Annotated in this window: 110 protein-coding genes, 1 tRNA gene, 2 pseudogenes and 1 riboswitch (2 of these 114 only partly in view); of the genes and pseudogenes, 54 read left to right on the top strand and 59 right to left on the bottom strand. The window is 69.9% G+C overall.

Annotation, left to right across the window (positions count from 1 at the left end):
• The 3 genes in view from ACX80N_RS03830 to ACX80N_RS03820 are tightly spaced (at most 43 nt apart) and all read right to left on the bottom strand, a layout consistent with a single transcriptional unit that may run on beyond the window.
• Window positions 1–327 carry the 5' portion of a MarR family winged helix-turn-helix transcriptional regulator gene (locus tag ACX80N_RS03830; RefSeq protein ID WP_459338336.1) on the bottom strand. Its footprint begins 153 nt before the window's first position, so the window shows 327 of its 480 coding nt (coding positions 1–327); the start codon lies at window positions 325–327; its stop codon lies beyond the left edge, outside the window.
• Between the two features lie 8 nt (window positions 328–335).
• Entirely contained in the window at window positions 336–548 is a 213-nt protein-coding gene (locus ACX80N_RS03825; RefSeq protein ID WP_459338335.1) for a hypothetical protein, read from the bottom strand.
• A 43-nt stretch (window positions 549–591) separates the two neighbouring features.
• Window positions 592–1347 (bottom strand): TetR/AcrR family transcriptional regulator, encoded by a 756-nt coding sequence (locus ACX80N_RS03820; RefSeq protein WP_459338334.1) that lies wholly within the window; start codon window positions 1345–1347, stop codon window positions 592–594.
• 212 nt (window positions 1348–1559) lie between these two features.
• Here ACX80N_RS03820 and ACX80N_RS03815 point away from each other — a divergent pair, with 212 nt between their 5' ends.
• The 5 genes from ACX80N_RS03815 to atzF are packed head-to-tail and all read left to right on the top strand — an operon-like array spanning window position 1560 to window position 10185.
• Window positions 1560–3056, top strand: a complete 1497-nt coding sequence (locus ACX80N_RS03815) for an amino acid permease (protein WP_459338333.1) — start codon at window positions 1560–1562, stop codon at window positions 3054–3056.
• A 46-nt stretch (window positions 3057–3102) separates the two neighbouring features.
• Complete coding sequence (locus tag ACX80N_RS03810; protein WP_459338332.1) at window positions 3103–3978, top strand: urea amidolyase associated protein UAAP1; 876 nt, start codon at window positions 3103–3105, stop codon at window positions 3976–3978.
• Entirely contained in the window at window positions 3975–4640 is a 666-nt protein-coding gene (locus ACX80N_RS03805) for an urea amidolyase associated protein UAAP2 (RefSeq protein WP_459338331.1), read from the top strand. The genes ACX80N_RS03810 and ACX80N_RS03805 overlap by 4 nt, the downstream gene beginning before the upstream one ends.
• Window positions 4637–8341, top strand: coding sequence for an urea carboxylase (uca, locus tag ACX80N_RS03800; RefSeq protein WP_459338330.1), 3705 nt, complete (start codon window positions 4637–4639; stop codon window positions 8339–8341). Before ACX80N_RS03805 ends, uca begins: the two co-directional genes overlap by 4 nt.
• Window positions 8338–10185, top strand: a complete 1848-nt coding sequence (gene atzF, locus ACX80N_RS03795; RefSeq protein ID WP_459338329.1) for an allophanate hydrolase — start codon at window positions 8338–8340, stop codon at window positions 10183–10185. The genes uca and atzF overlap by 4 nt, the downstream gene beginning before the upstream one ends.
• A gap of 338 nt (window positions 10186–10523) precedes the next feature.
• On the opposite strand, the gene ACX80N_RS03790 is transcribed toward atzF, so the two are convergent.
• The 4 genes from ACX80N_RS03790 to ACX80N_RS03775 all read right to left on the bottom strand — a co-directional run bounded on the left by ACX80N_RS03790 (window position 10524) and on the right by ACX80N_RS03775 (window position 14595).
• Window positions 10524–11195, bottom strand: a complete 672-nt coding sequence (locus ACX80N_RS03790) for a GntR family transcriptional regulator (protein WP_105031902.1) — start codon at window positions 11193–11195, stop codon at window positions 10524–10526.
• Between the two features lie 110 nt (window positions 11196–11305).
• Window positions 11306–12340, bottom strand: coding sequence for a transketolase family protein (locus ACX80N_RS03785; RefSeq protein ID WP_459338328.1), 1035 nt, complete (start codon window positions 12338–12340; stop codon window positions 11306–11308).
• Complete coding sequence (locus ACX80N_RS03780; protein WP_105031900.1) at window positions 12337–13230, bottom strand: transketolase; 894 nt, start codon at window positions 13228–13230, stop codon at window positions 12337–12339. Before ACX80N_RS03780 ends, ACX80N_RS03785 begins: the two co-directional genes overlap by 4 nt.
• A 27-nt stretch (window positions 13231–13257) precedes the next feature.
• Complete coding sequence (locus tag ACX80N_RS03775; RefSeq protein WP_459338327.1) at window positions 13258–14595, bottom strand: MFS transporter; 1338 nt, start codon at window positions 14593–14595, stop codon at window positions 13258–13260.
• A gap of 163 nt (window positions 14596–14758) precedes the next feature.
• Between ACX80N_RS03775 and ACX80N_RS03770 the strand changes: the two genes are divergently transcribed.
• Window positions 14759–15532 carry an SDR family NAD(P)-dependent oxidoreductase gene (locus tag ACX80N_RS03770; protein ID WP_459338326.1) on the top strand — a complete coding sequence of 258 codons (774 nt, stop codon included), beginning with the start codon at window positions 14759–14761 and terminating at the stop codon, window positions 15530–15532.
• A gap of 104 nt (window positions 15533–15636) precedes the next feature.
• On the opposite strand, the gene ACX80N_RS03765 is transcribed toward ACX80N_RS03770, so the two are convergent.
• Together ACX80N_RS03765 and ACX80N_RS03760 are read right to left on the bottom strand one after the other, a co-directional pair.
• The gene (locus tag ACX80N_RS03765) at window positions 15637–16278 is read right to left on the bottom strand and encodes an NAD(P)H-dependent oxidoreductase (RefSeq protein WP_459338325.1); all 642 of its coding nucleotides are present in this window, start codon (window positions 16276–16278) and stop codon (window positions 15637–15639) included.
• 57 nt (window positions 16279–16335) lie between these two features.
• Window positions 16336–16740, bottom strand: coding sequence for a RidA family protein (locus ACX80N_RS03760; protein ID WP_459338324.1), 405 nt, complete (start codon window positions 16738–16740; stop codon window positions 16336–16338).
• Between the two features lie 119 nt (window positions 16741–16859).
• Between ACX80N_RS03760 and ACX80N_RS03755 the strand changes: the two genes are divergently transcribed.
• Window positions 16860–17357 carry a MarR family winged helix-turn-helix transcriptional regulator gene (locus tag ACX80N_RS03755; protein ID WP_459338323.1) on the top strand — a complete coding sequence of 166 codons (498 nt, stop codon included), beginning with the start codon at window positions 16860–16862 and terminating at the stop codon, window positions 17355–17357.
• A gap of 1 nt (window position 17358) precedes the next feature.
• On the opposite strand, the gene ACX80N_RS03750 is transcribed toward ACX80N_RS03755, so the two are convergent.
• From ACX80N_RS03750 to rhaI, 4 genes are read right to left on the bottom strand one after another with little or no spacing between them, the layout of a single operon-like run.
• Window positions 17359–18621, bottom strand: coding sequence for an alpha-hydroxy acid oxidase (locus ACX80N_RS03750; protein WP_105031894.1), 1263 nt, complete (start codon window positions 18619–18621; stop codon window positions 17359–17361).
• The gene (locus tag ACX80N_RS03745) at window positions 18618–20108 is read right to left on the bottom strand and encodes a rhamnulokinase (RefSeq protein WP_459338322.1); all 1491 of its coding nucleotides are present in this window, start codon (window positions 20106–20108) and stop codon (window positions 18618–18620) included. The genes ACX80N_RS03750 and ACX80N_RS03745 overlap by 4 nt, the downstream gene beginning before the upstream one ends.
• A gap of 1 nt (window position 20109) precedes the next feature.
• Window positions 20110–22182 carry a bifunctional aldolase/short-chain dehydrogenase gene (locus tag ACX80N_RS03740; protein WP_459338321.1) on the bottom strand — a complete coding sequence of 691 codons (2073 nt, stop codon included), beginning with the start codon at window positions 22180–22182 and terminating at the stop codon, window positions 20110–20112.
• Window positions 22179–23345, bottom strand: a complete 1167-nt coding sequence (rhaI, locus tag ACX80N_RS03735) for an L-rhamnose isomerase (RefSeq protein WP_205753596.1) — start codon at window positions 23343–23345, stop codon at window positions 22179–22181. Before rhaI ends, ACX80N_RS03740 begins: the two co-directional genes overlap by 4 nt.
• A 243-nt stretch (window positions 23346–23588) precedes the next feature.
• On the opposite strand from rhaI, the gene ACX80N_RS03730 reads away from it, so the two are divergent.
• The 12 genes from ACX80N_RS03730 (at window position 23589) to ACX80N_RS03675 (ending at window position 34882) form a co-directional block, all read left to right on the top strand.
• Window positions 23589–24620, top strand: a complete 1032-nt coding sequence (locus tag ACX80N_RS03730; protein WP_459338320.1) for a LacI family DNA-binding transcriptional regulator — start codon at window positions 23589–23591, stop codon at window positions 24618–24620.
• Between the two features lie 117 nt (window positions 24621–24737).
• On the top strand, window positions 24738–26288 hold the full coding sequence (locus tag ACX80N_RS03725; protein ID WP_105031891.1) for a sugar ABC transporter ATP-binding protein: 1551 nt from the start codon (window positions 24738–24740) through the stop codon (window positions 26286–26288).
• Window positions 26285–27334, top strand: a complete 1050-nt coding sequence (locus ACX80N_RS03720; protein ID WP_459338319.1) for an ABC transporter permease — start codon at window positions 26285–26287, stop codon at window positions 27332–27334. The genes ACX80N_RS03725 and ACX80N_RS03720 overlap by 4 nt, the downstream gene beginning before the upstream one ends.
• A gap of 70 nt (window positions 27335–27404) precedes the next feature.
• On the top strand, window positions 27405–28493 hold the full coding sequence (locus ACX80N_RS03715; protein WP_459338318.1) for an ABC transporter permease: 1089 nt from the start codon (window positions 27405–27407) through the stop codon (window positions 28491–28493).
• A 60-nt stretch (window positions 28494–28553) separates the two neighbouring features.
• On the top strand, window positions 28554–29624 hold the full coding sequence (rhaS, locus tag ACX80N_RS03710; protein WP_459338317.1) for a rhamnose ABC transporter substrate-binding protein: 1071 nt from the start codon (window positions 28554–28556) through the stop codon (window positions 29622–29624).
• 81 nt (window positions 29625–29705) lie between these two features.
• Entirely contained in the window at window positions 29706–31175 is a 1470-nt protein-coding gene (locus ACX80N_RS03705) for an arabinose isomerase (RefSeq protein ID WP_459338316.1), read from the top strand.
• A gap of 31 nt (window positions 31176–31206) precedes the next feature.
• Window positions 31207–31533, top strand: coding sequence for an L-rhamnose mutarotase (locus ACX80N_RS03700; RefSeq protein WP_459338315.1), 327 nt, complete (start codon window positions 31207–31209; stop codon window positions 31531–31533).
• 612 nt (window positions 31534–32145) lie between these two features.
• Window positions 32146–32475 (top strand): PadR family transcriptional regulator, encoded by a 330-nt coding sequence (locus tag ACX80N_RS03695; RefSeq protein WP_105031884.1) that lies wholly within the window; start codon window positions 32146–32148, stop codon window positions 32473–32475.
• On the top strand, window positions 32472–32837 hold the full coding sequence (locus tag ACX80N_RS03690; protein ID WP_459338314.1) for a DUF1048 domain-containing protein: 366 nt from the start codon (window positions 32472–32474) through the stop codon (window positions 32835–32837). The genes ACX80N_RS03695 and ACX80N_RS03690 overlap by 4 nt, the downstream gene beginning before the upstream one ends.
• The gene (locus ACX80N_RS03685; RefSeq protein ID WP_459338313.1) at window positions 32834–33628 is read left to right on the top strand and encodes an ABC transporter ATP-binding protein; all 795 of its coding nucleotides are present in this window, start codon (window positions 32834–32836) and stop codon (window positions 33626–33628) included. Before ACX80N_RS03690 ends, ACX80N_RS03685 begins: the two co-directional genes overlap by 4 nt.
• The gene (locus ACX80N_RS03680; RefSeq protein ID WP_459338312.1) at window positions 33628–34389 is read left to right on the top strand and encodes an ABC transporter permease; all 762 of its coding nucleotides are present in this window, start codon (window positions 33628–33630) and stop codon (window positions 34387–34389) included. Before ACX80N_RS03685 ends, ACX80N_RS03680 begins: the two co-directional genes overlap by 1 nt.
• Window positions 34390–34507: 118 nt before the next feature.
• Window positions 34508–34882, top strand: coding sequence for a helix-turn-helix domain-containing protein (locus ACX80N_RS03675; RefSeq protein ID WP_459338311.1), 375 nt, complete (start codon window positions 34508–34510; stop codon window positions 34880–34882).
• A 24-nt stretch (window positions 34883–34906) separates the two neighbouring features.
• Here ACX80N_RS03675 and ACX80N_RS03670 read toward each other — a convergent pair whose 3' ends face one another.
• Both ACX80N_RS03670 and ACX80N_RS03665 read right to left on the bottom strand, forming a co-directional pair.
• On the bottom strand, window positions 34907–35518 hold the full coding sequence (locus ACX80N_RS03670) for a ClpP family protease (protein ID WP_459338310.1): 612 nt from the start codon (window positions 35516–35518) through the stop codon (window positions 34907–34909).
• Complete coding sequence (locus ACX80N_RS03665) at window positions 35515–36129, bottom strand: ClpP family protease (RefSeq protein WP_459338309.1); 615 nt, start codon at window positions 36127–36129, stop codon at window positions 35515–35517. The genes ACX80N_RS03670 and ACX80N_RS03665 overlap by 4 nt, the downstream gene beginning before the upstream one ends.
• Before the next feature lie 179 nt (window positions 36130–36308).
• Here ACX80N_RS03665 and ACX80N_RS03660 point away from each other — a divergent pair, with 179 nt between their 5' ends.
• Entirely contained in the window at window positions 36309–37787 is a 1479-nt protein-coding gene (locus tag ACX80N_RS03660; protein WP_459338308.1) for an aromatic amino acid ammonia-lyase, read from the top strand.
• Here the strand turns inward: ACX80N_RS03660 and ACX80N_RS03655 are convergent.
• The 6 genes from ACX80N_RS03655 to ACX80N_RS03630 are packed head-to-tail and all read right to left on the bottom strand — an operon-like array spanning window position 37781 to window position 44233.
• Window positions 37781–38584 (bottom strand): HpcH/HpaI aldolase family protein, encoded by an 804-nt coding sequence (locus tag ACX80N_RS03655; RefSeq protein ID WP_459338307.1) that lies wholly within the window; start codon window positions 38582–38584, stop codon window positions 37781–37783. The genes ACX80N_RS03660 and ACX80N_RS03655 overlap by 7 nt on opposite strands.
• Entirely contained in the window at window positions 38569–39354 is a 786-nt protein-coding gene (hpaH, locus tag ACX80N_RS03650; protein ID WP_459338306.1) for a 2-oxo-hept-4-ene-1,7-dioate hydratase, read from the bottom strand. The genes ACX80N_RS03655 and hpaH overlap by 16 nt, the downstream gene beginning before the upstream one ends.
• A 29-nt stretch (window positions 39355–39383) precedes the next feature.
• Window positions 39384–40466 (bottom strand): 3,4-dihydroxyphenylacetate 2,3-dioxygenase, encoded by a 1083-nt coding sequence (gene hpaD / locus ACX80N_RS03645; protein WP_459338305.1) that lies wholly within the window; start codon window positions 40464–40466, stop codon window positions 39384–39386.
• Between the two features lie 33 nt (window positions 40467–40499).
• Window positions 40500–42038, bottom strand: coding sequence for a 5-carboxymethyl-2-hydroxymuconate semialdehyde dehydrogenase (gene hpaE / locus ACX80N_RS03640; protein ID WP_459338304.1), 1539 nt, complete (start codon window positions 42036–42038; stop codon window positions 40500–40502).
• Window positions 42039–42087: 49 nt separating this feature from the next.
• The gene (locus ACX80N_RS03635; protein ID WP_105031873.1) at window positions 42088–42774 is read right to left on the bottom strand and encodes a GntR family transcriptional regulator; all 687 of its coding nucleotides are present in this window, start codon (window positions 42772–42774) and stop codon (window positions 42088–42090) included.
• Window positions 42767–44233, bottom strand: a complete 1467-nt coding sequence (locus ACX80N_RS03630; protein ID WP_459338303.1) for a fumarylacetoacetate hydrolase family protein — start codon at window positions 44231–44233, stop codon at window positions 42767–42769. The genes ACX80N_RS03635 and ACX80N_RS03630 overlap by 8 nt, the downstream gene beginning before the upstream one ends.
• Before the next feature lie 428 nt (window positions 44234–44661).
• On the opposite strand from ACX80N_RS03630, the gene ACX80N_RS03625 reads away from it, so the two are divergent.
• Window positions 44662–44865 (top strand): hypothetical protein, encoded by a 204-nt coding sequence (locus tag ACX80N_RS03625; RefSeq protein WP_459338302.1) that lies wholly within the window; start codon window positions 44662–44664, stop codon window positions 44863–44865.
• A 205-nt stretch (window positions 44866–45070) separates the two neighbouring features.
• Here ACX80N_RS03625 and ACX80N_RS03620 read toward each other — a convergent pair whose 3' ends face one another.
• Window positions 45071–46336, bottom strand: a complete 1266-nt coding sequence (locus tag ACX80N_RS03620; RefSeq protein ID WP_459338301.1) for a glycoside hydrolase family 26 protein — start codon at window positions 46334–46336, stop codon at window positions 45071–45073.
• Between the two features lie 18 nt (window positions 46337–46354).
• Window positions 46355–46429, bottom strand: a riboswitch (cyclic di-GMP riboswitch).
• 237 nt (window positions 46430–46666) lie between these two features.
• Between ACX80N_RS03620 and ACX80N_RS03615 the strand changes: the two genes are divergently transcribed.
• From ACX80N_RS03615 to ACX80N_RS03595, 5 genes are all read left to right on the top strand, one after another.
• Entirely contained in the window at window positions 46667–48595 is a 1929-nt protein-coding gene (locus ACX80N_RS03615) for an FAD-binding monooxygenase (protein WP_459338300.1), read from the top strand.
• A 1-nt stretch (window position 48596) separates the two neighbouring features.
• Window positions 48597–49310, top strand: a complete 714-nt coding sequence (locus tag ACX80N_RS03610) for an IclR family transcriptional regulator (protein WP_459338299.1) — start codon at window positions 48597–48599, stop codon at window positions 49308–49310.
• Between the two features lie 49 nt (window positions 49311–49359).
• Window positions 49360–50691 (top strand): AMP-binding protein, encoded by a 1332-nt coding sequence (locus ACX80N_RS03605; RefSeq protein WP_459338298.1) that lies wholly within the window; start codon window positions 49360–49362, stop codon window positions 50689–50691.
• A gap of 147 nt (window positions 50692–50838) precedes the next feature.
• Window positions 50839–51525, top strand: a complete 687-nt coding sequence (locus ACX80N_RS03600; RefSeq protein ID WP_459338297.1) for an LmeA family phospholipid-binding protein — start codon at window positions 50839–50841, stop codon at window positions 51523–51525.
• Window positions 51526–51641: 116 nt separating this feature from the next.
• Entirely contained in the window at window positions 51642–52487 is an 846-nt protein-coding gene (locus ACX80N_RS03595; protein ID WP_459338296.1) for a class I SAM-dependent methyltransferase, read from the top strand.
• An 82-nt stretch (window positions 52488–52569) separates the two neighbouring features.
• Here ACX80N_RS03595 and ACX80N_RS03590 read toward each other — a convergent pair whose 3' ends face one another.
• A complete protein-coding gene (locus tag ACX80N_RS03590) occupies window positions 52570–53034 on the bottom strand; it encodes a VOC family protein (protein ID WP_459338295.1) in 465 nt (154 codons plus the stop codon).
• 105 nt (window positions 53035–53139) lie between these two features.
• Between ACX80N_RS03590 and ACX80N_RS03585 the strand changes: the two genes are divergently transcribed.
• Window positions 53140–54084: a helix-turn-helix transcriptional regulator gene (locus ACX80N_RS03585; protein WP_459338294.1), complete on the top strand. Its 945-nt coding sequence runs from the start codon at window positions 53140–53142 to the stop codon at window positions 54082–54084.
• Window positions 54085–54103: 19 nt separating this feature from the next.
• Here the strand turns inward: ACX80N_RS03585 and ACX80N_RS03580 are convergent, their stop codons facing one another.
• From ACX80N_RS03580 to ACX80N_RS03565, 4 genes are all read right to left on the bottom strand, one after another.
• Window positions 54104–55450 carry an alpha/beta hydrolase gene (locus ACX80N_RS03580; protein WP_459338293.1) on the bottom strand — a complete coding sequence of 449 codons (1347 nt, stop codon included), beginning with the start codon at window positions 55448–55450 and terminating at the stop codon, window positions 54104–54106.
• Between the two features lie 116 nt (window positions 55451–55566).
• On the bottom strand, window positions 55567–56715 hold the full coding sequence (locus ACX80N_RS03575) for an SDR family oxidoreductase (protein WP_459338292.1): 1149 nt from the start codon (window positions 56713–56715) through the stop codon (window positions 55567–55569).
• A 151-nt stretch (window positions 56716–56866) separates the two neighbouring features.
• Window positions 56867–58513 (bottom strand): thiamine pyrophosphate-binding protein, encoded by a 1647-nt coding sequence (locus tag ACX80N_RS03570; protein WP_459338291.1) that lies wholly within the window; start codon window positions 58511–58513, stop codon window positions 56867–56869.
• A 341-nt stretch (window positions 58514–58854) separates the two neighbouring features.
• Window positions 58855–60222 (bottom strand): MFS transporter, encoded by a 1368-nt coding sequence (locus ACX80N_RS03565; protein ID WP_105031862.1) that lies wholly within the window; start codon window positions 60220–60222, stop codon window positions 58855–58857.
• 228 nt (window positions 60223–60450) lie between these two features.
• On the opposite strand from ACX80N_RS03565, the gene ACX80N_RS03560 reads away from it, so the two are divergent.
• A complete protein-coding gene (locus ACX80N_RS03560) occupies window positions 60451–61299 on the top strand; it encodes an HpcH/HpaI aldolase/citrate lyase family protein (RefSeq protein WP_105031861.1) in 849 nt (282 codons plus the stop codon).
• 15 nt (window positions 61300–61314) lie between these two features.
• Here the strand turns inward: ACX80N_RS03560 and ACX80N_RS03555 are convergent, their stop codons facing one another.
• Window positions 61315–61545 carry a zinc-ribbon domain-containing protein gene (locus ACX80N_RS03555; RefSeq protein ID WP_105031860.1) on the bottom strand — a complete coding sequence of 77 codons (231 nt, stop codon included), beginning with the start codon at window positions 61543–61545 and terminating at the stop codon, window positions 61315–61317.
• Window positions 61546–61781: 236 nt separating this feature from the next.
• Between ACX80N_RS03555 and ACX80N_RS03550 the strand changes: the two genes are divergently transcribed.
• The 6 genes from ACX80N_RS03550 (at window position 61782) to ACX80N_RS03525 (ending at window position 67110) form a co-directional block, all read left to right on the top strand.
• Window positions 61782–62531: an ABC transporter ATP-binding protein gene (locus ACX80N_RS03550; RefSeq protein ID WP_459338290.1), complete on the top strand. Its 750-nt coding sequence runs from the start codon at window positions 61782–61784 to the stop codon at window positions 62529–62531.
• Window positions 62528–63919, top strand: coding sequence for a permease (locus ACX80N_RS03545; protein ID WP_459338289.1), 1392 nt, complete (start codon window positions 62528–62530; stop codon window positions 63917–63919). The genes ACX80N_RS03550 and ACX80N_RS03545 overlap by 4 nt, the downstream gene beginning before the upstream one ends.
• Window positions 63920–64039: 120 nt before the next feature.
• Window positions 64040–64858, top strand: a complete 819-nt coding sequence (locus tag ACX80N_RS03540; RefSeq protein ID WP_459338288.1) for a DUF4397 domain-containing protein — start codon at window positions 64040–64042, stop codon at window positions 64856–64858.
• 75 nt (window positions 64859–64933) lie between these two features.
• Window positions 64934–65632 (top strand): class F sortase, encoded by a 699-nt coding sequence (locus tag ACX80N_RS03535; protein ID WP_459338287.1) that lies wholly within the window; start codon window positions 64934–64936, stop codon window positions 65630–65632.
• Between the two features lie 133 nt (window positions 65633–65765).
• Entirely contained in the window at window positions 65766–66335 is a 570-nt protein-coding gene (locus ACX80N_RS03530; protein WP_459338286.1) for an RNA polymerase sigma factor, read from the top strand.
• On the top strand, window positions 66322–67110 hold the full coding sequence (locus ACX80N_RS03525) for an anti-sigma factor (RefSeq protein ID WP_459338285.1): 789 nt from the start codon (window positions 66322–66324) through the stop codon (window positions 67108–67110). Before ACX80N_RS03530 ends, ACX80N_RS03525 begins: the two co-directional genes overlap by 14 nt.
• Before the next feature lie 57 nt (window positions 67111–67167).
• On the opposite strand, the gene ACX80N_RS03520 is transcribed toward ACX80N_RS03525, so the two are convergent.
• From ACX80N_RS03520 to ACX80N_RS03510, 3 genes are all read right to left on the bottom strand, one after another.
• Entirely contained in the window at window positions 67168–68247 is a 1080-nt protein-coding gene (locus tag ACX80N_RS03520) for a fatty acid desaturase family protein (protein ID WP_459338284.1), read from the bottom strand.
• Window positions 68248–68361: 114 nt separating this feature from the next.
• Entirely contained in the window at window positions 68362–68991 is a 630-nt protein-coding gene (locus tag ACX80N_RS03515) for a flavin reductase family protein (RefSeq protein ID WP_105031855.1), read from the bottom strand.
• A complete protein-coding gene (locus ACX80N_RS03510) occupies window positions 68984–69856 on the bottom strand; it encodes an SDR family oxidoreductase (protein ID WP_338064892.1) in 873 nt (290 codons plus the stop codon). Before ACX80N_RS03510 ends, ACX80N_RS03515 begins: the two co-directional genes overlap by 8 nt.
• Window positions 69857–69958: 102 nt before the next feature.
• Between ACX80N_RS03510 and ACX80N_RS03505 the strand changes: the two genes are divergently transcribed.
• On the top strand, window positions 69959–70762 hold the full coding sequence (locus tag ACX80N_RS03505) for an SGNH/GDSL hydrolase family protein (protein ID WP_459338283.1): 804 nt from the start codon (window positions 69959–69961) through the stop codon (window positions 70760–70762).
• Between the two features lie 383 nt (window positions 70763–71145).
• Window positions 71146–72063, top strand: a complete 918-nt coding sequence (locus tag ACX80N_RS03500) for an SDR family oxidoreductase (RefSeq protein ID WP_240615116.1) — start codon at window positions 71146–71148, stop codon at window positions 72061–72063.
• Between the two features lie 84 nt (window positions 72064–72147).
• Here the strand turns inward: ACX80N_RS03500 and ACX80N_RS03495 are convergent, their stop codons facing one another.
• The gene (locus ACX80N_RS03495) at window positions 72148–73185 is read right to left on the bottom strand and encodes a YrzE family protein (RefSeq protein WP_459338282.1); all 1038 of its coding nucleotides are present in this window, start codon (window positions 73183–73185) and stop codon (window positions 72148–72150) included.
• A gap of 126 nt (window positions 73186–73311) precedes the next feature.
• Here ACX80N_RS03495 and ACX80N_RS03490 point away from each other — a divergent pair, with 126 nt between their 5' ends.
• On the top strand, window positions 73312–73812 hold the full coding sequence (locus tag ACX80N_RS03490) for a DUF456 domain-containing protein (RefSeq protein WP_105031852.1): 501 nt from the start codon (window positions 73312–73314) through the stop codon (window positions 73810–73812).
• Window positions 73813–73845: 33 nt separating this feature from the next.
• Here ACX80N_RS03490 and ACX80N_RS03485 read toward each other — a convergent pair whose 3' ends face one another.
• The 4 genes from ACX80N_RS03485 to ACX80N_RS03470 form a co-directional block, all read right to left on the bottom strand.
• Window positions 73846–75621: a glycoside hydrolase family 15 protein gene (locus tag ACX80N_RS03485; protein WP_459338281.1), complete on the bottom strand. Its 1776-nt coding sequence runs from the start codon at window positions 75619–75621 to the stop codon at window positions 73846–73848.
• A 23-nt stretch (window positions 75622–75644) separates the two neighbouring features.
• The gene (locus ACX80N_RS03480; protein WP_276308023.1) at window positions 75645–75767 is read right to left on the bottom strand and encodes a hypothetical protein; all 123 of its coding nucleotides are present in this window, start codon (window positions 75765–75767) and stop codon (window positions 75645–75647) included.
• A gap of 68 nt (window positions 75768–75835) precedes the next feature.
• The gene (locus tag ACX80N_RS03475; protein WP_459338280.1) at window positions 75836–77320 is read right to left on the bottom strand and encodes a S10 family peptidase; all 1485 of its coding nucleotides are present in this window, start codon (window positions 77318–77320) and stop codon (window positions 75836–75838) included.
• A 36-nt stretch (window positions 77321–77356) separates the two neighbouring features.
• Complete coding sequence (locus tag ACX80N_RS03470) at window positions 77357–78919, bottom strand: DHA2 family efflux MFS transporter permease subunit (RefSeq protein WP_105031850.1); 1563 nt, start codon at window positions 78917–78919, stop codon at window positions 77357–77359.
• A gap of 112 nt (window positions 78920–79031) precedes the next feature.
• Here ACX80N_RS03470 and ACX80N_RS03465 point away from each other — a divergent pair.
• Window positions 79032–79104, top strand: a tRNA-Ala gene (locus ACX80N_RS03465).
• 76 nt (window positions 79105–79180) lie between these two features.
• On the opposite strand, the gene ACX80N_RS03460 is transcribed toward ACX80N_RS03465, so the two are convergent.
• From ACX80N_RS03460 to ACX80N_RS03430, 7 genes are all read right to left on the bottom strand, one after another.
• Window positions 79181–79447, bottom strand: coding sequence for a hypothetical protein (locus ACX80N_RS03460; protein WP_459338279.1), 267 nt, complete (start codon window positions 79445–79447; stop codon window positions 79181–79183).
• A gap of 99 nt (window positions 79448–79546) precedes the next feature.
• Complete coding sequence (locus ACX80N_RS03455; RefSeq protein ID WP_105031848.1) at window positions 79547–79813, bottom strand: hypothetical protein; 267 nt, start codon at window positions 79811–79813, stop codon at window positions 79547–79549.
• A 91-nt stretch (window positions 79814–79904) separates the two neighbouring features.
• Window positions 79905–81221, bottom strand: a complete 1317-nt coding sequence (locus ACX80N_RS03450) for an alpha-amylase family glycosyl hydrolase (protein WP_459338278.1) — start codon at window positions 81219–81221, stop codon at window positions 79905–79907.
• Window positions 81222–81291: 70 nt separating this feature from the next.
• Window positions 81292–81726 (bottom strand): hypothetical protein, encoded by a 435-nt coding sequence (locus tag ACX80N_RS03445; RefSeq protein ID WP_459338277.1) that lies wholly within the window; start codon window positions 81724–81726, stop codon window positions 81292–81294.
• Window positions 81727–81839: 113 nt separating this feature from the next.
• Entirely contained in the window at window positions 81840–82106 is a 267-nt protein-coding gene (locus ACX80N_RS03440) for a hypothetical protein (protein WP_459338276.1), read from the bottom strand.
• A gap of 131 nt (window positions 82107–82237) precedes the next feature.
• The gene (locus ACX80N_RS03435) at window positions 82238–83089 is read right to left on the bottom strand and encodes a cytochrome c oxidase assembly protein (protein WP_459338275.1); all 852 of its coding nucleotides are present in this window, start codon (window positions 83087–83089) and stop codon (window positions 82238–82240) included.
• Complete coding sequence (locus ACX80N_RS03430) at window positions 83082–83507, bottom strand: DUF2243 domain-containing protein (RefSeq protein WP_459338274.1); 426 nt, start codon at window positions 83505–83507, stop codon at window positions 83082–83084. Before ACX80N_RS03430 ends, ACX80N_RS03435 begins: the two co-directional genes overlap by 8 nt.
• A gap of 96 nt (window positions 83508–83603) precedes the next feature.
• Between ACX80N_RS03430 and ACX80N_RS03425 the strand changes: the two are divergent.
• A pseudogene (locus ACX80N_RS03425) lies at window positions 83604–83952 on the top strand (DUF4193 family protein).
• On the opposite strand, the gene ACX80N_RS03420 reads toward ACX80N_RS03425, so the two are convergent.
• The gene (locus tag ACX80N_RS03420; protein WP_459338273.1) at window positions 83849–84142 is read right to left on the bottom strand and encodes a hypothetical protein; all 294 of its coding nucleotides are present in this window, start codon (window positions 84140–84142) and stop codon (window positions 83849–83851) included. The pseudogene ACX80N_RS03425 and the gene ACX80N_RS03420 sit on opposite strands and share 104 nt — an antisense overlap.
• 265 nt (window positions 84143–84407) lie before the next feature.
• The gene (locus ACX80N_RS03415; RefSeq protein WP_459338272.1) at window positions 84408–85718 is read right to left on the bottom strand and encodes an alpha-hydroxy acid oxidase; all 1311 of its coding nucleotides are present in this window, start codon (window positions 85716–85718) and stop codon (window positions 84408–84410) included.
• Between the two features lie 296 nt (window positions 85719–86014).
• Here ACX80N_RS03415 and ACX80N_RS03410 point away from each other — a divergent pair, with 296 nt between their 5' ends.
• Both ACX80N_RS03410 and ACX80N_RS03405 read left to right on the top strand, forming a co-directional pair.
• Window positions 86015–86227 carry a hypothetical protein gene (locus ACX80N_RS03410; RefSeq protein ID WP_459338271.1) on the top strand — a complete coding sequence of 71 codons (213 nt, stop codon included), beginning with the start codon at window positions 86015–86017 and terminating at the stop codon, window positions 86225–86227.
• Complete coding sequence (locus ACX80N_RS03405; RefSeq protein ID WP_105031841.1) at window positions 86224–86730, top strand: mycothiol transferase; 507 nt, start codon at window positions 86224–86226, stop codon at window positions 86728–86730. Before ACX80N_RS03410 ends, ACX80N_RS03405 begins: the two co-directional genes overlap by 4 nt.
• Before the next feature lie 63 nt (window positions 86731–86793).
• Here the strand turns inward: ACX80N_RS03405 and ACX80N_RS03400 are convergent, their stop codons facing one another.
• On the bottom strand, window positions 86794–87456 hold the full coding sequence (locus ACX80N_RS03400) for an alpha-ketoglutarate-dependent dioxygenase AlkB family protein (protein ID WP_459338270.1): 663 nt from the start codon (window positions 87454–87456) through the stop codon (window positions 86794–86796).
• Between the two features lie 243 nt (window positions 87457–87699).
• Here ACX80N_RS03400 and ACX80N_RS03395 point away from each other — a divergent pair, with 243 nt between their 5' ends.
• On the top strand, window positions 87700–89214 hold the full coding sequence (locus ACX80N_RS03395; protein WP_459338269.1) for a glycosyltransferase family 2 protein: 1515 nt from the start codon (window positions 87700–87702) through the stop codon (window positions 89212–89214).
• A gap of 3 nt (window positions 89215–89217) precedes the next feature.
• Complete coding sequence (locus ACX80N_RS03390) at window positions 89218–89448, top strand: hypothetical protein (RefSeq protein WP_240615110.1); 231 nt, start codon at window positions 89218–89220, stop codon at window positions 89446–89448.
• A gap of 66 nt (window positions 89449–89514) precedes the next feature.
• On the opposite strand, the gene ACX80N_RS03385 is transcribed toward ACX80N_RS03390, so the two are convergent.
• Window positions 89515–90330: a DUF1684 domain-containing protein gene (locus ACX80N_RS03385; RefSeq protein WP_459338268.1), complete on the bottom strand. Its 816-nt coding sequence runs from the start codon at window positions 90328–90330 to the stop codon at window positions 89515–89517.
• A gap of 215 nt (window positions 90331–90545) precedes the next feature.
• Between ACX80N_RS03385 and ppk2 the strand changes: the two genes are divergently transcribed.
• Window positions 90546–91568, top strand: a complete 1023-nt coding sequence (ppk2, locus tag ACX80N_RS03380) for a polyphosphate kinase 2 (protein ID WP_459338267.1) — start codon at window positions 90546–90548, stop codon at window positions 91566–91568.
• 42 nt (window positions 91569–91610) lie between these two features.
• Here the strand turns inward: ppk2 and ACX80N_RS03375 are convergent, their stop codons facing one another.
• The 5 genes from ACX80N_RS03375 to ACX80N_RS03355 all read right to left on the bottom strand — a co-directional run bounded on the left by ACX80N_RS03375 (window position 91611) and on the right by ACX80N_RS03355 (window position 96768).
• A complete protein-coding gene (locus ACX80N_RS03375; protein ID WP_105031837.1) occupies window positions 91611–92075 on the bottom strand; it encodes a hypothetical protein in 465 nt (154 codons plus the stop codon).
• Window positions 92076–92175: 100 nt separating this feature from the next.
• A complete protein-coding gene (locus ACX80N_RS03370) occupies window positions 92176–93654 on the bottom strand; it encodes an APC family permease (protein ID WP_105031836.1) in 1479 nt (492 codons plus the stop codon).
• Window positions 93655–93801: 147 nt separating this feature from the next.
• Window positions 93802–95262 carry an amino acid permease gene (locus ACX80N_RS03365; RefSeq protein WP_459338266.1) on the bottom strand — a complete coding sequence of 487 codons (1461 nt, stop codon included), beginning with the start codon at window positions 95260–95262 and terminating at the stop codon, window positions 93802–93804.
• Between the two features lie 80 nt (window positions 95263–95342).
• Complete coding sequence (locus tag ACX80N_RS03360) at window positions 95343–95990, bottom strand: TetR/AcrR family transcriptional regulator (RefSeq protein ID WP_459338265.1); 648 nt, start codon at window positions 95988–95990, stop codon at window positions 95343–95345.
• Complete coding sequence (locus tag ACX80N_RS03355) at window positions 95974–96768, bottom strand: phosphatase PAP2 family protein (protein WP_459338264.1); 795 nt, start codon at window positions 96766–96768, stop codon at window positions 95974–95976. Before ACX80N_RS03355 ends, ACX80N_RS03360 begins: the two co-directional genes overlap by 17 nt.
• 133 nt (window positions 96769–96901) lie before the next feature.
• Between ACX80N_RS03355 and ACX80N_RS03350 the strand changes: the two genes are divergently transcribed.
• The gene (locus ACX80N_RS03350; RefSeq protein ID WP_459338263.1) at window positions 96902–97564 is read left to right on the top strand and encodes a pyridoxine/pyridoxamine 5'-phosphate oxidase; all 663 of its coding nucleotides are present in this window, start codon (window positions 96902–96904) and stop codon (window positions 97562–97564) included.
• Window positions 97565–97585: 21 nt separating this feature from the next.
• Here the strand turns inward: ACX80N_RS03350 and ACX80N_RS03345 are convergent, their stop codons facing one another.
• From ACX80N_RS03345 to ACX80N_RS03335, 3 genes are read right to left on the bottom strand one after another with little or no spacing between them, the layout of a single operon-like run.
• On the bottom strand, window positions 97586–98644 hold the full coding sequence (locus tag ACX80N_RS03345) for a zinc-binding metallopeptidase family protein (RefSeq protein WP_459338262.1): 1059 nt from the start codon (window positions 98642–98644) through the stop codon (window positions 97586–97588).
• Window positions 98645–98678: 34 nt separating this feature from the next.
• Window positions 98679–99455: a sulfite exporter TauE/SafE family protein gene (locus tag ACX80N_RS03340; protein ID WP_459338261.1), complete on the bottom strand. Its 777-nt coding sequence runs from the start codon at window positions 99453–99455 to the stop codon at window positions 98679–98681.
• A gap of 49 nt (window positions 99456–99504) precedes the next feature.
• A complete protein-coding gene (locus ACX80N_RS03335; protein ID WP_459338260.1) occupies window positions 99505–100332 on the bottom strand; it encodes an aldo/keto reductase in 828 nt (275 codons plus the stop codon).
• A 145-nt stretch (window positions 100333–100477) separates the two neighbouring features.
• Between ACX80N_RS03335 and ACX80N_RS03330 the strand changes: the two genes are divergently transcribed.
• Window positions 100478–101392 (top strand): alpha/beta hydrolase, encoded by a 915-nt coding sequence (locus ACX80N_RS03330; RefSeq protein WP_459338259.1) that lies wholly within the window; start codon window positions 100478–100480, stop codon window positions 101390–101392.
• A gap of 194 nt (window positions 101393–101586) precedes the next feature.
• Window positions 101587–102219: a GNAT family N-acetyltransferase gene (locus tag ACX80N_RS03325; protein WP_459338258.1), complete on the top strand. Its 633-nt coding sequence runs from the start codon at window positions 101587–101589 to the stop codon at window positions 102217–102219.
• Window positions 102220–102349: 130 nt separating this feature from the next.
• Here the strand turns inward: ACX80N_RS03325 and ACX80N_RS03320 are convergent, their stop codons facing one another.
• Window positions 102350–103351 carry an NADP-dependent oxidoreductase gene (locus ACX80N_RS03320; RefSeq protein WP_105031830.1) on the bottom strand — a complete coding sequence of 334 codons (1002 nt, stop codon included), beginning with the start codon at window positions 103349–103351 and terminating at the stop codon, window positions 102350–102352.
• A gap of 112 nt (window positions 103352–103463) precedes the next feature.
• Between ACX80N_RS03320 and ACX80N_RS03315 the strand changes: the two genes are divergently transcribed.
• On the top strand, window positions 103464–104006 hold the full coding sequence (locus ACX80N_RS03315) for an acyl-CoA thioesterase (protein WP_459338257.1): 543 nt from the start codon (window positions 103464–103466) through the stop codon (window positions 104004–104006).
• A 186-nt stretch (window positions 104007–104192) separates the two neighbouring features.
• Window positions 104193–104408 carry a transcriptional regulator gene (locus ACX80N_RS03310; protein WP_105031828.1) on the top strand — a complete coding sequence of 72 codons (216 nt, stop codon included), beginning with the start codon at window positions 104193–104195 and terminating at the stop codon, window positions 104406–104408.
• Window positions 104409–104505: 97 nt separating this feature from the next.
• Here the strand turns inward: ACX80N_RS03310 and ACX80N_RS03305 are convergent, their stop codons facing one another.
• Complete coding sequence (locus tag ACX80N_RS03305; protein ID WP_459338256.1) at window positions 104506–105834, bottom strand: APC family permease; 1329 nt, start codon at window positions 105832–105834, stop codon at window positions 104506–104508.
• Window positions 105835–106012: 178 nt separating this feature from the next.
• On the opposite strand from ACX80N_RS03305, the gene ACX80N_RS03300 reads away from it, so the two are divergent.
• Both ACX80N_RS03300 and ACX80N_RS03295 read left to right on the top strand, forming a co-directional pair.
• The gene (locus ACX80N_RS03300) at window positions 106013–107401 is read left to right on the top strand and encodes an OFA family MFS transporter (RefSeq protein WP_459338255.1); all 1389 of its coding nucleotides are present in this window, start codon (window positions 106013–106015) and stop codon (window positions 107399–107401) included.
• A gap of 1 nt (window position 107402) precedes the next feature.
• The gene (locus ACX80N_RS03295; RefSeq protein WP_442884820.1) at window positions 107403–107507 is read left to right on the top strand and encodes an MFS transporter small subunit; all 105 of its coding nucleotides are present in this window, start codon (window positions 107403–107405) and stop codon (window positions 107505–107507) included.
• Between the two features lie 178 nt (window positions 107508–107685).
• Here the strand turns inward: ACX80N_RS03295 and ACX80N_RS03290 are convergent, their stop codons facing one another.
• Window positions 107686–107889 (bottom strand): helix-turn-helix domain-containing protein, encoded by a 204-nt coding sequence (locus ACX80N_RS03290; RefSeq protein ID WP_459338473.1) that lies wholly within the window; start codon window positions 107887–107889, stop codon window positions 107686–107688.
• Between ACX80N_RS03290 and ACX80N_RS03285 the strand changes: the two are divergent.
• Window positions 107884–108129 (top strand): annotated as a pseudogene (locus ACX80N_RS03285) (DUF2000 family protein); the annotation flags it as partial. The gene ACX80N_RS03290 and the pseudogene ACX80N_RS03285 overlap by 6 nt on opposite strands.
• 90 nt (window positions 108130–108219) lie before the next feature.
• Here ACX80N_RS03285 and ACX80N_RS03280 read toward each other — a convergent pair.
• Window positions 108220–108714 carry a MarR family winged helix-turn-helix transcriptional regulator gene (locus tag ACX80N_RS03280; RefSeq protein ID WP_105031825.1) on the bottom strand — a complete coding sequence of 165 codons (495 nt, stop codon included), beginning with the start codon at window positions 108712–108714 and terminating at the stop codon, window positions 108220–108222.
• A 91-nt stretch (window positions 108715–108805) separates the two neighbouring features.
• Here ACX80N_RS03280 and ACX80N_RS03275 point away from each other — a divergent pair, with 91 nt between their 5' ends.
• The gene (locus tag ACX80N_RS03275) at window positions 108806–109738 is read left to right on the top strand and encodes an NADP-dependent oxidoreductase (protein ID WP_459338254.1); all 933 of its coding nucleotides are present in this window, start codon (window positions 108806–108808) and stop codon (window positions 109736–109738) included.
• 153 nt (window positions 109739–109891) lie between these two features.
• On the top strand, window positions 109892–109949 hold the beginning of the coding sequence (gene gdhA / locus ACX80N_RS03270) for an NADP-specific glutamate dehydrogenase (protein ID WP_105032140.1). 1283 nt of this gene lie beyond the right edge of the window; only the first 58 of its 1341 coding nucleotides appear in the window; the start codon lies at window positions 109892–109894; the stop codon falls past the right edge of the window.

The raw sequence follows: 109949 nt of genomic DNA, 5'->3' as shown, positions 1-109949 counted from the left end.
CGCACGCTCATCGCCCTCAGCGCGTTGCCGCGTGACGAATCCCAGCGCCTCGAGGCGCTTGAGCATGGGGGAGAGGGTCGCCGATTCCATGAGGAGATCCTCACTGAGCGACTTCACGGTCCGCGGGTGGCGTTCCCAGAGCGCGAGCATGACCAGGTACTGCGGGTGGGTCAGATTCAGTTCCTGGAGCACCGGCCGGTAGGAGTTCACGACGTTGCGCGATGCGACTGACAGGGCGAAGCAGAGCTGCTGTTCCAGGAGCAGTTCGTTACCCGTCGGCTCATCAGAGACGTCTGCAGGGAGGACAGGGCGAGTGACCGTGGCCAATGCGGGGCTCACTCAGGAGTGCGGGTGGTGAGGTACGTCGAGCCGTCGGCGTTGCGGACGACCTGCCACTGCTGCAACTCGTCCTGACGCCCCTGCTGGGCGGCATCGTTGCGGTACACCACCTCGCCGGTGGTGGTGCCACGAGCTGCCGGACCGAAGAACATCTGCAGCTTGTTGGTGGCTTTCATGAAACGGTGTGCGAATGGCGGCTTCTTGGCCATGATTGTTCCTTCGGAGGCGAGCGGAGTACCTATGATTAGGGTACTAACGGTTCGTGCGCTGATCAAATGAGCGGTGCACGTCCGAGGCCCGTTCGCCGAACGAGCGTGAAGGCAGGTCCCGCTCCAACCTGCTGATGAGGGCGAAGCTCCCGCTGCGGACAGCTGCCAGATCTTCCGCGGCGCCGCAGAGCGCCAGTGCTGCGTCGGCCACCTGGACCGGCGAACCCGGTGTCACCAGGCCGTCGGCCCGGAGGCTGATGAGGGATTCGACCAGGCGGAAGGCTATCTCGCCGTGGTGCTGAGGGTCTTCGGGCCACAACGGGTGAGGTGCCACGGATGAGCCGAGCCGACGGTAGAGGCCCCGCAACTCCGCCCGGGCCGCGAGGAAATCGTTGAACCGCGGATTCTTGGCCTCGGGCAGGTGGTAGAGGATGCCCACGTTCCACGGGCCGCTGCACAACTGGGTCCCGTCGAACAGTGCCACGGCGTGGAGTCGAGCCGCTGGGGACGGATCGTCCGCGACGGTTCCCGTGGTAGCGCATACCGCCCTGGCGAAGGACAATCCCTCCGCCACCGTCCCGGTCAGGAGTGCCTCGAGGATGTCGTCCTTGGTGGCGAAGTGGTGGTACAGGGAGGACTGGCGGATACCGACGGCGTCCGCGATGGCACGGGTGGAGGTTGCGGCGTAGCCCTGCGTGGTGAAGAGCTCGGCCGCCGCGTCGAGGATCTCCTCGCGGGCCGTTGCTCCGGGGCGGATCGACTGTTGCGCGCGGGGTCGTCCCGGTCCGGCCAATGTCACGCCTCATTCTTACACCACGCAACGGAGGTCCCTGTCGACAGCGCTCCCTCCCGGGAGGCGCGAAACATCGCCGAAACGTCCTCCTCACGAGTTCTTTACTCGAGTGAAACCCGTGCGGGACCTCGGGGCGGAAAACTATCAAGTGACCGGTATTACCGGGGGTATCGACACCTCTCCGCCGGCACCCACCCGTTCCGAGCCCGGAGACACAGATGACGATTCCACTCTCGACCCACGCGGACGACGCCGACCTCACCTCCCTCGGGTACGAACCATCCCTGCACCGCAAGCTGGGGCGATACGCCTCCTTCGCGGCAGGCTTCTCCTTCGTCTCCATCCTCACCACGATCTTCCAGCTCTTCGCCTTCGGCTACTCCTTCGCCGGACCGGCGTTCTTCTGGACCTGGCCCATCGTCCTCGTCGGCCAGCTGCTCGTGGCCCTCAACTTCGCCGAACTGGCCGCACGGTATCCGCTGTCCGGTGCCGTCTATCAGTGGGCGCGACGTGTGGGAGGAGAGACCGTGGGGTGGTTCGCCGGCTGGTTCATGGCGATCGCCCAGGTGGTCACCGCCGCCGCTGCAGCCATCGCCCTCCAGGTCGTGCTGCCCCAGTTGTGGAGCGGGTTCCAACTCGTCGGCGGTGATCCTGCCCTCAACACCCTCACGGGCGCCGCCAATGCCGTCGTCCTCGGCGCCATCCTCCTGGTGGCGACCACAGTCATCAACGTCGTGGGTGTCCGGCTCATGGCGCACGTGAATTCGATCGGCGTGACCTGCGAGATCATCGGGGTCGTCGCCGTCGTCCTCGCGCTGATCACCGCGGCACAACGCGGCCCCGACGTCGTCCTGGACACCACCGTGCTGCAGACCTCGGAGCTCGGCGCCGTGGGCGCGTTCCTGGTCTCCGGCCTCATGGCCGCCTACGTCATGGTGGGTTTCAACTCGGCAGGCGAACTGTCCGAGGAGACCCGGGATCCCCGCCGCACCGCCCCGCGGACCATCATCTCCGCGCTCGCGATCTCCGGCATCGGCGGAGCGCTCATGATCGTCACCGCCCTGATGGCCGCACCCAGCCTCGACGACGGCCGCCTCGCCACCGAGGGCCTGCCCTACGTCCTGACCGCGGTGCTCGGGACCTTCTGGGGCAAGGTGCTCCTGGTCGACGTCGCCGTCGCGATCTTCGTCTGCACCCTGGCCATCCAGACCGCCGGGTCGCGCCTGGTCTTCTCGATGGCGCGTGACGGCAAGCTCCCTGCCTCCCGGCTGCTCTCCACCGTCCACCCCCGCCGCGGGACCCCGATGTGGCCGTCCGTCGCCATCGGTGCCCTCGCCGTCGGCGTCCTGGCCATCAACGTGGGGAATGCCGCCCTCTTCACCACGCTGACCAGCGTCTGCATCGTCATGGTGTACATCGCCTACCTGCTCGTCACCGTCCCGCAGCTGCTCAACCGGCTCCGCGGCGACTGGGACCGCGTGGGGCAGACCATGCCGTCCGGCCTCTTCTCCCTGGGCCGCTGGGGCCTGCCGGTGAACGTGCTCGCCGTCCTCTACGGCGCCGTCATGGTGGTCAACCTGGCATGGCCCCGCCCGGAGGTGTACGACCCCGCGGGCGAGAACGGGATCCTCCTCTACTCCGCCCCGCTCATGGTCGCCATCGTGCTGCTCCTGGGTCTCTGGGTCCGCCGGAACATCGCGGCCAGGGCCTCCTAGCAGCCCCGCACCACCCGTTGCCACCGACAGAACCGACAGGATCGCCATGACACAGACCACCCAGGCCCCGACGGGTACGGCCACCACGGCCGGGGCCCGCACCCACGCGCGGGCCCAGCACACCCGGACGGCGGACACCATGCGCCACATCCCGGTATCCTCCGCACCCCCCTCGCTCACGGGCACCCTGCCCGACGGCGCCGCCGACCGCCTGGTCTGGTCGGAGACGCTGGCCTTCGGCCGCTACACGACCCTGCAGCTGGCCCGTGGCACGCGCCTCCGCCTCACGGACACCGGCGACGCCTGCGTGCACACCCTCCTCTATCGTGCCGGGGCGCCGCACGAGCGCTTCAACGCCGCCGACACCGTCAAGGTGCCGTGGCAGGCCTACCCCGGAACCGGGCACCCCCTCCTGTCCGACGCCGGGCGGGTCCTCGCCACGATCGTCGCGGACACCTCGGGCAGCCACGACGCCCTGACCGGCGCCACCACCCTGGCCGGGAACACGGCACGGTACGGGGCAGGAACAGCGCACAGCACCTCGCCCGCCGCCCGCGAACTGCTGACCCTCGGGGCACTGAAGAACGGCCTCGGGCCGAGGGACGTCGCGCCGTCCCTCACCCTCTTCAAGGGCATCCGCGTCGACCCCGATGGCGGCATCCGCTTCACCGGCAGCGCAGGCCCCGGCGCCTCCGTGGACCTGCTGCTGCAGGTGGACTCCGTCGTCGTCCTGGCCAACACCGCCCACCCGCTGGACCCGCGCACCGAGTTCACGGGCACCGCCGTCGACATCGCCGCCTGGCGCGCCCCCGAGGACCTCGCCGCGCTGGCCGAGGGCAGCCTCATCGGGCCGCTGACGCCCGAACACCTGCAGGCACTGCACAACACCGAGCACGATCTCGCCGCAAGGAGCACCCGATGACCACTACCCTCCCGCAGCCTGCGGACAGCATCGCCCTCGCACCCGGCGCCGTCGTCCTCGACGAGTACGTCGAGGCCCGCGGCCCCTGGTCCGCCGTCATCGCGGCCGGGGACGTCCTCACCATGGTGGACCTCGACGGCAACCAGGCGGTCGACTGCCTGCTCTACGCCGCCGCGGACACCACCGTCCGGTACTCGGCACCGGTCACCATCGCGCAGCAGCACTCGATCGTCCTCACCACCGGCTCCGTGCTCCGCGCCGACACCGGCCTCGCCCTCATGACCGTCGTCGCCGACGAGGTCGGCGTGCACGACACCATCGGCGGCGCCTGCTCCCAGGAATCGAACACGCTCCGGTACGGCCAGCACACTCGCGAGCAGCACGCCTGCGTGGAGAACTTCCTCATCGAGGGCTCCCGCTGGGGACTCGGCAAGCGCGACCTCGTCTCCAACATCAACTGGTTCATGAACGTGCCCGTCGATCCCGACGGCGCCCTCGGGATCGTCGACGGCCTCTCCGCCCCGGGCAAGCGCGTCGCCCTCCGGGCCGAGGTGGACACCCTGGTGCTCGTCTCCAACTGCCCGCAGGTCAACAACCCCTGCAACGGCTTCAACCCCACGCCCGTCCGCATGATCGTCACACGCCCGGAGAACGCCGCATGAACCGCTTCGACACCCTGCTCGTGGCCAACCGCGGGGAGATCGCCTGCCGCATCATCGAATCGGCCCGGAAGCTCGGGCTGCGCACGGTCGCCGTGTTCTCCGAGGCGGACCGCGGCGCCCGGCACGTCCGGCTCGCCGACGAGGCCGTGCTCCTCGGCCCGGCACCGGCCAAGGAGTCCTACCTCCGCGTCGATGCGCTACTGGCCGCCGCGGCCTCCACCGGCGCCGGCGCCATCCACCCCGGCTACGGCTTCCTGTCCGAGGACGCGGACTTCGCGGAGGCCGTGGAAGCCGCCGGACTCGTGTTCGTGGGACCCACGCCCGGGCAGCTCCGCACCTTCGGCACCAAGCACACCGCCCGTGACGCCGCATCCGCCGCCGGCGTCCCCATGATCGCGGGCTCGGGCCTGCTCGACGGGGTCGACGATGCGCTCGCAGCCGGACAAGCCATCGGCTACCCGCTCATGCTCAAGGCGACCGGCGGCGGAGGCGGCATCGGCATGACCGTCTGCCGCACCGAGGAGGAGCTCGCCGAGAGCTTCCCGCGCGTCGCCCGGCTCGCCGGAGCCAGCTTCGGCACCGCCGGCGTCTTCGCCGAGCGCTACGTGGAGAATGCCCGCCACGTCGAGGTCCAGGTGTTCGGCGACGGCGAGGGCCGCGTGGTCAGCCTCGGCGATCGCGACTGCTCCCTGCAGCGCCGCCACCAGAAGGTGCTCGAGGAAGCGCCCGCACCGGATCTGCCGGACACCCTCCGCGAGGAACTGCACCGGAGTTCGCGGGCACTGTGCGCGTCGCTGGGCTACCGCTCGGCCGGGACCGTGGAATTCGTCTACGACTCCGCGCGCCAGGAGGCCTCGTTCCTGGAGGTGAACGCGCGCCTGCAGGTCGAGCACCCCGTCACCGAGTCGATCACCGGCGTCGACCTGGTCGAGTGGATGCTCCGCCTCGCCCAGGGCGGGCCCGATGCCGCGGCGGTCCTCGCCGGCGTCCCCGACAGCGTCCCCGTCTCCGGCTACGCCGTGGAGGCGCGGGTCTACGCGGAGGACCCGGCACGCGGCTTCCAGCCGAGCGCCGGCACGATCACGAACGCCGCTTACCCCGAGGCGGACCACGTCCGCGTGGACACCTGGGCCGAGACCGGCAGCGAGGTCTCCACCAACTACGATCCCCTCCTGGCCAAGATCATCACCTCCGGCAGCAGCCGCGACGAGGCCTTCGACCGCCTGGCCGGCGCGCTCGCCGGCACACGGATCGACGGTATCGAGACGAACCTCGGCATGCTGCGCGCCGTCAGCACGCTCGACGTCGTCCGCGCGGCAGGGCACTCGACCAGCACGCTGGACACGGTGGGAGATCCCAAGCCACGCATCACCGTGGAGCGGCCCGGACTCCAGACCAGCGTGCAGGACTGGCCGGGCCGCACCAGCCTATGGCAGGTAGGGGTCCCGCCGAGCGGTCCGATGGACGACCTCTCCTTCCGGCTCGGCAACCGGGCCCTCGGCAACGAGGAAGGAGCCCCCGGTCTCGAATTCACGATGACCGGGCCCAGCCTGACCTTCTCGCACGAGACCACCCTGTGCGTGACCGGCGCGCAGGTCCGCCTCACGGTGGACGGTGCGGACGCCGCCGCGTGGGAGCCGATCACGGTCCCCGCCGGAGGAACGCTCGACGTCGGGACCGCGGAAGGGCCCGGCCTGCGCGGCTACATCCTGTTCGAGGGCGGCCTCGACATCCCGCTGTACCTCGGCAGCGCGTCCACCTTCACGCTGGGCCAGTTCGGTGGGCACGCCGGCCGCGTCCTCCGGACCGGTGACGTCCTGAGGGCCGTGCCGACCGCTCCACCCGCGGGAGTCGCTGCTCCGGTGCCGCTCGACGCCCGGCCCGCGCTGACCACGCGATGGGAGCTCACGGTGGTCGAAGGCCCGCACGGCGCGCCGGAGTTCTTCCAGCGGGAGGACATCGACGCGCTCTTCGCCACCGACTACGAGGTGCACTTCAACTCCGCACGGACCGGCGTGCGGCTCATCGGACCCAAGCCCCGCTGGGCGCGGAACGACGGCGGCGAGGCAGGCCTGCACCCGTCCAACATCCACGACACCGCCTACTCCGTGGGCGCTCTGGACTTCACCGGGGACACCCCGATCCTCCTCGGACCGGACGGTCCCAGCCTCGGCGGGTTCGTGTGCCCGGTGACCGTCGTGACGGCGGACCGCTGGAAACTCGGGCAGCTCCGCCCGGGCGACACCGTGCGCTTCGTCCCGATCCGGGCCGTCCAGGCCCCGTCCATCCGTGATCTCGGTCCCGGTCGGCAGCTGATCCAGGACGCCCCCGACCCGACAGGTCAGGGATCTGCGGCCGGCCTGCTCCTCGGGCGGGGGGACGGCGACGACGGCGTGCTGGCGCGCATGGGGGAGGAACCGGGCAGGCCCGCCGTGACCTACCGCCGCTCCGGCGACGACAACCTCCTCGTCGAGTACGGCGACATGGTGCTCGACCTCGGTCTCCGGGCCCGCGTGCACGCCCTGCACCAGGCCGTGGAGCAGATGCGGCTGCCCGGCGTCGTCGACCTGACTCCCGGGATCCGCAGCCTGCAGGTCAAGGTGGACCCCTCCGTCCTGTCCACCCGCCGTCTGCTGCAGGTGGTGCAGGACGTCGAGGGTGCCCTCCCGGCCAGCTCGGAGCTCGTGGTGCCCAGCCGGTCGGTGCGCCTGCCCCTGTCCTGGGACGACCCGGCGACCCGCGAGGCCATCGAACGGTACATGGCGGGTGTGCGGGACGATGCCCCATGGTGCCCGTGGAACATCGAGTTCATCCGGCGCATCAACGGGTTGGACTCGGTCGACGAGGTCTTCGACACCGTGTTCGACGCCGAGTACCTGGTCCTCGGTCTCGGCGACGTGTATCTCGGAGCGCCCGTCGCGACGCCGCTCGATCCCCGGCACCGCCTCGTCACCACCAAGTACAACCCCGCGCGCACGTGGACGCCGGAGAACGCCGTCGGCATCGGCGGTGCCTACATGTGCATCTACGGGATGGAGGGACCGGGCGGGTACCAGTTCGTGGGCCGCACCACCCAGGTCTGGTCGCGCTACGCCGATTCCGCGCCGTTCCAGGCGGGGTCCCCGTGGCTGCTGCGGTTCTTCGACCGCATCTCCTGGTACCCGGTCGGCCCGGAGGAGCTGATGGACCTGCGGGCCGACATGGCGGCAGGCCGCGGACGCGGCGTGGAGATCGAGGAGGGGACGTTCTCGCTCGCCGAGCACGAGCGCTTCCTCGCCGACAACAGCGCGTCCATCGCGGAGTTCCGCGTCAGGCAGTCCGCGGCCTTCTCCATCGAGCGGCAGGCGTGGGCCGACGCCGGTGAGTTCGACCGCGCGGATGCGGCTGCTGCCGTCGTCCCCGCGTCGGAGGACCTGGTGGTGCCGGACGGCGCCTCCCTGGTTCCGGCGCCCTTCGCCGCCAGCGTCTGGAAGGTGGATGTGGCAGTGGGGGACACCGTGCTGAAGGGCCAGGCCCTCATCTCGCTCGAAGCCATGAAGATGGAGACCGTCCTCACCGCTCCCTGCGACGGCACCGTGCTGCAGGTCCTTCCCCTCGCCGGGTCGCAGGTCGTCGCCGGCGAGGCGCTCGTGGTGTTGGGCGCATCGCCCGAACCGGGGCAGGATTCCGGATCGCGACAGACGGAAGAGGTCGCAGCATGAGCGCCCCGGCAACCGGTCGCGTGCGAACCGCCCTCGCGGCCATCGCAGCAGTGGACCGTCCCGAGATCTGGGTGACCCTGCGGGCGGCGGAGGACCTCCTCGCCGATGCGGCGGACGTCGATGCCCGGGTCGGGGACGGCGAGGAGCTCCCCCTGGCGGGCCTGCTGCTCGCCGTGAAGAACAACGTGGACGTGGCAGGAACCCCTACCACGGCGGCTTGCCCGGGCTTCTCCTTCCTCCCCGGCAGGGACGCGGAGGCGGTGCGCCGCCTACGGGCAGCAGGAGCCGTGGTGCTGGGCTCCACCAATCTCGACCAGTTCGCCACCGGCCTGGTGGGTACGCGCAGCCCCTACGGCGCGGTCCGGGACTCACGCCGTCCCGAGTACATCTCGGGCGGGTCGAGCTCCGGATCGGCCGTCGCCGTCGCCCTGGGTCTGGCCGACATCGCGATCGGCACCGACACCGCCGGATCGGGGCGCATCCCCGCCGGCCTGCAGGGCATCGTGGGCATCAAGCCGACGCTGCACGTGGTCCCGACGGACGGCGTCGTGCCGGCCTGCCGTTCCTGGGACGCCGTCACCATCCTGGCACGCGACCTGTCGACGGCGGAGCGGGCGATGGGTGTCATGGCCGGGGGAGCACGAGCGTGGCCGGCCGATGTACGCCTCGCAGCACCGTGCCGACCGCGCGTCGCCTATCCGGCCGACCTGCCGGAGCTGTCGCCCGGCTGGGCTGCCGAGTTCGGCCGGCAGGTCGCCCGGCTCGCGGCATCCGGCGTCGATGTGGAACCGGTGCCGATCGACGTCTTCCTCGAGGCGGCCCGGCTCCTCTACGACGGAGCGCTCGTGGCGGAGCGCCATGCCGCCGTGGGGGAGTTCGTGGAGAACGCCGTCGGGGACGGCCCCGCCGGACTCGATCCCACCGTCGCCGGCATCATCGGCCGTGCAGGCACGCTGCCCGCGCATCGGTACGTCACCGACACTGCGCGCCTGGCCGAGCTCAAACGGGCGGCACTCGTGCAGCTGGAGGGCTTCGACGCCCTCCTGGTGCCCACCGCACCGGTACATCCCCTCCTCTCCGAGGTCGCGGCGGACCCGGTGGGCGTGAACTCGCGGATGGGGACGTACACGAACTTCTGCAACCTCTTCGACATGTGCGCGGTCGCGGTGCCGGCAGGGGAGGTGGACCGGGCCCAGTTCGGCGTGACGCTGGTCGGGCGCACGTTCGACGACGCCGTCGTCGCCGACATCGCCCGCCGCATCGAGCGCATTCCTGCTCCTCCTGCCCTGTTCTCGGACGGGGCCGTCGGCCCGATGGATACCGCCGGGCCGTGGCCGTTGGCAGCGGGAGCAGCCGGCGTCCCGCTCGTCGTGGTCGGAGCGCATCGTCGGGGCCAGGTACTCGCCCCGCAGCTCGAGGACCTGGGCGCTTTCTGGGACGGACCCGTCCGCACGGCCGCCCGGTACCGCATGGTGGCTCTGGACACGCATCCACCGAAGCCCGGTGTCTACCGCTCCGACGACGGTGCGGAGCTCGTCGGCGAACGGTGGATCCTCTCCGAAGCAGCACTCGGGCGGTTCCTGGCGATGCTGCCCGAACCCATGCTGCTGGGGTCCGTACGCCTCACCGATGGGACCACCGCCGTCGGCTTCGCCTGCGACGCGGTGGCCGCGGCCACTGGCCAGGACATCACGCAGCACGGGGACTGGCTCGCCGCCTTGGCGGCCCCGGCCGGAGGGACCGCAGGGCACGCGGGCGAGGATCAGCAGCAGTACGGCGCCCTCCGCACGTTCCTGCTGACGGCGCTCTCCCGCGGTCACTCCACAGGGGCGGGCCGTGGATAGCCACCCTGCCCCTTCACCGTTCCCCGGACGGACGAGGGGTGACGCACCCCGTCCGGGCAGCACCGCATCCGGGAGGGACGTGGACCAGCGCGGGACGGCACCCGGATGGTGGCACAGGATCTTCCATGCTGGACGGACGACGGGGACGACCGCGTCGGGGCAGGCGGGTGCGAGGGCGGAGTGGCGATACTCGTGGCTACTGCCCGGGGACGCGGCACTCGCCGCACCGCCCGCTGTGGGCCCCGAGCTGAAGTAGCTCGCGTCGGACAGGCAACCCCTGGAAGGTCGGTTCGCGAGGACGCCGCCGGCTGTCGTGATGCCGACTCACACGGACGACATCACGCCGGGTGCTGCTCGAGATCGCTTCCGACGAGTGTGCGGATGGTGTCGGTCATGTGTTCCTCGACCGCGTGTACGGCGGTCAGGGGGTCACCGGTCGTGATGGCTTGCACGATGCCCGCGTGCCGGTGCGCGCTCATGTTGCTGATCGCCTGATCGACGCCTGCGTACATGATGCTCATCCGGATGGACCCCTCGAGCGACTTCCATGAGTGGACCAGCGTCCTGTTCCCCGTCAGTGTGCACAGGGCGTGATGGAAGTCCAGGTCCGCCTGGATGCGCTCCTCGAGGGAACCGTCGCTCGCCTCTTCCATCTGCCGGATGTGTCGCTCGAGTTCCCTCACAGCTTCCTCCCGGTCGGCCCGGTCGGCCAGTGTGCGGGCGGCGAGTGACTCGAGGGCGGACCGCACTTCGAAGATGTCCCGGACGTCAGCGGTGTCGAGGTGGCGCACCGCGAGCCGACCCCTGGCTCCCGAGGAGATCAGACCCTCCTGCTGTAGCTGCCGCATCGCTTCACGGAGGGTGCCACGGCTGATCTGCAGGCGCTCCGACAGATCGGTCTCCACGAGGTGCGTCCCGGGAGCGAGTTCTCCGGTCGTGATGGCACGCCGGAGCGCCGCCAGCGCCTGCTGGCGCAGGTTGGTCTTCTCCAGCCCCCCGAGAAGTGACATCGGTGCTCCCTTGTGAGTCATGCCTTCCACCGCCTCTGTCGACAGTAGATTGTCGACAGAATCGATCTTACGGAAGGTTGTCCGGTTCTGTTCCCAGAACCGCTCCATGATCAGGGGGCGCCGTCTCGGGACAGCTCGGCCAGGACCTTCTGCACGATCCGGTTCGTGGACAGCCCGTACCTCTCGTGCAGGGTCGGCAGCGCGCCTGCGTCGAGGAAGCGGTCGGGGAGTGCGACAGGAACGATGCGCCGCCCGCTGCCGGCCCGGACTGCGACTCCGGCCACGGCTTCGAACAATCCCCCGACCTCCGTATGGTTCTCGAGGGTGACAACCAGCCGGTCCTGCTGGAGTTCATCGAGGATCGTCGTCGTGTCGAAGGGCTTGATCGTGGGCGAGTGGACGACGGCGACGTCGACGTGATGGGCGGCCAGCTGCTCCGCTGCCTGCAGGGCTCTCATGGTCATCAGTCCGCTCGAGATGAACAGGACGTCCGTGCCCGGACGCAGCTGCTTGGCCTTGCCGAGTTCGAACGTGTAGTCGTACTCATCCAGGACTGTCGGCACGTTGCCCCTCAGCAGCCGCAGGTAGCTGGGTCCGGGTGATGCCGCGAGCTGGGGTACGGCCTGCTCGATGTCCACCGAGTCGCACGGGTCGATGATGGTGAGGTTGGGCATGCCGCGGAAGATCGCCATGTCCTCGGTGGCCTGGTGGCTCGGCCCGTACCCGGTGGTCAGGCCGGGCAGCCCTCCGACGACGTTCACATTCAGGTTCGGCTCCGCGATGTCCAGGCACAGGAAGTCGTAGGCGCGGCGGGCGGCGAAGACCGCGTAGGTCGAGGCGAACGGGATCATCCCTGTCTCGGCCATCCCGGCGGCCGCTCCGAGGAGCAGTTGCTCGGCCATGCCCATCTGGAAGAACCGGTCAGGAAACGCCTTCGCGAAGACGTGCATGTCGGTGTACTTGCCGAGGTCCGCCGTCAGGCCGACGATGCGCGGGTCGGCCTCGGCTGCTGCCACCAGGGCATGGCCGAAGGGGGCCGGCGCGGTCCTCTGCCCGGGATCGGCGAAGGACGCGATCATCGCGGAGGTCTTCAGCTTCGGTTTCGTGGCTGTAGTGGTGTCGGGAGCCTCGCTGGTGGTACTCATGCTGAAGCCTTTCCTTCGTGTCCTGCGGTCAGCTGCTCGCGGCAGATCTGCCATTCGTGTTCCTCGATGCGCATGAAGTGCGCTTTCTCCCTCTGCTCGAGCAGGGGTACGCCCTTGCCGACCTTCGTGTCGCACAGGATGACCGATGGTTGAGCCGTGGCGCCTGCGCGGTCGGCGATGGTGTCCAGTGCGGTCAGGAGGGCCTGCGCGCTGTTGCCGTCCACCCGCTGTGTGTACCAGCCGAAGGACGCCCACTTCTCTTCGGCCGGTTCGATGCCGAGAACCGTCCTGGTGGCGCCATCGGCCTGGAGGGCGTTCATGTCCACCAGCGCGGTGAGATTGCCCAGTCGGTGGTGATGCGCTCCCATCGCTGCTTCCCAGGTGGATCCCTCGTCGAGTTCGCCGTCGGACAGGAAGTTGAAGATGCGGGCCGGTGAGTGCTGCAGCCGCAACCCCAGGGCCATCCCGACGGCGACCGTCAGTCCGTGTCCGAGGGAGCCGCCGGAGATCTCCATGCCCGGCGTGTAGGACGCCATGCCCGACATCGGGAGTCGGGAGTCGTCCGAGCCGTAGGAGTCGAGTTCGTCGACAGGCACGATCCCGGCTTCGGCCAGCGCGGCGTAGTGGCCGATGGCATAGTGGCCGGTGGAGAGCAGGAAGCGGTCCCGTTCGGCCCAGTGAGGGTCCTCCGGGCGGTAGCGCAGCTGGTCGCGGTAGACCGCCGCGAACATGTCCGCGGATCCGAGAGCCTGCCCCACGTATCCCTGGCCCTGTACCTCGCCCATGTTCAGGGCATAGTGGCGGGCGCGGTAGGCGGACTCCTCGACCTCCGCCACGCGGGCGGCGAACTCGGCAGAAGGCGGTGTTGCTGTTACTGGTGCAAGGGTCATGGCTGACTCCTTCTCGAGAGGATCGGTTCAGGCGTGCTGCGGCAGGGGAGCGGCCTGGGCGGCCTCGGCGGCCAGGCGACGTTCCTTCGGGCCCCAGGTCTCACGGGTCATGAGTGCCGCTATGAGACCGATGAGCGCGTAGGTGGAGAACAGCAGGGCCGGGCCGAGCCAGCCGAGCTGGATGTACAGCAGGGTGGTGATGAAGGGGGTGAATCCCGAGACCATGGCCGAGATCTGGTAGGACAGGGAGGCGCCCGATGCCCGGGTCTTGGCCTGGAAGAGCTCGGGGAACCAGGCGCCCTGCGCTCCGGCGAGCGAGTTCTGGCAGACGGCGTAGGAGATGACGATGGTGATCATCACGCAGATGAACAGGCCTGTGTTGGCGAGCAGGAACATGGGGATGCCGAACAGGACCGCGAAGGCGCAGGACCAGATGTAGACGGGGCGTCGGCCGACACGGTCGGTGAGTCGTGCCCACGCCATCGTGGCGAAGATGCCGATGAACGACGCGACGCAGAGGGAGGTCAGGGTCTCGGTCCGGGTCGCCAGCTCGGTGGTGTTGAGGTAGGAGATCATGTACGTCACGGCGACGGCGTAGCCGGCTGTTTCGGCGACGCGGAGGCAGATGCCGCGGACGATGCTGCGCCAGTCCTGGCGGATGACCTGCACGATCGGGTTCTTGACGATCTCGCCGTGGTCCTTCACGTCCTCGAAGACCGGGGACTCGGGGACCTTGGAGCGGATGATGAGGCCGACGGCGACGAGTACGATGCTCGTCAGGAAAGGTATACGCCAGGCCCAGTCGCCGATCAGGTTGGCGCTGGCCAGGAAGACCAGGTTCGCAAGCAGGAGCCCCACGGGGAAGCCGGCCTGCACGATCCCCGTGTACTTCCCCTTCGACTTCCACGGCGCGTGCTCGTAGCTCATCAGGATCGCGCCTCCCCACTCGGCACCGAACGCCAGCCCCTGGATGATGCGGACGATCACCAGGAGGATGGGGGCGAGGATGCCCACGGTCGCGTAGGTGGGCAGGAGCCCGATGGCGAAGGTCGCCAGCCCCATGATGATCAGCGAGGCGACGAGCACGGGCTTCCGACCCACCTTGTCCCCGAGGTGACCGCCGATGATGCCGCCCAACGGGCGAGCCGCGAAGCCGACACCCAGGGTCGCGAACGACGCCAGGGTCGCAGTGACCGGGTCGGCACCCGGGAAGAACGCCGGTCCAAAGTACAGGGCGGCAGCAGTACCGAAACCGATGAAGTCGTAGGTCTCGATCACCGCACCGACGCCCGACCCGACAGCTACCTTGCGGGCGTCCTTCGTCCCATGGACGTGGCCTCGCATCTGGAGAGCTTCATTGCTCATGGGACTCCTCGTTCGCTCTGGATGGGATTCACTGTTGACAGTCAACAAGGTGATGCAGCTAGTGTGATCTAGTGCACATCGCACTGTCAACAGTCGACAATATGTTGATGGAAGACATCGGCCCCGGGTCGGTTTCGCACTCTCAAAGATTCGAAGGAGCATCATGACTGGTACACAGCGCACCGCCGTCATCACGGGAGCCACGTCCGAGAAGGGCATCGGTGTCACGACGGCCCGCCGCTATGCCGCCCAGGGCTGGGCGGTCGTCATCCTCGACCTCGATCAGGAGAAGTCCGCCGCGACGGCAGCGGCGATCGGCAGCGAGTACGGCGTGCCTGCCTTCGGGCACGTGATCGATGTCGCCGACGAGGAATCCGTGGTCCGTGCCGAGCGGGCGGTGGCCGAGCAGGTGTCCGCAGGGCGCCTGCCTCCTGTGGGTGCCCTCGCGAACATCGCCGGAATCACCTCGCCCGTCCCGTTCCTCGAGACGACGCTGGATCTGTGGAACAAGGTCATGGCCGTCAATGCGACCGGCACCTACCTCGTCACCAAGGCCTTCCTGCCGGCGATGCTGGAGAACAGGTGGGGGCGGATCGTCAACATGTCGTCCGTCTCCGCGCAGCGAGGAGGCGGCGTCTTCGGGAAGGTTCCCTACTCGGCCGCGAAGGCCGCCATCCTGGGCTTCACGAAAGCCCTCGCGCGCGAACTCGGCGACAGCGGAGTAACCGTCAATGCGGTCACGCCGGGAGCCGTGGACACGAACATCCGGGTGGGCAGCACGGACGAGCAGGAGGCCGCACTGGCCCGGGACATCCCCCTCGGACGCACCGCGACAACGGAGGAAGTAGCCGCGGTGATCACCTTCCTCTCATCCGACGACGCCGCGTACCTCACCGGATCGACCGTCGACATCAACGGGGGGAGCCACCTGCACTGACGCCGGGACTGCATGGCCGGCGCTCGCAGCGGGATCGGTCGTATCCTCAGGGCTGAGCGCCCTGTTCGACGGGATGTCCACGTCCGCCACCCCCGGCGCTCGGCTCAGCCTCGGTGCGAGCCTGCACCGTGCTGTGCGAGCCGGCCCACCTGTTCCTGCGGGCTGTCCGAGATGGCATCAGTTATCCGACGGGTCGCAGCGAGGACGGCCTGTTGCGTCGCTTCCGCGTCCGTCGTCTCCGAGTCGTGGAGAAAGGCGGTGACGCCCTGCCGCATCCCGCAGAACCCGATGATACCGTGCTCGATCTGTGTGGTGAACGAGGTCCTGTAGCCATGCCTGGCGAAGGATTCCTCGCTCGTCCCCGAGATGGGGAGCAGGTGCGTCGTCAGGTGCTGGAGCCTGGGGCGGATGCGACCGTCCATGTCGTCGAAGGCCCATCCCGCGATGAAGACCCGGTCGATCCACCCCTTCAGCAGGGCCGGCATGGACCACCAGTACACCGGGAAGATCAGGACGAGGTCGGTCACCGCATCGATCCGCTGCTGCTCGAGCGTGATGGAGGAGTCGGGGTGCCCCGTGCCGCGATACAGATGCCGGTCCTCGAGGGTGAAGCGGGGGTCGAATCCCTCCTGGGCGAGGTGCGCGACCGCTGACTCCTCCTCCCCGAGTGATTCATGGAGGTGGCGGGCGACGTGATGCGTGAGGGAGTCCGGGTCGGGGTGCGCTGTGACGATGAGGGTCGTCATGAAGGCCTTTCCATCGCTGGGTTCATGTCGGTCACGGCCATGCCGTCCCGCCGCGCTTCACGCGACGACGGCAGTGACTTCGGCCTCGACCAGGATGCCGGGCTCGAAGAGGATCTCCACGCCGATCAGCGCTGCCGGTGCCGTGGGGATGTCGAACTCCTGCCGGGCGAGTTCGACTCCGGCGTTGAAGGCGTCGTACATCTCCCTCTTCCAGCCGGCGGCGTACCAGGTGAAGCGGACGACGTCGTCGAACGTCGCCCCCGCGGCGGCGAGGGCTGTCGCCACATTGCGGTAAACCTGCACCACCTGCCCGGTGAGGTCTCCGGGCGCGACGAGGCACCCCTCGTGGTCCCAGGCCACCTGCCCTGCGATATGGACCTGCCTGCTGCCCGTCGCGACGGCGACGTGGTGATACAGCGGAACGGAGTGGTGGTTGTCGGGATCGATCAGCGAAACGGGCACGGCGCGTCCTCCTCGGGCGATGGCTCACGGCCTCGGGGAGGCTCGCGGTTCAAGCGTGAAGTCAGCCTAGCAGACTTACTTCAGCGTTGAAGTCATCAGTGCCCGGCTAGGATGGCCTGATGCCCTCTCCTACCGGACCGCCTCCTGAGGCTGCGCCGGGCCCTGTTGCCTGGCTGTCGCCCGACGAGAAGGAAGCCTGGACCGGCCTGGCCTCCCTGATGCTCCTGATGCCGGGGCGCTTGGAGTCACCGCTGCAGCAGGAGGCGGGTCTGAGCCTTTTCGACTACCTGACCCTCAGCCATATCTCCGAGACGCCGGATCACGAGATCAGGATGAGTGAGCTCGCCTATCTCGCCAATGGATCGCTCTCCCGCCTGTCCAACGTGGTCAAGCGCTTCGAACACCGAGGCTGGGTGAAGCGTTCCCCCGACCCGTCGGACGGGCGGTACACCCTCGTGGCGCTCACCACCGCCGGGTTCGACGTCGTCGTCGCCGCCGCGCCGGCGCACGTGCGCTCCGTACGCCAGTATGTGCTGGATCCCCTGGACGAGGACGATCAACGGGCCCTCGCAGTGATCGCGAGGAAGCTGCGCACGCGACCTGAGGACCTGGCGTAGTTCAGACGAGTCGAGGGAGCTCGCTCTGCGTGGTGGCCACGGGTGCCAGACGCGTGAGCTGGGTGACGTGCCGGGGTTCGAGTTCGCCGATGGAGGAGACGCCGAGCAGGCGCATGGTGCGCTCGATCTCGTCCCGCAGGATGGCGATGGCCCGGTCCACACCCTCGCGGCCGCCGGCCATCAGCCCGTACAGGTAGGCGCGGCCGATGAGGGTGAACTTCGCGCCGAGCGCCATGGAGGCGACGATGTCGGCTCCGTTCATGATGCCGGTATCGACCATGATCGTGGCGTCGCTGCCGACCTCACGGACCACCTGCGGGAGCAGGTGGAACGGGATGGGGGCACGGTCGAGCTGGCGGCCGCCGTGGTTGGACAGGATGATCCCGTCCACGCCCATCCCGACGAGGCGGACGGAGTCCTCGACGTTCTGCACGCCCTTGATGACGATCTTCCCGGGCCACAGATCGCGGATGATGGCGAGGTCGTCGTAGCTGATCGTGGGATCCATCGCGGCGTTCAGCAGGTCTCCCACCGTCCCGCCGGTGTCGGTCAGGGACGCGAACTCCAGCTTCGGGGTGGTCAGGAAGTCGATCCACCACCAGGGCCGCGGCACCGCGTTGAGGACGGTGCCGATGGACAGCTGCGGCGGGATGGAGAATCCGTTGCGCTTGTCCCTCAGGCGGGCGCCGGCCACGGGCGTGTCGACCGTGAACATGAGCGTGTCGAAGCCGGCCTCGCCCGCCCGGCGGACGAGCTCGTAGGAGATCTCGCGCTGCCGCATGACGTACAGCTGGAACCAGTTGCGCCCGTGGGGGTTGGCCGTCTTCACGCCCTCGATCGAGGTCGTGCCGAGGGTCGAGAGGGTGAAGGGGATCCCGGCGGCGGCAGCAGCCCCTGCACCGGCGGTCTCGCCCTCGGTCTGCATGAGCCGGGTGAAGCCTGTGGGGGCGATGCCGAAGGGCAGGGCACTCGGTCCGCCGAGGATCTCGACCGAGGTGTCGACGTGCTCGGCGGGACGGAGGATCGACGGGTGGAACTCGATGTCCTCGAACGCCTGCCGCGCACGGCTCAGCGACAGCTCGCCCTCGGCGGCGCCGTCGGTGTAGTCGAAGGCGGCCTTGGGGGTTCGGCGCTTGGCGATCGTGCGCAGGTCCGCGATCGTGAGCGCCGAGTCGAGGCGCCGCTTCTTCCCGTTGAGCTCGATCTTCTTGAACTGCATCAGCTCGAGCATCTCCGCGGGCACGGGGAGTTGGCGCTTGGTCACTGGATGATCCTTTCGACTGCTGGAACTGTGCTGAGGCCGGAGGGACGGCTCGGTTCGTAGGGCACGGGCGTGACGCCCGCGACGACGAGCTGCCGGAGCTCCCGGAGGCCGCCGTCGAGCCGGCCGCCCCACCTCGCCTGGATGAGGATGTTGCCGAGTGCCGTGGCTTCGACCGGACCCGCCAGGACCCGCCGGCCGGCGGCGTCAGCCGTCAGCTGGCAGAGCAGTGCGTTCTGCGAGCCGCCCCCGACGATGTGGATGACCTCGGCGGTCGTCCCCGTGAGCCTCTCGGCGTCGGCGATGGTCCGTGCGTACCCGTGGGCGAGACTGTCGAGGATACAGCGGACGATCGCGGCCCGCTCGGTGGACAGGGCGAGCCCCGTGCGGGCGACGGCGGACACGATGCGCGCGGGCATGCTGTCCGGGGGGATGAACGAGGGGTCGTCCGGGTTGATGGTGGGTCCGCCCGCCGGCAGGGCCGCGGCGGCCGCCAGCAGGGCGGCGAGATCCGGCTCCGGCCCCTCGATGCTCCACTGCCGCAGGCATTCCTGCAGCAGCCAGAGGCCGCCGGTGTTGCGGAGGTACCTGATGGTCCCGTCCACGCCGCGCTCGTTGGTGAAGTTTGCGGCGCGGCTCTCCTCGGTGAGGATGGGCGCGTCGAGCTCGACGCCGACGAGCGACCACGTCCCCGAGGAGATGTAGGCGAAGGAGGCCGACGTCGCGGGGACCGCCGCGACGGCCGACGCGGTGTCGTGCGAGCCCACGGCCACGACCGCCGTCGCCTCCGCCAGGCCCGTGGCCCGCGCGATCCCGGGCAGCAGCCGCCCGACGACGACGCCCGGCTCGACGAGCGGCGGGAACAGCTCGGGGGACAGGCCGAGCGGACCGAAGAGATCGACCGCCCAGGTGCCGGTGGCGGCGTCGAGCAGTCCCGTGGTGGAGGCGTTCGTGGCCTCCGTGCGGCGCTCGCCGGTGAGCCGGTAGGCGAGCAGGTCGGGGATGAGCAGCGCCTGCACGCCGTCCAGCGAGCGCTCCGCAGCCAGCTGGTAGACGGTGTTGAAGCGCAGGAACTGCAGCCCGGTCCGCGCGTAGAGCCGCTCCGGGGGTACGGCCCGATGCACGACGTCGATCACCGCCTCGGTGCGCCCGTCCCGGTAGCTGAACGGCAGGTGGCGGAGCGTGCCGGCGTCGTCGACCAGCCCGTAGTCCACCGCCCAGGTGTCGATCCCGATGCTCGCGATCGTTCCACCCGTTCGGGCCGCGGCCTCGCCTGCCAGGCGGAGACCGGCCAGCACCTCGGCGAACAGAGCCTCGACGTCCCAGCGCAGGGCGCCGCCGAGGAACTGCACCCCGTTGGGGAAGCGGTGCACGGTCGTCAGCTCCGGGCCGGCGTCGGTGAGCCTCCCGAGGATCACGCGCCCGGAGGACGCCCCGATGTCGACGGCCGCGAACACCGCCGGACCACCCGTGGTCGAGCCACCGGCCATGTCAGCGCAGGAACGCGGCAGCGACGCCCGCGTCCACGGGGATGTGCAGGCCGGTGGTGTGCGAGAGCTCGGCGGAGGTCAGGACCGCCACCGCGTTGGCGACGTTCTCCGGCAGCACCTCGCGCTTGAGCAGGGTCCGCTGCGCGTAGTACTCGCCCAGCTTGTCCTCCTCCACGCCGTAGACCGCTGCCCGCTTGGCGCCCCAGCCGCCGGCGAAGATGCCCGAACCGCGGACCACGCCGTCGGGGTTAATGCCGTTGACGCGGACGCCGTAGCCACCGAGTTCGGCGGCGAGGAGGCGGACCTGGTGCGCCTGGTCCGCCTTCGTGGCGCTGTAGGCGATGTTGTTCGGGCCGGCGAACACGGAGTTCTTCGAGGAGATGTAGATGATGTCCCCGCCCATGTCCTGCTCGATCAGCACCTTCGCGGCGGCCTGCGACATGAGGAAGGAGCCCTTCGCCATGACGTTGTGCTGCAGGTCCCAGTCCTTCTCGGTGGTCTCCAGGAGCGGCTTCGAGATGGACAGCCCGGCGTTGTTGACCACGAGGTCCAGGCCGCCGAAGGCGAGGACGGCGGCCTTCACGGCCTCCAGCACCTGCGCCGGGTCCGTCACGTCCGCCTGGACGCCGATCGCGACGTCCGGACCACCGAGTTCCTCGGCGACCGTGGTGGCGCTGTCGATGTTGAGGTCGGCGATGACCACGCAGGCGCCTTCCGCGGCGAGCCGCGTGGCGATGGCCTTGCCGATGCCCGACGCCGCCCCGGTCACCAGGGCGATGCGCCCGGCATGGGACTTCGGCTTCGGCATGCGGGCGAGCTTGGCCTCCTCGAGGGCCCAGTACTCGATGCGGAACTTCTCCGCCTCGTCGATGGGGGAGTAGGTGGAGATGGCCTCGGCACCGCGCATCACGTTGATCGCGTTGAGGTAGAACTCACCGGCGACCCGGGCTGTCTGCTTGTTGGCGCCGAAGGAGAACATGCCGACGCCGGGCACCAGCACGATCGCGGGATCCGCGCCGCGCATGGCGGGGGAGTCCGGCGTGGCATGCCGGTCGTAGTAGGCGGCGTAGTCCGCGCGGTACTCGGTGTGCAGTTCGCGCAGGCGCAGCAGGCAGCTCTCGACGTCGGCGCCGGCCGGGAGGTCGAGGATCAGCGGCTTGACCTTGGTGCGGAGGAAGTGGTCGGGGCAGCTCGTGCCGAGCGCACCCAGCCGGGGGTGGTTCGCCGACGCGAGGAAGTCTAGGACGCGGGGGTCGTCGATGAAGTGGCCCACCTGCGCCCTGTCCGTGGAGGCGAGCCCTCGGATGGTCGGGGCGAGGGCGGCGGCCTTCGCGCGGCGATCTGCCTCGGGCAGCGCGGCGTAGCCCTCGAGGGCCGGTCCGAAGGGCTCCGGCCGGCCGTGCTCGGCGATGTACCGCTCGGCCGTCTCGATGATCTCCAGGGAGTTCGCCTCGGCCTCCGCGGAGGTCTCACCCCACGCGGTGATGCCGTGGCCGCCGAGGATCGTGCCGATGGCCTCGGGGTTCGCGGCCTTGATCGCGGCGATGTCGAGCCCGAGCTGGAAACCGGGACGACGCCAGGGCACCCAGACGACCTTCGACCCGAAGACGGTGGAGGTGAGCGCCTCACCGTCCGCGGCCGTCGCGACAGCGATGCCCGAGTCGGGGTGGAGGTGGTCCACATGGGCTGCGTCGACGAGGCCGTGCATGGCCGTGTCGATGGAGGGTGCCGCCCCGCCCTTGCCGTGCAGGGTGTAGTCGAACGCGGCGACCATCTCGTCCTCGCGCTCCACGCCCGGGTAGACGCTCTGGAGGGCGCGCATGCGGTCGAGGCGGAGGACCGCGAGTCCTGACTCCTTCAGCGTCCCGAGGTCACCGCCGGAGCCCTTGACCCAGAGCAGCTCGACGTCCTCGCCGGTCACCGGGTCGACCCCCCTGCCCTTTGCCGAGGTGTTGCCGCCGGCGTAGTTCGTGTTCCGCTTGTCGGCGCCCAGCCGGTTGGAGCGCTCGATGAGCTCACCGACCGTGGGGTTGGTCGAGGTGGTCATGGGTCCCGTCGTCGTCGTCACTGTCATGCTCCCCATCCGGCCTGCTGGCCGCCCTGTCGTTCGGTGTTGATCCTGTCCTGGTAGCCGGTCTCCCGGTAGGCCGCCATCGGGTCGGCGGGCAGGCCCTTCGACTCGCGCCACTGCGCCAGGGCGGGCCGCACATCCGTGTAGAAGGCGTCCATCAGGATGGCGTTGGCGCCCAGGACGTCGCCGGACTGCTGCGCCGCGGTGAGCGCGGGGCGGTCGACGAGCAGCGCGCGCGCCGTCATCTCCTGCACGTTCAGCACCGAGCGGATCTGGCCGGGGATCTTCTCCTCGAGGTTGTGGCACTGGTCCAGCATCAGCGCGATCCCGCTCGACGGGTCGAGGCCTCCGCCGCGGACCACCTCGGCCATGATGCGGAAGAGCTGGAACGGGTCGGCGGCCCCCACGATGAGGTCGTCGTCGGCGTAGAAGCGCGAGTTGAAGTCGAAGGAGCCGAGCTTCCCGAGGCGGATGAGCTGCGCCACGATGAACTCGATGTTGGTCCCCGGGGCGTGGTGGCCGGTGTCGAGGCAGACGAGCGCCTTCTCGCCGAGCTGCAGGCAGTGCGCGTAGGAGGTGCCCCAGTCGGGGACGTCCGTGTGGTAGAACGCCGGCTCGAAGAACTTGTACTCGAGCACGAGCCGCTGGTCCTCGCCGAGGCGGTCGTAGACCTTCCGCAGCGAGTCCTGGAGCCAGTCCTGACGGGAGCGCATGTCCGCCTGGCCGGGGTAGTTCGAGCCGTCGGCGAGCCAGATCTTCAGGTCCCGGGAACCGGTGACGTTCATGACCTCGATGCACTCGTACATGTGGTCGATCGCCTTGTTCCGCACGGCGGCGTCGCTGTGGGTCAGGCTGCCGAACTTGTAGTCGTCGTCCTGGAAGGTGTTGCTGTTGATGGTGCCCAGCCGCACGCCGTGGTCAGCCGCGTGGGAGGCCAGGATCCCGTAGTCGTCCACCTTGTCCCAGGGGATGTGCAGTGCGACGCTCGGGGCGAGACCGGTCAGCTTGTTGACCATGCCCGCGTCGGCGATCTTCTCCTCGACGGTGCGGGGAGTGCCGGGGGTCGCGAACACCTTGAAACGTGTTCCGGAATTGCCGTAGGCCCAGGAGGGAACCTCGATGGCGAGCTGATCCAGCTCCGCGGCGATGTCGTCGATGACAGTCATGTACTCTCTCCAGCGTCGGAAGGGTGAGCGGCCGCTGCATGCTCCGTGGCACCGCGGGCGGCGAATATTCGGGTGTCGTCACCTGCCCGGAACGGGCCGGGAAGCGACGAGAGGATCGTCGTGCTTTTGAATCGTTTCATTAGCACGTTTCAAAGTTATCCTTGCTCCAGACCGAGTGTCAACAGTCCTGCCGGTCCGGCCGAACCACGGCCGGACCCGAGCGTCGAGGTAGTCGAGGGAACCATGGAGAGCCGACCCGTCAGCATCAAGGACGTCGCCGACCGGGCAGGGGTGGCGGTGGGCACGGTGTCCAACGTGCTGAACCATCCCGCACGCGTCTCGTCCGCCACCCGTGAGCGTGTCCAGGGCGCGATCGACGCGCTCGGCTTCGTGCGGAACGACGCCGCCCGGCAGCTCCGGGCGGGCCAGAGCCGCACCATCGGGCTCGTCGTGCTCGACGTCGGCAACCCGTTCTTCTCCTCCCTCGCCCGCGCCGCGGAGGACTGCGCGGCCGAGAACGGCAGCACCGTGGTGCTCGGCGACAGCGGCCAGGACGCCGATCGCGAGGCCCGCTACATCGACGTCTTCGAGCAACAGCGCGTCCAGGGCATGCTCATCTCCCCGGTCGGCGATGTAGGGCCCCGCGTCGAGGCCCTGCGCACGCGCGGGATGCCGGTGGTGCTGGTGGACCGCACCGATGCGCAGCGGCGCTGCAGCTCGGTGTCCGTGGACGACGTCGCCGGAGGCTACATGGCGGTACGCCACCTCCTCGACGCGGGACGGCGGCGCATCGTGTTCGTGGGGACCCGGGCCGACTACCGCCAGGTGGCCGATCGGCTCGCCGGCGCGCGCCAGGCGGTCGAGGAGCACGACGGCGCGGTCCTCGAGGTCGTCGAGGCCGGGGCCATGACGGTCCTCGCCGGCCGCGACGTCGGCGACGGGATCGCCCAGCGACCCAGGGGGGAACTGCCCGACGGCGTCTTCTGCGCCAACGACCTCCTCGCGATCGGCGTCATGCAGGCTGTGCTGATGATCCACGGCCTGCGGATCCCCGAGGACATCGCCCTCATCGGGTATGACGACATCGACTTCTCGGCCTCCGCGGTGGTCCCGCTGTCGAGCGTCCGCAAGCCGACCACGCTCATGGGGAGAACCGCCGTCGAGCTCCTCCTCGAGGAGATCGAGGGCCCGGCATCGCGGCGCCGCCAGGTCATCTTCGACCCGGAGCTCGTGGAGCGCGGCAGCACCCGGGCGGTGGTCGGCGCCGTCGGCTGACTCCGCGGCACCCGAGGTCACAGGTCGGTCTCGGGCTGTTGACGGTGATGTGGGTCACGCCTACTATTCGAGGTGAACCGATGCTCTGAAACGATTCATTTTTCCTGAGGAGTCGCAGTGACGCACTTCGACGGTGGCAGCGAAGCCACAGATCCGACCGCTCCGGAGCGGGCCTCGGTCCTGAGCCTCAGGGGAGCGCTGAAGACCTTCGGGCCTGTGGTGGCCCTCGCTGACGGCACCATCGACCTCGCCGCCGGTGAGATCCACGCGCTGGTCGGTGAGAACGGGGCGGGCAAGTCCACGCTCGTGAAGATCCTCGCCGGGGTGCACCAGCCCGACGCCGGTGAGTTCCTCGTGGCGGGGCGGGCCGTCAGCTTCCGCAACGTCGCCGACAGCAAGGCCGCCGGCATCTCGGTCATCTACCAGGAACCCACCCTCTTCCCCGATCTCACGGTGGCCGAGAACATCTTCATCGGGCGCCAGCCGAAGGGCCGCTTCGGCCTCATCAGCCGCCTCGAGATGCGCCGGCGCGCCAAGGAGCTGTTCGACCAGCTCGGCGTCCCGATCGACCCGGACCGCGTGGCGGAAGGCCTGTCCATCGCCGACCAGCAGATCATCGAGATCGCCAAGGCCATCTCCCTGGACGCCCGCGTGCTGGTCATGGACGAGCCCACGGCGGCGCTCAGCGGCGTCGAGGTGGAGCGCCTGTTCGCCGTCGCCCGCCGCCTGCGCGACGCCGGCAGCGGCATCCTCTTCATCTCCCACCGCTTCGACGAGGTCTTCGGACTGTGCGACCGCATCACCGTCATGCGCGACGGCACCTACATCGCCACGCACGAGACGGATGCGACGTCGGTCGAGGCGATCGTCCGCGAGATGGTGGGCCGCGACATCGACGCCCTGTTCCCCAAGACCGAGACGCAGGCGGGTGAGGTCGTCCTGCGTGTCCGCGGACTGACCCGGCCCGGTGTCTTCCACGACATCGACTTCGAGGTGCGCGCAGGCGAGATCGTGGCACTCTCGGGCCTCGTGGGGGCCGGGCGCACCGAGGTGGCCCGGGCGGTCTTCGGCATCGACCGCTACGAGTCGGGCACCGTCGAGATGTCCGGGCGGCCGCTGCGGCACAGGGACCCCCGCGCCGCGATCGACGCCGGGATCGGCTTCGTCCCGGAGGACCGGCGCAAGCAGGGACTCGTCATGGACCTGTCCGTCGAGCGCAACACCGCCCTGACGCTCCGGCACTCGCTCGCACGCTTCGGCGTCATCAGCGCCCGCGCCGAGCGTGCGGCCGCCGAGACGTGGGGCAGGCGCCTGCAGGTGAAGGCCGGTTCTCCCGAGCACGCCGTCTCCACCCTGTCCGGTGGCAACCAGCAGAAGGTGGTCCTCGCGAAATGGCTCGCGACGGATCCGAAGCTGCTCATCGTCGACGAACCCACCCGCGGGATCGACGTCGGCACGAAGGCGGAGGTGCACCGGCTCCTGTCCGAGCTCGCCGGGCGGGGGATCGCGATCCTCATGATCTCCTCCGAGCTCCCCGAGGTGCTGGGCATGGCCGACCGCGTGCTGGTCATGCGCGAGGGCCGGATCACCGGCCACCTCGACCGGTCCGAGGCCACCGCCGAGACCGTCATGCACGCAGCCACCGCATCCCTGGAGTCCTCGCGATGAGCCTCGACCGCACGGTAGGCGCGGCTCCCGCGCACCCCACCCCCGGGCACTCCCGTCCTTCGCCGCTCGCCTCCTTCCTCAGGCTCCGCGAACTCCCGGTGATCCTCGCCCTCGTGATCCTCGTGGCGGTGACCGCGGCCCTCAACCCGCTGTTCCTCAGCGAGCAGGGCATCAAGGACCTCCTGCTCAACGCGACCATCCTGATGATCCTCGCCGTCGGCCAGACCCTCGTGATCATCACCCGGAACATCGACCTGTCGGTGGGTTCCATCCTCGGACTCGTGGCCTTCGGCACCGGCAGCATCTTCGTGGCCGCCCCGAACCTGCCGATCATCGCGGTGTTCGTGCTCGGCATGCTGTTCGGCGCGGTGCTCGGAGCCCTGAACGGCCTGCTGATCACCATCGCGAAGGTCCCGGCCCTCGTCATCACGCTCGGCACCCTGTACATCTTCCGCGGCATCAACAACGCCTGGGCGGGCGGGACCCAGTACTTCGCCGGTGACCGCCCCGAGGCGTTCGGCAACCTGTCCGTGGACACGATCCTCGGGTTCCCCGTGATCACCCTGATCGCCGTCGTCGTCGTCGCGATCGTCGCGGTGTACATGCTCGGGACCAGACCCGGCCGCGACCTCTACGCCATCGGCTCCGACCCCGACGCCGCCCGGCTCTTCGGCATCCCCGTCACCCGCCGGGTCCTCCTCGCCTTCGTGGTGAACGGCCTGCTGGCCGGACTGGCGGGCGTGCTGTACGCCAGCCGCTTCAACTCGGTGGGCGCGACGACGGGCTCCGGACTCGAGCTCGACGTCGTCGCAGCGGCCGTGGTGGGCGGCGTCGCGATCTTCGGCGGCAGCGGCACCGTGGTGGGCGCCACGATCGGCGCCCTCCTGCTGACCACCATCACCAGCGCCCTGACGGCCCTGCGGGTGGACAAGTTCTGGCAGCAGGCCATCGTGGGCATCCTCATCCTCGCGGCCGTGGTCATCGACCGCATCGCCAGCGTGCGGTCGGCCCGCAAGCTGCGCATAGCGGAGGCCCGCAATGTCTGATCCGTCGCGTTCCCGGACCGCCGTCGATCCCGAGCAGGGCCCGACGGAGAAACCAGTGAGAGGCAAGCGCATGGCCGCCCCAGGTACGAGGACCTCCGAGGAGAAGAGCACGCGCCGGCCCGCCGCGGGGAAGGCGGACACCACCAAGGTGCTCGCCGTCCCCAAGGGCCGCACGGGCGCCGCGCGGGTCCTGCTCGGACGCGACGCGATCATGATCTACGTGCTCGTCGTCGTCGTGCTCTACGCGAGCATCGCCATCCCGCGCTTCGCCTCGCCCGTCACCGTCGGCTTCCTGCTCCTGGACGTGATCCCCACGCTGCTCATCGCCCTGCCGATGACGCTCGTGATCATCTCCGGCGAGATCGACCTCTCGGTGGCGAGCATCGCCGGGCTCACCAGCGCCCTCATGGGCGTCCTCTGGCAGGGCGGCATGCCGATCGCGCTCGTCCTGGTGATCTGCGTCCTCGCTGGCCTCATGGCCGGCGCGTTCAACGGGGTGCTCATCGCCTATCTCGGTCTGCCGTCCCTCGCCGTCACGATCGGCACGCTCGCCCTGTTCCGCGGCCTCGCCCTCGTGGTGATCGGCGACAACGCGGTGGCGAACTTCCCGCCCGGGCTCACGTCGTTCTTCACCTCGAAGATCGGCGGCACGGGGATCCCCACGGTGATGATCGGCGTGGTGGTGCTGATCATCGCGTTCGCCGTCGTCCTGCACTTCACGCCGTTCGGCCGAGGGCTCTTCGCCCTCGGATACAGCAGGGAGGCCGCGACCTTCGTGGGCATCGACGTGGCCCGCTCCAAGTTCGTGCTCTACCTGGCCACCGGGACCGTCTCGGCGCTCGCCGGCATCTACTGGACGCTCCGCTACTCGAGCGCCCGCAGCGACAACGCGAGCGGACTCGAGCTGGCGGTCATCGCCGCCGTGCTGCTGGGCGGCGTCTCGATCTTCGGCGGCAAGGGGTCCATCCCGGGCGTGCTCGCCGGTGTGCTGCTGATCGGCACCATCAACTACGCGCTCAAACTGGACCGCGTCTCCGAGGTGGTCCTCATCATCGTGACGGGGTCCCTTCTCATCCTCTCCGTGGTGGCGCCGAACATCGCCGCCGCCGTCCAGCGGGCACGCCATGCCAGGCAGGTCCGCGCAGCACCACTTCCCTAGGCCGTCCCCCTGGGGTTGCACCCGGCGTCTGGTTCCCAGCGCCCTTCGAAAGGAAAAACGATGAGGTCTATTCATTCCGGATCCACCCGGCGCCGGGCGGCGTTCGCGGCTCTCGCGACGAGCGCCGCGCTGGTCCTCAGTGCCTGCGGTGGCGGTGCGGCCACCGAGGGTGGCGGCGGCACGGAAGGCGGCGGCGCAGGAGCGGACGGCGAGCAGACGATCACGTTCATCCCCAAACAGCTCAACAACCCCTACACCGACGTGGTGCTGGGCGGCGGCGAGGACGGCGCGACGGAGGCCGGGTTCGTCTCCTCCGAGGTGGTCGGCCCGCTGGATGCCAGCGCCTCCAGCCAGGTGTCCTTCATCAACGCCGAGACGCAGCGCGGCACCAACGTGATCGTGATCGCCGCCAACGATCCCGACGCCGTCGGGCCCGCCCTCGAGGAAGCCCGCACCGCGGGTGCCAAGATCGTCGCGTTCGACTCCGACACCAACCCCGATTACCGCGACCTCTTCGTCAGCCAGGTCAACGCCAAGGACGTGGCCCTGATTCAGCTCGAGCTCATCTCGGAGCAGATCGGCGGCGAGGGCGAGATCGCGATCCTCTCGGCCACCGCCAACGCCACCAACCAGAACGAATGGATCAAGTTCATGGAGGAGGAGCTCGCCGCCAACCCCGACTACGCGAACATCGAGCTCGTGGCGAAGGTGTACGGCGACGACGACGACACCAAGTCCTTCCAGGAGGCCCAGGGCCTGCTGCAGGCCTACCCGGACCTCAAGGGCATCATCTCGCCGACGACGGTGGGCATCGCCGCGACGGCGCGGTACCTCTCCACGTCGGAGTACAAGGGCAAGGTGGCGCTGACCGGGCTCGGACTGCCGAACGAGATGCGGCCGTTCGTCAAGGACGGCACGGTCTCCGAGTTCGCCCTCTGGGACCCGGCACAGCTCGGCTACGTGGCGGCCTTCGCGGGCAAGGCGCTGGCCGACGGCTCGATCACCGGCGAGGTCGGCGACTCCTTCGAGGCCGGTGAGCTCGGCGAGCGCGAGGTCGGCGAGGGCGGGATCGTGCTGGTGGGCCCGCCCACCGTGTTCAACGCGGAGAACATCGACGACTACGACTTCTAGTCGCACGGGCGGGGCGCTCCTTCCGGGCGCCCCGCCCTCGTCCGTCCCCCTGCCCCCGTCCCGCCCGTCCCAGGAGCACCCATGACCAGCGACTCCCCGGTCTCGTCCTCCGCCCCGCTCGCGCTGTCCGGACTGCTCGAGCCGATCCGCCGCCGTCCTACCCGGCTCGGGCTCGTCTCGGGCGGGCTCGGCGCGTACTGGCCGCAGTTCCCCGATCTCCTGCCGCAGCTGCAGGAATCGGCCCGCTACGTCACCGATCGGTTCACCGCGCTCGACGCCGACGTGACCGACGTCGGCTTCGTCTCCGACGCCCGCGAGGCGGCGGTGGCCGCCGAGCAGCTGAGGCGCGCGGACTGCGACCTGATCGTCATCTTCCTCACCACCTACCTGACGTCGTCGATGGTGCTGCCGATCGCGCAGCGCTCCCAGACCCCGGTCCTCGTGATCGACCTGCAGCCCACCGAGGCCATGGACCATGCCAATTTCGACACCGGCAAGTGGCTCGCGTACTGCGGCCAGTGCCCGGTGCCCGAGGTCGCGAACGTCTTCAGGCGCGCCGGCATCCCGTTCCGGTCGGTGTCCGGGTACCTCACGCAGGAGTCCGCGTGGGAGCGCATCGACCAGTGGGTCCACGCGGCAGCGGTGCGCGGCAGGCTGCGGCACGCCCGCCACGGGCTCATGGGGCACGTGTACCCGGGCATGCTCGACGTCTCCACCGACTCCACCACCGTCTCGACGACGTTCGGCTCGCACGTGGAGGTGGTCGAGTTCGACGACCTGCGCGAGTTCGTCGGTGAGGTGACGGACGGGCAGGTCCGCGAGCGCATGGCGTTGGCCCGCAGCCTCTTCACCGTGGACGGGTCGGTGGACGACGACGACTTCGCGTGGGGCGCGAAGGTCTCGGTGGGGCTCGACCGGCTCGTCACGGAGTTCGACCTCGACTCCCTCGCCTACTACCACCGCGGCCTCGCGGGGGAGCAGCACGAACGCCTCGGGGCGGGAATGATCCTCGGTGCCTCGATCCTCACCGCGCGTGGCGTCCCCATGGCGGGCGAGTACGAACTGCGGACCTCCATCGCCATGCTGGCGGCGCAGGCCATGGGTGCCGGCGGCTCCTTCACGGAGATCCAGGCGCTCAACTTCTTCGACAACGTGGTGGAGATGGGCCACGACGGACCGGCCCATCTCGCGGTCAGCGCCGCCGACCCCCTGCTGCGCGGGCTCGGGGTCTACCACGGCAAGCGCGGCTGGGGCGTCTCGGTGGAGTTCGACGTGCGCCACGGGCCCGTCACCACGTTCGGGATCGGCCAGGACCCGGACGGCTCCTACGTCTTCGTGACCTCCGAGGGCACCGTGGTGCCCGGCCCGCTGCTCACGATCGGCAACACGACCTCCCGCGTGGACTTCGGCGGGGACCCCGGACTGTGGGTGGACGAGTGGAGCCGGACGGGCATCGGCCACCACTGGGCGCTGTGCGTGGGCCACCGCGCAGGCGACGTCCGGGCGGCGGCGTCCCTCCTCGGCGTCGAGCACCGCCACGTGACTCTCTGACTTTTTCTCGACCGACGTAGAACGGAGATCCATGGAACGCGTGTGCTTCCAGTTGCAGGTCCGCCCCGAGCGGATCCCCGAGTACCGCGAACGCCACGCGGCCATCTGGCCGGACATGGCACGGGCCCTGAAGGACACCGGGTGGAACAACTACTCGCTGTTCCTGCGCCCGGACGGGCTGCTGATCGGGTACGTGGAGTGCGAGGACTTCGCCGCCTCCCAGGCCGCCATGGCGGGTACCGAGGTCAACGCGCGGTGGCAGGCGGAGATGTCCCCGTTCTTCGTGGCGCTGGAGGGCCGGCCGGACGAGGGCTTCGTGCGGCTCGAGGAGGTCTTCCACCTCGAGGACCAGCTGTAGGGCTCCCCTTCACCTGATCGGCGTCGCGCCCCCGGGGCCATCCACCGCGGCGGTGCGGCCGCTTCAGGGGTTCAGCGCAGGGGCGGCGGGGAAACGGGCGTCGTCACCGGTCCCTGCCGATCCCGACACGTAGTCTTCGCAGTGATGGGGCGAGGCCGGAGGCTTCGATGCGTGCGGGCAGCCGGCGGCAAGGCGTGGGTGAGCCTGCGTCCGGATGGCATCCAGCACCTGCAGTGGGTGGAGGGATCCGTGATCTCCGGCCGCGACGCGGCCCATGGCCTCACGACGAGGTCCTCGCCGGAGGGGCCCGGACGGCGGTGCGCCCGACTGGCTGCTTCACCTCCGAGGACGAGGCAGTCGCCTGGATCGCACGGCGCATAGCGGCGCTCACGGCATCACCGCGGCACGAGTCATGCTGAGAAGCCGCCACTGTCCGTCGCCCGGTCCACCCTGCCTTCTGTCTCCGCATGCGTGCAGCGGACTCATGCCGTTGAAGTGGCGTCCGGCATCCCGCGGCGCGGTGACGTCGACAGTACCTCCTATTGCTAAGTACCGGTACCTAGTGTTACGTTGTAGCGGTACCAAGCGACGCTGAGTAGTTGGAGGGGCACCATGAGCAAGCAGGCGACGGAGATGCTCAAGGGCACCCTCGAAGGGATCGTCCTGGCCATCCTGGCCGGCCGGTCGGCATACGGGTACGAGATCACCACGTGGCTCCGGGATCAGGGGTTCACGGACATCGCGGAGGGGACCATCTACGCGCTCCTCATCCGCATCGAACAGCGGGGACTCGTGGACGTGGAGAAGGTCCCGTCCGAGAAGGGCCCGCCGCGGAAGGTGTACTCGCTCAACGCACAGGGGCAGGAATACCTCAATGAGTTCTGGAGGACCTGGAGCTTCCTCTCGGACCGGCTCGAACAGCTCCGCGACGAAGGGGCATGACCATGTGGATAGAGAAGATCGTAGGGGACCTCGGCGACAAGAAGCGCTACAGGGAGTACAGGGAACGCGTCCGGCAGCTGCCCGAGGGCTACCGTGAGGCAGCGCTCGCACTCGAGCGCTATCTCCTGAACCTCGGCCCGAGCGGTAACGGGGAGAGCCTCATCGCGATGCTCACCGATCTCGCGGACCTGCTCGAGCAGAGCGTCGCGGCGGGAACACCGATCCGGGACGTCGTCGGCGCGGACCCGGCGGAGTTCGCCGATTCGTTCATGGAGAACTACGACGGCGGGAGCTGGATCCGCAAGGAACGGAACCGCCTCGCCAGGGCCATCGACGAGGCGGAGCGGGGAGGCGCGCGATGAGCACACCGGCCACGGCCATCGAGGTGCGGGGCCTCGAGAAGTCGTACAGGGAGGTCCACGTGTTGCGCGGGGTCGATTTCGCCGTCGCACGCGGCAGTATCTTCGCGCTGCTCGGCTCCAACGGCGCCGGCAAGACCACCGTGGTGAAGATCCTGTCCACGCTGCTCTCCGCGGACGCCGGGAGCGCCGGCGTCAACGGCTTCGACGTCGCCGCGCAGGCGGCCGAGGTCCGGGAGTCGATCAGCCTCACCGGACAGTTCGCGGCCGTCGACGAAGTGCTCAGCGGACGCGAGAACCTCGTGCTCGTCGCGAAGCTGCGGCACCTGAAGGACCCGGGCACGATCGCCGACGACCTGCTGCAGCGCTTCGCGCTGACCGAGGCGGGTACCCGCAAGGCGGCGACCTACTCGGGCGGCATGCGCCGCCGCCTGGACATCGCTATGAGCCTGATCGGCCGCCCGCCGGTCATCTTCCTCGACGAGCCGACCACGGGCCTCGACCCCGAGGCGAGGCTCGAGGTGTGGCGGGCGGTCCGTGAGCTGGCCGGGCAGGGCACCACGGTGCTGCTGACCACCCAGTACCTCGACGAGGCCGAGCACCTCGCCGACCGCATCGCGGTCCTGCACGAGGGCCGGATCATCGCCGATGGCACACTCGCCGACCTCAGGCAGCTCCTTCCACCCGCCCGCATCGAGTACGTCGAGAAGCAGCCCACCCTCGAGGACGTGTTCCTCGCGATCACCGGCACCGCAGGCACCGCGGCGGACCAGCGGACCCGGAAGGACTCCTGATGAGCACGCACTTCGTCGGTGACACCGCCGCCCTGACCGGCAGGTCCCTGCGCCACATCACCCGCAGCATGGACACGATCGTGACGACGGCGATCATGCCCGTGGCGATCATGCTCCTGTTCGTCTACGTGCTGGGAGGGGCGATCGACACCGGGTCCACCTCCTACGTGAACTACCTGCTGCCCGGTGTCCTGCTCATCACGATCGCCTCCGGCGTCGCGTACACCGCCTACCGGCTGTTCCTCGACCTGCAGAGCGGCATCTTCGAGCGCTTCCAGTCCATGCCCATCGCCCGCTCCAGCATGCTGTGGGCGCACGTCCTCACCTCGCTCGCCGCGAATCTCGTGTCGCTGGCGATCGTCATCGGCGTCGCGCTCCTCATGGGCTTCCGCTCGTCGGCCGGTCTCGGCGCCTGGCTCGGGGTCGCGGGCATACTGGTGCTCTTCACCCTGGCCCTGACCTGGATGGCGGTGATAGCGGGCCTGTCCGCCAAGACCGTCGACGGCGCGAGCGCGTTCTCCTACCCGCTGATCTTCCTCCCGTTCGTCAGTTCGGCCTTCGCCCCCACGGACTCCATGCCCGGACCGGTGCGCTGGTTCGCGGAGAACCAGCCGGTCACCTCGATCGTCGACACCATCCGGAACCTGCTCGCACAGCAGCCGGTGAGCAGCGACATCTGGACCGCCCTGGCATGGACCCTCGGCCTCCTGGTCCTGGCCTACGCCGCGGCGACCATCACCTACCGGCGCAGGACCGCCTGAACCCGGGCTGTCGTCGGGGCCCTCATCGGCCCCGGAACCGGGGTCGAGCCCCGGGGACCGCTCTGCTCTGAGCAGAGCGGTCCCCCATCCGGCGTCGACGGGACTACAGTTCGACTGCATGGGCGAGATCCTGTACTTCCCGACACCTGCAACCACCGCACGACGGCGGGACACCCCGCCGCGGGAGCAGCACAGGCCGGCCGGGCCTCCGGAAACCGTCGGACGGGGACGCGAACCGCTCCTGCGCGAGGCGTACGGCGACGTGCTGCGGGAGCTCCGCCAGAACCGCGGTGAGCGGCTGACGGATGTGGCAACCCGCGCGGCCATCTCGCCGCAGTACCTCTCGGAGATCGAACGCGGACGCAAGGACGCCTCCTCGGAGATCCTCGCGGCCGTCGCCCGGTCGCTCGGCGTCACGGTACGGACGCTCAGCTCGCATGCCACGACGCGGATGGCGCAGGGCGGCTCGCCCCGGGTGAACCTCGCCGCCTGACCCTGCCCGAACCGTGAGCCGCCCCTACGCCGGCAGCTCCGTCTTCCGGTACTCGACCACGTGGTCGACCACCCCGTAGAGCACCGCCTGTCCGGCGTCGAGGACGAGGTTCCGGTCCGTGTCCCGCCGGATGTCCTCCACGGTCCTGCCCGTGTGGCGGGCCAGGAGCTCGTCGAGCAGGGCCTTGATCCGCTCCACCTCGTCGGCCTCGAGGATCAGGTCCGGGATGGTGCCCCGTCCCGTCTCGATGGTCGGCTGGTGCAGCACCACACGCCCCCGCGGCAGGATCGAGCGGGCACCGTGCTCACCACCGGCGAGCAGCACCGCCGCGGTGAAGGTCGCCTGCCCGATGCACGTGGTGCGGACCGGCGGAGTGACGTACTGCATCGCGTCGTACACGGCCAGCATCGCGCTGATGGACCCGCCCGGTGAGTTGATGTACAGGTCGATCGGCAGCGACGCGCTCACGGACTCCAGGTGGAGCAGCTGCGCGATGAGCGCGTTGGCCACACCGTCGTCCAGTGGCGTACCGAGGTAGATGATCCGCTCGGACAGCAGGCTGCTGTAGACGTCGAGGGTCTGCTGCGACCCGTTGCCGTGCCGCACCGTGACGTAGGGAATGGTGTAGGCGCTCATCGCACGGCCCCCAGACTGACGGCCGGGCGGCGGCCGGGCCGGATGTCGTCGAGATGGTCGATGATCCGGTCCACGAACCCGTAGTCGCGGGCCTGCGCCGCCGTGAACCACCGGTCGCGCTGCGAGTCGGCGGTGATCCGGGCCACCGGCTGTCCGGTGTCCGCGGCGATGAGCCCGAGCACGGTGTCCCGCGTGTGGCGGAGGTCCTCGGCCTGGATGGCGATGTCCATCGCGGTCCCGCCGATCCCTCCGGATCCCTGATGGAGCAGGACACGCGCGTGCGGCAGGGCGAACCGCTTGCTGTGCGTGCCGGCGCTCAGGAGGAACTGCCCGGCGCTCAGCGCGAGGCCCAGCACCACGGTGGAGACGTCGTTCGGGATGAGGCGCATGACGTCGCGGATGGCGAGCATCGCGGGCACCGAACCGCCGGGGGAGTTGATCCACAGGCTGATGTCGCGCTGCGGGTCCTCGGCGGAGAGCAGCATCAGCTGCGTGCACAGCCGGTTGCCACCCTCCTGGTCCAGCTCGGTGCCGAGCAGCAGGATCCGGTGGCCCATGAGTTGCTGGGTCAGGGTGTCGTCGAGGGATGTGGGTCTGCGTTCATCAGTCATGACCCCACCCTCGTCCCGGTGTCCTGCCCGGACAATGGCGCGCTGCCGAGGGCGGATCTGCTGCCGGCTGCTGACGACCCGAGGGGAACCGGGGGCCTCCCGCTCGGCTGTCGGGCAGGAGTACAGTGTCGCCACCACGTTCAGAGGAATCACCAGCGGACCAGAGCCCGGGAGGCGATGTGGACCACGTCATCGTCGACGCTCATCCCCTGTCCATCGACGAGGTCCTGTCCGTCGTGGCCGGCGCGGAGGTGAGGATCGGCGACGCCGCACGGGCGCGGATCGCCGCCGGCCGCGCACTGATCGACGAGGCGCTGGCATCGGGGACGTCCATCTACGGCCTCACCACGAACGTCGGTCATGGCAAGGACCAGCAGATCCGCCACGAGGAACGCGAACGGCAGCAGCACATGCTGGTGGCCACGCATGGAGGCGCGTTCGGTCCGCCGCTCGCACCGGAGATCGTCCGCGCGGCGATGATCGTGCGCGTCAACGGCATGGCGCGGGGCGGCTCCGGGGCCGGTCTCGCGGCAGCCGAGACCCTGGTGTCCATGCTCAACGCAGGAGTCCATCCGGTCCTGCCCTCGACGGGGTCCGTCGGGGCCGCGGACGTCGGCCATATGGCAGGCATCGCGCAGGTGGCCGTGGGGACCGGCACGGGGGAGTACGACGGCGAGACCCTCCCGGGCGGGGAGGCGCTCCACCGTGCGGGGATCCCCCCGCTCCGGCTCGACGGGAAGGACGGCCTCGCGCTGATCTCCTCCAACGGGGTCTCCATCGGGCATGGTGCCCTCGTGACCGCCCAGGTCGCGCGGATCGCCGATGCCGCCGACGAGGCCGCAGCCCTGTCCCTCGAGGCGACGGGCGGCAATCCGTCCATCGTGCTGCCGGCCGTCGGCCGTGCCAAACCCTACCGCGGGCAGATCGCTGCTGCGGCGCACATCCTGGACCTCCTGCAGGGCGGCGCGCTGATGGACGCCACGGGACCACGGTCCGTCCAGGACCCGCTCTCGTTCCGGGTGGTCCCGCAGGTCCACGGCGCTCTGCGGGAATTCCTCGGCACCACCCAGCGGGCCGTGGACGTGGAGCTGAACTCCGCGAGCGACAACCCCCTGGCCGACGTCGACACCGGTACCGTGATCAGCAACGGCAATTTCCACCCGATGGTCATGGCGGTGTCCTTCGACGCCCTGCGCGTGGCCCTCGTCCATGCAGGGCAGCTCAGCGAACGGCGTATGAGCCACCTGTGGGACGCGGTCATGGACGTCCTGGACCACGGCGCTCCACCGCTGCCGATGGGCCCGGCGTCCCTGCCGGGCATCCAGCTCCGGTACGCGGCGTCGGCCTCCTTCACGGCCCTCAGGCAGTCGGCCGCTCCCGCGACGCTGGACTCGACCGTCCTGGACCGGGGCATCGAGGATCACGCCACGGGCGCGGTCCTGACGGTCAGGAGGACCGAGGAAGCCGTCGGACTCCTCGCGGACCTCCTCGCGGTCGAGGTGCTGCTGGCGGTCGACCTGCTCGACCTGTCGATTCCCATCCGCCTCGGCGTCGGGGCCACCCGGGCGGCGGAACTGGCCCACGGCTCGGCCGTGGGAGCTGCATCAGCGGCGGAGGTCCACCGCAGGCTGAGGGAGAGCTTCCCGGCGCATCAGTAACTCCCCGGTGCGCCGTCGTCGGAGGCCGGGATGAACGCGGCGGCCAGGGCCTCGGAGCCGCGGGCGAGGAGGGCGACGTCGGCGCCGACCAGGATGAAGGACGCCCCGCCGTCGAGGTAGTGGCGCGCCGTCGTGGGGTTGAAGGCGTTGACGCCGGACGGTTTCCCGGACCGGGCGGCCGCGACGAGGCAGTGCTCGACGGCGGCGCGGACCTGCGGGTGTTCCTGCTGGCCGAGCAGTCCCATGGACGCGGCGAGGTCGGAGGGGCCGACGAAGATCGCGTCGACGCCGTCGACCGCGAGGATGCCCTCCACCGCCTCGACGGCTGCCGTCGACTCGATCTGCACGGTGACACTGATCGTCGCGGACGCACCCATCAGGTACTCGGGGACACGGTTCCAGCGGGCGGCGCGCGCCAGGGCGGAACCGACGCCGCGGACACCTCCGGGCGGGTAGCGGGTGGCAGCGACGGCGGCCTCGGCGTCCGCGACGGAGTTGACCATCGGGATCAGGAGGTTCTGGACGCCCAGGTCCAGGTACTGCTTGATGAGCACGGTGTCATTGACGGGCGGCCGGACGAGCGTGTGCACCGGGTAGCCGTGGACGGCCTGCAGTTGGGCGAGGATCGACTCGAGGCCGTTGGGGCTGTGCTCCGCGTCGACGAGCAACCAGTCCAGTCCGGACCCGGCGCAGATCTCGGCGACGAGCGGGCTGCCCGAGCACACCCACATGCCGGCGAGCGGCCGGTCGGCGGCGGCCAGTGCGCCGGCGAAGGTGGGGCCTAGGCGAAGCGGCATGTCACAGCTCCCAGGGGTCCGTAGTCGGCGTGCACGGTATCGCCCTTCTCCACCCAGAGCGGGCGCGTGAAGGACCCGGCGAGGATGATCTCGCCCGCCGTCAGCCCGTCACCGTGGGCGGCGATCTTGTTGGCCAGCCAGTGCACACCGGCGGCCGGGTGATCCAGGACCCCCGCGGCCACCCCGGTCTCCTCCACCACCTGGTTCTTGTAGAGGATCGCGGAGACCCAGCGGAGGTCGACGGCGTCGGGCCGTACAGGCCTGCCGCCGACCACCATGGCGCCCATGGCGGCGTTGTCGGAGATGGTGTCCACGATGGTGCGGCCCTCCATCTCGATGCGCGAGTCGAGGATCTCCAGGGCCGGCACCACGTAGTCGGTGGCGTTGAGGACGTCGAAGATCGAGCAGCCGGGCCCGGCGAGGTCGTTCTTCAGCACGAACGCGAGCTCCACCTCGACCCGCGGCTTCGTGTAGGCGTCCCACGCCACGGAGCAGCCGGTCTCGAGGACCATGTCGTCGAAGATCGCCCCGTAGTCCGGCTCGGTGATGCCCGTGGCCGCCTGCATCGCCCTGCTGGTCAGCCCGATCTTCCGGCCCACGAGCGTGCGGCCGGCGTCCTCGTTGCGCTGCCGCCAGAGCCGCTGCACGGCGTAGGAGTCCTCCACCGTCATGTCGGGGTAGCGGGCGGTCAGCAGCGGCACCGGCGTGCGTGTACGGGCGGCGTCGAGCAGTTCGTCGGCGATGGCACTGATGGCCTGGGTGTCGAGCATCGGCGTCCTTTCCGTCGGTGGGGGCCTGGTCAGAGTTGGGAGCCGAGCTTGAAGCCCTCGGCAGGGGTGCCGCCGTCATCCCTGCGCGTGTAGGAGAAACCGTCCGCGCCGACCGTGACCGCCATCTCGCTCCTGTCCTCGCGTTGGACGACGGGCTGCGGATTGCCGTCGAGATCGAGCACGAGGGACGCCTCCGAGTACCAGGACGGGACGACGGCGTTGCCCCACCAGTCGCGGCGCTGGTTGTCGTGGACGTCCCAGGTGATGGTGGGGTTGTCCGGGTCGCCCGTGTAGTAGTCCTGGCAGTAGATCTCGATGCGGTGACCGTCGGGGTCCAGGATGTACAGGTAGAACGCGTTGGAGACGCCGTGCCGGCCGGGTCCGCGCTCGATGCGGTCGGAGATGCGCAGGGCGCCCATCTTGTCGCAGATCTGGATGATGTTGTGCTTCTCGTGGGTGGCGAACGCGACGTGGTGCATGCGGGGACCGTTGCCGCCGGTCAGGGCGGTGTCGTGCACGGTCTGCTTGCGGTGCATCCACACGGCATAGGTGACGCCGTCGGAGTCCTGGATGTCCTCGGAGACGCGGAAACCGAGGTCCTCCAGGTAGGCACGTCCCCGCGGCACATCGGGGGTGACCTGGTTGAAGTGGTCCAGGCGTACCAGCTCGCCGGCCGAGTAGAGGTCGTAGCGCTGGGTGAGGCGCTCCACGTGCTCGACGTCGTAGAAGAACTCGTACGGGAAGCCCAGCGGGTCCTCGACGCGGACCGAGTCGCCCACGCCCCTGGTGAAGCCGTCCCGGCGCCGCTCCGTGCGGCAGCCGAGCTCGCGGTAGTACGCCTCGGCGGCGTCGACCTCCGCGGGTGACTTCACGCGGTACGCGAAGGCGGCGACGGCGGCGACCGGTCCTTTTCGCAGCACGAGGTTGTGGTGGATGAACTCCTCGAGCGAGCGGAGGTAGATGGTGTTCTCGTCTTCCTCGGTGACGTGCAGGCCGAGGACGTCGACGTAGAACTCACGGGACGTCGCGAGGTCGGTGACCACGATCTCCATGTACGCGCAGCGCACGATGTCCGGGGCGGGAACCGAGGGCGTGGGGATGGGGTTGGCCATGGGGAATCTCTCTTCGTCGAGCGGAAGGGTGGGTCAGCCTTCGTTGGCTGCGGAGTCGTCGATGCTGCCGAATTTCGGCGTGTGGACGGTGCCGAGGGTGATGTGCACGGCCTGCTGGTCGGTGTAGAAGTCGATGGAACGGTAGCCGCCCTCGTGGCCGAGCCCGGAGGCCTTGACACCGCCGAAGGGCGTGCGGAGGTCGCGGACGTTGTGGCTGTTGAGCCACACCATCCCGGCCTCGACGCTCTGGGCGAAGGTGTGGGCGCGGGTCAGGTCCTTCGTCCACACGTAGGCCGCGAGTCCGTAGCGGGTGTTGTTGGCCAGCTCCAGGGCCTCTTCGTCGGTGTCGAAGGGGGTGATGGCGACGACGGGGCCGAAGATCTCCTCCTGGAAGATCCGCGCATCGGGGGAGACGTCCGCGAACACCGTGGGGGCGATGTAGTTGCCGTGCGGGAGGTGCTCCGGGCGTCCGCCGCCGGCGAGCAGGCGGCCCTCGGTCTTGCCGATCTCGACATAGGAGGCGACCTTCTCGAAGTGCTCGGGGTGCACCAGAGCACCGACCTCTGTCTTGGGGTCGTGCGGGTCGCCGACCACGATGGTCCTCGCCCGCGCGGCGTACTTCTCGCAGAACTCCTCGTACACGGGACGCTCCACGAGGATGCGGGATCCGGCGGTGCAGCGCTCCCCATTGAGGGAGAACACCCCGAACAGGGCCGAATCGATCGCGGCATCGATGTCGGCGTCCGCGAACACGACGCAGGGCGACTTCCCTCCGAGCTCCATCGAGAGTCCCTTGAGGTTGGCCGCGGCGTTCCGGAAGATCGTCTGACCCGTGGTGGTCTCGCCCGTGAAGGAGATCAGGGGCACGTCGGGGTGCTTCACGAGGGCGTCCCCGGCTTCCTCCCCGAGTCCGTTGACGAGGTTGAACACGCCGTCGGGCAGCCCGGCGTCCTTGAAGATCTGCGCCCAGAGCGACGCGGAGAGGGGGGTGAACTCGGCGGGCTTGAGGACCACCGTGTTACCCGTGGCCAGGGCGGGGGCAAGTTTCCAGGACTCCAGCATGAAGGGCGTGTTCCACGGGGTGATGAGCCCGGCGACGCCGATGGGCTTGCGGTTCACGTAGTTGATCTGCGAACCGGGGACCTTCATCGCGTCGTCGAACTGCGCCACGATCAGGTCCGCGAAGAAGCGGAAGTTCTCGGCCGCCCGCAACGCCTGGCCCTTCGCCTGGGTGATGGGCAGGCCGGTGTCGAACGTCTCCAGCTCGGCGAGCCGTGCCTCCTGGGCCTCCACGGCATCGGCGATCCGGTTCAGCACCCGGGCGCGCTCACGGGGCTTCATCCGCGGCCACGGGCCGTTCGTGAACGCCTCGCGGGCGGCGGCGACGGCGAGGTCGATGTCCTCCTGCTGCCCGGCGGCCGCCGTGGCGTAGGGGGTGTTGGACACGGGGTCGAGGACGTCGAACGTGGCCCCGTTCACGGAGTCCACGAAACGGCCGCCGATGTAGTGCTGGATGGAGGAGGGCAGCCCCTCGGGGATGTACTGCTCGGTCGCGGTGCCGGTGGTGGTCATCGGTGGGTCCTCACGGTGGTTCTGGACGGTGGTCTGGGCGTGCGTGCGGTCAAGGGCGGGTGTCCTGGGCGTGCGCCAGGTAGGCGTCGAGGGTGGCGCTGCGATGGGCGCGGGCCGAGCGCTCGATGGCGTCGGCGTCGGCGCCCGCCTCGATGAGCACGAGCAGGGCGTCGTGCTCCTCGACCGATGCGCGGGCACGGCCCGGGACGAAGCGGAAGGTCGAGGACCGCAGGGACGCCAGCCGGTTCCAGCCGCGGTGCACGAGGTCGAGGATGTGCGGGTTCGGGCAGTGCTCGAAGAGGATGGCGTGGAAGTCCTGGTTCAGCCGCGTGAACCGCACCGGGTCGAAGTGCTCCAGGCAGGTGCGCATCTCCTCATTGACGGCACGGGCACGGACGATGTCCTCCGGCCCGATGAGCGGGGCGGACAGGGCCGTCGCGGCACCTTCGACGAGGCTCAGGGTCTGCATCGTGTAGAGGTACTCGGTGGGATCGATGCCCGCGACGGTGGCTCCCACGTTGCGCTGGAAGGTCACCAGGCCCTCCGCCTCGAGGCGGCGGATGGCCTCCCGGACGGGCACGACGCTCACGCCGAGGTCCTGCGCGATCGCCGCAAGGACGAGGCGGTGCCCGGGCGGGTAGGTGCCGTCCACGATCCGCGCCGTCACGGCGGTGTAGGCCCGCTGCGACTTGCTGCCTTCCGCGGTGTCCTGCGGGGTCCCGGCCACCTCAGTCACCGGACCGGCCCGCCTGCCATGTCTCGTACCGTGCCCGCCAGGCGGCGTTCAGCGGATACAGGCCGTCCACGCCGTGCCCCTCGGCGACCATGAGGGCGATGAACGTCTCCTCGCGTTCCTGCGCGACCGAATCCTCCGCGAGCTCGACGGCGAGGGCGGGCGGGATCACGAGGATGCCGTCGGCGTCGGCCACGATGATGTCGCCGGGCTGGACGGTGGTTCCGCCGCAGGCGATGGTCACGTCGGTGTCCCACGGGATGTGGCGGCGGCCGAGCACGGCAGGGTGCGGGTTGGCGTAGAAGGTGGGCATGTCCATCGCGGCCACCGTCGCGAAGTCCCGGACGCCACCGTCGGTGATGATCGCCGCGGCTCCGCGCACTTGGGCGCGCAGCGCGAGGATGTCCCCGACGGTGCCGGTGCCCTTCTCTCCGCGGGCCTCCATCACGAGGATCTCGCCCTCGTTCACCGTGTCGATCGCCCTCTTCTGGGCGTTGTAGCCTGCACCGTGCTGCTTGAAGAGGTCCTCGCGGTTGGGGACGTAGCGCAGGGTGCGGGCGAGGCCGACGACGCGCTGCCCTGGCCGGGTGGAGGTCAGGCCGTCGATGCTGACGTTGTTCAGGCCGCGCTTGCGCAGCTGGGAGGAGAGCGTGGCGGTGGAGACGCTCTCGAGCGTCGCCTTCAGCTCGGGTGTCAGCACCACCTGCGGCCCGGCCACGGGCAGCCCTGCGGCCTCGCGCGACCCGTAGGCCTCCTCGCGCTGGACGTCGTCGGCCCGGGGCCGGGCCCCGAAGTCGCCCAGCGGCGTCGCGCCCTCGCTCACGCGGGTACTGAGCCGCCCGGTGGAGAGAGCGCCCGCGCCGACCTCGACCTCGAGGACGTCACCCGGGACCGCGACGGAGGCCCCGGCGGGTGTGCCGGTGAGGATGATGTCGCCGGGTTCGAGGGTCAGCAGCTGCGACAGGTCCGCGACGAGCCGGGAGAACGGGAAGAGGAGGTCGGCCGTCGTGTCGTCCTGCACGAGGGTGCCGTTGAGCCAGGTGCGGATCCTGAGGTCCCCGGGGTCGACGGCATCGGCGGGCAGGAGGCCGGGACCGACGGGTGTGAAGCCGTCGCCGCCCTTCGAGCGCAGGTTCGAGCCCTTGTCGGCGTAGCGCAGGTCGTAGACGCCGAGATCGTTGCTCGCGGTGACCCATCCGACATGGCGCCAGGCATCGGCGGGGGAGACCCGGCGGGCGGACGTGCCGATGACGAGCGCGATCTCGCCCTCGAACCCGAGCAGCTCGCAGCCGGCCGGTCGCTCGACGGCGGACCCGGACAGGGCGAGCGACGATGACGGCTTCAGGAAGTAGGACGGTTGCTCGGGCGTGCGGCCGCGCTGGGCGGCCCGGCTGGGGTAGTTGATGTGGACCGCGATGACCTTGCGGGCAGCGGCCAGAAGCCGATCGTCAACCAGTTCCACCCGCGACTCCTCATCGAGTACCAAATCGTATACGAAGGGTAGGCAGGCGGTCGAGGGCGCGTCAAGGGGCGGATGCTTTTCGCACGGCGTCGTCGTCGTTCCCTGCTCGAGCCCGGTCAGGACCGGACAGGCGGTCGACCTGTCGCAGACCACACCGACACTGCCGGGATCGGGCGACACCCGCCCGGCGACGGGTGGCACCAGGAAGCCGCCAGTAGATCGAGGGGGTGGTCTCACGTCTCAGGCGGATGCTTCCTGCGCTCCTCCTCTCCCTGTCGGCTTGCAATCTGAATGCCGCCGCGTCTCCCTGTGAGCCTCCCGACGGGAGCAGGCCTGCCCCGGCTGACGGGACGCTGATGGGTGTGAACCCGGAGTGGGGTCGGGAGACTCTCGCCCAGTGTGCGGAGGAGCTGGGCCGGCACCCTGCAGTGGCTGTCACCTTCGCGGACTTCCCCTTCGCCGGCGGTGCGCACGAAGCGCTGCCCGGCGCGGCGGGGTTCTCCGACCTAGACGTCACCGGTGACGGAGTCCTGACGTCCGATGACGATCCCTACGCGCCCTATCATCCGGGGGGCGACGCCGTCGACTGGGTGGGCATGTCCCTCTACCACTGGGGCAGCACCTACCCCTGAACATCAAACGCGTCTGGTGGGACCAGGTCTTCCACCCCGAGGACTGGACGGCGGTGGAGGATGCGGCCATACGGTCCGAATTCACCGCGGCGCTCCCCGACTGGTATCGCTTCGCCGGGGAGCCTCCGACCTGCGGTGGGCCTCTGGCGTAGACCCGCGCCCGCCTCCAGCACACGGAGGCGGGCGCGGGCCGGTGCGGAAGGGACTAGCGCCGGTTGGCCAGAGCCGTCCTGAAAGCGTCGGCCGAGGCGTCGCTGCTGTTGATACGCCAGTCGGCTTCCTTGTCGATGTGGAACCAGATCACGGCCATGACGTCGGGTTGCGCCGAGAGGTAGTCGAAGAGGCGGGTATTCCATGCCGCCTTCGATCCGCCGACCTCCGAGGACGCGGTCTCGGCGATCATGACCGGCTTGCCGGGTGCGAGGAACCTCACCTGCGACAATCCTTCCCCGAACAGGGCCTGCGGTTCCTGCCAGGCACTCCACGTCTGCGAGGTACCCCAGTTGTAGCCGTCGAGTGCCGCGACGTCGACGTAGTCGCCGCCCGGGTACAGCTCCGGAAGGGGCGTGGAACCCCAGTAGGGGACGTTCGGGTTCCACACCCAGCGGATGTTGGAAGCGCCGGTCGAGGCGACGACGTCGTGGACGTGACGGTACGCGGCGATGTAGTCGCCGGCACCGTTGCCGTTGACTCCTTCGGCCCACGGGTACCAGTCCCCGTTCATCTCGTGTCCGAAGCGCAGGTACACCGGCTGGCCCCACTGCCCCAGGGCGGACCCCCACTGGCGGAGGTAGGCGTCGAAGTCGCCGGCCGCGATGCGGTCGAGGGAGTAGGCAGGCTGGTCGGTGCCACCTCCCCAGGACCATGGCTCCCAGGTCAGCAGGGTCTGTGCGCCCCGGGCCCGGGCGGCATCCAGTTCGGCGAGGGGCGGGGCCTGGTTGAAATCCTTGTACGACAGCACCAGGGAGGGTGCCTCTCCGGCGAGGGCTGCTACCTCATCGATCTCCGCTCCCGCTGCCGGTCCACCGTTGGTGCCGATACCGAACCTGATGTCCTTCCCCCGCATCTCCGGCTCCTGCGTCGGTGCGGGGGCGGTGACCGTGAACACGGACGACGCCGATGCAGAACCGGCGGTCGCGGTGATCGTGACGACGGAGGGCCCGGGTGCGATGACGACCGAGGACAGGAAGGAGCCCTTTCCGTTGGTGCTGATCGCCGTGGCTGTTGCTCCGTCCGTGATCGAGCCCTTGGTGTTCTTCGGGAATCCCGCTCCGGTGACGGTCACGGATGTTCCCGTCGGTCCCGTCGTACTGCTGAGGCTGATGGACGCGGCAGCCTGCGCGGCGGGAGGACCGCCTGCCGAGAAGAGGATGACACCGCAGATCAGCAGGAGAACGCGCAGGACGGAGTGCCGGTCCGCCGTGGCTGGGACTGCTGACGATGATCGGGAGACGGGCAGGGGGGAGACCATGATTGACGCCTTCACGGGTTCGGTAGCCCGGCTGACCCGGAGGGTCCCGTGGCTTTGCGTCCCCGGTTCGCACCGGGTTTGCCTTTGCTTCCGGGCGGTCGCCCGGAACGCCCCGATCATCAGGAGTGGAGTCGGGGTCCTCCCATCATCCCCCACGGCCGTCGACGGGGCCGGGCAGTGGCGCGAAGGATAACGGCAGGTTCTGTGCAGGACCCGCACCCTTGAGTCCCGGGTCCTCCCCGGCTAGCATCGGCGTCACGATAGTAGAACGCTGTGTTCGATTATCGAACACAGCGGTAGCGGCACGACCACGACGAAGTGAGGAAGCCCGTGCAATTCCACCACCACGGTTACGTCTCGGGTGACCCCCGGGTCCGGCCTGCAGCCGGGGTCGGTCTCGACCGCCCCCAGGAGCTGCCCGACGAGGTCGACGTCCTGATCATCGGCACCGGCCCCGCCGGCATGATCACCGCCGCACAGCTCTCGCAGTTCCCCGGCATCACCACGCGGATCGTGGAACGGCGCCCGGGCAGGCTCGCCATCGGCCAGGCCGACGGCATCCAGGCCCGCAGCGTCGAGACCTTCCAGGCGTTCGGCTTCGCCCAGCGCATCACCGACGAGGCCTACCGGATCGTCGAGATGGCCTTCTGGAAGCCGGATCCGGCGGACCCCTCCCGCATCATCCGCACGGCCCGCCCGGAGGACGACGAGACCGGCATCAGCGAGTTCCCCCACCTGATCGTCAACCAGGCGCGCGTCCTCGACTACTTCGCCGAATTCATGCGGAACGCGCCCACGCGCATGGAGCCCGACTACGGCTTCGAGTTCGCCGGGCTGGAGGTCGACGACGCCCGGGAGTACCCGGTCACGGTCACCCTGGTGCACACCGCGGGGGAACGCGAGGGCGAGGAGCGCACAGTCCGGGCCAGGTACGTGGTGGGGGCCGACGGCGCCCGCAGCATGGTCCGCCAGGCCATCGGCTGCAGCCTCGCCGGGGACCAGGCCAACCACGCGTGGGGCGTCATGGACGCCGTCGCCGTGACCGACTTCCCCGACATCCGCCGCAAGTGCGCCATCCAGTCGGGCTCCGGCGGCAGCATCCTCCTCATCCCGCGCGAGGGCGGGCACCTGTTCCGCATGTACGTGGACCTCGGCGAGGTGGACCCGGCGACCAAGGGTGCCATCCGCAGCACCATGATCGAGCAGATCATCGCGAGGGCCAACACCATCCTCAGCCCCTACACCCTCGACGTGCGCAACGTCGCCTGGCACAGCGTGTACGAGGTGGGCCACCGCCTGACCGACAGGTTCGACGACGTCCTGCCGGAGGAGGCGGGCACCCGCACGCCGCGGGTCTTCATCACCGGCGACGCCTGCCACACGCACAGCGCGAAGGCCGGCCAGGGCATGAACGTCTCCATGCAGGACGGCTTCAACCTCGGCTGGAAACTCGGGCACGTGCTCGAGGGGCGCAGCCCCGAGGCCCTGCTCGCCACGTACTCCGCCGAGCGTCAGGTGGTCGCGAAGGACCTCATCGAGTTCGACAAGGAGTGGTCCGCGCTCATGGCCCGCAAGCCCGAGGACTTCGCCGACCCGTCCGAGCTCGAGGACTTCTACGTCAGCACCGCCGAGTTCCCGGCGGGCTTCCGCACCCAGTACGCGCCCTCCCTCCTCGTCGCGGAGCCCGCGCACCAGGACCTCGCCACGGGCTTCCCGATCGGCAAGCGCTTCAAGTCGGCGCCGGTGGTGCGGGTGTGCGACGGCGTCCCGATGCACCTCGGGCACCACGCGACGGCGGACGGACGCTGGCGCATCTACGTCTTCGCCGACCCCGCCGAGCCGGGTGGGGTGTCGAAGGTGGCTGATCTCGCCGCATGGGTGGGGAGTTCCCCGGACTCGCCGCTCGCCGCGACACCGGAGGGCGCGGACCGCGACGCCTGGTTCGACGTGAAGGTGGTCTACCAGCAGGACCACACACGGGTGGACATCGGGCGGGTCCCTCCGGAGTTCAAGCCCGCCACCGGGCCTTTCGGACTCACCGACTACGAGAAGGTGTACGCCGCGGACCCCTCCGCGGACATCTTCGACCTGCGCGGCATCGACCGCGCCGGCGCCGTCGTCGTCGTCCGCCCCGACCAGTACGTGGCGCACGTGCTGCCCGTCGACGACACCGCGGGCCTCGCCGCCTTCTTCGCCCCGCTCCTCGACGTGCGGGCCGGTGCGGCGTTGGACGGGCACGCGGGCCGGGCGTTCGCCTGACATGCGCACGGCGGACAGTCCGGCGGCGGCCCCGGCCTCCCAGACCCTGTCGCGCGGACTCCGTACCCTGGAGATCCTCGCGGAGGAGCCGGACGGGCGGACGACGGCGGAGATCGCCGACGAGCTGGGTGTCCACCGGTCCATCGCCTATCGCATCCTGCGCACCCTCGAGGAGCATTCCCTCGTGGTGCGGGACGCGGGCGGGAGGTTCCAGGCCGGACCCGGCCTGGCGATCCTCGCCCGGGGAGTGGCGCCCAGGCTGCAGACCGCGGCCCTGCCGGAACTCACGGCGGTGGCGGCCGAGCTGCAGATGACAGCCTTCATCGCCGTCCGGGACAGGCGTCACTGCGTCACGCTCGTGGCCGTGGAGCCGCCCCACGGCGAGGGGGCACTGGTGCAGCGGCCCGGCTCACGCCACAGGTTCGACGCCGGTGCGCCCGGGATCGCCATCCAGTCCGCGCTGACCGAGGCGCGATGGGAGCACCTCGCGCCGGGGGAGCCCTACCGGGAGGAGTCGAGGATCGCCGCGGCCACCGGATACGCGGTGAGCCGCGACGAGGTGATCCCCGGCGTCAGCTCCGTCGCCGCCCCCATCCTGGTCCGCGGCCAGCTCCCCGCCGCGCTCGCCGTCGTCTATCTCCGCAGCGACCGGCCGGTCGAGGAGATCGGCGCCCGCCTGGCCGAGGCGGCCCGCGCCGTCGGGTCCGTCCTCTGATGGCCACACACCGACACGAACCCCCGCCCCACTCTGCGAAGGAGCAGCCATGACCACCCTTCCCCTCCGGGCTTCGGCCGCGGATCCCGCCACGCTCGACGTGGAGGAGACGTGGTCGCGCGACCACCTCGAGGCGGTGCAGCTGGAGCGTCTCCGGGCCACGCTGACGCACGCCTACGCGAACGTGCCCCTCTACCGGCGGAAGTTCGGCGACGCCGGCGTGCACCCGGACGATCTCCGGGAGCTGACGGACCTGGCGAAGTTCCCCTTCACCACCAAGGAGGACCTGCGCAGCACCTACCCGTTCGGGATGTTCGCGGTGCCGCAGGCGCAGGTGGCGCGCGTCCATGCGTCGTCGGGCACCACGGGCCAGCCGACCGTCGTCGGGTACACCGCCGGCGACCTCGACCGGTGGGCGTCGCTCGTGGCGCGCTCGCTGCGCGCCTCGGGCGTGAAGGCCGGCTGGAAGGTCCACAACGCCTACGGGTACGGGCTGTTCACGGGCGGCCTGGGGGCGCATGCCGGCGCCGAGCGCCTCGGGTGCACCGTCATCCCGATCTCCGGCGGCCAGACCGAGCGGCAGGTCCAGCTGATCCGCGACTTCGAGCCCGACGCCATCCTCGCCACCCCCACGTACCTGCTGACCATCCTCGACGCCATGACCGCGGCGGGGATCGACCCGTCGTCGACCACGCTGAAGGCCGGGGTGCTGGGCGCCGAGCCGTGGACCGAGGGCATGCGGCAGGAACTCGAGGGGCGCATGGGCTTCGACGCGTGCGACATCTACGGACTGTCCGAGGTCATGGGCCCGGGTGTCGCGGGGGAGTGCGTGGAGTCCAAGGACGGCTCCCATGTCTGGGAGGACCACTTCCGGCCCGAGATCATCGATCCGTTCACGGAGAAGGTGCAGGGCGACGGCACCGCGGGCGAGCTCGTCTTCACGTCCCTGACGAAGGAGGCGCTGCCCATCATCAGGTACCGCACGCACGACCTCACGCGCCTGCTGCCCGGCACCGCACGTCCCGGCATGCGCCGGATGGAGCGCATCACCGGCCGCAGCGACGACATGGTGATCGTGCGCGGCGTGAACCTCTTCCCCACGCAGGTGGAGGAACTGGCGCTGCGCATCCCGGCCCTGAGCCCGCATTTCCAGCTCGAACTCACGCGTCCCGAGGGGCAGCGGATGGACCAGCTGACCATCCGGGTGGAACCGCGCGAGGGCGTCAGCGCGGTCGACGCCCTCGCGGCCGCCGAGGAGCTCCGCCACCAGATCAAGACGCACATCGGCTCCACATGCGCCGTCACGCTCGTCGAGCAGGGTTCACTCGTGCGCTCCAGCGGCAAGCTCAAGCGGATCTACGACCTGCGGCCCCGCGGCTGACAGGTACTCACCCCGCTCGCCGACGACGCCAGGCGTGCCGCGCGGGCCGCCGGCGGTGCGCTGTCAGCCGTCCGTGCCGGGCGGCGCCCGGCGGTCGAACCGGTGTCGCAGCACCGCCCCGGGGCGGCGAGCCCTCAGACTGACCTGATGGAGTGGACGCGTGCGAGGGACTGGCTGATCGGTGCTGTTGCGATGCTCGTCCTCCTGGTGGTTGCGGTGGTGATCCTCTGGTGGGTGGTGAGTGAGCCGGCGGGTGAGGTCGAGGCAGGACCTGCGCCGTCGTGGACGGCGGACGGCGCACCGGCTGCGGAACCGCCGGCGGACCTGCGTGAGGACGAGGTGTGGCTGGATGACCTGGACTTCGATGCAGGAACGGTGGTGACCGCGGGTTCCACGCTCCGCGACGTCCGGGCCGTCGGCCAGGACGTCGTGAGCGGGCCGGACGGCCTGGTCGCGGCCCGACTCAACGTCGATGCCACCGTGCCGTTCGACGCCGTCGCCCGGGAACTCGGTGGCGGGAGCGAGGTCCGCCCCGGCGACGACGGTCAGGCCACCGTGGTGCGCACCGTCGACGTCCTGGGGCGGGGTGTGCGCGTCACCGCCACGGGCACGGTCGACGTCGAGGACGGCAGGCTCGTGATGGAGCCGACCTCCATCGATCTCGGTGGACCGGGTCTCCTCTCCGGTGCCACCGCCGCCGTCGTCCGCGGGCTCGTCACCATCGAGCACGACATCGAGGGGCTGCCGGAGGGCCTCGTGCTCCAGGACGTGACCGTGCAGGGGAACGGCTTCCGCGCCAACCTGCGGGGCGAGGACGTCCGGCTGGGTTCCTGATGGCGCCCTCCGAGGCGGACTGCCCGGTCTCCGCGCCCTGGCGGGTCAGGGCCTCGGTCTCGGCGGTCTGCGGGAGTTCCGGCCGGGTCCCTGTGTCCGGCTCGTAAGCTCGTTCCATGGGTGATGACCGGGATGCGATCGGGTGGGCTGCTGCACGCAGGAGTAACCGTGAGAACTGGGAGGACCGGGTGCCCCTCCATGAAGCCGCCTACGGGATCGACGACTTCGACGCCCCCGAGCACCTGAGCTCGGTCGTCCGCGCCGATCTGGCAGCCTTGGCACCCTTCCTCCCTAACGGCACGGTGGCGGGTCTGGACGTATGCCACCTTCAATGTCACATCGGCACCGACACCCTCTCGCTGGTCAGGGCAGGAGCCCGGGTGACAGGCGTGGATTTCTCCCCGGCGGCCCTGGCGTCCGCTGCAGGACTGGCGAAGCGTCTGGGCCTGGAGGCGACGTGGGTGGAGACCGATGTCCTCGATGCCCGCGCCGCCGTCAGCGGCGACTTCGATCTCGTCTACACGAGCATCGGCACCATCAACTGGCTGCCGGACCTGGGCCGCTGGGCCGGGCAGATCGCGGGCCTCCTCCGGGCAGGAGGCACCTTCCACATCCGCGACGGGCACCCGGTCCTCTACGCCCTCGATGAGCATGCGGACGGGCTGCGGCTCCGGTACCCCTATTTCGGTCACGGCGAGCCGCAGGTCTGGGACGAGGAATCGACGTATGCAGGGGACGGCACGGTGAACCACTCCCGCACATACCAATGGGCGCATCCCCTGTCCGACATCATCAATGCGCTCATCGGGGCCGGTCTGCACATCCTCCGCGTCGACGAGGGAGCCACCTTGCCGTGGCGGTTCTCGCCCCGCATGGTCGAGGTGCCGGACGGGTTCGCGTGGCCCGATGTCGAGCGGGATCTCGTCCCGTGTACCTACACGATTATCGCTCGGAAGCCGTGACCACCCGGGATCACGCATCGGCATCCGCAGGGACCCTGCCGGAGGACCAGTCGGCGGGCCCTGCCCGCCAGGAGCCCCGCGGTCACCCGGTGTAGGCCTGCTCGACATCGAGGACCCACGTGACGCCGAAGCGGTCGGTCAGCATGCCGAACCCGGAGGTCCAGGCGGAGGCGGCGAGGGGCTCGACGACGGTGGCGCCCTCCGCGAGGCCGTCCCAGTAGCCGGTGAGCTCCTCGAGGTTCTCGGTCCGCACGGACTGGAAGAAGGTGCGGTCGGTGATGGTGGTCCCGTTCTCGCGAAGGGTGGTGCCGGGGACCGGAGCCGGGATGGTGTCATGCTCCGGGACGTCGTACGCCATGAGGCGGAACCCGTCCTCGTTCTCGAGCTGCCCGAAGACGATTCCGTCGGCTCCGGGTGCATCCTGCGGCATCCCGAGGTCCCCGTAGGTGGCCAGGGTGACCCGACCGCCGAACACGCCCTGGTAGAAGCCGAGGGCCTGCCGTGCCGTGCCGCGGAAGTTCAGGTGCGTGGTGGTCCTGATGCTCATGGTGTGCTCTTTCCTCTGTGACTGATCGGCAGGAGCGCCGTATGAGACCACTGTGGCGTCAGTAGAGGTCAGAAGGAGTCCTCTACTGCAGCCATACTGATGACCATGACCGGAAGTCCCGCACGGATGCTGGCGCTGCTCTCGATCCTGCAGGCCCAGCGGGTATGGCCCGGAGAGATCCTGGCCGAGCGACTGGGTGTGACACCGCGGACGGTCCGCCGGGACATCGATCGGCTCCGGGAGCTCGGCTACCGCATCCGCGCGGTCAAGGGCCCGGACGGCGGCTACCGGATGGCAGCGGGCTCGGATCTGCCGCCCCTGCTGTTCGACGAGGACCAGGCCGTGGCGGTCGCCGTCGCCCTGCAGGACGCGCCGTCCTCCGGCGTCGACCTGGACGATGCGGCACAGCGGGCGCTGGCCACCATCCGGCAGGTCATGCCGTCCCGGCTCCGGCACCGCATCGACGGCATCCGGTTCATCGGGGCGGACACCGCGACGGCCCGCGTCGCGCCCACCGTCCTCGAAACGGTCAGCGCCGCCGTCCGGAACCGCACCACGCTGCGCTTCGACTACCACGAGGACGAGCTGCCGCGGCGGACCCAGCCGCACGCGATCGTGGCCCGGAACGGTCGCTGGTACCTGATCGGCTGGGACCTGGACCGTGACGACTGGCGCATCTACCGCCTCGACCGGATGTCTCCCCGGACCCCGACCGGTGCGGTGTTCCCGCCCCGCGCGCTCCCGGCCCCCGATGCCCGCACCTACCTGTCCGCCCGCCTGAAGGGTTCGGACGCCGTGGACCGGTGGCCGTGCACCGGGGAGATCGTCATCGACCTCCCGCTGCACGAGGTCGCACCGTTCGTCGGGGACGGGATCGTCGAGGAGCTCACGGAGGGTTCCTGCCGGGTGGGCCTCGGTTCCTGGTCCTGGGACGGTGTGCTCGCATCCGCCGTCAGGTTCGGTGCCCCCTTCACCATCATGGGTCCGGAACCCCTCCGTGCTGCCGCCAGGGACCTCGGCACCCGCCTCGGGGCGGCGAGCCGGAGCTAGGGTCGACGGGCGGAGGGATTCACTGGCCGTCGGGGGTCAGCCGGGTCCCGGATCGTACCGCGGCCACGGCATCGAGGATCCCCCGGGCGGTCCGGGCAGCATCCTGTTCGTCGCCGAGCAGCGATCCGTGGGTCGCCCCGTCGACGACGCGGTGCAGCGTGTTGGTCGACAGGGCGGCCAGTGCGTCCTGGGACCCGCTCCATCCCGGCCTGGTCCCGCTACCGGCTGTCAGGACGACCAGGGGCTTGTCGGCAAAGGTCCTCAGCGCGGCGGCCTGATCCATCGAGGACCCGGCGACGAGGTATTCGTCCACCGTGCTCCGCAGATGGTCCCCCGATTCCACACCCAGGAGCGGCCCGACGCCGAGCCGACCTGCGGCGGCGACCAGCGCGGAGATGCGGTTCGTGGTGTCATCGGGGCGCGCGGATCCAGCACCGTAACCGGGCCTCGGCTCCGGTGCTGGAGCGGGAGCGGGTGCGGTCGAGTCCACCAGCACCAGCCCTGCCACCTCCTCCGGGTACCGGGCGGCGAAGGTGAGGGCGTAGAGGCCGCCGAAGGAATGACCGGCCAGCACGTAGGGCCCTGGCTCGCCGCCGCGCTGCAGCAGCGTGTGGAGGTCGGTGGTGAGCTGCGCGGCGTCCTGTGGCGCGGTCGCCGCTTCGCTCCAGCCGCGCCCCGCACGGTCGTAGACGCAGACCCGGGTGTCCTGCGCGACCTCCGGCGCGATCAGGACGAGGTCCGACGACGTCAGGCCCGCGCCGGGTTCGAGCACTACGGTAGGGCTGCCCGCGCCGGTGCAGTCCAGGTAGAGGCGGTGACCGCCGACGTCGATCAACCGGCCGTGGTCAGGGGGACTCCCCGCCCGCACCGCGCCCCGAACCGTCTCGTACCCGCCCGCCAGCGACGCGACGACGAACAGCGCGATCACGGGGTAGAGCAGCGCGCGGGCGCGCCGGCCGGGAAGCCGCCGACGGATCCTGCCGACCATCCACAGACCCAGCACCAGCAGGGCCGGAGGCCCCACCCAGGCGAGCGCCTCCCGTATCGGGGCTCCGAACACCACCAGGAGCAGGCCGCTCAGGCCCAGGAACAGGGCGGGTGCCACGGCCCACCCCTGCGGCCGGCTCGTGAACCTCGCCGACAGCACCGCCAGGAGGGCCCAGCCCAGCGCGAAGCCCAACAGGAGTCCCCCGGTCACGCCACTCTCCGTCGCCGGGATGAAAGGGGCCGCCGCCAGCAGGAGCGCGGCCAGGAGACCGGCGACCAGCGACCCGGCCACGAGCCGGCCGAGGGGACCGCGCGCGGGACCGGAACCGCGTGGGGCGTCCAGGTCGTCGGGAACCGGGCTCACGGGAAGGGTGGTCACCCAGGGCTCGCTTCCTCGAGAAGGCGGTGGCAGTCCCTGCAGTGAACCATTCCCGGAAGGTGGTTGACCAGTGACCCGGCCTCCCCGCCGCCCCCGGGGGCGCCGACGGCCGCCGTTCAGTCCAGCGGCGGGATGATCCTCCCGGCCGCGAGCTGGTCGAACAGCTCGAGGAAGCGGTCCTCGGTGTCGAGGCAGTCGCTGAAGCCGTGCTGCCGGGCTTTGATGGTGGACGTGACGTTGTCGAAGCCCGAGCGGAAGAGGAAATCACCGAAGGCCCAGCCGGCCAGGTCCTCGAAGGGGGTGGGCACGAGATCGTACGTCGTCACCATGCCCTGCCAGAGATCCTCGTGGTGCGGCATCGCCTCGGCCAGCGGGACCGGCTGCGGCTCGGCGTAGTCCATCCCGAAGTGGCGGGCGAACACCGGCCACAGGTGGCGCCAGCGGATCTGGTCCCCGTTGGTGATGTTGTAGACCTCCCCGGCGGCCCGCGGCTCAGAGCCGGCCCAGACGGTGGCGCGTGCCAGCAGTGACGCATCGGTCACCTGGTACAGGGCGTCATAGGCGGCGTGCGTGCCCGGGAAGCGCAGCGGCTGGCCGAGTTCCCTGCAGATGCTCGCATAGACCGCGATGACCATCAGGATGTTCATGGGGTTGCCGACGGCGTAGCCGACGACACCCTCGGGACGCAGCATGGTGGCCCGGAAGCCGCGTTCCGCGGCGACGGCACGGAGGATGTCCTCCTGGTCGTAGTAGAAGTTCGGCTGGATCAGCCGCGCGTCGCGCTCCTTCGCCGGGGTGTTGAAGTAGCCCAGGTGCGCTCCGTACGCCTTCCCGCCCTGGTAGAGGGTGACGTGGCGCAGCGGAGCATCCGCCGCCTCGAGCCCGTCCAGGGCGTTGGTCAGCAGGGCGGAGTTGATCTCGATCTGCTCGGCGGTGGTGGCCCGTTCGATGTATGCCGCGAACACCAGGTGGGTGGTGTCCCGGGCCGCCTCGAGGCCGGTGCGGGCCGCGTCCCGAGCGAGCAGGTCCACGGGCAGGTGCTCCCACCGGGCGCCGCTGACGGGACGGCGGCTCAGCCCCCGCACCGTCGCGCCGCGACGGGCGTACTCGTCCGCGACGTGCCGCCCGATGACCCCGCCGGCGCCGGCGACCAGCACCGTGGTCGACGCGTCGACGGCCGCCCCGGCACCAGCTGCGGAGGCGACGGACTCCGACGACACCGCGGCGGATGGCGCGTCGGTGCTCTGCGTGTTCTGGTGGGTCACGATGGGCTCCTGCGATAGCGGTTCATCAGCGCCTGGGGCAGCCGCTGTCGTCTCCCGGTCCAGCCACTATAACTTTCGGGCGATGCCGCCGCGGTCTGCCGGACGGCGCCCTCGAGCAGGCATGATTCCTTGACGGGGACCGCTGCCGGCCTCAGCGCTTGCCGGTCGCCACCGCCACGATCTCCTGCATATAGGGGGCCACGACCTGCTGCGAGATCTTGCAGTCGAGCAGCAGGACGCCGTCGTCGTCGGACGCCAGCCAGCCCTTCACGGCGGCGAGGTCCTCGAGCGCAGCGATCGTGGCGGAGCGGGCACCGAAGGCGGCGGCGACGGCGGCGAAGTCCACCTCGTCGATCATCATGGGGCCGGAGTGGATGCCGCGGACCGCGTACTGGTGGATCTCGGCACCGTAGGCGGCGTCGTTGAAGACCACGATGACAGCACGCCGTGCGGCCCGGATGAACGTGTCGAGGTCGGCCAGGGCCATGAGCGCCCCGCCATCGCCCGTGCACAGGACGACGGTGGATCCCGGCAGCGCTCGGGCTGCGCCCACGGCGCTGGGGAAGCCGAGCCCGATGGTCTGGTACGCGGTGCCCACCATGATCAGGCGGTTCGGCGCCGGGACGCGGAGGTAGCCGGGCGCCCAGCCGATGAAGTGGCCGCCGTCCTGCACCACCGTCCGGTCCGCGGGCAGCATCCGGTCCAGCGCCCTACACAGGCTCCGCGGGTCCAGGCGGCCGTCCGGCGCGGCGGCGTCACCGTCCTCCCGCGCATCGTGGGCCTTGAAGGCGGCATCGGCTGCGGTGGTGCTCCACCGGCGGGCTCCCTCGCGGGGCCCGACGGCGGCGAGGAGCGCCTCGGCGGCGAGGCGCGCGTCGGCGCGGAGGAAGTCGGTGACGGCAGGCGAGGTGGGGCCGGCGGTGATGTCGGCCTGGATGACCCGGGCGTCCGGATCGAAGGAGTGGCCGAAGCGCATCGTGAACTGGTTGAGCCGCGCCCCGAGGACCAGGACGACGTCGGCCTGCTCGATGAGCTCCGCCGTGCGCTCGGAGGCCCAGCCGCCGGCGATCCCGAGGGCTGCAGGATCGTCCCCGAAGAGCCCCGCACCGAGGCCGGAGGTGGCGGTGAGGGCGCCGAGGCGGTCGGCGAGGCGGGCTGCTGCCTCACCGGCACCACTGACCCAGGCACCGCGACCCGCCAGGATCAGGGGCCTCTCGGCGGCGGAGAGCAGCGCGGCGGCGCGCGCGATGTCCCCGGCGGTCGGTTCCTCGAGGGGTGCGGCGGCGGGTGGAGCGGCGGATACCTCGTCCGCAGCCTCGGCGGCGGCGAGATCGTAGGGGATCGCGAGCACCACGGCCTCCCGATGGTGGAGTGCGTGCTCGATCGCCGCCGTCGTCGTCGCCTGGGGGCGCGCGGCGGACACGGTGAAGGTCGTGGCGCCGAGCCCCTTCGCGACGAGGGCCTGATCCACGTCCCACGCGCGCACCCCGGTGGTGGGGGCATCGCCGACCACGAGCACCAGCGGGATGCCCGCCTGCACGGCTTCGGCCAGCGGCGTCAGGGCGTTCGTGAATCCGGCGCCGTACGTGGTGGTGGCTACGGCGAGGCGGCCGCTGGCCCGGTGGTAGGCGTCGGCGGCGGCGACCGCACCGGCTTCGTGCCGCACGGCGGTGAAGTGCAAGGACGGTGCCGCCATGACGGCGTCGAGGAAGTGCGCGTTGCCGTTGCCCATGACCCCGAAGACCTCGGTGGTGGCGGGCAGGAGGGCGGAGACGATCCGGGAGGAGACGGTGGGCATCGGGAATTCCTTCAGCGCGAAGTCCCCGGGGCTACAACGAGCGGCACACGGTCGACCCGGAGGACTTGATGGGTGGGTTCCGTATGTGCCTCGGGCGACGCCCTTATTGCCTCTTTTTCAGGCACGGCGCCACGGCGCCCGACGTCAGTCACTATAGCGGGCGCGGTATCGGCGCGGCGGCCCGAGGCAGCACCACGGCGTCGTTGCCAGGTGTCCGGGACCGGTGGCCGGGCCGTCGTCGCCCAGCAGGCCGACCCGGTCAGGGGGGAGACGACGATGCCCACCGGCGTGGTGCAGCCGGTGGGCATCCTCGATGATTCGAACGGTCAGGCGGGAGCGCGTTACTGGGAGGAACGCCCGGCGTCGACGCCCACGGCGTCCTTCTCCGCCTCCAGGGGCGCCCCCTTGGTCTCCTTGGCCAGGGTGACGCCGATGAAGGAGATGACGCACAGGCCCATGATGTAGAGGCCGATCGAACCGGACCATCCGGTGCCCCTCAGGAGGGCCTCGGCGATCAGCGGGGCGAACGCGCCACCGAGGATCGCGCCGAGGGCGTAGCCGATGCCGATGCCTGAGTAGCGGACGTTGGCGGGGAACATCTCGGCATACATCGCGGACATGGGGCCGTAGGACAGCCCGAGTCCGATGGTAAGGACGAAGATGGCGATCCCGTAGGCCCAGATGCTGCGGGTGTCGATGAGCATGAACATCGGGATCATCCAGACGAAGATGAGTGCGTAGCCGATCTGGAAGGTCCGCACGCGGCCGATGCGGTCGGACAGGATGCCGCCGTAGAGCGTGAAGATGAGCCAGCCGAAGGACGCCAGGAGTGTCGCGAGGAGCACGGGGGCGGCCGGCATGCCGAGGGTCCGCTGGGCGTAGGAGGAGAGGAACGCGATGACCAGGTAGCCGGCGGCGTTGTTGCCGATGAAGATGAGCGCAGCGAGGACGACCTGCTTCTTGTTCGTCTTCAGGAGGTTGCGCAGGGGAGTGGCGGTGTCGCGCTTGCGCTCGATCATGCGCTTGAACACGGGGCTCTCGGCCACGGCGGCGCGGATGAAGTAGCCGACGACGATCAGCACCACGGAGAGCAGGAACGGGATGCGCCAGCCCCAGGCCAGGAAGTCCTCCGGGGACATGGAACTGCGCAGCAGGAACAGCACGAGGGTGGCCAGGATCATGCCGACCGGGACGCCGATCTGCGGGTAGGCGCCCCAGAAGCCGCGCTTGTTCACCGGGGCGTGCTCGACGGCCATGAGCGCGGCGCCGCCCCACTCGCCACCGGCGGAGAAGCCCTGGAGGATCCGCAGGAGCATGAGCAGGATGGGTGCCCAGACGCCGATCTGCGCGTAGGTGGGCAGCAGGCCGATCAGTGCGGTGGCGGAGCCCATCATCACGAGCGTGAAGACGAGCATGGCCTTCCGGCCGATCTTGTCGCCGAGCCGCCCGGCGATGACCGCGCCGAGGGGCCGGAAGAAGAAGCTGATGCCGATCGTGGCCCACGCGACGAGCTGGGCGAGGCCCGGACTCTCGCCCTCGAGCGGCCCGAAGTACAGCGTGGCGAAGACGATGCCCGCGGCCTGGGCGAAGATGAAGAAGTCGTACCACTCGATCGTGGTGCCGACCATCGTTCCCGCGAGGACCTTGCGGTCCGCGGCGCTCATGCCGTTCCGGGACCGGGCGTCCGGACGCTCTGAGGCTAGTGCCATGAAAAACTCCCTTGTTTTTGCAGTGCGAGGTTCGTGACGTGCACGGGCGTGGGCGGGGACGCCGCAGTCCCCACCGCCGAGCACAAAATCGTATACGAATGCTAGGCCGCCCGTACGTGGACGGTCAAGGGTTCCGGCGCGTCCATCAGGGGCTTTTGGTCGTAGTGTTCACGCGTCGGCTCGGATGTCCGTTGGATAACCCGCGGCGATCCTCAGTAGTGTTTGGGCATGGCCACCTTCCTCAGAAACAGCCGCGCCGCAGCACTTCCCGCGAAGCTCTCACGATCCTGGTTGCTGGCCTCCGCTGCTACCGAGGACACGTTCATCCCCGCCCTCACCTCCGAGGCCGATTCCGTGGTGTTCGACATGGAGGACGCCGTCCCCGCGGCGGGCAAGGCCGAGGCGCGCGAGCGCGTGGTCGAGGCCCTGTCCACCGGCATGACGGCATGGGTGCGGGTCAACGGCATCGAGACCGAGTACTGGGCCGACGACCTCGCCGCCCTGTCCAAGGCGCCCGGACTGCGCGGCGTCATGCTCGCCATGACGGAGAAGCCCGAGCAGGTGACACACACCGCCATGCGCCTGCAGGCGGGCACGCCGGTGCTCGCACTGATCGAATCGGCGCTGGGCATCGAGAACGCGACGGCGATCGCCAGCGCACCGGGCACGTTCCGGCTCGCCTTCGGCGTCGGCGACTTCCGACGCGACACCGGAGCCTCCGACGACCCGATGGCGCTGGCTTACGCGCGCTCGAAGCTCGTCGTGGCGTCGCGCGTGGGACAGCTCCCCGGGCCGATCGACGGCCCCACCGTCGGCGCCCTGGGGGACGAGCTGCTGGAGGCCTGCAAGGTCACGGCGTCCATGGGCATGACCGGCAAGCTGTGCCTGCTGACCGACGCCACCGACACCATCAACCGGGGCCTGTCGCCGAGCGAGTCCGAGATCAACTGGGCCGCCGAGCTCCTGCGTGAGCACGCCGCCGGGGCCGTGGTGGGTGACGGCTCGTATCTGCCGCGCCTGGCGCGCGCCCAGAAGATCTCCTCGCTCGCCGATTCCTACGGGCTCTGGAACGCGTAGTCCCCGACGGGACGACTAGTACGCGAGGGCCCGCTGCTCGGAGCCGCTGATGCTCGAGGTGCCGCCGCAGTTGGTGCAGACCTGCAGGCGGGTCTTCTTCAGGGTGATGAGCGGGATGAAGAAGACCGACAGCTTGGTCCTCCGCTGGATCACCTGTTGCGGGGCGTGCTGGCCGCAGTAGCGGCAGTTGGCTGAGCGGGTGAACTGCAGGTGCTCACGCGTGGTGAGGCCGAAGAGGAAGAACATCCTCCCACCGTAGCCAGTCCGGAGCGGGCCGGGGCTGCGGCGGTGCCATCCCGCAGGGCTTGCGTTCCGCCGCCGGGGGTGCCGTACCAGGACCTGTCCCGTGGCGGGAGTCCGGCATCGTGCCGCAGGCTGCGGCCACGGACGGCGCCCTGCTCCTCCCACGGGATGAGACGGGCCCGCGCATGTCAGTCCGCGGCCCGACGCACCGGCCGGGCCGTCGCCGGAAGCATGGAGGCATGACAACCACCCCGCCCGATCCCCTGCTGCCACGCGACCATGCCACCGTGCCCGTGGTCCTCAGCGCGCGCGGTCTGACGAAGACCTACGACGCCACCCACGCCCTCGCCGATCTGAGCCTCGACCTCCGCGCCGGCGAGTCCGTCGCCGTCATGGGGCCCTCGGGCGGGGGCAAGACCACGCTCCTGCACTGCCTCGCGGGCATCATCACGCCCGACGCCGGTCAGGTCGTCCTGCACACCGGCCGTGGCACCACCGATATCGCGCGCCTCTCCGACGGCGAACGCTCCGCGTTGCGGCGCTCGACCTTCGGCTTCGTCTTCCAGCAGGGCCTGCTCATCCCGGAACTCACGGCCCTCGAGAACGTCGCGGTGGCGCTCATGCTGCTCGGCGTCGACCGCGCCGGCGCAGAGCACTCCGCCGCCCGGTGGCTCGCCGCCCTCGGGCTCGGCGGCATGGAGGACCGCCGCACCGGCCAGCTGTCCGGCGGACAGGCGCAGCGCGTGGCCATCGCCCGCGCGCAGGTGACCGGTGCAGCGGTGATCTTCGCCGACGAACCCACCGGCGCCCTCGACTCGGGCACTTCCGCCGAGGTCATGGATCTCCTGCTCCGGTCCACCACCGGCACGGGCAAGACGCTCGTCGTCGTCACGCACGACGACGACGTCGCCCGCCGGTGCGCGCGCACCGTGAGGCTGCGTGACGGCCGGATCGTGAGCGACTCGCTCCACGCCGGGGCAGCAGCATGAGCGCCGCTCCGGTGACCCCCGCGCCGTCGGCGGTCGCGACGCCGTCGCGCGTGTCGCTGCGTGTACCGCTGCGGCTCGCCTGGATGCTCGCGCGTCCCACCGCGACCGGCCTCTCGGCGGTGGCGCTCCCGATCACGGCCTTCGCCCTCGTGACGGCCCTGCTGCTCACTGTCGTCGCCGGCGGTCTCTCCTTCCTCCGCTGGCAGGACGAGACGGGACAGCTCTACCTGGCGCTCGCCGCAATCGCGACGGCGCTCCTGGTGGTGCCCCTCGTCACCCTCGGCGGGTCCGCTGCCCGGCTGTCGGCGCGACGCCGGGACGAGAGGCTCGCGACGCTCCGCCTCCTCGGCGCCCCGGCCTCGACGGTCGCCGTGATGACCGTCGCGGAATCCATGATGCTCGCCGCCGTCGGCGCACTCGTGGGGATCCTCGGTCACCTGCTGCTCATGCCCCTCGTTCAGCTGATCCCGTTCCGCGGCGAACCGCTGGGTGGCTCGGTATGGATGGGTCCGGCGACCGTGGCGCTGGTGGCCACCGGTGTCGTGGTCCTGGCCGCCGTGAGCGCGGCGCTCGGCCTCCGGAAGATCGTCATCTCGCCGCTGGGCGTGAGGACGCGGCAGGAGGCGCCGAAGCTGCACTGGCTGCGCGCCGTCGTCGCGGTGGCCGTCGTCTCCGGGGTGGCGATGGTCATGGGCACCCTGGGTTCTGCCGGGGACTTCGCCGTCGTGGTGGTGGTCCTCGGGGTCGGGTTCGCGGGAGCGCTCGGCGTGCTCAACTTGGCCGGTCCCTGGCTCATCGGTGTCGTCGCCCGGCGTCAGGTGCGCTCGGCAGGGACGCCGGAGCGCCTCCTCGCGGCCCGCCAGGTCCTCGATTCGCCGAAGGATGCGTGGCGGCAGGTCAGTGGCGTGGCCATGACGAGCTTCGTGGCAGTGTTCGGTGGGACGGGAGCCGCGCTCATGAGCGCGGCGGGTCCCCTCGAGGGCAGCGAGCGTTTCCTGGGTGACGACGTCCGGACCGGCGTCCTCATCACCATCGTCGCGTCCTTCCTGATGGTGGCCTGTTCGGTGGGCGTCACCCAGTCGTCACTGCTGCTCGACCGGCGCGACCTCTACGTCAGCCTGGACCGGCTCGGGATGCCCGTCGGCACGGTGAACGCGGCACGGAGCCGGGCCGTGATGGTTCCGCTCCTGGTGGTGTCCGTGGGCAGCGCACTGGCCGCCGTCGTCGTGGTCCTTCCGCTGGCAGGACTCGCCCTGATCTTCGCGCCGCTGTCCGTGGCCGTGATCCTCGGTTGCCTGGCGGGAGGAGTAGGGCTCGTGGTGCTGGGGCTGCGGGCCACGCGCCCGGTGCTGGCGCACATCCTCCGCACCCCTGCCTCGGCGTTGTAACGGTCTTCTCTGACATCATCCGGGAATTTTCCGAATTCCTGCATCCAGCGGGACCCCGCCGTCGGTAGTACCGGATGTCAGCGAAAAGCGTCCCCGAAGGGACGACACGAAGGAGTTGTCATGCGAAGAAGCTTGTACGCCGTCGGAACCGTGCTGGTCGTAGGAGCCGCCGCCGCGGCCGCCCCGGCAACAGCCGCCGAATCGGGATCCACAGCATCGCTGTCCGTGCTGCACGGAGTCCCCGACCTCACGGTGGACGTCTACGTCAACGGAGCGCTCACCCTGGACGATTTCGCGCCGGGGCAGCTCGCCGGCCCGCTCTCCCTGCCCGCCGGCAGCTACCAGCTCGCCGTGACGGCCGCCGATGCGGCCGACGCCAGCGCGCCGGTCATCGGCCCCGTGGACGTCACCCTCGCGGCCGGGGGGAACTACACCGCCACGGCTCACCTCGACGCCACGGGGGCCCCGACGGCCAACTTCTACACCAACGACGTCTCGCCGGTGGAGGCAGGCAAGTCGCGGCTCACCGTGCGGCACGTGGCCGCGGCACCGGCGGTGGACGTCCTCGCGGGCGGTACGGCGATCGTGCCGAACCTCAGCAACCCGGGCGAGGCTTCTCTGGTGACGGACGCGGGTACGGTGTCCGCGGCGGTCGCGGCGGCGGGCACCACCGAGCCCGTGATCGGCCCGGCGGACCTGACCCTCGGCGAGGGGACCTCGACGATCGTCTACGCGTGGGGCAGCCTCGAGGCGGGCAACCTCGCACTGGCCACCCAGGTGATCGACGGTCTCCACTCGGCGCCCGGCTCTGTTCCCGGCGGACGGTCGGGACTGGCGGCGGATGACGGCAACGGAGCGGCGCTCGGGCTCGGTGCCGCCGTCCTCGCCCTGCTGGGAGGCGCTGTGGCGGTCTCCCGCAGGCGCACGGCCCGGGTGTGAAAGCCGGCGGGGTGCGCGGAAAAGGACCGGGGTCCGCGCACCCCGCCCCGACCTCCCTTCGACGAGGATGATCCTGTGCACACTCCCCGCGTAGCAGCCGGCCTGGCGGCGCTGTCGATCACCGCCGCGGTCCTCAGCGGCTGCTCGACGACCACCGCCCTGCCTGCAGCGCCTGCAGCGCCCATCCTCGCGCCCACCCCGGCGCCGGAGGGGATACCGGAACTCCCGGAACTGGAAGCCGCGGCGTCCGATGCGCCGCCTCCGGCTGCGGCCGGGATCGGAGCAGGCGCCGTCCCCGTGAGGCCTGCGAACGACGCGTCCGAGCCCCCGCCTCCCGCACCCGTGTCCCTGAAGATCGAGGACTCCGGCATCACCGTGCGCGTGGTCGACGTGGGGATCGCGGAGAACGACGCCATGGAGATCCCGGACAGTTTCTGGGAGGCGGGGTGGTACCGGTACGGGCCGGCGCCCGGCGAGGATGCCGGCCACGCCGTGATCGCCGCCCACGTGGACAGCCAGACGGAGGTGATGCCCTTCGCCCGGCTCAAGGACACCGACCCGGGCAGCATCGTGACGGTGGGCCTGGCGGACGGATCGTCGGTGCGGTACCGCGTGGACGGCGTGCAGAACGTGCCGAAGGCCACCCTGGACGGGTCGGAGGTCTTCCGGCGCGACGGCCCCCATCAACTCAAGATCATCACCTGCGGCGGCGAATGGCTGCTGGACAAGGGGGACTACGAGGATAATGTTGTCCTCACAGCCTCACCGCTCTGAGTGCACGTTGCCCGTGGTCCGCCTGCTCGGCTCACCCGAGATCCGGACGCTTCGACGTCGGGAGGTCCCGGTGGAGGGCCGCCGGGAGTTCCAGCGCGGTACCGGGCACGGCACCGCGCTGAAGGAGTGGGGCGTGACACCTCCGAGCACCGAGTGGACGAGCCAGCTCGACGCGGAGTTCTCCGCCGGTGACGAGGCCGCACTGGCCGTCGCGTACAGGCGTCTTTCCCCCCTGGTGTTCACCGTGGCCCTGCGATCCATGGACGACAGGGCCGTGGCCGCCGACATCACCCAGGACGTGTTCGTGCGGGCGTGGCGCTTCCGGGACAGCTTCGACCCCCGGTTCGGCACCGTCCCGGCCTGGATCCTCGGCATCAGCAGGAACGTCATCCTGGACAACCTCGCGGCACGGAACAGGCAGAATCAGGTGGTGGCACGATCCGGAGCGGTCGTGGAACCGGAGGGCCCTCGGGGCCACGCCCGGGAGGTGGACGCCGTGACGGACCGGGTGGTCCTGGACTCCGAGCTCGACCTGCTGGGCGAACCGCAGCGGTCCATCCTCCGGCTCGCCTTCTACGAGGACCTGACACACCAGCAGATCGCGCAGCGGCTCGAGCTGCCGCTGGGTACCGTCAAGAGTCACATCCGAAGGAGCCTTGCACACCTGCGCAGTCGATTGGGGGAATGGAATGCGACACCTTGATCCGGACATCCTCGGGATCGCCGCGCTGGACGAGCCGCTGGACCGGTGGTCCACCGAGCACCTCCTCGAGTGCGGTGCCTGCGGTGAGGAGGTCTCGGAGCTGCAGGGGGTCGTCATGCTCGCACGCTCCGGCGGATACCAGGGCCGCATCGAGGCGCCCGATCCCTCCGTGTGGACCGCGGTCGCCGGGGAACTGGGGTTGTCCGAGAGTACGGCGGTGCGCGATGCCGACGCTCAGGGCGCCGTCGTCATGCCGATCCGCCGGTCGGACGGGGACAGGGCCGATCAGGGCCGGGCTGATCCCGGCCGGACGGGTGGGAGCGCCACGACGGGCCGGAGGGTCCCGGCGTGGTGGCTCGCCGCGGCCGCCGTCGTCGGGATCGCGGCCGGGGGAGGCGCGATGTGGGGGTTCCAGTCCGCGGACGAGGGCAGCGGAAGTGTCCTGGCGCGGGCTGAGCTGACGCCGCTGCCGGACTACCCGGGATCGGGCCGGGCGACGCTCTCGGGGTCCGACGACGGAGCGCGCAGTCTCGATGTGGCCCTCACCGGCCCCTCGCCCAGCGGCTACCGGGAAGTGTGGCTGCTCGCACCGGATGCCGGCCGGATGTACAGCCTGGGCCTGATGGACGGCGACGAGGGCACCTTCGCGGTGCCTTCCGGGATCGATCTCGAGCAGTTCCCCGTGGTCGACGTCTCGGACGAGCCTCCGGACGGGGACCCTACCCACTCGGGCGTGAGCATGGTCAGGGGCCGGCTCGACGTCCCCGGCGCATAGCGCCGATCGCGGTCGAGGGCTGAAGCGCCGCCGTCCGCGGACCGGCGGCGCTGCGGGTCACTGGCGGCGGAACCGGTTGACCATCGGGCAGTCGAAGGGGTCGCGGGCGGCGAGGCCCACGCGGTTGAGGTAGGACACCACCGCGCCGTACGACGCCGCCACGCCCACCTCGGTGTACGGTACGCGGAGGCGCTCGCAGTGTTCCCTGACGATCACGGCGGCGCGGCGCAGGTGCGGACGCGGCATGTCCGGGAAGAGGTGGTGCTCGATCTGGAAGTTCAGTCCGCCGAAGGCGTTGTTGACGAACGATCCGCCGCGGATGTTGCGTGAGGTGAGTACCTGCTTCTGGAAGAAGTCGAGCTTGCTGTCCCTGGGCACCACGGGCATGCCCTTGTGGTTGGGGGCGAAGCTCGCTCCCATGTACACGCCGAAGACGGCGAGCTGCACGCCGAGGAACGCGAACGCCATGCCGACGGGCAGGAACCAGAACAGGATGCCGAGGTACGCACCGAAGCGTGTGCCCAGCAGCGCCAGTTCCACCCAGCGGCCCTTGATGGTGCGGCGGGCGAACAGTGTGCTGATGGAGCGGGCGTGCAGGTTGATGCCCTCCATGGTCAGGAGGGGGAAGAAGAGGTAGCCCTGGCGGCGCGTGATCCACGCGCGGATCCCCGTGGCCTTCGCGGCGTCCTCCTCGAGGAAGGAGATGGTGTCCACCTCGATGTCCGGGTCCTTGCCCCTGGTGTTCGGGTCGTTGTGGTGACGCGTGTGCTTGTCCATCCACCACGCGTAGCTGATCCCGACGACCCCGGCGGCGAGGATGCGCCCCGACCAGTCGTTCGCGCCGCGGCTCTCGAAGATCTGGCGGTGCGAGGCCTCGTGCGCGAGGAAGGCGACCTGCGTCAGCACGATGCCGAGCACGGCGGCGATGAGGAGCTGGAACCAGGTGTCCCCGAGCAGGGCGAATCCCGTCCATGCCGCACCCATGGCGAGCACGAGGAGCGCGAAGACCGTGACGTAGAAGCGGCGACGCCGGTTCAGCAGGCCTTCCTTGCGGACCTGCTTCAGCAGCACCGAGTAGGAGGCGACGACGTCGTTGGGCCGGGAGATGCGGACGGTGCGCGGGGCGGCGATGCTCATGGGGGTCCCTGGGGTAGCGAATGGCTTCCCAGCCAGGGGTGGGGTGCTAACCCGCAGATACTCGCACTGTACGGCAACCGATCGAGTGGTCCCCGCGCGGGGTGCATGGTTGCGTCAGGGCGTTCTGTGCGGTCCGCGATAGTGCCCCGGCCACTCCCCGAGCGGGATCCGTGGGATGTCGCGGATGGTCCCCGCGCTTCCCCACTCGTTCCTGCCGAGCCGTGAGAGCGGCTCGAGGGCGCCGATCGCCGGGAGGTCGCCGTCGAGCACGTCCTCGGACACCACCGCGTGCAGCACCTCGCCGAAGACCAGCGTGCAGTCGCCCATCTCCTGGATCAGGTGGAGCCGGCACTCGAGGGCCACGGGGGATTCGAGGACACGGGGCGGCCGCACCGTGGTGCTCGGCTCCCGCGTCAGGCCGGCGGCGTCGAACTCGCTGACCTCCGGGGGGAACGCGGTGCCGGTGGCGTTGACGGCCTCGAAGAGGCTCTCGGGGGTGAAGCCGACCACGAACTCGCCCGTGGCCTCGATGTTCCGGACCGAGTCCTTGCGGCCCACCGAGGTGAACTGGATGATCGGCGGGTTCACGGAGGCGATCGTGAAGAACGAATGGGGCGCGAGGTTGTCCACGCCGTCCGCGGACGTGGACGAGATCCACGCGATGGGGCGCGGCACGACCACCGAGGTGAGGAAGCGGTAGAACGCTCGGCTGTTCGCCGGATCGGGGACGACGTCCCTACGCATGCCTGCCACCCGGGCCCGGCGTGGTGAGGAGGTCGCGGAGGCCGAGCGGCGCGCGGCCGGTGAGGCGTTCGACGTCCTGCGACACCTCGGCCATCTCGCCGCGGGCGATGGCCGTGTAGGTGCTGACCCACGCATCCACCTGCCAGGGCGGCGCGCCATGATGGGCGCGCGATGCCAGGGCCTCCGAGTGCGTCTGGTCCTCGAACCGCACGGACGCGGGAGTGAGGTCGCTGATCACTGCTGCGGCCTCGGCGAGGGTGAAGGCCTCGGGTCCGGTGAGGTGGTAGGTCTTCCCGGCGTGCTCGTCGGGTGCGCGGAGGACGGCGGCCGCCGACCGCGCGACGTCGGCCTGCGCGACGGCGGAGAGCCGGCCGTCCCCTGCGGGGCCGCGGATGACGCCGTCCTCCGCGAGCGCCGGCACGACATCGAGGTACAGGTTGTCGCGGAGGAACGTCCAGGTGAGTCCTGACCGGCGGATGTGCTCCTCGGTGTACCAGTGGTCCCGGGCGAGGAGGAAGGCCGCCTCGGGGCCTGCGCCGAGGAACGAGGTGTAGACGATGTGCCGGACGCCCGCCCTGGCAGCCGCGTCGACGAATGTGCGGTGGCTCTCGAGGCGGTCCTGCGCCTCGGCGGCGGACACCATGAACAGGACGTCGACGCCGGCGAGGGCATCGAGGGCCGCGGCGGAGTCCTCGTAGGAGGCCTGCCGCACCTCCGACTCCGGCAGGTGCTGTGCCCGGTCCGGGGATCGGACCGGCAGGATGAGCGGCAACCCCTCACCGGCGAGGATCCTGGCGGTACTGCCGCCCACGATGCCGGTGGACCCTGTGACTGCGATGCGGTGCTCCATGCCCGTGTCAGCCACGGGGATGCGCGGTTTATTTCCATCGCGTCGGGAGACCAGGGTTCATCGGGTGTTGGCCCCGGCGTCGCCCCCGGGTTGCCCCGTCGGGCTAGGCTTCCACGAATGGCCGGACGGTTCGTGGCGATCGGAGACTCCTTCACCGAGGGGGTGGGTGACTGGAACGCGCGGTACCCGAACGGGGTGCGCGGGTGGGCGGACCGCGTGGCCAAGCAGCTGGGGCGGCAGGACCCCGCGTGGGAGTACGCGAATCTCGCCATCCGCAGCAAGCGGCTCCACCACATCCGCGACGAGCAGGTGGAACGGGCGCTGGCCCTGAAGCCCACCCTCGTCAGCCTCTACGCGGGCGGCAACGACATCCTGGAGCTCCGCGCGGACATGGGCACCCTCATGCGCGAGTACGAGGCGGTGGTGGCGCGGATCGCCGCCTCCGGTGCGCGTCCGCTTCTCTTCACCGGCTTCGACATCCCGCTCAGCCCCGTGTTCGAGCCGATGAAGCGCCGCAACTGGCTGTACAACGACCACGTGCGGCGCATCGCCGGCGTGTACGACGCCGTCCTCGTGGACTACTGGTGCTTCGAGGAGTACTCGGATCCGGGCCTGTGGGACGCCGACCGGCTGCACATGTCACCGGCCGGGCACCGGAACCTCGCGGCCCACGTGCTGCGGATCCTCGGCGTGGACCATTCGCTGGTGCCCCGGCTGCCCGAACGCGAGGGCCATGCCGGGCTCGTGGCGGGCCTCCGCCGGGAGACCACCTGGCTGGGGGAATGGGTGGTGCCGATGTTCGGGCGGCGCCTGCGGAAGGTCACGCTCGGCGACGACCTGCAGCCCCGCTGGCCCGTGCCCGTCCGCCCCGCCGACGGGCTGAAACGCCTGGCACGTGTGCGGCAGGCAGGGACGGCCTGAGTCCTGCCCGGCCGATAGACTGGGCGGACTATGGAACACATGCGTAAGCTCCGCACCCCGATCGTCTGGCTCCTCGTCGCCGCGATGGTCCTCAGCGTCGGCGCCGGGTTCTTCTCCGTCGTCTTCTGACCGTTCTTCCCCGGTCCTCATGCGGCGATCGACCGCCGCCGGGCTTTCGGCCATCGCATGTGATGCGCGTGGCCCTACCTGTCCCCGTGATGCTACGCCACTCCCTCCTTCAGTCGGGACCGCGCGGAACGGACTTCCCCCGACCGGAGATCCTAAGTAGGCTTAGCTTTATCGGCCCTGCCGATAATTCACCCGTGTGTCGTACGGGCTGCATGCAGCCGGTACGACACACCCTCTGTACAGGGAGAACACCTATGACCTCCGACAGCATGACAGGATCGACCGACCAGTACACCTTCCAGAACCCCGTGACGAGGTTCGAGAGCATCACGCCGGCCGCCGAGCACACGGCCGAGCCCGGCCTCGAGGCGGACCTCGACATCAAGGCCGACCGGGGCGAGACCTCGTACCGCGGCACGGGTCGGCTCGTGGGACGCAAGGCCCTCATCACGGGTGCCGATTCCGGTATCGGCGCGGCCGTCGCCATCGCCTTCGCCCGCGAAGGCGCCGACGTCGCCCTGTCCTATCTTCCCGAGGAGGAGGAGGACGCCCAGGTCGTCAAGGGCATCATCGAGGCGGAGGGCCGCACGGCCGTCTGCATCCCGGGCGACCTGAAGGATCCGGCGTACTGCACCTCGCTGGTGCAGCAGGCCGTCGACGGCCTGGGCGGCCTCGACACCCTCGTCAACAATGCCGGCAAGCAGGTGGCCGTCGAGTCGCTCGAGGACCTGAGCGACGAGCAGCTCGATCACACCTACAAGACGAACATCTATTCGTTCTTCCGGGTGACGAAGGAAGCCCTCAAGCACCTCCAGCCCGGATCGGCGATCATCAACTCGACGTCCATCCAGGCGTACGAGCCTTCGCCGACCCTCGTGGACTACGCGAGCACCAAGGCCGCGATCAACAACTTCACGAAGGGTCTCGCGCAGCAGCTCGCGCCGAAGGGCATCCGCGTCAACGCCGTGGCGCCGGGTCCCATCTGGACCCCGCTGCAGCCATCGGGCGGCCAGCCTGCGGAGGCGCTGCCCGAATTCGGCAAGGACACCCCGCTGGGTCGTGCCGGGCAGCCCACCGAGCTGGCTCCGGCGTATGTCTTCCTGGCGTCCTCGGAGTCGAGCTACGTCCTCGGCGAGACACTGAACGTCAACGGCGGTATGCCCTCGCCCTGATCCGCCGTCCCGTCGGACCCACGGCAGCCCCGGACTCCTGCGAGTCCGGGGCTGCCGTGGTCCGGGGTGCTCGAGGGTCGCCGGCTACGCGGTCCCCTCGAGGGCGTCGAAATCGGTGCGGTCGATCCTGCGGTGGTAGCGCATGCCCGCCAGGCCGCCGAGGATCGCGCCGACGAGCGCGATGGCGGCGACCACGAGCAGGCCGATGAGGCCGGGGCCGGTGAGGTCCTGGGCGGAGGGGACGCCGATCCCCTGGAACTGCTCGGTGACATTGGCCTGGTTCCCCACGATCAGGCCGATGACGGCGAGCACGACGGCGATGATGACGGCCCAGAGCCAGACGGCGACGCCCTGCTTGACGCCGCTGAAGCGGGCCATGCGCCCGGCGACGTACCCTCCGGCGAAGTAGGAGATGAGCAGGATGACACCGAGGATGATGGCCGCCGTGAGGCCCGTGGTCTGTGCCTCGCCCGAGCCGCTCGTGATGTCCGCGGCCGACAGGTTCGCGCCGGCGCCGAACAGCGCGGCCACGGCGCCCACGAGGGCCGAGAGCAGGACGAACAACCCGGTGGCGGTCAGCCAGCCGAAGAACCCGGCACCGAACTTCATGCCGCCGAAGTGCTCCTTCTCGCGGCGGTGGAGCAGCTTGCGGTCCTCGGGGCTCGGTACGCCGGAGCCGACGGCCGCCGTCCGGGGCAGGTGGCGTTCACGGCCCTGGTCCTCGTCGGTCCGGGCATCGGACCTGGTGGCCGTCAGGGGCGCCACCTGCGTGTGTGCCCGGGTCTCCGCCTCCCGCTCACGGGACGCGGAGACGGGGGCCTGCGCCTGCTGGCGGGTGGGGGTCGTGTCGGAGCTGTCCGAGTACATGCCCGGTACGTAGTCGCCGCTGGAGTCGTCATCGGCCGAGTAGCCGCCGGGGACGTAGTCGCCGTGCCCGCCCTCGTCCGCGCCCGCCCGGGAGGCTCCCGCGGTGGTGCTCGCGCTCGTGCCGGTATCGGCCCGCCCCACGCTGCTGGCGCCCGCACCCGACCGGTCGGTGTCCATCAGCTCCGTCGGGTTCTCGGGTTCGTGGGGACGCCGCGACCCGTCGCCGTCCGTGTTGCCTGTTGCCGAGGTGCTCATCGGTCCTCCTGATCTTCGGGCCCGCGGGCTCGCTAAGGTGGCTTAGTATTGCGACCAGTATTCCACGCCGGTCCGCGCGGGACCGTCTGTGGCACCGCGTCGCGCCGGGGGTGCAAGACTGGGGCCATGGATCTACAGGTCTTCATGACGGTGGTGTGCGGTGCGCTCATCGCCGTGGGTATCGCGGGGGTGGTGGTCCCGGTGCTGCCGGGCAGCATCCTGATCATCGTGTCGCTGCTGATGTGGGCGCTCACCGTGACCAGTACCGAGGGGTGGGTGGTCTTCGCGATCGGCACCACGCTGGCCGGCGCCGGGCTCACCGCCGGGATCGTCCTGACGGGCCGGACTCTCAAGCAGCGCCGGATCCCCGGCCGCTCCGTGACCATCGGCGTGCTCGCAGGCATCGCGGGGATGTTCGTCATCCCCGTCGTCGGACTGTTCGTGGGTTTCGCGCTCGGGCTGTTCACGAGCGAGTACGCACGGCAGCGGGATGCCCGTGCGGCACTGACCTCGAGCCTGCACGCGCTGAAGGCCACAGGCCTCGGCATCCTCGCCGAGCTGGTCCTGGCCTGTCTGGCCGGGACCACCTGGGTCATCGGTGTATGGGTCTACTTCGCGACGGCCTGAAGCCCTGCCCGAGCCCGGAGCCCCGCCTGGGCCCTACTCCTTGCCTGCGATGGACAGGGCCGCGACGATCAGCGCCAGATGGCTCAGACCCTGCGGAATGTTGCCCATGAACGAGTTGTCCGACGGCTCGACCATCTCGGACATGATGCCGACGTCGTTCGCGAGGGGCAGCAGTTCCTCCATGAGGTCCACCGCTTCGTCACGCCGGCCCACGGACACGAGCGCCGACACCATCCAGTACGCGCAGGCGACGAACGTGGCCTCCTCCTCCCGCATGCCGCTGTAGCGGTACAGAAGGGGGCCTGCTCCGAGCTCGTCGCGGAGGGCGTCGATCGTGGACGACATGCGTGGTCCCGTGTCGAAGCCGCTGATGGCGTGCAGCAGGATCGAGGCGTCCAGTTCGGTGGACCCGGGATACCAGACGTAGCTCTGCCGCTCCTCGGACCAGCCGTGCTCGTGCACCCAGTCGCGGATGCGGTCCCGCTCGGCCGCCCACCGCTCCACCGGTCCCTGCAGCTGCCCGCGCTCGGCGAGCGCCACTGCGCAGCGCAGGGCGTTCCAGCACCCGAGCTTCGAGGTGACGTAGTGCCGTTCCTCCGGCAGTTCCCACATCCCGGCGTCACGACGCTGCCAGATGTCGCACGTGAGGTCGGCGAGGTCCGCGAGCTGCCGCATGGTCGCGGGATCGAGGACGTGACCGGCCTGGACGTACTGCCAGACGATGTCGAACACGTCACCGAAGACACCCAGCTGCAGCTGTCCTGCGGCGGGATTGCCGTCCACGACCGGTCCGTTGTTGCGCCAGCCCGTGAGGTCCGGGCGGTGGGTCCCCTGCGGCATGTCCCCGTTCAGGTGGGTGAACACCTCCAGGTCGGATCCCTGCGAGCGAAGATTCTTGAGCATCCACGACACCGCGGCGTGTACCTCCTCCCGGAGCCCGGCACGCGTCAGGGAATGCAGCGTGTAGGCCGTATCCCGCACCCAGGCGTAGCGGTAGTCCCAGTTCTTGCCCCCTGCGGCGCTCTCGGGAAGCGAGGTGGTCGCCGCGGCCGCGATCGATCCGGACGGGCTGTGGAGCAGCAGTTTCAGGGTGAGGGCACTGCGGAGCACCGCGTGCCGGTAGTCGCCGTCATAGGCGAAGTCGTCCGACCACGACTGCCAGTTGCGGATGGTGCGGTCCACGCCGTCGTCGATGGTCTGCGGATCGGGTAGGGGCAGTGGTTCACCATGGGTCGAGACGACGGCGACGAGGTGGCGCGACCCGGCCGAGGTGGTGAAGGCGCCGTCGACGGTCTGTCCCGAGGGTGTCCGCAGCCCGTGGTCGATCCCACGGATGCCGAGGCCCACGGCGTCGATGCGCAGGACGGGATCCTCAGCATCACCGTCGAGCCAGGGCGACGCCGAGCCGAAGCAGCTGCCGGGGGTGACGGACCATGCCATGTCGACGGCTCCGGTGAGGCCGTCCACGCGGCGGGCGAGTTCACCCCACGGCAGCCGACCGGCCACGCCGGTGTTGAGGGAGTCCGTCACGCGCGCGGTGCCCGTGGCCGTGGTGTAGGTCGTCTCGAGGACGTTGGTGCCGTCCACGTAGCGCCGTTCCACCGAGAACTCCCCTGCGGGTGCCAGGACCATGAAGCCCTCGTCCGCGTCCAGGAGCCGGGCGAAGGACGGCGTCGAGTCGAGGTCCGGGGTGGGGTACCAGTCGATCGAGCCGTCCAGCGCCACCAGGGCCACGGTCCGCCCGTCGCCGATAGCGGCGTAGGAGCGGATGTCGGCGAAGCCGTCCTCGTCCCTCAACGCGTCCGTCACGGCCGACCGGCCCCCGCCGACTGCTACCTGCCGAACCTGCCGTTGTAGCGCGTCTTGTTGGCGCGGGGCTGCTGCCCGGAGCGGCGGCTGTTCAGCACGCGGGAGGCGATGACGGGCACGAGGGCCCAGAGGATTCTCTTCAGCATGATGCGTCCTTACGGTCGGGGTGGCCGGCGATGATGGTCAGCGCCGGGCCTATCGATCATCCTACTTACTATTCCTGGCCGTCCCGGCTCCCGGTGACGAAGGCCCTCAGCGCCCGCAGCTGCGCCCGGCGTGCTACCGGGTTCAGGTACATCATGTGGCCGGCCTCGTGGTAGTGGTGCGTGAAGCGGGCGCGCGCGTCGTCGTCGAGGTTCATGTGGGCCCAGACGTACTCGGCCGCGAAGTGCGGTGTGGCGCCGTCGTGGTAGCCGTAGTCGACGTGCACCCGCAGGGTCGGGTTGTGCACGAGGAGTCGCTCGAGGACTCCGGAGACGTCCACGGGTGCACCCTCGAAGGTGCGGTAGCTCCAGGGCTGCACGCGGGCGGTGAGGATCTCGTAGGGGAGGTCGTTCTCGTAGCCGAGTTCGGCGCGGACGTAGTGGTTCATCGCGGCCGAGTAGGGGCCCGTGATGGCCCGGATGCTGGGATCGTCCATGGAGTCCGAGGCCTGCAGGTTCTCCGGCCGCGCCGTGAAGCGCGCATCGATGCGGCCGACCGCGAGCCCCTCGGAGCGCAGGAGCTCCGCAGCGAACTCGTGGTACGCCCAGCGGAGGTTCGTGCGGCGGATGAAGTCCTCGTCGAGCCTCGTGATGGCGTGCAGCCGCGCGACGACGTCGTCGTGCTCCTCGGGTGTCAGCCGGGTGCCCTGCGTGAGGGCGTAGCCGAAGTCCCGGGCTGCATACTCCTCCGCCTCGCGGACCACGTCGGCGAGCTCCCGGTCCCCGTGCAGTCCGTGGAAGTGGGCGATCGCAGCATAGGTGGGCAGGTGCAGGGCGTAGGGCAGGTCGCTGCCCGGGAAGAAGCGCAGGGTGGACATGTTGAGCACCGTGGAGATGAGCCCCAGCCCGTTGACCGCCATCCCGTACGCGTCGAACAGGCGCCCGGCCACCGCGACGGCGCGGAGCGTCCCGTAGGACTCCCCGACGAGGTACTTGGGGGAGAGCCAGCGGTTGTTGCGGGTGGTCCAGAGGCGGATGACCTCGGCCACGAGGTCCCTGTCCTGCACGAACGCGTGGAACTCGTCCGCCTTCTCGCCCTCCACCACGCGGGAGTACCCCGTGCTCACGGGATCGATCATGACCAGGTCGCTGGACTCGAGCAGCGACTCGGGGTTGTCGACGAGCCCGAAGGGAGCTGGGGTCATGGCGCCGACGTCACCGGAGTCGACCAGGCGCGGACCGAGCAGGCCCAGGTGCAGCCAGACCGAGGCCGAGCCCGGGCCGCCGTTGAACGCGAACGTGACGGGACGGTCCGGCTCGGCGTCCTGCTTCGTGTACGCGACGACGAAGATCTCGGCCTTCGGCTTGAAGCCGCCCGCCTTGCCGTCGGTGGTCTCCTCGCGCCGGAGCACGAGGCGCCCGGTGGTGGTGGTGTACCTCAGGCCGGAGGGCGCGGTGTGCTCCCGGACGGTGAAGTCGTCCGAGACCTCCTTCGCCTCGTCCTTCCCTGCGTCGCGAGGGGCGTCCTTGGGTGTGTCCTGCGTCTCGTCAGCCATGGTACGAGCCTACCGGTAGTTCTCCGAGGCAACGGCTCAGGAATCGGCGCGCGTCGCTTCCCGCGGCCGGTGCCCCGATGCGTCGGCGGCCGGTCCGGCAGCACCCGCATCGCCGTCCCATACGCGGTTCTGCTGGGGCCTGGCGAAGAACAGGGCCGCGGCGAACCCGAGGATGATGACGGTCGCGGGCAGGTAGAGCGACTGGCCCATCGACAGGGCGTAGCCTGCCCTGGCCTCGTCTGGCAGGGCCGCGCCCGGGGTGGCGCTCATCCCGCCGCCGCCGAGGTTCGACGTCAGGCGCGACTGCATCATGGCCGCGATGGCCGCGCTCCCGAGGACCGCGCCCATCTGCCGCGTGGTGTTGTACACCCCCGAGCCGGCGCCCGCGAGCGACGGCGCGAGGTTGCGGGTGGCCGTCAGGGACACCGGCGCCCAGATCCCGGCGCTCGCCAGGCCCAGCAGCGACACCGGCAGCAGGAGCTGCCAGATCGGGACGTCCGGCGTGAGGATGGAACCCATCCAGAACAGGGCGGCCGACATGCCGGCGAACCCCGCGATGGCGATGTACTTGGGGTTGCTGCGCTGGACGTACTTGCCGACGAACGGAGCGAGGACGCCCGAGATGACGGCCATGGGGGTGAGCAGGAGCGCGGCCTGGGTGGGGGAGAGACCGCGCACGGTCTGCGCGTAGAGCATCAGCGGCAGCGACATGGTGGTGATCGCGAAGCCCATGGCGGTGATCGAGGTGTTGGCCAGGGAGAAGTTGCGGTCACCGAACAGCCTGAGCGGGACCAGCGGTTCTCCGCGGTTGAGCTTCTGCCAGACCACGAAGCCGACGAGCAGCACGATGCCCGTGATGATGAGCGACCACACGGACACGGGTCCGGCGATCGTGCCCCAGTCGTAGCTCTCGCCCTCCTGGATGCCGAACACCAGGCAGAACAGCCCCGCGGCGCTGAGGAACACGCCGAGCATGTCGAATCGGTGCGACGTCGTGGGCAGGGTGGGTACGAGGCGGGCCGCGAGGATGAACCCGACGACGCCGACGGGCACGTTGATGAAGAAGATCCATTCCCAGCCGGCGGAATCCACGAGCACCCCGCCCATGATCGGGCCGACGAGGGTGGCGATGCCTGCGACCGAGCCCCACAGGCCCATGGCGGCTCCGCGGCGTTCCGGCGGGAAGATGCGGGTGATGACGGACATGGTCTGCGGTGTCATGAGGGCGGCGCCCAGGCCCTGCAGCACGCGCGCGAGAATGAGGGCCTCCACCGAGCCGGACAGGCCGCACCAGGCGCTGGAGAGGGTGAAGACCACGAGCCCCACGAGGTAGACGCGCTTCGGCCCGAAGCGGTCCCCGAGCCGACCGGCCACGAGCAGCGGCACGGCGTAGGCCAGCAGGTACGCGCTGGTCACCCAGATGACGCTGTCGATACCGGCGTCCAGCCCCTCCATGATGGCCGGGGTGGCGACGGACACGATCGTCGAATCGACGAGGATCATGAAGAAGCCGATGACGAGCGACCACAGGGCGGGCCAGGGCCTGACGTCGTCGTTCCGGGGCGGCGCAGGCGTTGCCTGGGAGGGGGTGCTGGGCATGGAAGAAGACTACGCCCGGCGTCCGACGGTGCCGGGCCCGGTACCGGCGCCGGGCGACTTTGGGCTAAGCCGCTCCTCGCAGGTACAGTGTTGGTGTTCGGAAGTGGTGTCCGGGGCTTTAGCTCAGTTGGTAGAGCGTTTCGTTCGCAATGAAAAGGTCAGGGGTTCGATTCCCCTAAGCTCCACTGTTCCGGAAGACGAAGCGAGGCTCCTGTCACCAGGAGCCTCGCTTCTTCCGTCGGTGGCCGGTGCGGCCGGGAGTCAGGACTGGTCCTGCCGGCCGAGCGGGTAGCGGGCGGCCGGAGACCGCGGGGCCTGACTCTCCTCGGCGTCCGGTTGTGCCGGATCCGACCCGGGCCCGCCTCTCGTGTCGAGAGGACTCATGCCCGCCGTCTGCTGACCGGCGTTGAGCAGGGACGTGTCGCCGACCGGGGATGTGCCCGGTTCGTCGATCATGGCTTCCTCGGGGATGTTGATGTCCTGGCGCAGGTGCGAGCTGTCGGGCAGTGGCCCGTCGGTAGGTGTCATGCCACCGAGTGGACCACCACGACGTGACATCCGGGCACTGCGGACAGCCTCCGAGAATTCACTGGTCATCCGGCCGCTGCGGTGATCTCCACGGACGGACTACTCCTCGGCGGCCTTCTTGCCCCAGGGCCGCGCCGCGAGGATCCGCACGAGCGGACCGAGCCACGACATCACCACGAGCAGGGTGAAGGTGCTGCTCAGGGACGAGCCGAGGGTCGTGGCGGGGAACAGCTGGTGCAGCCCCACGAGGATCGCCGCCACGAGGAGCAGTTTCTTGACGGCGTTGAGCACGTGCAGCGGCACCGGCCGCGGCCAGGGCGTGAAGTCGACCGTGTCGATGTCCCGGAGCTGGTCCTCCGCGCTCATGCCGTTCTCCTCTGCGATGCGGTGTCGGCTCCATTATCCACTCGGAACCGCCCTGCTGGGCAGTGCCGCCCGCCGTGGGTCCGGTGAGGGCTCAGGCGAGGACGGCCCATCCCCGGGGCGGGAGGAGCACGGAGGTCCCGCCGCGGATCGTGGCCCCGCCCGCGAGGACGGTGGCCGCGCCGGCGTCGACGGCGCGGGGCTCGGGCGAGAGGTTCAACGCGACCACGAGGGCGTCCGGGCCGTCCGCGACGCGGTAGGCCAGGAGCTCGTTGGAGAGGTGCATCACCTCGGTGGTGGCGCGGTGCAGCCACGGGTGGCGGCGCCGGAGGCCGATGAGCTGCTGGTGCACCTCGTAGACGGGACGTCCGAGCGGTGAGAGGTCGGCCGGTGAGGGTGGGAAGAGCGGTCGCACGTCGTCGTCGCCCCCCGCCCTGTCCTCCTTGATGCCGCGGTAGCCCTGCTCGTCCCCGTAGTAGAGGGACGGCGTGCCGCCGACGGTGAGCAGGACGACGACGGCGTGTGCCAGCAGTGCGGGATCGGTGAGCCTGCTCGCGATCCGGGTCACGTCGTGGTTGCCGATGAAGGTCAGCGGCGCGAAGGATCCCAGGAGTGCGTTGTGCCGTTCGAGCGCGGCGGCGAGCTCGAAGAAGTTGGTGTCGTTGAGCGAGCTCCAGACGGCCTTCCACAGTTCGTACTGGGTGGCCGAGTCGAGCCCTCCTGCCCGGACCTGTCCGGCGTAGTCGCCGTGGATGTACTCGCCGACGAAGTACGCCTCGGGGTGTGCGGCGCGGACGCGGGCCGTCACCGCGGCCCAGAACGAGGACGGGACGGCGTAGGCGGCGTCCAGCCGCCAGCCGTCGGCGCCCCGGGCGAGCCAGTACTCCATGACGTCGACGACGAAGTCCGCCACCGCGGGTTCGTCGTGGTTGAGCGCCACCAGGTGGTGATGGCCCTCGAAGTCCCGGTATCCCGGTTCCGTGCCAACACCGGCGTCCCCGGGCCAGTCGAGGGAGAACCACGAAGCCGTGGCGGCACCGGGTCCCTGGGCGAGGACGTCCTGGAAGGGTGTGAACGATCTCCCCGTGTGGTTGAAGACACCGTCGAGCAGGACCCGCAGGCCGCGCCGGTGCGCCTCGGCGACGAGCGTGTCGAAATCCTCGAGGCTCCCGAGGCGGGGATCGATCCGGAAATAGTCGGTGGTGTCGTAGCCGTGCGTCTCGGCGGCGAACACGGGACCGAGGGCCAGCCCTGATGCGCCGAGACCCTGCGCGTAGTCCAGCCAGGGCACCAGATCCAGCAACCGGTGCTCGGCCGCGGGCTCCGGGGTGGCGGTCTTCTCCGCGCCGGTGAAACCCAGCGGGTACACCTGCCACCAGATGGCGTGCTCGATCCAGGCAGGCTCGTTCATGGCGTCGGTGGCTCCCCTCGGGCGGGCCCGTGAGGGCTGGACGTCGGCCCCGGCAGGGGCGACCTGGCGTCTAGCCTACGTCGACGAGCAGCGGATCAGCCCAGGCGAGCTGCCGCACGTCGGCGGGCTCAAGGTCTGCAGCCTGGGCGATGTCGATGATCGCCGCGCCGCTCTCGGCCGCCCGCACCACCGCTGCTTCGAGCTCGGCCGTCCGCTGGTCGAGGTCCCACTGCAGCGACTCCACGTCCGCTGCAGCAGCGGCGACCCGCCGTAGGGCCGGGGTCAGGGGAAGGGCGAGTTCCCGGGGCTCCTCATGGGAGAGCTGGAACCCGCACGAGCAGGCCCAGACGAGCTCGACATCGGATGCCGGCACCGGCTGCAGGACCATCCCGTAGGAGGACCCCCGGTAGGAGGTCTCGCGCAGTGTCATGGGGTCACCGCAGTGCAGGGGAGCCCCTACCGCGGTGTCGTCTGCGCCGACAGCGTCATCGATTGTCTGCGTCATGGCTCTCTCACTTTCGGGTCAAGAATACGAACCATACTGCTAACTAGTTCTATAAACTAGTTATATGCGGACTGACCTACTCGTGTCCACTCCGCGATGCGATCGGGCCGCACCTAGGAATCGATGATCCGCTGCCGGGCCTCCCTGTACTCGTCCTCCCGGATCACCTGTCGGCGGAGGAGGTCGTCGAGTTCCTGCAGGCGCTGCTCCTTGCCCGCCGGTGCCGGTGCCGCTGCCGTGTCGGGCGGTCGGGTAGCGGTTCCGTCCCCGGTGCCGGCGCCCCGGCGGGCCCCCGTGACCAGCAGGGCGATGCCCACGAGCACCGCCAGCGCCACCACGAGACCGAGCAGGATGATGATGTGCCAGCCTTCGAGGCGCATGACTAGCCCTCCTCGACGGCGGCGAGGACGGGCAGGAACAGGACACGCGACATCGAAGACCCCCATGGATGACGGGGTCCGGCGGCCCCTGTGCCGATCACCCTACAAGACCGGGCACCCGTCGCTCCGTGTCAGGCGGCCCCGGCGCTGCCGAATCGTCCCCGGGCCGACGGCGTCGCCCGGGGACGCAGGCGTCGTCCGGCGGTCCGGTAGACCTGCGTGCAGAACACCACGAGCAGCAGCACATGTACGGCATCCCCGCCGTAGTACATCAGCTGGGCCGCCTGCTCAGCGTCGGACGGCCAGGAGCCCTGACCGGCGACGGCGTAGAGGTGCTTCGCCACCACAGCGTGCACTGCGATCGTCGTGAGGATCGCGACGCCCCTCAGCCAGGGAGCGGCCCTGTGCGGGTTCGGGTCCGGTCCGACGACCGCGTAGGCGAAGAGCGTTCCCGCCGCCACGAAGTGGACGTGCAGCAGGGGCCCGGACACGGGGTGGTGCAGCAGGGCGAATGCCGCCGGGTCCCAGTAGAGGACGGCCGTCGGGCCTGCGGTGAGAAGGCCGGCCATCAGCGGATGTGCGGCCAGCCGGACGGGCGCGGAACCGGCCAATCGGGCGTAGTGCCGTCCTGTCCTCGCGGAGACCGCCCGCAGGAAGAGGGTCCCCGGAGCACCGAGGACGAGCAGCAGCGGCACGAGCATGCCGAGCAGCAGATGGGCCGCCATGTGCGCGGTCAGGCTGCTGCCGGCCGCCTGTGCGAGCGGGCCCGCCGTGGCGACGACCCCGAATCCCGTGCCGATGAGCCAGGCGGTGGTGCGGCGTGGCGGCCACCCGGTCCGCCCCCGCAGGACGCCGGCGCGCCCGGCGACCAGATAGAGGGCGGCCAGCCCGAGCCACACGAGAACGACGGCGGTGTCCAGCGCGAAGGCTCCGAGGGCTTCCCCGCCCGGTGCCGGGCCGGGGTGGTGGGGTCCCTCACGCATCGCCGGTGCTCTGGTGCGCGGTGCGGCGGACCAGGAGCAGGAGCACCCCCGCCACCAGGAAAGCCAGGGCCGCGCCGTTCCAGGCGAGGTCGTAGGAGAGCAGCTCCACCCCGTAGCGGATCTCGTGGAGGTCGAGGAGCTTGTGCTGCACCACGCCGTCGAACAGCTGGAAGGCCCCGATGCCCATCAGGATCCCGGCCACCCATCGGCGCGTGGAGAGGGCTCCCCGCCGTCTCAGGTCCGCGAAGAGGAAGAGTGAGGCCACGGTGGCGAACCAGCTGAAGGCGTGGAAGACGCCGTCGGACACCAGTCCTGCGGCCGGGGTGGACCGGTCGTAGAAGTGGTGCCAGTGGAGGAGCTGGTGGAACACGGCCTCGTCGACGAAGGCGATGATGCCGCAGCCGAACAGGAATCCCACGAGGACGTTGCGACGCTGCAGCAGGGCGCCGTCGTCCTGCCGGTCGGGGGCAGCGGGAGGAATGGACGATGCGATGGGATTGCCCGTCGTCGGAGGGTGTGGACGCCTTCAGCGTGCCAGCGCAGCGCCCGCAGCGTCCACTACTTTCAAGAGGCGTTCCACGCGAACCGCGGCAGCAGCGCAGTCCTCGTCCGTCGGCTTCGAGGACGCGGACACCGCCGAGGGCATCGACCTGCCGGGTGCAGACCTCTCCGGCGGAGAACTCCTCATCCGGGTGATCCCGCCGCAGCGTGACCGGTCCACCTGCGCCTCCTGCTTCCTGGTCCGGCTCCGCGGTCAGGTCAGGAGACCCGCTCGTCGTACCACCATTCGGCGGGTTCGAGGGGCTGCTGGGGCCGGCGCCTCAGGGGCACCACGGCCGCCTCGCGGCGCGGGCGGGTCATGAGCATCCGGATGGCCGCGAGCAGGGCGGCGGGAATCGAGACCAGCACGACGACGGCGATGGCGTACATCGCGAGGGCCGCATGGACGGGCGAATGATAGAGCCCGGCCATCAGTGCGGCGCTGCCCAGCCACAGCCACAGCCAGAACAGGCCGATCACGTAGAGCAGTGACCTCGCGCGCCTGTAACGCAACGGAAAGTGCCTCCGCCTACGCTCCATATTCGTCTCCCCAGACTTATCCGGCCCGCCCCCAGGCGATGCCACTGGATGAATAATAGTCCCCTGACAAGGCTTTTCTTGTGTCCGGGACCGGATCGAGACGTGATGGTCGCCAGCGGGCGGTGCGCAGCACCGGTGCGGCCAGGGAGCGATGCGTCGGGAGGGCGGGAACACCTCTCCGACGGCGTCAGGAAGGGCGTGTCCGCCCTCCCGACGGGGCAGGGCGGAAGAGGGCTGCTCAGAGGGTGATGGCGGCGTCGGGGAGATCGGTGCCCGTCGCGGTGCCCGTCGGACCGGCGGTCGCGCTGCCGAGCAGCCGGACGTGGTCCGGGGTGAGATCGGTGATCCGGTTGACGCCGAGCAGCTGCATGGTACGGGCGGTCTGGGCGCCGAGGATCGCGATGGTGCGGTCCACCCCCGCGCGACCGCCTGCCATGAGGCCGTAGAGGTAGGCGCGCCCGATCAGGGTGAAGTCGGCGCCGAGGGCCAGGGCCGCGACGATGTCCCCGCCGCTCATGATGCCCGTGTCGAGGATGATGTCCGTCTTGCCCTTCAGCTCCGCGGCGACGTGCGGCAGGAGGTGCAGGGGGACCGGTGCACGGTCGAGCTGCCGCCCGCCGTGATTGGACAGGATGATGCCGTCCGCGCCGTGGTCCACGGCCTTCTTCGCGTCGTCGAGGGTCTGGATGCCCTTGACCACGAGGTTGCCCTTCCAGACGCCGCGCAGCCAGTCGAGGTCCTCGAACGTGAGGGTGGGGTCGAACATCGAATTGATGAGGTCCGCGACCGTGCCCGAGTAGCGCGAGAGCGAGGCGAACGCGAGCGGCTCGTGTGTGAGGAAGTTGAACCACCAGGCCGGCCGGTAGGAGGCGTCGACGACGGTCTTCAGGGTCAGCGCGGGCGGGATGGTCATGCCGTTGCGGACGTCGCGGAGGCGGGCGCCGGCGACGGCGGTGTCCACCGTGACCATGAGGGTGTCGTTCCCGGCGGCGGCGGCCCGCGCGATCAGCTCCATGGAGCGGTCACGGTCCGTCCAGAGGTACAGCTGGAACCAGTTGCGGCCGGTCGGTGCGGCCTGTGCGACGTCCTCGATGGAGGCGGTGCCCATGGTCGAGAGGGTGTACGGGATGCCCGCTGCCGCCGCGGCCTGCGATCCGGCGTACTCGCCCTCCGACTGCATCATGCGGGTGAAGCCCGTCGGAGCGATGCCGAACGGCAGGGCCGAGTCCTTCCCGAGAATCGGGGTCACCGTGCTGACCGTGCGGACGTCGCGCAGGATCCCGGGGCGGAACTCGAGGTCGAGGAAGGCTGCGCGGGCGCGGCCCAGCGAGATCTCGGCTTCGGCGGCGCCGTCGGTGTAGTCGAAGGGTGCCTTGGGTGTTCGGCGCTTCGCCAGGTCGCGGAGGTCCCAGATGGTGTTCGCCCGCTTCAGGCGGGCGGCCGCGCCGAGCTCCGGTTTCTTGAACTGCATGAGCGGGGCGAGGTCCGCGACCTTCGGGACCCGGCGCCTGAGGGCCGGGGGGACAGTGGGGCCGGAGGATTGCTGCATGGGTGCCTTTGCTCGTCGTCGGACCGTGCCGGGATCGACCGGTGCGCGGACCGACACCACTGCACGGCCCGGGTTGATCCCCGATCCTACGGCCTGTGGTCGGGAACGTGGTGGTCGACGCCGTGATGGTCCGGTGCTCGCGCGGAGTTCCGCCGAGGGCTCCTGCAACGGGTCCGGGATCCCCGCCGGCGGGTCCCGCTCACCGAGCGCCCTGCTTCCGGACGGTCCGGGGGTCACCTAGACTTCAGGGACTGGTCGAGCAGGAGGCCATGAACCGGCCCCGACGTGGAGCAGCCATGCAATACTTCCCGCAGATACTCGAACCCCTCGCCCGGGGAGATGGCGCCTCGCCCTCCCGACGGGTGCCCCTCGCCGTGCTGCCGCAGAGCCCCGGGACCCAGCAGTTCCCGGCCCAGCATCCGCAGTTCCTCCCGCTCATCCCCGCACGGCAGCGACGGCGGTTCGGGCCGCTGATGGCGTCGCGGGACGCCGGGCAGGACCGGCGATGACGTCCGCGGAGGTGCTCTCCGAGGCGTTCGGCCGGCTTCCCGAGCTCGTGCGCGGCGCCGTCGAGGGCCTCGACGCCGACCAGCTGTCCCTGCGGCCGGGCGGCTCCGCGAACTCGATCGCGTGGCTCGTGTGGCACCTGGCGCGCGTCGAGGACAGCCACTTCGCGGACGCGTTCGGCCACGACGAGGTATGGCTCGCGGACGGTTTCGCCGAGCGGTGGGGGCTGTCCCTGGAACCCGGCGACACGGGGTACGGCCACTCGTCGGACCAGGTGGCTGCGGTCCGGGTCGGTTCGGCGCAGCAGCTGCTCGACTACTTCGACGCCGTGCACGCGCGGTCCCGGGGCCTGGTGGCAGCGCTCGACGAGGACGACCTGCACCGCGTGGTCGACGAAGGGTGGGACCCGCCCGTGACGCTGCTCGTCCGGCTCGTGAGCGTGATCGACGACGCCGTGCAGCACGCCGGTCAGGCCGCCTACGCGCGCGGCATCATCCTCGCCTAGGCGACGGACCCCGGGCGGCCGTGATGCTGTTCGTCGGGGCCGTCCGACGCGCCGGTGCCCTGCCTAGCTGAGGCCCGTCTGCCGCAGCGTGATGTTGAGCCGCCCGTCGAAGCCGATCCCGGCGGGCGCGGAGCCCGGCAGGATCCTGAGGACCCCGTGGTAGGCGAACCGGGAGGGTCCGCCGAACACGAAGAGATCACCCGAGGCGAGTTCCAGGTCCTGCCACGGACGGTTCCGGTTCTCCGTGTTGCCGAACCGGAACACGCACGAGGAACCGAGGCTGAGTGAGACCACAGGAGCGTTCATGCGCTCCTCCCGGTCCTGGTGCATCCCCATCCGTGCGGCGTCGTCGTAGTAGTTGACCAGCGCGGCATCGGGCTCGTAGGAGGCCCCGGCCTCCGGCCCGCAGGCGGCAGTGACGGCGTCGCGCCCCAGCGAGCGGAGCACGTCGGGAAAGGGCGCGACGGCGCCTCCGCCGACGTCGTCGGCCGTGCGGCTGTACCGGTAGGGGAGCCAGTGCCACCCCAGGCTCATGCTCTTCACGGACATCACGCCGCCGGTGGGCATCGTCACGGCGCGCATGGGGACCGGTCCGCTCGCCCAGGTGCGGCACAGGGCCACCAGCTCCCGCTGGCGTGCGGGATCGAGCCAGCCGGGGAGGTGCACGGCGCCCGGCCCCAGTTCGCGGGGCGGGCGGGGGATGAGGGCATCGGTCGGTTCGCTCACCTCCCCATTGTGCGCCGGTGGCATCTGCCGCGCTCCGCTACGGGGTGCGTACGGGGTTCGGGCGTACCTACGCCATTCGTTGAAGCATTCTTCGGTCTCGGCACGGGGCTGCGTCGAGGTTGCAGCGAAAGACTCGTCCAAGAAGAGCGCGGGTCCTGCTGCCAGGACCTGCGCGGAATCATGTGGATGCCACTGCTCCCTCAGGAGCGGTCCGGGCACCAGTCCCCAGGAGACGACGCAGCAATGACAATGACACTCGACGCGCCCCACGGGCAGGACTCCGCAGCGGTATCGGAGGAAGAGGGAGCCACCCGCCGACCGACCGTCCGGCTCGACCGCATCGTCGGCGTGGTGATCGCCGGCATCGTGACCGCCGCCGCCGTGCTCCTGTGGCTCGCCGTCGCGGCCAAGGGACCGGACACCACGATCGCGGAGTCGAACGACGCCGTCATCGGCATCTGGCGCGTCCTCTACAACGCGGACGCCCCTGATGCGAGCACCATCCTCGCGGCCATCGCGCTCGCGCTGCTCGCCGCCGCCGGGCTCGCCCTCGTGGAACGGCACATCGCCACGAAGGCACGCCGTTCCATGAATCCCGGCCACCAGCCCCTGGCGCCGAAGGTGATCATGGCCGCCAACCGTGGCCAGTTCGCCGGCGAGGTGACCGTTACCGTGCTCATCCCCGCGCACAACGAAGAGGCGTCGCTCCCGCAGACCATCGCGTCCCTCAAGAGCCAGTCGCACCGGCCCGAGCGCATCATCGTGGTCGCCGACAACTGCACCGACGCCACCGTGCGCCTGGCCCGCGAAGCGGGTGTCGAGGTCATCGAGTCGGTGGGCAACACGAAGAAGAAGGCGGGTGCGCTCAACCAGGCGCTGAGGTGGGTGCTGCCCGAGCAGGGCGACAACGACGTGGTCATGATCATGGACGCCGACACCCAGCTCGACGACGGCTTCCTCGCCAACGCGGTGGTGCGCTTCGTCAGGGACCGCGCCCTGATGGCGGTGGGCGGCCTCTTCTACGGGGAGGAGGGCCACGGCCTGATCGGCCAGTTCCAGCGGAACGAATACATCCGCTACTCCCGTCAGATGCGCCGGCGCCGGGGCCGCGTGTTCGTGCTCACCGGGACGGCGTCGCTCTTCCGGCCCGTGGCACTGCGCACCATCGCGGACAGCCGTGGCCGGACCCTCCCGGGGACGCACGGGGACGTGTACGACACCGCGGCACTGACCGAGGACAACGAGCTGACGATCGCCCTGAAGTCCCTCGGAGGTCTCATGATCTCGCCCCAGGACTGCACCGTGGTGACCGAGCTCATGCCTTCCTGGGGCACGCTCTGGAACCAACGCCTGCGCTGGCAGCGAGGCGCCCTCGAGAACATCGGTGCCTACGGCGTCACGTCCTCCACCATGCGGTACTGGGCGCAGCAGCTGGGCATCGGCTACGGCGTGATCGCCCTCGGCGCCTACCTGGCACTGATCGTCCTCACCATCGTGTCCCTCGAGACGTGGATCTGGTTCCCGTTCTGGCTCGGACTGGGCCTGCTGTTCACCCTCGAGCGGGTCGTCACGGTGTGGAAGGGAGGCTGGAAGGCCCGCATCCTCGCCCTCACGCTGTTCCCCGAGCTGTTCTTCGACATGTTCCTCAACCTCGTGTACGTGAAGGGCATCATCGACCTCTCCTCCGGCCGCCAGGCCAACTGGAAGCACCTCACCCACGCCGCTCCGGCGCCCGCAATCTCGTCCCAGGAGGCCTAGGCCATGATCAGCAGCGCAGCAGGACCCGTCATCCGCACCGGCATCCTCCTCCCCGAGGCCGTGCTCCACACCAGCGTGTTCGCCATCCTGGCGGCCTTCGTCGCGATCAACACGGTCATCTACGCCTCGCTGGCGCTGGCCAACGTCCTGCCGAAGATCTATCCCACGGACTGGGTCACCAACCGCAACCGGCGGACCGAGACCCGGAGCATCTATCCCGGGACCGACGCCTGAGAGCACGGCGGCGAGCGCCGTCGAGCCTGGAATGTGACTGAGGGGGGCACCCGCCTGCAACGCGCGTCAGGGCAGCGGCAGCTTCTCCCCGGCCTCGATCGGGGCGTCGACGACGTTCGAGTCCACCGGCATGGGGCAGGTGCCGAACGGCGTGAAGGCGCTCGGGTAGTTGATGGTCCTGTTGAAGTCCAGGACCACGGACCCGTCCGGACGAGGACGGCGCGCGGTCACCTTGCGCCACGGCGCGGTGGACGTGGCATTGGTGGCATCGTGGAACGTGATGTCGAGGGCCCCCGCCTCGTCCTGCGACGCCCGGAGCCGGTACTCCCGGCTGTCGCCGGGGAGCGAGAAGACGACGTCGCCCGCCGCCACGAGTGTGCCGGGGACCTCGGGATGGGCCGTGGAGATCGGTTCCTCCTGCGGCTGCCCGTACGGTTCGAACCGGCCGTCGACCACCAGGTCGGGCCGGTAGCCGAAGACGGGGTTGCCGGTGAAGCGGGCAAGGACGGGTGCTTCCGCGTCCCTCGTCCGGATGGCGTAGCGGCCTGCACGGCGCACGAGCTCCACCACCACGCGGTGGCCGTCCGCCCCACCGTAGGCCGCCCACAGGAGCGAGTCCTCGTCGTCGAGCACCGCGGTCAGCGTCCCCTCGAGCGGCTCGCCGGAGGCCAGTGCGGTGAGGCCGTCGGAGGGCTGCGCGATCACCCGTGCCGTGCCACCCTCCGACGACCACCGGCCGGGCACGCTGTCGAGCGCGGCGGGCTGAGCGGGGAGCCAGTGGTAGGACGTCAGGGACAGCCAGCCGTGCGGCTCGGCGAGTGCTGCATCGCGTGCCGCGCGGAAGCGGATCCAGCGTTCTTCGGCGGTCTGGGTGGGGCTCATGCATCGTCTCCTGGTTCTGGGTGCTGCACCGGCTAGAACCCCCGCCGACCGTCCGGCATTCCCCGCGCCGGCGGCCATGCCGGGAGCCGCCACCGGCACCTGCGCCCTATCAAGCACGCTGAGGAGCCGTCCACCGCGACCCGGTCACGCGGTTCGCGTGTCCCTCCGCGGCGGTGTCTGGAACCATGAAGGACCGGCGGAAACGAGGAACCGAGATGACCGAGATGACGGACGAATCCACGCAGGAACCGACGGACGCGCTGACCGACGAGCCGACCGATGCCCCCGCCGACAGGACCGCCGCGGCAGGTGGCGGCGGCGTCGAAGGGGGCGTGGACGTCGGGGTACCCCCGGCCATCCCGGTGCCCACGCCGCACGTGGAGGGCGAGGACCACGTGCTCCTGCCGCACCCGGACCAGCCGACGTGGCGCGAGGACTACCCGTACGACAGGCGGATGACCGAACGCGAGTACCAGAAGGCCAAGCGCGCCCTGCAGATCGAACTGCTCAAGATGCAGGGCTGGGTCAAGGCGAACCGCGCCAAGGTGGCGGTCCTGTTCGAGGGGCGTGACGCCGCGGGGAAGGGCGGGACCATCAAGCGGTTCACCGAGAACCTGAATCCCCGTGGCGCGAGGATCATCGCCCTCGACAAGCCCAGCGAGAAGGAGCAGACGCAGTGGTACTTCCAGCGCTACGTCTCGGTTCTCCCCTCGGGCGGTGAGATCGTGCTGTTCGACCGGTCCTGGTACAACCGGGCGGGCGTGGAGCGCGTCATGGGGTTCTGCACGCCCACGGAGTACCTCGAGTTCATGCGGCAGGCCCCCGAGCTCGAGCGCATGCTCGTCCGTGCCGACACCCACCTGATCAAGTTCTGGTTCTCGGTGTCCCGGGAGGAACAGCGCCGCCGCTTCGCCCAGCGCCACACGGACCCTGTGCGCCGCTGGAAGCTCAGCCCCATGGACCTGCAGTCGCTCGACAAGTGGGACGACTACACCGAGGCCAAGGAGGCGATGTTCTTCTACACGAACACGGCCGATGCCCCGTGGACGGTCATCAAGAGCAACGACAAGAAGCGGGCCCGCATCGAGGCGCTGCGTTACGTCCTGTCCGTCCTCGACTACGACGAGAAGGACCACGACGTCGTCGGCACGCCGGATCCGCTGATCGTCGGCACGGGCCCGCATTCGCGCGTGTTCGAGGCGGGCGAGCGATCCACCCGCCTCTTCCCGACGCTCTGACAGGTCGGGCAGGAATACAGGGCGGGCCGGCCGCCCGCAGGCTCAGCTGCTGTAGGTGGCCATCGCCCCGAAACCGGCGAACACGATCACCAGCATCACGATCGTGGCCAGGATCGCCAGGGCGTAGAGGATGGTCACGACCCAGCCGAGCACCTTCCCCGCCGTGGCAGGGACGCCGAGGCGCTCGGCCTTCCTGGCCTGCCAGATGGCGAGCGGTCCGAGGACGAAGCCCGCCACGAAGAGACCCACGAGTCCGAGGATCAGGGAGAGCTGCGCGGCCTTCTCACCCTCCAGTGCGGCATAGGAGGGCTGGTAGGACTGGTAGGGCCCGGCCTGGTAGCCGCCCGACTGGTAGGGGCCTGGCTGGTACCCGCCCGACTGGTACGGCTGGTAGGGCTGGGTGGGCTGGTATGGCGGAGGGGTGCTCCTGCTGCCGCTCGCACCGCCGTCGTACGGGCTCTCCTGGCTGCCGGTGGGACGTTCGCCGGGGTAGGGGTCCTGCGACATCGTGGTTCTCCTGGCTCGAGCGGACGGATGCCCCGGGCGTCAGCCCGGGGGTTCCATCATCTCGCGTCCTGCAGGTTCGCGCACGCCGGCGGCACGGTTCTCACACGGCCGTGCGCTGTTCCACCCGGAGGCGGGAATGGCGGTAGCCGTAGGCGAAGTAGATGGCGAAGCCCACCACGAGCCAGCCTGCGAAGAACAGCCACGTGATGGTCGCCAGGTTGAACATCAGGTAGAGGCAGAGCGCGGCCGATGCGAGAGGGATGACCTTGCCGAACGGCACGCGGAAGGCCGGGGTGAGGTCCGGACGCTTGCGACGCAGCACGATGATCCCGAGACTGACCGTGATGAACGCGGTGAGGGTGCCGATGTTGATCATCTCGGCGAGCACCTCCACCTGGGTGAAGCCGGCGAGCAGCGCGACCACCACGCCGCAGAGGACCTGTGTGCGCGCCGGCGTCCCGTGCCTGTCCGAGGTGCGGCTCAGGCCCCTGGGCAGGAGACCGTCGCGGCTGAGGGCGAAGATCACGCGGGCGAGGCCCATGAGCAGCACCATGATCACGGTGGTCAGGCCGATCAGGCTGCCGAGGGAGATGATGCCGGCGGCCCAGTCGGCGCCGACGAGCTGGAAGGCGGTCGCGAGCGACGGCGCCCCGGAGGCCCCGAGTTCGGTGTAGGGCACCATGCCGGTCACTACGAGGGTCACCAGGATGTAGAGGACGCTGACCACCGCGAGCCCCGCGAAGATGCCGCGCGGGAGGGTGCGGCTCGGGTTCTTCACCTCTTCGGCGGAGGTCGCGACGACGTCGAACCCGATGAACGCGAAGAAGACGAGCGCGGCGCCGGAGATGATCCCGGTGAAGCCGAAGGCGGCCGGGGACGCGCCGCTGAGGAAGGAGAGGAAGGGCTGTTCGGCCCAGCCGCCGCTCGCCGCTGCGGGCTGCGAGGCGGGGACGAACGGCGTGTAGTTCTCGGGGCTCACGTAGAAGAAGCCCACCACGATCACGAACAGCACGATGCCGATCTTGATGACGGTGAAGACGCTGTTGACCCGGGCCGAGAGCTTGGTGCCGTAGATGAGCACGGCGGTGAACACGGCGACGATCAGCAGCGGACCCCAGGTCAGGTTCAGGCCCAGCAGGCTGATCTCCGCCGGGACGGCGAGATCCAGGGCGCTGAAGAGGTCGGCCAGGTAGACGCCCCAGAACTTGGCGATGACCGCGGCGGCCATGAGCAGTTCCAGGATGAGGTTCCAGCCGATGATCCAGGCCAGCAGCTCGCCCATGGTCGCGTAGGTGAACACGTAGGCGCTGCCGGCCACCGGGATGGCCGTGGCGAACTCGGCGTAGCACATGATGGCCAGGGCGCAGGTGATGGCTGCCAGCACGAAGGAGATGGTCACGGCGGGGCCGGCGTTGAAGGCGGCGGCCTGCGCGCCCACCGAGAAGATCCCTGCCCCGACCGCGACGGCGACCCCCATGATCATGAGGTCCCACGTGGTGAGGGAGCGCTTGAGTCCGTGGCCCTTCTCGTCGGAGTCCTGGATCGATTGCTCAACGGACTTCGTCCGGAAGAGGTCCATGGGGGTGCTGGTCCTTCACTGCAGAGGGGGTGGGCGGCGACCGCCGACGTACGGTACGGCCGGTCCCTGTCGACCCTAGGCAACGACGGCACCCGCCGCACAATCGTTACGGTGCGGCGGGACCGTTCCCTGCGGCTCCGGGACGGGTCAGGCGTCGCGCTTCAGGAGCGCGTGGCGGGGGCTGTCCGGATTCATGAGGGAGTGCTTGCGGCCGTAGAAGAAGTAGATGAGAAGGCCGATCACGAGCCAGATGCCGAACCGGACCCACGTCTCCCAGTGCAGTTGCAGCATCAGGAACAGGGACGAGAGGACACCGAAGGCGGGCACGAACGGCATGAGCGGCAGCGTGAAGGTCCGCGGGACCTCGGGGCGCGTGCGGCGCAGCACGATCACCGCGATGCAGACCACGACGAACGCCGCGAGGATGCCGATGTTGGTGAGGTCCGCGACGGCCCGGATGGGGAAGACCCCGGCGAGCAGCGCCGAGGCGATCCCCGCGATCCAGGTGACGCGCTGCGGGGTGCCGTGGCGGTCCGTGGTCGAGAACCACGCCGGCAGCAGTCCGTCGCGGCTCATCGAGAACCAGACGCGGGTCACGCCGAGCAGGAAGGTCAGCATGACCGTGAGGATGGAGATCACGGCGAACGCCGAGATGATCGTCGCCACGACCGGCAGGCCCACGGACTGGAAGGCCGAGGCGAAGCCCGCCGTCGGGCTGATGTCCTCGTAGTTCTGCATGCCGGTCAGGACGAGGGTCGCCAGCACGTAGAGGACCATCGCGATCGCCAGGGACAGGAGGATGGCCTTCGGCATGTGCTTCTTGCCGTCCGTCGCCTCCTCGGCCGCGGTGCTCATGGCGTCATAGCCGAAGACGGCGAAGAAGACGGTGGCGGCGCCCGTGAAGACCGCGCCGAATCCCGAGGGCAGGAACGGCGAGTAGTTCTCGGCGTTGACGTAGAAGAAGCCGAGGCCCACGATCCCGAGGATGAGCAGGATCTTCAGGCCCACGGCGATGAGCTCGAACCGGCCGAAGGTCTTGGTGCCGCGGCTGAGGATGAACGTGATGATCAGGCACACCACGATCGCGGGGACGTTGACCACGCCGCCCTCGATGGTGTCCGGGGTGCCCTGCATCCAGGTGGGGACGGTGACGCCGATCCCGGACATGAACTCGGTGAAGTACCCGGAGATGCCGATCGCGACGACCGCCACGATGGCGATGTACTCGAGCAGGAGGTCCCAGCCGATGAACCAGCCGATGATCTCGCCCAGGGCCACGTAGCCGTAGGTGTAGGCGGAGCCCGCCCGCGGGATCATCCCCGCGAACTCGGCGTAGGACAGCGCGGCGGCGGCGCTCGCGAGGCCGGCGATGAGGAACGAGATCAGCACGGCCGGGCCCACCGGCTCGCCGTCCGCCCCGCCGTTCGCCACGAGGCCGGCGAGCGTGAAGATGCCCACGCCGATGATGCCGCCGACGCCGATCGCGGTCAGCTGCCACAGTCCGAGGCTCTTGAACAGGCCGGTACGGCCCGTCTCGTCCTCGACGTAGTCGATGGGCTTCCGCCGCAGGACCGACTGGGAGGCCTGCACGCCTGATCTGTCCGACATCATCGTCCGATCCTAGAAGGGGAGCACTGCATTTCAGCCAAGTATGAAGCGGGCCGCCGGACTGTGAAAGCGCATTTTCCTCAGCCCCGGTGACCGGGCGGGCGGCGCAGCGCGTCCAGCAGGAGACCCAGGTAGCGTTCGAATCCCGTGTGCCGCCCGGGCTCGCCGGTCGCGCGGTCGGTGCCGGCGGGGTCCGACGCATCGTGCCCGGGCGTCAGGGAACCGAGCATGCGGATGAGGACCACCAGGTCCTCGGCGGTGAGGTCCGGCCGTGCGGCGCCGTCGTCCCTCAGGCGGGCCGCGAGCTCCTCCGCGGTGGGCCTGATGCGCTCGCGCAGCAGGGCGAGCCCGACCGAGACGAACCGGTGGTCGTGCAGCAGTTCGCGCAGGCCGCGGTCCTCCAGTTGCATGCGCGCGGCGGCCCCGATGAAGAGCCTCGCGGCCGCCCACGGGTCGTCGAGCCGGAGCGCTGCCGCGGCTGCGTCGTCGACGTCGACCACCCGCTGCTCGAGGATCGCCTCGATCAGCGTGCGGCGGTCCGGGAACCTGCGGTACACGGTGCCGACCCCCACCCCGGCGTCCCGGGCGATGTGCTCGAAGCTGCACTCGGCTCCGTGCAGCGCGAACATGCGCCGTGCCGCCGCGAGGACCACCTCGCGGTTGCGCTGGGCGTCCCGTCGCAGCGGGCGCACGACGGCGTCGCGCGTGTCCTCAGGCGGGAGCGGCATGCAGTGCGGCCCGATGCAGCCGGAAGGTCAGGAAGAGCCGGTGGGCGGTGATGACGACGGCGAGCCAGGCGGTCCCGAGGGTCCAGGCCACCAGCACGTCGGTGAGCCAGTGGTGGCCGAGGTAGACGCGGCTGATGCCCATGGACACGGCGAACAGGGTCGCGAGCACCACGGTCAGTGCGCGCGTCCGCTTGCGGCGCTGCCGCATCACGAGCAGATAGGCGACGACGCCGGCGATGACGAGGGCGTTGAGGGAGTGGCCGCTGGGGAACGACGGCGAGGACTCGTACGGCGGGACGGCGAGCTCCAGCGGCGGGCGCAGGCGGCCGATGGCGTCCTTGCCCGCGACGGTCATCAGCAGGGACCCGAAAGCGGCTGCGGGCAGGAGGATCACCGGGGCCCACGATCTCCGCCGCACGGCGAGCAGCACCATGATCGAGACGGCGAGGATGGGCATGCCGACCGGTCCACCGATGTTGGTGTAGCCGGTGATGAAGGCGTTGAGCCAGTCCTGGCGCAGTGACACGGCGAGGTCCAGGGCCGGCCGGTCGAGGGCGGCGACCCCGTCGGACTCGACGACGGACTCGTACACCTCGGCCGACGCCGCCGTCAGCGCGGCGGCCACACCCCCTCCGATCGCGATGAGGAGCAGCAGGGCCCCGTGCGGTCCGATCCATCGGGCGATGGGCCTGACGCACCGCACGAGGAGGCGGCCCACCGGCGTCGTCCACCGTGTGAGGTCCCGGGGTCCTACGTACTGGTCCTGGTGCGCTGGCATCCATCGACTCTATGCCGCTGTCGCGGCCGTCGGCACATGGCCGCCGCCGGAGGGGCGCGGTTTGCCTCGATCAGCACCCTTGTGCCTGCCCCCGGGCCTGCCCGGATGCCCGTCGGCGGACTAGGCTGGCGGCATGAGCGAGCCTGGCCTGATCCGCGATCTCGTCCGCGGTGTCCCCGTCTTCCCCGACGAGATGCCGCCCTTCGATCCGTCGACTGCGCCGGACTCGCCGATCGACCTGTTCGTCGAATGGCTGGCCCGCGCCGTGGAGGACGGCGTCGCGGCACCGCACGCCGTGAACCTCGCGACCGTGGGCGACGACGGCTTCCCGGATGCGCGCGTGGTGATCCTCAAGGATGTCACCGCGACAGGGTGGGAAGTGGCCTCCAGCAAGGACAGCCCCAAGGGCCGGCAGCTGACGGCCAACCCCTCGGCAGCGCTCACCTTCTTCTGGCCGGCGGCGGGCCGCCAGGTGAGGATTCGTGGGCCCGTCTCGACCGGCACCACCGAGGAGAATGACGCCGACTTCCAGCGCCGGCACCCGGTGGCCCGAGCCCTCGTGCTGGCGGGCTCCCAGAGCTCCGTGCTCCGTAGCCGGGACGAGCTCGACGCCGCGGTCGGGAAGCAGGTGGAGCGCGTCGAGGCGACGGACGGACTCGCCTCGACGACGTGGACCGTCTTCACGGTGGCACCGGATGCCGTCGAGTTCTGGCAGGCCGACCAGGAGCGGCGCCACACCCGCCTGCTGTACACCCGGTTCGGCGAGGGCTGGCGTCGGGAGATGCTCTGGCCCTAGGCCCGGCCGTCCGGGCCGTTGCTATGCCGCGGTCGTGGCCGCGTCATCCGTCGCGGACGCGTCGGGTTCCGTCACGGCGACCGGTTCGCCGACCCGCACCCGCAGCTTGTGCACGAAGTCGAGCTTGTCGATGACGGTCGGGGGCAGCACGAACGGGTACAGGTCGTTGGCGCCCATGCTGCGGTTGACCTGGTTGAGCGCCACGGAGAGCGGGATCCACGTCCTGCGGACCACGTCGCCGAAGTCCTCTGAGCTGTCGGGTCCCGGGCCCTCGGCGAGCCCGTACTGCAGGGCCGTGTCCACCGTGTCGCAGATGTGCAGGTAGTGCGCGAACGTCTCGGCGAAGTCCTCGTAGGGGTGCATGGTGGCGTACGTCGAGATGTGCTCCCGCCGCCAGTCCTCGGGAGCGCCCTCGGCGTAGTGCCGCGTCAGGGCGTCCTTGTAGCTGGCGCGGTCGTCGCCGAAGACGGCGCGGGCACGGTCGGTCAGGTCCGGATCGGAGAAGACGAGCGTCCCCTCGAAGTAGTGGCCGGTCTCGTGGCGGAAGTGCCCCAGCATGGTGCGGTAGGGCTCCTCGAGCTTCGCCCGCATCTTCTCGCGGTGGGAGTCCACGGTCTCCGCGAGGTCGATGGTGATCAGGCCGTTCTGGTGACCGATCACCACCTTCTCCTCGACGCTGGAGAGCAGGTCGAAGGCGAGCCCCCGCTCCGGGTTCTGCACGCGGTCCTCGATCGGGAGGCCGAGCACGTCCAGCTCGTAGATGAGGTGGCGTTTGGACCGCTCGGCGTCGAGGAACTGCGCGAGCCCGGTGGTGTCGTGGTCGTCCGGGCGGCTACGGGTCAGGTTGCAGCTGAAGCACTCGTCGCCCTCCTCGCGGACCAGCCAGGTGCAGCCGGAGAGCGCGAGGTTGACGCAGCGGCGCAGCATCTGGCCCTCGCGGTCGCGGTACACGCCGTCATCGTCGAGCGGCGCGATGACGCGCTCGCCGCGGTGGAAGCCGAGCTGCGCACCGCAGGCGAGGCAGCGCGAGTTCTCGAAGAACAGTGGTGCCGAGCAGACGGCGCAGGTGAAGCGTTGCATGGGGGTCCTGGTTCCGGGTGTGTGGTGAAGGGGGTCAGCTGAAGAAGACGATGCGGATCAGGGCCGCGGTGCCGATGACGAGGATGGTGGCGCGCAGCGCAGGAGGGGAGAGCAGGCGGCCCACCCGGGCACCGAGGAAACCGCCGAGCGTCGCCCCGACGGCGATGATGAGCACCAGCGCCCAGTTGATGGAGCTCCAGGCGAAGACCATGAACGTGACGGCCGCGACGGCGTTGACGGCGGTGGTCAGGACGTTCTTGATCGCGTTGATCCGCTGGAGGCTCTCGATGGTGACCATGCTCATCAGTCCCACGATCAGGATGCCCTGAGCGGCCCCGAAATAGCCGCCGTAGACCCCGAGGACGCCGATGCCGGCCAGCAGGAGCAGCGAACGACGCCGGGACGGCGCGGTATCAGGGACGGCGTCACCGGCCTTCGCGGCAGCAGCGCGCTGCACGCGGGGTGCCAGCGCCACCATGGCGAGACCGATGATGATGAGGATCGGCACGATCGCCTGGAACGCTGCCGCCGGCAGCACGAGCAGCAGCAGTGCCCCGCCCAGCCCGCCGAGCACCGACAGGGGCAGCAGCTTCAGGAGGAGCCGTTTGTTGGCGGCGATCTCGCGGCGGTAGCCCCAGGATCCGGACAGCCCGCCACCCACGAGGCCGATGTTGTTGGAGATGTTCGCGACGATCGGCGGGTAACCGAACAGGAGGAGGGTGGGGAAGGTCACGAGCGTTCCGGAGCCCACCACGACATTGATCATCCCTGCCCAGAAACCGGCGGCGAGGATCACGGCGATCTCGAGCAAGCGTGGAACGTCCTCTCGGGTGGGCTGAGCAGTCAGGGGCCGGGATCGGTCAGTGGCCGAAGTCGTCCGAGTCCACGATCTCCGCGCGCCCGACGTCGAGGGTATAGAGGCGCGCGAGCTCCTCGCCCGAGAGCTCGAAGCCGAAGATGTCGAGGTTCTGCGCGAGCCGCTGCGGATCGGAGGACTTCGGGATGGCCACCATGCCCTGCTGCACGTGCCAGCGCAGCACCACCTGGGCCGGCGTGCGGCCGTGCGCCGCAGCGATCGCGACCAGCGCGGGCTCGTCCAGGAGTCCTCCGCCCTGGCCCAGGGGGCTCCAGGATTCCGTCACGATGCCGTGCTGGTTGTGGAAGGCGCGCTCCTCGATGCGGGGCCGCTGCGGGTCGAGCTGGATCTGGTTCACGTCCGGGACGATCCCGGCGTCGATGACCTGCTGGAGGTGAGCCGGTTTGTAGTTGGAGGTGCCCACCGCGCGGACGAGCCCCTGCTCCAGGAGCGCGGCGATGCCCTGCACCGCCTCGACCTGGCGACCCTGACCGGGGTTGGGCCAGTGGACGAGCAGGAGGTCGATGTAGTCGAGCCCCAGCAGGCGCGTGCTCGCCTCGAAGGCGCGCCGCACGCCGTCGCGGCTGTGGTGCTCCCGGTTGAACTTGGTGGTGACGAACAGCTCCTCGCGCGGGACGCCGGAACGCCGGATCCCCTCGCCCACGCCCTTCTCGTTGCGGTAGTTCTCCGCGGTGTCGATCAGCCGGTAGCCGGTCCGGATCGCCAGGTCCACGGTGTCGGCGGCCTCGTCGTCGTTCAGCGGCCAGGTCCCGAGGCCGAGGAGGGGGAGGTCGGCGCCGCTGCGCAGTCGGACTGTGGGGGCGGGTGCCATGGGGGAACTCCTGCTCGGGACGGTGGTGTCCGTACCACCCTTCCGGGTCGGCAGGCGCTCCGTCAAACGGTCCGGCACCCGGTGTCTCCATCATAGAGATATCCTTGGGCGGTCACGAGGGCGCGGAGCGCCGGAGAGAGGCCCCATGCTGCATCGCGTTCCCGCCATCTGTGCGGCCCTTGCGCTCATCATCACCCCCGTGTGGCTCTTCGCCACGAACCCGGCAGTGGGGAGATCCCATCCGCTGTTGCCCTCGCTCCTCCTCGCGGCGCTCGTCATCGGACTCGCCGTCGTGGTGCTGACGGTCCACGCCGGACGGCGGCGGAGGGGACCGCAGGGAAGGCGAGGGAGCCCGGTGCCGGCGGGGATCGGAGCCCTCGTGGCGATCGGACTGATGGCGGCGTTCGCGTGGCTCGAGCCCTTCGCGCTGACGGACGAACAGGGTGGTGCTGCCGGTGTCTCCCTGGTGAACGTCGATCTCATCGAGGACGCGACGTCCATCACGCTGGCGCCGACCGGAGGGGCCACCCGCGGTCTCGTGTTCTATCCCGGGGCGCGCGTCGAGGCTCTCGCGTACGTGCCCCTCCTGTCCAGGGTGGCGCAGGAGGGCACCGTCGTCGTGGTGCTCAAGGAACCACTCGGGATCTCGCTCCTCCAACCGGGGCAGGCGCGCTCTGCCCTCGAGGCGCATCCCGGGATCGGCAGATGGGTGGCGGGCGGGCACTCCCTCGGCGGCGTCGCGGCCTCCGCGTTCGCATCGGGGAACGACGCCGTCCACGGGTTGCTGCTCTGGGCGTCCTATCCGCTCGACGACCTGTCCGCCAGTGGCCTGGACGTCCTGTCCGTCAGTGGTTCGCAGGACCGCCTGACCACCCCGGCCGATGTCGGCGCCTCGAGGAATTCACTGCCCGCCGGCGCCCGCTTCACCGAGATCAGCGGGGCCGTGCATGCCTTCTTCGGCGATTACGGGGACCAGCCGGGCGACGGCGTGGCCAGGACGGACCGGCGCGATGCACAGGACGGGATCGTCGAGGCGACGAACGAGTTCCTCGCCCACTAGCCGACCGGTCGCCGCCGCGACGGACTCACGCGCGTCGCACCGATGCATCCTCAAGATCTGCTCAAGAGCCCCGCACTACCCATGGAACGCCGGCGGGGATATGGTATGAGTAATTTCCCATTCGGAAAGAATGCGCCTATAGTTTCGGGCAGGGCCTAGCAGCGGGCCATCGAACCACCATCGTGGAGCTGACCATGGAAACATCCTCTTTCACCGATTACCGTACTCAGGCCGCACCCCTTGCCGAGCCGGAGCAGTCGGTATGGGGTGCGGCTCCCCGCATCTCGCCTGCACCCCTTCCGCGCACCGAGGACGCCGAATTCCCCGAGGATCTGACGGTCGTCTCCACGCGCCAGTTGCGGGTGCTGTGCAACCAGACCTACCGCCTGCTCGACCGCGACTTCCCGCCGATGGAGGCGGTACACCGCTACGAGCTGCTGGTCGAGGAGATCGAGCGGCGCGAGGTGCAGGCCGAGGCCCGCACCGTGCCGGTGAGGACCCGCAGCGGTTTCCGCGACAACTCCCTCTTCGCGCGCTTCGAGCTCTTCAGTGACGGCACCATGGTGGGCCACGTGAAGTACGAGATGAAGGGTCCGCACGCGGTCCTGATCCAGGCCGTCGTCGACCCCCGCTTCGACGCCGTCGACGTGGAGCCGGCCCTCATCCGTCAGGTGCTCCTCAACGCCCACCGGCGTCGTATCGCGGTGGTCCCCTACTGCCCGCGGGTGCGTGAGTTCCTCACCGAGTTCCCCCAGTACCGCGCTCTCCTACCGGTCGACCAGCGCAAACGGCTCGAAGCGACACTGCGCGCGGCGGGCGACGACTGACAGCACCGGCGGGACGGGAAGGGACTGCACACCCGATGAGGTGGTGCAGGGACGGCCCGAGCAGTGCGCTCCGCCGTGGGCCCTGCCTCGCCGGGCGGTGCAGCGACCCCGATCCTCCTGGCCCGGCCGGTCAGACGCGGACGAGCATCTTGCCCGTGTTGGCGCCGTCCATCATGTCCAGGAAGGCGCCGACGGCGTTCCCGATCCCGTCCACGACGGTTTCGTCGAACACCACGCTGCCGTCCGCGAGCCATCCGGTCATCTTCCCGGCGAACTCCGCCTGGAGGTCCTGGTGCTGCCCCACGATGAAGCCCTCCAGCTTCAGCGAGTTCTTGACCAGATTGGCCATGTTGTCCGGCCCCGGCGTGCGTTCGGTGTTGTTGTACTGGGAGATCGCGCCGCACAGTGCGGCCCGGCCCCCGCGCTTGAGGCGGTCCAGGGCTGCCTCCAGATGGTCCCCGCCCACGTTGTCGAAGTAGACGTCGATACCCTCGGGTGTGAGGTCCCGCAACTGCCTCCGCACGGGGGCGTCCTTGTAGTTGAAGGCGTCGTCGTACCCGTACTTCTCCTTCAGGAGGGCCACCTTCGCGGCGGAGCCCGCCGAGCCGATGACGCGCGAGGCGCCGAGCTTGCGGGCCACCTGCCCGGCGATGGAGCCGACGGCGCCGGCGGCTCCTGAGATGAAGACGGCGTCGCCCTCCCTGAGGCCGGCAACCCGCTTCAGGCCCGCATAGGCGGTGAGTCCGGTCATGCCGGCAGCACCGAGGAACACGGACAAGGGCAGCTCCGACTGCGGAAGGGGGGAGAAGTGGGCGGCAGGGCCCTGGGCGAGATCACGCCAGCCGTAGCTGGAGAGGACCGCGCTGCCGACGGGCAGGGCGTCGGACGCCGACTCCACGACCCTGCCCACCGCGCCGCCCGTCATGGTCTCGTCCAGGCCGAAGGGCGGGATGTAGGACTTCGATTCGCTCATGCGGCCGCGCATGTACGGGTCCACGGACACGAACTCGTTGCGGACGAGCACCTCGTCCGGGCCGAGGGCGGGTAGCTCGATCTGCACCGTGGCGAAGTCCTCCGGCGTCGGGGCGCCGACGGGGCGGGAGGTGAGCTGGATCTGGGTACTGACGGTCATGACTGCTCCTCGGATCGAATGGCTTCCTGCAGGCGGAAACCGGGTATCCGGAGGAATTATTCCGCTTATTCGCTTCCCCGGCCACCAGGTTACCGGCGGGTAGCATTCGATCATGCACCTGATCCTTCGCACGATCCTGCAGCTGTTCACCTCCGGCAGGCGCTCGGTGCTCAGTATCTGGGGTGCCGGCAGCGTGACCCTGCGTGTACTCCTCACGGACATCGACATCGCGATGCACATGAACAACGGCATGTACTTCTCCGTGTTCGATCTCGGACGCTTCGACCTCATGGTGCGCAGCGGCGTCTGGCGGCAGATGCGCGCCCGAGGGTGGAGCCCGGTCGCGGCGGGGGAGACCATCAGCTTCCGCAAGTCGCTGCGACTCGGCCAGCGGTACTCGATCGAGACCCGGATCATCGGTCTCGACGAGCGCGCCATCTACTTCGAGCAGCGCGCCGTGGCCGGCGGCGAGATCTATGCCCGGGCCGTGATCGCCACGCGGCTCGTCTCGCGCACCGGTCCCGTCAGCAACGAGGAGATCGTCGCGGCCTTCGGTGCGCCGCCCGCGGATCTGGTCCTGCCCGAGTGGATCCATGAATGGCGCCTCAACAACACCCTGCCCAGTACGCGCAGGCCGGCGCCGCACGCCTGGTGAGTGTGCATTCCCCTTCGCCTTCGGTCACGCGAGGGCGAAGGGGAATGCACGATCAACCTCGTGCTCCTTCGGACTCCGGCGCCTCCCGGCCTGAGGCGGTCTGCCGTCGTCACCCGACGCTGGACCGAAAATGTCCGTCGACGATCGGTCCTTGTCCCACTCCAGTTCGTCAACTAATGTTGACGCATGGAGGTGGAGCGCATGAAGACACTCGTCGGCTCGATGGATGGGAAGGGCCCTGCGGAGTCCCTGCAGGCGATCGCGGAACTGCACAGGGTGGTGGGGCGGGCGGAGGCCGGTCTCGTCCGGAGCGCGCGTCAGGCCGGACTGTCGTGGGAAGCGATCGCCCAGTGCCTGGGAGTGAGCAAGCAGGCGGTGCACCGCAAGTACGGCAAGCGGTAGACGCGCCGGGACGGGCAGGACGAAGGGGGCGGCTACCGCCGCCCCCCTTCGTCCTGCCCACTGCTGACTTCGCCGTACCCGACGGCCCGGACGTGGCTCAGGAGGAGACGGGTGCCTTGCCGGATCCGCGGACGAGGCGCTGCACCCCGTACAGGACGAGCCCCAGTGCCAGGAGGATGCCCGCGCGCAGCCAGATCTCGGCCGACTGCTGCGTCAGGAGCAGGATGCAGGAGGCGATCGCGAGGTACGGGAACACCGCCGGGATGCGGAAGTGCCGGTGGTCCACCTCGTCCTTCCGCAGCACGAGGACGGCGATGTTGGTGCTGAGGAACACGAACAGCAGCAGCAGCACCACGGTCTGCGACAGGGACTCGAGGCCGCCGGTGAGCGTCAGCGCCATGGCCACCAGGGTGGTCACGACGATCGCGACCCACGGGGTGCGGCGCTTGGGGAGCACGCGGTCGAAGATCGACGGGAACAGTCCCTGCTCAGCCATGCCGTAGGTCAGGCGGCTGGACATGATCATGGTCAGCAGGGCGCCGTTGGCGACGGCCACGAGGGCCACCAGGCTGAAGAGCCAGTTCGGGATGCCTGCGCCGGTGGCTGCGACCACGTCGAGCAGGGGCGAGGTGGAGCCGGCGAGCAGATCGGGAGCCAGGGCGGCCGAGGAGGCGAGTCCGATCAGCAGGTACACGACACCGGCTGTCAGCAGGGCACCGAACAGGGCCCGGGGGTAGACGCGGCTGATGTCGCGGACCTCCTCGGCGACGTTCGCCGACACCTCGAACCCCACGAACGAGTAGTAGGCGATCAGGGACGCAGCCAGCACGGCCGAGGCCGCACTCACGCCGGGAGGGAACTCGGTGACGCGCGAGATGTCGCCGTTGCCACCCGCCACGAAGATACCGACGACCACGATCACCAGGACGAGGCCCGATACCTCGATCACGGTCATGACCATGTTGCTGCGCACCGATTCCTTGATGCCGCGCATGTTGAGCAGGGCCAGCAGGACGAGGAACACGAGGGCGGCGGGCACGGCCGGTACGTCGATGAAGGTGGTGAGGTACCCACCGGCGAAGGCCTGTGCGAGGCCGGCGGCGCTCGTCACGCCGGCCGCGAGCATGCAGAAGCCGACGAGGAACGAGATGAACGGTTTCTTGAAGGCGCGTTCGGCGAAGACGGCGGCCCCACCCGCCTTCGGGTACTTCGTGACGAGTTCGGCGTAGGACCCGGCGGTCAGCAGGGCCAGGGCGAGGGCCACCATGAGGGGTACCCAGATAGCGCCTCCCACCTTCCCGGAGATGACGCCGACGAGGGCGTACACGCCGGCCCCGAGGACGTCCCCGAGGATGAAGAGGTACAGCAGCGGACCCGAGATGCCGCGCTTCAATCGGGTGTCGGGAACCTGCTCAGTGATGGCCATAGGGGTCAGTGTAGGCGAGAGTACTAAGCCGGCTGGCTAGATCCTCCCCGCCCATACCACTCGTCGCACGAGGAGCACCACCGGTCGCGGGTTGTTCCCGTTCCACGTGACGCACAGCATAATTGCCCTCAACAACAAGGGCCGGTGAGCGGCCGCCATGCCGATCGAAAGGCTCTCGATGAGCTGGCTTGACCGCGAGCACAGCATTGCGCCACCGGGGTTCAACCGCTGGCTGATCCCCCCGGCCGCACTGGCCGTGCACCTCTGTATCGGGCAGGCGTACGCCACGAGCGTCTACAAGACCGCCCTGACGGCGCACTTCGACGCGACCCTCACGCAGATCGGCATCATCTTCTCGATCGCGATCGTGATGCTCGGTCTGTCCGCTGCCGTCCTCGGAACCTGGGTGGACCGCAACGGTCCCCGCAAGGCCATGGCGACGTCGGCCGTGTTCTGGACCTCCGGATTCCTGGTGGGAGCGCTCGGCATCTTCACCGACCAGCTCTGGCTCCTCTACCTGGGCTATGGGGTCATCGGCGGGATCGGCCTCGGCATCGGCTACATCTCCCCGGTGTCCACGCTCATCAAATGGTTCCCCGACCGACCCGGCCTCGCCACCGGCATGGCGATCATGGGCTTCGGCGGCGGCGCCCTCATCGCGAGCCCGCTCTCCACGCAGCTGCTGCGCACGTACGACCCGAACTCCGGGGCGGAGGGCTGGGTGGCCAGCGGCGACGCCGTCGGGAAGCTGTTCCTGACCCTCGCCGCCGTCTATCTCGTGTACATGCTGTTCGGCGCGTTCACCATCAAGGTCCCCGCCGACGGCTGGAAGCCCGACGGTTTCGACCCCTCGCAGCTGAAATCCAAGCCGCTCGTCACCACGGACAACGTCTCGGCCGCGAACGCCATCAAGACCCGCCAGTTCTGGCTCGTCTGGATCGTGCTGTTCTGCAATGTGACGGCCGGGATCGGCATCCTCGAGCAGGCCGCCCCGATGATCCAGGACTTCTTCCGCGGTGCGGACGGCACGACGGCGGTCTCCGTCGCCGTCGCCGGAGGGTTCGTGGGCCTGCTCTCGATCGGCAACATGGGCGGACGCTTCGTGTGGTCGACGACGTCGGACATCATCGGTCGCAAGCGGATCTACATGGTCTACCTCGGGGTGGGAGCGGCCCTCTACTCCGTGCTCGCCCTGGCCGGCTCCTCGACCACATTGCTGTTCGTGGTCCTGGCCTTCGTGATCATCTCCTTCTACGGCGGCGGTTTCGCGACCGTTCCGGCCTACCTGCGGGACCTCTTCGGTACCTACCAGGTCGGCGCGATCCACGGCCGGCTGCTGACCGCCTGGTCGGCGGCCGGCATCGCCGGGCCGCTGATCGTCAATGCGTTCCTCGACTCGCAGGGCACGCCCGGCGAGCTGACCGCGGGTGCCTACCAGCCCGCGCTGCTCACCATGGTGGGCCTGCTGATCATAGGTTTCATCGCGAACCTGCTCATCAAGCCCGTCGACCCCCGCTTCCACGAGCCCGTCGGGGAAGCACCCCGAGCATTCGCGAAGGAGGCCTGACATGGCCGGAGCACGCATCGCCGCCGTCTGGGCCCTCGTGGGAGTGCCCCTCGCGTACGGCGTCTTCCAGACCCTCACCCGCGTCGCGGCCCTCTTCGGCGGCTGACCCCGCACTCTGCCCAGCACGTAGGACCGGCACGCAGGACCCTCCGACGGGTCCTCGCGACCGACCTCGTGCGAAGCACCGCAAGGAGGGGGGATGCGGCAAGCCGGTGACTTCCGGGATCGGTTCGTGGACCCGCTATCGACGGCATGCCAACCCGCACCACTGCCGCCCGGTCGGATCAGCCGGAGAAGACTCCTGGAGTGGTTCCCAGAACACGCTTGAAGTGCCTCGTGAGATGCGCCTGGTCGTGGAAACCTGCCTCTACTGCAGCCTCGGACGCCGAGCGTTCGTCGAGCAGGAGACGCCGGGCCCGGTCCACGCGCCGTCCTGTGACGTCGGCGTACGAGGCGATCCCGTACGCCGCATTCGGCTGCCAGTGCATCACCCGGTGAGGACAGCGCGGCATGGATGCCGGTCACGGCCGCGACGATCCGGGGGGCCCGTCACCGTCGGTTGCGCCACGGCGGCCGGGGCGGACCTGCTGGCGGCAGCCCGGGAGCGGGCACTGGGCCGTGGTGTCCCCATCGCCCTGTACACGCGGGAGCTGTTCTCCACCGGTCATGACGAGGCCAACAGGGCTGCGGTGGCAGGGGTACCTGCCCACAGCCTGGACCTTGTCGGGATCGGCCTTCGCGGTCCCCGCGACGCCGTCGACCGCATCGTCAAGGGTGCACGCATGCACGAGCGAGTGTCCCTCGCGGCCGTCGCAGGGTCAGGTCTTCCGTCGGCGCGTCGCCGAGCGCGGTGGGGCCGCTCGGAGGTGTGCACTGACGCGACCGAGGATACGAGCGAGATCACCGGCGTCATCATCGCTGAGAGGTGCGAACAGGAGGTCGTGGACGGCCTCGATATGGCCGGGAAACACCGCCGTGAGGACGTCACGGCCCGCGGCCGTGATGGCGACCACGGTGCTGCGCTCGTCGTCGGGCGAGGGGGAGCGGGTGACCAGACCGCGCTGGTCGAGCAGTTGCGCCTGATACGTCAGGCCGCTGCGGCTGTACACCACGCCATCGGCGAGGTCGGTCATGCGCATATGGCCGTCGGTGGCGTCACCCAGGCGTGCCAGGAGCTGGAACTGGACGTAGCTCAGGGCGCCGGCGTCGCGGAGCTGCTTCTCGACCGCGGGGCGCAGCAGACTGCTCACCTCCGTGAAGGCGAAGTACGCGCCGAGCTGGGTCGGCGTCAGTGAGGCAGGTGGTTGGCTCATCGTCTAATCATAGGGGTTGCTTCGAATTCGAAGTGGTGTACTCTTCTCGTATCTGCTTCGAAGTCGAAGCAACTAGCGAGAGGGTTGGATCATGAAGGCGATACAGTTCCAGGAAGTCGGCGGTCCCGAGGTCCTTCGATACCGGGAGATCGTGCAGCCGGTTCCGGCTGCCGGGCAGGTACGGCTGCATGTCGCGGCCTCGGCATTCAATGCGGCCGACAACGGTATGCGAGCCGGGTTCCTCCCGATCCCGATCGAGCTGCCGCACGTGCCGGGCTACGACGTCTCGGGCACCATCGACGCGGTGGGCGAGGGCGTCGACGGGCTCACCGTCGGCGACCCGGTGATCGCCTTCCTGCCCATGGAGCGCGACGGCGGTGCGGCCGAGTACGTGGTCGCTCCTGCGGATGCTGTCGTCGCAGCTCCGACGAGTATTCCGCTGGCGGATGCCGCGGCCCTTCCCTCGGTCGCGTTGACCGCGTGGCAGGCGCTCTTCGACGAGGGTGGGCTCGCGGCGGGCCAGCGTGTGCTGATCATTGGCGCAGGCGGCGTCGTGGGCAAGTACGCCGTCCAGCTCGCCAGGCGGGCCGGTGTGCATGTCATCGCCACGGCCAGTCCGCGCAGCATCGAGGCCGTCCGGGCAGCCGGCGCGGACCAGATCATCGACCACACCGACACGGACCTGCTCGACGCCCTCGACGGGCAGGTCGACGTGCTGCTGAACCTCGCCCCGATCGATCCGGAGCAGTTCACCGCGTACGTCACCGCCGTGCGTGACGGCGGTGTGGTCGTCAGCACCACGGCATTCATGCCCACCCCTGGCGACGACACCCGAGGCGTGCAGGCGAGGACGGTGTTCGTCCTCCGCAATCGTGACCGGCTCGCGCAACTGGTGTCCCTGGTCGACGACGGCGCACTCACCGTGGAGGTGACACGCCGGATCCCGCTCAGGGAACTGCCCACCCTTCACGCCGAAGCAACGGCCGGCCGCCTCTCAGGAAAGGTCGTCGTTATTCCTGCCTGAGCCGGGCAGGGATCGTGAGGGGACCGAGCCGCAGAAGAACAGGGATGCCGCAATCGTTTCCTCCAGAATTCGTCACGTTCGGTCATTGATCCGTCTGGGCCAGACTGGGGAGGTAGATCTCAGGGTTTTCCATTCTCGAGAGCGGTGGGTGTCATGGATTCGGCGTTGTCTGCTGTGCGCGATCAGGTGTTCCGGCGTAACCCTGGCGAGA

Source organism: Arthrobacter sp. MDT2-16, assembly GCF_054510925.1.
Note: the sequence above shows the minus strand (reverse complement) of the source record. Positions and strands in the feature narration are given on the sequence as shown.

Excerpts from the sequence above, each read along its gene's own strand:
- ACX80N_RS03825 (WP_459338335.1), bottom strand. The coding sequence starts at position 548 with ATGGCCAAGAAGCCGCCATTCGCACACCGTTTCATGAAAGCCACCAAC.
- ACX80N_RS03815 (WP_459338333.1), top strand. The coding sequence starts at position 1,560 with ATGACGATTCCACTCTCGACCCACGCGGACGACGCCGACCTCACCTCC.
- ACX80N_RS03810 (WP_459338332.1), top strand. The coding sequence starts at position 3,103 with ATGACACAGACCACCCAGGCCCCGACGGGTACGGCCACCACGGCCGGG.
- ACX80N_RS03805 (WP_459338331.1), top strand. The coding sequence starts at position 3,975 with ATGACCACTACCCTCCCGCAGCCTGCGGACAGCATCGCCCTCGCACCC.
- uca (WP_459338330.1), top strand. The coding sequence starts at position 4,637 with ATGAACCGCTTCGACACCCTGCTCGTGGCCAACCGCGGGGAGATCGCC.
- atzF (WP_459338329.1), top strand. The coding sequence starts at position 8,338 with ATGAGCGCCCCGGCAACCGGTCGCGTGCGAACCGCCCTCGCGGCCATC.
- ACX80N_RS03790 (WP_105031902.1), bottom strand. The coding sequence starts at position 11,195 with ATGTCACTTCTCGGGGGGCTGGAGAAGACCAACCTGCGCCAGCAGGCG.
- ACX80N_RS03785 (WP_459338328.1), bottom strand. The coding sequence starts at position 12,340 with ATGAGTACCACCAGCGAGGCTCCCGACACCACTACAGCCACGAAACCG.
- ACX80N_RS03780 (WP_105031900.1), bottom strand. The coding sequence starts at position 13,230 with ATGACCCTTGCACCAGTAACAGCAACACCGCCTTCTGCCGAGTTCGCC.
- ACX80N_RS03775 (WP_459338327.1), bottom strand. The coding sequence starts at position 14,595 with ATGAGCAATGAAGCTCTCCAGATGCGAGGCCACGTCCATGGGACGAAG.
- ACX80N_RS03770 (WP_459338326.1), top strand. The coding sequence starts at position 14,759 with ATGACTGGTACACAGCGCACCGCCGTCATCACGGGAGCCACGTCCGAG.
- ACX80N_RS03765 (WP_459338325.1), bottom strand. The coding sequence starts at position 16,278 with ATGACGACCCTCATCGTCACAGCGCACCCCGACCCGGACTCCCTCACG.
- ACX80N_RS03755 (WP_459338323.1), top strand. The coding sequence starts at position 16,860 with ATGCCCTCTCCTACCGGACCGCCTCCTGAGGCTGCGCCGGGCCCTGTT.
- ACX80N_RS03745 (WP_459338322.1), bottom strand. The coding sequence starts at position 20,108 with ATGGCCGGTGGCTCGACCACGGGTGGTCCGGCGGTGTTCGCGGCCGTC.
- ACX80N_RS03740 (WP_459338321.1), bottom strand. The coding sequence starts at position 22,182 with ATGACAGTGACGACGACGACGGGACCCATGACCACCTCGACCAACCCC.
- rhaI (WP_205753596.1), bottom strand. The coding sequence starts at position 23,345 with ATGACTGTCATCGACGACATCGCCGCGGAGCTGGATCAGCTCGCCATC.
- ACX80N_RS03730 (WP_459338320.1), top strand. The coding sequence starts at position 23,589 with ATGGAGAGCCGACCCGTCAGCATCAAGGACGTCGCCGACCGGGCAGGG.
- ACX80N_RS03720 (WP_459338319.1), top strand. The coding sequence starts at position 26,285 with ATGAGCCTCGACCGCACGGTAGGCGCGGCTCCCGCGCACCCCACCCCC.
- ACX80N_RS03715 (WP_459338318.1), top strand. The coding sequence starts at position 27,405 with ATGGCCGCCCCAGGTACGAGGACCTCCGAGGAGAAGAGCACGCGCCGG.
- rhaS (WP_459338317.1), top strand. The coding sequence starts at position 28,554 with ATGAGGTCTATTCATTCCGGATCCACCCGGCGCCGGGCGGCGTTCGCG.
- ACX80N_RS03705 (WP_459338316.1), top strand. The coding sequence starts at position 29,706 with ATGACCAGCGACTCCCCGGTCTCGTCCTCCGCCCCGCTCGCGCTGTCC.
- ACX80N_RS03700 (WP_459338315.1), top strand. The coding sequence starts at position 31,207 with ATGGAACGCGTGTGCTTCCAGTTGCAGGTCCGCCCCGAGCGGATCCCC.
- ACX80N_RS03695 (WP_105031884.1), top strand. The coding sequence starts at position 32,146 with ATGAGCAAGCAGGCGACGGAGATGCTCAAGGGCACCCTCGAAGGGATC.
- ACX80N_RS03690 (WP_459338314.1), top strand. The coding sequence starts at position 32,472 with ATGACCATGTGGATAGAGAAGATCGTAGGGGACCTCGGCGACAAGAAG.
- ACX80N_RS03685 (WP_459338313.1), top strand. The coding sequence starts at position 32,834 with ATGAGCACACCGGCCACGGCCATCGAGGTGCGGGGCCTCGAGAAGTCG.
- ACX80N_RS03680 (WP_459338312.1), top strand. The coding sequence starts at position 33,628 with ATGAGCACGCACTTCGTCGGTGACACCGCCGCCCTGACCGGCAGGTCC.
- ACX80N_RS03675 (WP_459338311.1), top strand. The coding sequence starts at position 34,508 with ATGGGCGAGATCCTGTACTTCCCGACACCTGCAACCACCGCACGACGG.
- ACX80N_RS03670 (WP_459338310.1), bottom strand. The coding sequence starts at position 35,518 with ATGAGCGCCTACACCATTCCCTACGTCACGGTGCGGCACGGCAACGGG.
- ACX80N_RS03665 (WP_459338309.1), bottom strand. The coding sequence starts at position 36,129 with ATGACTGATGAACGCAGACCCACATCCCTCGACGACACCCTGACCCAG.
- ACX80N_RS03655 (WP_459338307.1), bottom strand. The coding sequence starts at position 38,584 with ATGCCGCTTCGCCTAGGCCCCACCTTCGCCGGCGCACTGGCCGCCGCC.
- hpaH (WP_459338306.1), bottom strand. The coding sequence starts at position 39,354 with ATGCTCGACACCCAGGCCATCAGTGCCATCGCCGACGAACTGCTCGAC.
- hpaD (WP_459338305.1), bottom strand. The coding sequence starts at position 40,466 with ATGGCCAACCCCATCCCCACGCCCTCGGTTCCCGCCCCGGACATCGTG.
- hpaE (WP_459338304.1), bottom strand. The coding sequence starts at position 42,038 with ATGACCACCACCGGCACCGCGACCGAGCAGTACATCCCCGAGGGGCTG.
- ACX80N_RS03620 (WP_459338301.1), bottom strand. The coding sequence starts at position 46,336 with ATGGTCTCCCCCCTGCCCGTCTCCCGATCATCGTCAGCAGTCCCAGCC.
- ACX80N_RS03610 (WP_459338299.1), top strand. The coding sequence starts at position 48,597 with ATGCGCACGGCGGACAGTCCGGCGGCGGCCCCGGCCTCCCAGACCCTG.
- ACX80N_RS03605 (WP_459338298.1), top strand. The coding sequence starts at position 49,360 with ATGACCACCCTTCCCCTCCGGGCTTCGGCCGCGGATCCCGCCACGCTC.
- ACX80N_RS03600 (WP_459338297.1), top strand. The coding sequence starts at position 50,839 with ATGGAGTGGACGCGTGCGAGGGACTGGCTGATCGGTGCTGTTGCGATG.
- ACX80N_RS03595 (WP_459338296.1), top strand. The coding sequence starts at position 51,642 with ATGGGTGATGACCGGGATGCGATCGGGTGGGCTGCTGCACGCAGGAGT.
- ACX80N_RS03590 (WP_459338295.1), bottom strand. The coding sequence starts at position 53,034 with ATGAGCATCAGGACCACCACGCACCTGAACTTCCGCGGCACGGCACGG.
- ACX80N_RS03585 (WP_459338294.1), top strand. The coding sequence starts at position 53,140 with ATGACCGGAAGTCCCGCACGGATGCTGGCGCTGCTCTCGATCCTGCAG.
- ACX80N_RS03570 (WP_459338291.1), bottom strand. The coding sequence starts at position 58,513 with ATGCCCACCGTCTCCTCCCGGATCGTCTCCGCCCTCCTGCCCGCCACC.
- ACX80N_RS03565 (WP_105031862.1), bottom strand. The coding sequence starts at position 60,222 with ATGGCACTAGCCTCAGAGCGTCCGGACGCCCGGTCCCGGAACGGCATG.
- ACX80N_RS03560 (WP_105031861.1), top strand. The coding sequence starts at position 60,451 with ATGGCCACCTTCCTCAGAAACAGCCGCGCCGCAGCACTTCCCGCGAAG.
- ACX80N_RS03555 (WP_105031860.1), bottom strand. The coding sequence starts at position 61,545 with ATGTTCTTCCTCTTCGGCCTCACCACGCGTGAGCACCTGCAGTTCACC.
- ACX80N_RS03550 (WP_459338290.1), top strand. The coding sequence starts at position 61,782 with ATGACAACCACCCCGCCCGATCCCCTGCTGCCACGCGACCATGCCACC.
- ACX80N_RS03545 (WP_459338289.1), top strand. The coding sequence starts at position 62,528 with ATGAGCGCCGCTCCGGTGACCCCCGCGCCGTCGGCGGTCGCGACGCCG.
- ACX80N_RS03540 (WP_459338288.1), top strand. The coding sequence starts at position 64,040 with ATGCGAAGAAGCTTGTACGCCGTCGGAACCGTGCTGGTCGTAGGAGCC.
- ACX80N_RS03525 (WP_459338285.1), top strand. The coding sequence starts at position 66,322 with ATGCGACACCTTGATCCGGACATCCTCGGGATCGCCGCGCTGGACGAG.
- ACX80N_RS03520 (WP_459338284.1), bottom strand. The coding sequence starts at position 68,247 with ATGAGCATCGCCGCCCCGCGCACCGTCCGCATCTCCCGGCCCAACGAC.
- ACX80N_RS03515 (WP_105031855.1), bottom strand. The coding sequence starts at position 68,991 with ATGCGTAGGGACGTCGTCCCCGATCCGGCGAACAGCCGAGCGTTCTAC.
- ACX80N_RS03505 (WP_459338283.1), top strand. The coding sequence starts at position 69,959 with ATGGCCGGACGGTTCGTGGCGATCGGAGACTCCTTCACCGAGGGGGTG.
- ACX80N_RS03500 (WP_240615116.1), top strand. The coding sequence starts at position 71,146 with ATGACCTCCGACAGCATGACAGGATCGACCGACCAGTACACCTTCCAG.
- ACX80N_RS03495 (WP_459338282.1), bottom strand. The coding sequence starts at position 73,185 with ATGAGCACCTCGGCAACAGGCAACACGGACGGCGACGGGTCGCGGCGT.
- ACX80N_RS03490 (WP_105031852.1), top strand. The coding sequence starts at position 73,312 with ATGGATCTACAGGTCTTCATGACGGTGGTGTGCGGTGCGCTCATCGCC.
- ACX80N_RS03480 (WP_276308023.1), bottom strand. The coding sequence starts at position 75,767 with ATGCTGAAGAGAATCCTCTGGGCCCTCGTGCCCGTCATCGCCTCCCGC.
- ACX80N_RS03475 (WP_459338280.1), bottom strand. The coding sequence starts at position 77,320 with ATGGCTGACGAGACGCAGGACACACCCAAGGACGCCCCTCGCGACGCA.
- ACX80N_RS03470 (WP_105031850.1), bottom strand. The coding sequence starts at position 78,919 with ATGCCCAGCACCCCCTCCCAGGCAACGCCTGCGCCGCCCCGGAACGAC.
- ACX80N_RS03460 (WP_459338279.1), bottom strand. The coding sequence starts at position 79,447 with ATGACACCTACCGACGGGCCACTGCCCGACAGCTCGCACCTGCGCCAG.
- ACX80N_RS03455 (WP_105031848.1), bottom strand. The coding sequence starts at position 79,813 with ATGAGCGCGGAGGACCAGCTCCGGGACATCGACACGGTCGACTTCACG.
- ACX80N_RS03450 (WP_459338278.1), bottom strand. The coding sequence starts at position 81,221 with ATGAACGAGCCTGCCTGGATCGAGCACGCCATCTGGTGGCAGGTGTAC.
- ACX80N_RS03445 (WP_459338277.1), bottom strand. The coding sequence starts at position 81,726 with ATGACGCAGACAATCGATGACGCTGTCGGCGCAGACGACACCGCGGTA.
- ACX80N_RS03440 (WP_459338276.1), bottom strand. The coding sequence starts at position 82,106 with ATGCGCCTCGAAGGCTGGCACATCATCATCCTGCTCGGTCTCGTGGTG.
- ACX80N_RS03435 (WP_459338275.1), bottom strand. The coding sequence starts at position 83,089 with ATGCGTGAGGGACCCCACCACCCCGGCCCGGCACCGGGCGGGGAAGCC.
- ACX80N_RS03415 (WP_459338272.1), bottom strand. The coding sequence starts at position 85,718 with ATGCAGCAATCCTCCGGCCCCACTGTCCCCCCGGCCCTCAGGCGCCGG.
- ACX80N_RS03410 (WP_459338271.1), top strand. The coding sequence starts at position 86,015 with ATGCAATACTTCCCGCAGATACTCGAACCCCTCGCCCGGGGAGATGGC.
- ACX80N_RS03405 (WP_105031841.1), top strand. The coding sequence starts at position 86,224 with ATGACGTCCGCGGAGGTGCTCTCCGAGGCGTTCGGCCGGCTTCCCGAG.
- ACX80N_RS03395 (WP_459338269.1), top strand. The coding sequence starts at position 87,700 with ATGACAATGACACTCGACGCGCCCCACGGGCAGGACTCCGCAGCGGTA.
- ACX80N_RS03390 (WP_240615110.1), top strand. The coding sequence starts at position 89,218 with ATGATCAGCAGCGCAGCAGGACCCGTCATCCGCACCGGCATCCTCCTC.
- ACX80N_RS03385 (WP_459338268.1), bottom strand. The coding sequence starts at position 90,330 with ATGAGCCCCACCCAGACCGCCGAAGAACGCTGGATCCGCTTCCGCGCG.
- ppk2 (WP_459338267.1), top strand. The coding sequence starts at position 90,546 with ATGACCGAGATGACGGACGAATCCACGCAGGAACCGACGGACGCGCTG.
- ACX80N_RS03375 (WP_105031837.1), bottom strand. The coding sequence starts at position 92,075 with ATGTCGCAGGACCCCTACCCCGGCGAACGTCCCACCGGCAGCCAGGAG.
- ACX80N_RS03370 (WP_105031836.1), bottom strand. The coding sequence starts at position 93,654 with ATGGACCTCTTCCGGACGAAGTCCGTTGAGCAATCGATCCAGGACTCC.
- ACX80N_RS03365 (WP_459338266.1), bottom strand. The coding sequence starts at position 95,262 with ATGTCGGACAGATCAGGCGTGCAGGCCTCCCAGTCGGTCCTGCGGCGG.
- ACX80N_RS03360 (WP_459338265.1), bottom strand. The coding sequence starts at position 95,990 with ATGCCGCTCCCGCCTGAGGACACGCGCGACGCCGTCGTGCGCCCGCTG.
- ACX80N_RS03355 (WP_459338264.1), bottom strand. The coding sequence starts at position 96,768 with ATGCCAGCGCACCAGGACCAGTACGTAGGACCCCGGGACCTCACACGG.
- ACX80N_RS03350 (WP_459338263.1), top strand. The coding sequence starts at position 96,902 with ATGAGCGAGCCTGGCCTGATCCGCGATCTCGTCCGCGGTGTCCCCGTC.
- ACX80N_RS03345 (WP_459338262.1), bottom strand. The coding sequence starts at position 98,644 with ATGCAACGCTTCACCTGCGCCGTCTGCTCGGCACCACTGTTCTTCGAG.
- ACX80N_RS03335 (WP_459338260.1), bottom strand. The coding sequence starts at position 100,332 with ATGGCACCCGCCCCCACAGTCCGACTGCGCAGCGGCGCCGACCTCCCC.
- ACX80N_RS03330 (WP_459338259.1), top strand. The coding sequence starts at position 100,478 with ATGCTGCATCGCGTTCCCGCCATCTGTGCGGCCCTTGCGCTCATCATC.
- ACX80N_RS03325 (WP_459338258.1), top strand. The coding sequence starts at position 101,587 with ATGGAAACATCCTCTTTCACCGATTACCGTACTCAGGCCGCACCCCTT.
- ACX80N_RS03320 (WP_105031830.1), bottom strand. The coding sequence starts at position 103,351 with ATGACCGTCAGTACCCAGATCCAGCTCACCTCCCGCCCCGTCGGCGCC.
- ACX80N_RS03315 (WP_459338257.1), top strand. The coding sequence starts at position 103,464 with ATGCACCTGATCCTTCGCACGATCCTGCAGCTGTTCACCTCCGGCAGG.
- ACX80N_RS03310 (WP_105031828.1), top strand. The coding sequence starts at position 104,193 with ATGGAGGTGGAGCGCATGAAGACACTCGTCGGCTCGATGGATGGGAAG.
- ACX80N_RS03305 (WP_459338256.1), bottom strand. The coding sequence starts at position 105,834 with ATGGCCATCACTGAGCAGGTTCCCGACACCCGATTGAAGCGCGGCATC.
- ACX80N_RS03300 (WP_459338255.1), top strand. The coding sequence starts at position 106,013 with ATGAGCTGGCTTGACCGCGAGCACAGCATTGCGCCACCGGGGTTCAAC.
- ACX80N_RS03295 (WP_442884820.1), top strand. The coding sequence starts at position 107,403 with ATGGCCGGAGCACGCATCGCCGCCGTCTGGGCCCTCGTGGGAGTGCCC.
- ACX80N_RS03290 (WP_459338473.1), bottom strand. The coding sequence starts at position 107,889 with ATGCACTGGCAGCCGAATGCGGCGTACGGGATCGCCTCGTACGCCGAC.
- ACX80N_RS03280 (WP_105031825.1), bottom strand. The coding sequence starts at position 108,714 with ATGAGCCAACCACCTGCCTCACTGACGCCGACCCAGCTCGGCGCGTAC.
- ACX80N_RS03275 (WP_459338254.1), top strand. The coding sequence starts at position 108,806 with ATGAAGGCGATACAGTTCCAGGAAGTCGGCGGTCCCGAGGTCCTTCGA.